General features: G+C 39.9%; 89 protein-coding genes and 2 pseudogenes (1 of these 91 only partly in view). 11 read left to right on the top strand and 80 right to left on the bottom strand.

Annotated elements, in window-relative coordinates:
* Positions 1-40: 40 nt before the first annotated feature.
* Together AB2B47_RS07125 and pbp2a are read right to left on the bottom strand one after the other, a co-directional pair.
* Positions 41-523 (bottom strand): sigma-70 RNA polymerase sigma factor region 4 domain-containing protein, encoded by a 483-nt coding sequence (locus AB2B47_RS07125; RefSeq protein WP_033686043.1) that lies wholly within the window; start codon positions 521-523, stop codon positions 41-43.
* A 182-nt stretch (positions 524-705) separates the two neighbouring features.
* Positions 706-2,931, bottom strand: coding sequence for a penicillin-binding protein PBP2A (gene pbp2a / locus AB2B47_RS07120; protein ID WP_320693948.1), 2,226 nt, complete (start codon positions 2,929-2,931; stop codon positions 706-708).
* 88 nt (positions 2,932-3,019) lie between these two features.
* Between pbp2a and AB2B47_RS07115 the strand changes: the two genes are divergently transcribed.
* Complete coding sequence (locus tag AB2B47_RS07115; RefSeq protein WP_320693947.1) at positions 3,020-3,895, top strand: RluA family pseudouridine synthase; 876 nt, start codon at positions 3,020-3,022, stop codon at positions 3,893-3,895.
* A 66-nt stretch (positions 3,896-3,961) separates the two neighbouring features.
* Here the strand turns inward: AB2B47_RS07115 and gap are convergent, their stop codons facing one another.
* The 59 genes and pseudogenes from gap to mnmA all read right to left on the bottom strand — a co-directional run bounded on the left by gap (position 3,962) and on the right by mnmA (position 48,739).
* The gene (gene gap / locus AB2B47_RS07110) at positions 3,962-4,972 is read right to left on the bottom strand and encodes a type I glyceraldehyde-3-phosphate dehydrogenase (RefSeq protein WP_320693946.1); all 1,011 of its coding nucleotides are present in this window, start codon (positions 4,970-4,972) and stop codon (positions 3,962-3,964) included.
* A gap of 309 nt (positions 4,973-5,281) precedes the next feature.
* On the bottom strand, positions 5,282-7,933 hold the full coding sequence (adhE, locus tag AB2B47_RS07105; protein WP_320693945.1) for a bifunctional acetaldehyde-CoA/alcohol dehydrogenase: 2,652 nt from the start codon (positions 7,931-7,933) through the stop codon (positions 5,282-5,284).
* A 299-nt stretch (positions 7,934-8,232) separates the two neighbouring features.
* Complete coding sequence (locus AB2B47_RS07100) at positions 8,233-8,646, bottom strand: MORN repeat-containing protein (protein ID WP_320693944.1); 414 nt, start codon at positions 8,644-8,646, stop codon at positions 8,233-8,235.
* A complete protein-coding gene (locus tag AB2B47_RS07095; RefSeq protein ID WP_320693943.1) occupies positions 8,639-9,076 on the bottom strand; it encodes a low molecular weight protein-tyrosine-phosphatase in 438 nt (145 codons plus the stop codon). The genes AB2B47_RS07100 and AB2B47_RS07095 overlap by 8 nt, the downstream gene beginning before the upstream one ends.
* Before the next feature lie 48 nt (positions 9,077-9,124).
* Positions 9,125-9,445, bottom strand: a complete 321-nt coding sequence (yajC, locus tag AB2B47_RS07090; RefSeq protein WP_320693942.1) for a preprotein translocase subunit YajC — start codon at positions 9,443-9,445, stop codon at positions 9,125-9,127.
* A 142-nt stretch (positions 9,446-9,587) separates the two neighbouring features.
* Positions 9,588-11,564 carry a transketolase gene (tkt, locus tag AB2B47_RS07085; RefSeq protein ID WP_320693941.1) on the bottom strand — a complete coding sequence of 659 codons (1,977 nt, stop codon included), beginning with the start codon at positions 11,562-11,564 and terminating at the stop codon, positions 9,588-9,590.
* Between the two features lie 114 nt (positions 11,565-11,678).
* On the bottom strand, positions 11,679-12,770 hold the full coding sequence (gene ulaG / locus AB2B47_RS07080; protein ID WP_006153413.1) for an L-ascorbate 6-phosphate lactonase: 1,092 nt from the start codon (positions 12,768-12,770) through the stop codon (positions 11,679-11,681).
* 116 nt (positions 12,771-12,886) lie between these two features.
* Positions 12,887-14,560, bottom strand: a complete 1,674-nt coding sequence (locus AB2B47_RS07075) for a BglG family transcription antiterminator (protein ID WP_320693940.1) — start codon at positions 14,558-14,560, stop codon at positions 12,887-12,889.
* Between the two features lie 166 nt (positions 14,561-14,726).
* Positions 14,727-15,434 carry an L-ribulose-5-phosphate 4-epimerase gene (locus AB2B47_RS07070; RefSeq protein ID WP_006153388.1) on the bottom strand — a complete coding sequence of 236 codons (708 nt, stop codon included), beginning with the start codon at positions 15,432-15,434 and terminating at the stop codon, positions 14,727-14,729.
* A 1-nt stretch (position 15,435) separates the two neighbouring features.
* A complete protein-coding gene (locus tag AB2B47_RS07065) occupies positions 15,436-16,299 on the bottom strand; it encodes an L-ribulose-5-phosphate 3-epimerase (protein ID WP_320693939.1) in 864 nt (287 codons plus the stop codon).
* 3 nt (positions 16,300-16,302) lie between these two features.
* Positions 16,303-16,968 (bottom strand): 3-keto-L-gulonate-6-phosphate decarboxylase UlaD, encoded by a 666-nt coding sequence (locus tag AB2B47_RS07060; RefSeq protein ID WP_006153402.1) that lies wholly within the window; start codon positions 16,966-16,968, stop codon positions 16,303-16,305.
* A 16-nt stretch (positions 16,969-16,984) separates the two neighbouring features.
* On the bottom strand, positions 16,985-17,470 hold the full coding sequence (locus AB2B47_RS07055) for a PTS sugar transporter subunit IIA (protein ID WP_006153415.1): 486 nt from the start codon (positions 17,468-17,470) through the stop codon (positions 16,985-16,987).
* Between the two features lie 76 nt (positions 17,471-17,546).
* A complete protein-coding gene (locus tag AB2B47_RS07050) occupies positions 17,547-17,828 on the bottom strand; it encodes a PTS sugar transporter subunit IIB (RefSeq protein WP_000241466.1) in 282 nt (93 codons plus the stop codon).
* Positions 17,829-17,850: 22 nt separating this feature from the next.
* Complete coding sequence (locus AB2B47_RS07045; RefSeq protein WP_006153412.1) at positions 17,851-19,308, bottom strand: PTS ascorbate transporter subunit IIC; 1,458 nt, start codon at positions 19,306-19,308, stop codon at positions 17,851-17,853.
* Between the two features lie 118 nt (positions 19,309-19,426).
* Positions 19,427-19,801: pseudogene (locus AB2B47_RS07040) on the bottom strand (HI_0552 family protein); the annotation flags it as partial.
* Between the two features lie 203 nt (positions 19,802-20,004).
* Positions 20,005-20,961: an RNA-binding cell elongation regulator Jag/EloR gene (jag, locus tag AB2B47_RS07035; protein ID WP_006153345.1), complete on the bottom strand. Its 957-nt coding sequence runs from the start codon at positions 20,959-20,961 to the stop codon at positions 20,005-20,007.
* A gap of 14 nt (positions 20,962-20,975) precedes the next feature.
* On the bottom strand, positions 20,976-21,791 hold the full coding sequence (locus tag AB2B47_RS07030; protein WP_006153404.1) for a YidC/Oxa1 family membrane protein insertase: 816 nt from the start codon (positions 21,789-21,791) through the stop codon (positions 20,976-20,978).
* Positions 21,766-22,137, bottom strand: a complete 372-nt coding sequence (rnpA, locus tag AB2B47_RS07025) for a ribonuclease P protein component (protein WP_006153417.1) — start codon at positions 22,135-22,137, stop codon at positions 21,766-21,768. The genes AB2B47_RS07030 and rnpA overlap by 26 nt, the downstream gene beginning before the upstream one ends.
* Before the next feature lie 311 nt (positions 22,138-22,448).
* Positions 22,449-23,786 (bottom strand): PFL family protein, encoded by a 1,338-nt coding sequence (locus AB2B47_RS07020; RefSeq protein ID WP_006153409.1) that lies wholly within the window; start codon positions 23,784-23,786, stop codon positions 22,449-22,451.
* 9 nt (positions 23,787-23,795) lie between these two features.
* Positions 23,796-24,062, bottom strand: a complete 267-nt coding sequence (locus tag AB2B47_RS07015) for an ACT domain-containing protein (protein WP_006153408.1) — start codon at positions 24,060-24,062, stop codon at positions 23,796-23,798.
* A 262-nt stretch (positions 24,063-24,324) separates the two neighbouring features.
* Positions 24,325-24,711 carry a 50S ribosomal protein L17 gene (gene rplQ, locus AB2B47_RS07010; RefSeq protein WP_004251124.1) on the bottom strand — a complete coding sequence of 129 codons (387 nt, stop codon included), beginning with the start codon at positions 24,709-24,711 and terminating at the stop codon, positions 24,325-24,327.
* Positions 24,712-24,722: 11 nt separating this feature from the next.
* Positions 24,723-25,658 (bottom strand): DNA-directed RNA polymerase subunit alpha, encoded by a 936-nt coding sequence (locus AB2B47_RS07005; protein ID WP_006153389.1) that lies wholly within the window; start codon positions 25,656-25,658, stop codon positions 24,723-24,725.
* Positions 25,659-25,701: 43 nt separating this feature from the next.
* Entirely contained in the window at positions 25,702-26,085 is a 384-nt protein-coding gene (gene rpsK / locus AB2B47_RS07000; protein WP_001118385.1) for a 30S ribosomal protein S11, read from the bottom strand.
* Between the two features lie 17 nt (positions 26,086-26,102).
* Positions 26,103-26,468, bottom strand: a complete 366-nt coding sequence (gene rpsM, locus AB2B47_RS06995; RefSeq protein WP_004251117.1) for a 30S ribosomal protein S13 — start codon at positions 26,466-26,468, stop codon at positions 26,103-26,105.
* 17 nt (positions 26,469-26,485) lie between these two features.
* Positions 26,486-26,602, bottom strand: coding sequence for a 50S ribosomal protein L36 (rpmJ, locus tag AB2B47_RS06990; protein ID WP_001808836.1), 117 nt, complete (start codon positions 26,600-26,602; stop codon positions 26,486-26,488).
* A gap of 24 nt (positions 26,603-26,626) precedes the next feature.
* Positions 26,627-26,845, bottom strand: a complete 219-nt coding sequence (infA, locus tag AB2B47_RS06985; protein ID WP_001029883.1) for a translation initiation factor IF-1 — start codon at positions 26,843-26,845, stop codon at positions 26,627-26,629.
* A 117-nt stretch (positions 26,846-26,962) separates the two neighbouring features.
* Positions 26,963-27,601 carry an adenylate kinase gene (locus AB2B47_RS06980; RefSeq protein WP_004251114.1) on the bottom strand — a complete coding sequence of 213 codons (639 nt, stop codon included), beginning with the start codon at positions 27,599-27,601 and terminating at the stop codon, positions 26,963-26,965.
* Positions 27,602-27,756: 155 nt separating this feature from the next.
* Positions 27,757-29,067 carry a preprotein translocase subunit SecY gene (secY, locus tag AB2B47_RS06975; RefSeq protein WP_320693938.1) on the bottom strand — a complete coding sequence of 437 codons (1,311 nt, stop codon included), beginning with the start codon at positions 29,065-29,067 and terminating at the stop codon, positions 27,757-27,759.
* Positions 29,068-29,079: 12 nt separating this feature from the next.
* On the bottom strand, positions 29,080-29,520 hold the full coding sequence (gene rplO / locus AB2B47_RS06970) for a 50S ribosomal protein L15 (protein WP_004251104.1): 441 nt from the start codon (positions 29,518-29,520) through the stop codon (positions 29,080-29,082).
* 145 nt (positions 29,521-29,665) lie between these two features.
* The gene (gene rpmD, locus AB2B47_RS06965) at positions 29,666-29,848 is read right to left on the bottom strand and encodes a 50S ribosomal protein L30 (protein WP_000057241.1); all 183 of its coding nucleotides are present in this window, start codon (positions 29,846-29,848) and stop codon (positions 29,666-29,668) included.
* A gap of 13 nt (positions 29,849-29,861) precedes the next feature.
* A complete protein-coding gene (rpsE, locus tag AB2B47_RS06960; protein WP_004251100.1) occupies positions 29,862-30,356 on the bottom strand; it encodes a 30S ribosomal protein S5 in 495 nt (164 codons plus the stop codon).
* A gap of 17 nt (positions 30,357-30,373) precedes the next feature.
* On the bottom strand, positions 30,374-30,730 hold the full coding sequence (gene rplR, locus AB2B47_RS06955) for a 50S ribosomal protein L18 (protein WP_004251098.1): 357 nt from the start codon (positions 30,728-30,730) through the stop codon (positions 30,374-30,376).
* A gap of 83 nt (positions 30,731-30,813) precedes the next feature.
* Positions 30,814-31,350: a 50S ribosomal protein L6 gene (gene rplF, locus AB2B47_RS06950; protein WP_006153378.1), complete on the bottom strand. Its 537-nt coding sequence runs from the start codon at positions 31,348-31,350 to the stop codon at positions 30,814-30,816.
* Positions 31,351-31,538: 188 nt separating this feature from the next.
* Entirely contained in the window at positions 31,539-31,937 is a 399-nt protein-coding gene (gene rpsH / locus AB2B47_RS06945; protein ID WP_004251095.1) for a 30S ribosomal protein S8, read from the bottom strand.
* Between the two features lie 212 nt (positions 31,938-32,149).
* Positions 32,150-32,335 carry a type Z 30S ribosomal protein S14 gene (locus AB2B47_RS06940; protein WP_001085699.1) on the bottom strand — a complete coding sequence of 62 codons (186 nt, stop codon included), beginning with the start codon at positions 32,333-32,335 and terminating at the stop codon, positions 32,150-32,152.
* 17 nt (positions 32,336-32,352) lie between these two features.
* Positions 32,353-32,895, bottom strand: coding sequence for a 50S ribosomal protein L5 (rplE, locus tag AB2B47_RS06935; protein ID WP_000013542.1), 543 nt, complete (start codon positions 32,893-32,895; stop codon positions 32,353-32,355).
* 23 nt (positions 32,896-32,918) lie between these two features.
* The gene (gene rplX, locus AB2B47_RS06930) at positions 32,919-33,224 is read right to left on the bottom strand and encodes a 50S ribosomal protein L24 (RefSeq protein ID WP_000497691.1); all 306 of its coding nucleotides are present in this window, start codon (positions 33,222-33,224) and stop codon (positions 32,919-32,921) included.
* Between the two features lie 177 nt (positions 33,225-33,401).
* Complete coding sequence (rplN, locus tag AB2B47_RS06925; RefSeq protein WP_002928796.1) at positions 33,402-33,770, bottom strand: 50S ribosomal protein L14; 369 nt, start codon at positions 33,768-33,770, stop codon at positions 33,402-33,404.
* A gap of 25 nt (positions 33,771-33,795) precedes the next feature.
* Positions 33,796-34,056, bottom strand: a complete 261-nt coding sequence (gene rpsQ / locus AB2B47_RS06920) for a 30S ribosomal protein S17 (RefSeq protein ID WP_000440801.1) — start codon at positions 34,054-34,056, stop codon at positions 33,796-33,798.
* Between the two features lie 24 nt (positions 34,057-34,080).
* Positions 34,081-34,287: a 50S ribosomal protein L29 gene (gene rpmC, locus AB2B47_RS06915; RefSeq protein WP_000772918.1), complete on the bottom strand. Its 207-nt coding sequence runs from the start codon at positions 34,285-34,287 to the stop codon at positions 34,081-34,083.
* Between the two features lie 9 nt (positions 34,288-34,296).
* Positions 34,297-34,710 carry a 50S ribosomal protein L16 gene (rplP, locus tag AB2B47_RS06910; RefSeq protein ID WP_000960948.1) on the bottom strand — a complete coding sequence of 138 codons (414 nt, stop codon included), beginning with the start codon at positions 34,708-34,710 and terminating at the stop codon, positions 34,297-34,299.
* A 3-nt stretch (positions 34,711-34,713) separates the two neighbouring features.
* Complete coding sequence (gene rpsC / locus AB2B47_RS06905) at positions 34,714-35,367, bottom strand: 30S ribosomal protein S3 (protein ID WP_000529936.1); 654 nt, start codon at positions 35,365-35,367, stop codon at positions 34,714-34,716.
* Positions 35,368-35,379: 12 nt separating this feature from the next.
* Positions 35,380-35,724 (bottom strand): 50S ribosomal protein L22, encoded by a 345-nt coding sequence (gene rplV, locus AB2B47_RS06900; protein ID WP_000818137.1) that lies wholly within the window; start codon positions 35,722-35,724, stop codon positions 35,380-35,382.
* Positions 35,725-35,735: 11 nt separating this feature from the next.
* Positions 35,736-36,017 (bottom strand): 30S ribosomal protein S19, encoded by a 282-nt coding sequence (gene rpsS / locus AB2B47_RS06895; protein WP_000533766.1) that lies wholly within the window; start codon positions 36,015-36,017, stop codon positions 35,736-35,738.
* Between the two features lie 102 nt (positions 36,018-36,119).
* Entirely contained in the window at positions 36,120-36,953 is an 834-nt protein-coding gene (gene rplB, locus AB2B47_RS06890) for a 50S ribosomal protein L2 (RefSeq protein WP_000512910.1), read from the bottom strand.
* 17 nt (positions 36,954-36,970) lie between these two features.
* Positions 36,971-37,267: a 50S ribosomal protein L23 gene (locus tag AB2B47_RS06885; RefSeq protein ID WP_001055347.1), complete on the bottom strand. Its 297-nt coding sequence runs from the start codon at positions 37,265-37,267 to the stop codon at positions 36,971-36,973.
* Entirely contained in the window at positions 37,267-37,890 is a 624-nt protein-coding gene (rplD, locus tag AB2B47_RS06880; RefSeq protein WP_000024549.1) for a 50S ribosomal protein L4, read from the bottom strand. The genes AB2B47_RS06885 and rplD overlap by 1 nt, the downstream gene beginning before the upstream one ends.
* Positions 37,891-37,914: 24 nt before the next feature.
* Positions 37,915-38,541, bottom strand: coding sequence for a 50S ribosomal protein L3 (gene rplC / locus AB2B47_RS06875; RefSeq protein ID WP_004251088.1), 627 nt, complete (start codon positions 38,539-38,541; stop codon positions 37,915-37,917).
* An 82-nt stretch (positions 38,542-38,623) separates the two neighbouring features.
* Positions 38,624-38,932: a 30S ribosomal protein S10 gene (gene rpsJ / locus AB2B47_RS06870; RefSeq protein WP_001284511.1), complete on the bottom strand. Its 309-nt coding sequence runs from the start codon at positions 38,930-38,932 to the stop codon at positions 38,624-38,626.
* A gap of 302 nt (positions 38,933-39,234) precedes the next feature.
* Positions 39,235-39,828, bottom strand: coding sequence for an anaerobic ribonucleoside-triphosphate reductase activating protein (gene nrdG, locus AB2B47_RS06865; protein WP_006153407.1), 594 nt, complete (start codon positions 39,826-39,828; stop codon positions 39,235-39,237).
* A gap of 5 nt (positions 39,829-39,833) precedes the next feature.
* Positions 39,834-40,334: a GNAT family N-acetyltransferase gene (locus tag AB2B47_RS06860; RefSeq protein ID WP_006153410.1), complete on the bottom strand. Its 501-nt coding sequence runs from the start codon at positions 40,332-40,334 to the stop codon at positions 39,834-39,836.
* Positions 40,335-40,372: 38 nt separating this feature from the next.
* Complete coding sequence (locus AB2B47_RS06855; RefSeq protein WP_006149022.1) at positions 40,373-40,513, bottom strand: hypothetical protein; 141 nt, start codon at positions 40,511-40,513, stop codon at positions 40,373-40,375.
* Positions 40,514-40,524: 11 nt separating this feature from the next.
* The gene (gene nrdD, locus AB2B47_RS06850; RefSeq protein WP_025170413.1) at positions 40,525-42,732 is read right to left on the bottom strand and encodes an anaerobic ribonucleoside-triphosphate reductase; all 2,208 of its coding nucleotides are present in this window, start codon (positions 42,730-42,732) and stop codon (positions 40,525-40,527) included.
* A gap of 125 nt (positions 42,733-42,857) precedes the next feature.
* Positions 42,858-44,411: a hypothetical protein gene (locus AB2B47_RS06845; protein ID WP_006153361.1), complete on the bottom strand. Its 1,554-nt coding sequence runs from the start codon at positions 44,409-44,411 to the stop codon at positions 42,858-42,860.
* Between the two features lie 44 nt (positions 44,412-44,455).
* Positions 44,456-44,590, bottom strand: coding sequence for a hypothetical protein (locus AB2B47_RS06840; protein ID WP_024054483.1), 135 nt, complete (start codon positions 44,588-44,590; stop codon positions 44,456-44,458).
* An 86-nt stretch (positions 44,591-44,676) separates the two neighbouring features.
* A complete protein-coding gene (gene mnmG / locus AB2B47_RS06835; RefSeq protein ID WP_263394150.1) occupies positions 44,677-46,593 on the bottom strand; it encodes a tRNA uridine-5-carboxymethylaminomethyl(34) synthesis enzyme MnmG in 1,917 nt (638 codons plus the stop codon).
* Positions 46,583-47,014, bottom strand: a complete 432-nt coding sequence (locus tag AB2B47_RS06830) for an NUDIX hydrolase (RefSeq protein ID WP_006153386.1) — start codon at positions 47,012-47,014, stop codon at positions 46,583-46,585. The genes mnmG and AB2B47_RS06830 overlap by 11 nt, the downstream gene beginning before the upstream one ends.
* 8 nt (positions 47,015-47,022) lie before the next feature.
* On the bottom strand, positions 47,023-47,478 hold the full coding sequence (locus AB2B47_RS06825) for an NUDIX hydrolase (RefSeq protein WP_006153380.1): 456 nt from the start codon (positions 47,476-47,478) through the stop codon (positions 47,023-47,025).
* A 139-nt stretch (positions 47,479-47,617) separates the two neighbouring features.
* Positions 47,618-48,739, bottom strand: a complete 1,122-nt coding sequence (gene mnmA / locus AB2B47_RS06820) for a tRNA 2-thiouridine(34) synthase MnmA (RefSeq protein WP_320693952.1) — start codon at positions 48,737-48,739, stop codon at positions 47,618-47,620.
* 462 nt (positions 48,740-49,201) lie between these two features.
* Between mnmA and AB2B47_RS06815 the strand changes: the two genes are divergently transcribed.
* A complete protein-coding gene (locus AB2B47_RS06815) occupies positions 49,202-50,005 on the top strand; it encodes a hypothetical protein (RefSeq protein ID WP_320693951.1) in 804 nt (267 codons plus the stop codon).
* Positions 50,006-50,183: 178 nt separating this feature from the next.
* Here the strand turns inward: AB2B47_RS06815 and AB2B47_RS06810 are convergent, their stop codons facing one another.
* Together AB2B47_RS06810 and apf are read right to left on the bottom strand one after the other, a co-directional pair.
* On the bottom strand, positions 50,184-50,381 hold the full coding sequence (locus AB2B47_RS06810) for a hypothetical protein (RefSeq protein WP_414170747.1): 198 nt from the start codon (positions 50,379-50,381) through the stop codon (positions 50,184-50,186).
* 276 nt (positions 50,382-50,657) lie between these two features.
* Positions 50,658-51,284, bottom strand: coding sequence for an aggregation-promoting factor (apf, locus tag AB2B47_RS06805; protein WP_320693937.1), 627 nt, complete (start codon positions 51,282-51,284; stop codon positions 50,658-50,660).
* Positions 51,285-51,524: 240 nt separating this feature from the next.
* On the opposite strand from apf, the gene sdaAB reads away from it, so the two are divergent.
* From sdaAB to AB2B47_RS06790, 3 genes are read left to right on the top strand one after another with little or no spacing between them, the layout of a single operon-like run.
* Entirely contained in the window at positions 51,525-52,196 is a 672-nt protein-coding gene (gene sdaAB, locus AB2B47_RS06800) for an L-serine ammonia-lyase, iron-sulfur-dependent subunit beta (protein ID WP_320693936.1), read from the top strand.
* An 8-nt stretch (positions 52,197-52,204) separates the two neighbouring features.
* Positions 52,205-53,077, top strand: a complete 873-nt coding sequence (gene sdaAA / locus AB2B47_RS06795) for an L-serine ammonia-lyase, iron-sulfur-dependent, subunit alpha (protein ID WP_320693935.1) — start codon at positions 52,205-52,207, stop codon at positions 53,075-53,077.
* A gap of 23 nt (positions 53,078-53,100) precedes the next feature.
* Positions 53,101-53,742 (top strand): HAD hydrolase-like protein, encoded by a 642-nt coding sequence (locus tag AB2B47_RS06790; protein ID WP_320693934.1) that lies wholly within the window; start codon positions 53,101-53,103, stop codon positions 53,740-53,742.
* Between the two features lie 87 nt (positions 53,743-53,829).
* Here the strand turns inward: AB2B47_RS06790 and AB2B47_RS06785 are convergent, their stop codons facing one another.
* The 4 genes from AB2B47_RS06785 to AB2B47_RS06770 all read right to left on the bottom strand — a co-directional run bounded on the left by AB2B47_RS06785 (position 53,830) and on the right by AB2B47_RS06770 (position 57,721).
* Positions 53,830-54,273: a DUF805 domain-containing protein gene (locus AB2B47_RS06785; RefSeq protein ID WP_320693933.1), complete on the bottom strand. Its 444-nt coding sequence runs from the start codon at positions 54,271-54,273 to the stop codon at positions 53,830-53,832.
* Between the two features lie 178 nt (positions 54,274-54,451).
* A complete protein-coding gene (locus AB2B47_RS06780; RefSeq protein ID WP_320693932.1) occupies positions 54,452-54,805 on the bottom strand; it encodes a DUF805 domain-containing protein in 354 nt (117 codons plus the stop codon).
* Positions 54,806-54,961: 156 nt separating this feature from the next.
* Positions 54,962-56,812 carry a polysaccharide biosynthesis protein gene (locus AB2B47_RS06775; RefSeq protein ID WP_320693931.1) on the bottom strand — a complete coding sequence of 617 codons (1,851 nt, stop codon included), beginning with the start codon at positions 56,810-56,812 and terminating at the stop codon, positions 54,962-54,964.
* A 78-nt stretch (positions 56,813-56,890) separates the two neighbouring features.
* The gene (locus AB2B47_RS06770; protein ID WP_320693930.1) at positions 56,891-57,721 is read right to left on the bottom strand and encodes a glycosyltransferase; all 831 of its coding nucleotides are present in this window, start codon (positions 57,719-57,721) and stop codon (positions 56,891-56,893) included.
* A gap of 218 nt (positions 57,722-57,939) precedes the next feature.
* Between AB2B47_RS06770 and AB2B47_RS06765 the strand changes: the two genes are divergently transcribed.
* The 6 genes from AB2B47_RS06765 (at position 57,940) to AB2B47_RS06740 (ending at position 64,648) form a co-directional block, all read left to right on the top strand.
* A complete protein-coding gene (locus AB2B47_RS06765) occupies positions 57,940-59,106 on the top strand; it encodes a CynX/NimT family MFS transporter (protein ID WP_320693929.1) in 1,167 nt (388 codons plus the stop codon).
* A gap of 376 nt (positions 59,107-59,482) precedes the next feature.
* A complete protein-coding gene (locus AB2B47_RS06760; RefSeq protein ID WP_314945775.1) occupies positions 59,483-61,540 on the top strand; it encodes a retron Ec67 family RNA-directed DNA polymerase/endonuclease in 2,058 nt (685 codons plus the stop codon).
* Positions 61,541-61,748: 208 nt separating this feature from the next.
* Positions 61,749-62,075, top strand: coding sequence for a PadR family transcriptional regulator (locus AB2B47_RS06755; RefSeq protein ID WP_006153330.1), 327 nt, complete (start codon positions 61,749-61,751; stop codon positions 62,073-62,075).
* Positions 62,062-62,655, top strand: a complete 594-nt coding sequence (locus AB2B47_RS06750; RefSeq protein ID WP_320693928.1) for a DUF1700 domain-containing protein — start codon at positions 62,062-62,064, stop codon at positions 62,653-62,655. Before AB2B47_RS06755 ends, AB2B47_RS06750 begins: the two co-directional genes overlap by 14 nt.
* Positions 62,648-63,595, top strand: a complete 948-nt coding sequence (locus AB2B47_RS06745) for a DUF4097 family beta strand repeat-containing protein (protein WP_320693927.1) — start codon at positions 62,648-62,650, stop codon at positions 63,593-63,595. Before AB2B47_RS06750 ends, AB2B47_RS06745 begins: the two co-directional genes overlap by 8 nt.
* A gap of 48 nt (positions 63,596-63,643) precedes the next feature.
* Positions 63,644-64,648, top strand: coding sequence for a DUF6574 domain-containing protein (locus AB2B47_RS06740; RefSeq protein ID WP_320693926.1), 1,005 nt, complete (start codon positions 63,644-63,646; stop codon positions 64,646-64,648).
* Between the two features lie 84 nt (positions 64,649-64,732).
* Here the strand turns inward: AB2B47_RS06740 and AB2B47_RS06735 are convergent, their stop codons facing one another.
* From AB2B47_RS06735 to AB2B47_RS06675, 13 genes and pseudogenes are all read right to left on the bottom strand, one after another.
* Positions 64,733-65,920 (bottom strand): Mbeg1-like protein, encoded by a 1,188-nt coding sequence (locus tag AB2B47_RS06735; protein WP_320693925.1) that lies wholly within the window; start codon positions 65,918-65,920, stop codon positions 64,733-64,735.
* Positions 65,917-67,104 carry an alpha/beta hydrolase family protein gene (locus AB2B47_RS06730; RefSeq protein ID WP_320693924.1) on the bottom strand — a complete coding sequence of 396 codons (1,188 nt, stop codon included), beginning with the start codon at positions 67,102-67,104 and terminating at the stop codon, positions 65,917-65,919. Before AB2B47_RS06730 ends, AB2B47_RS06735 begins: the two co-directional genes overlap by 4 nt.
* Before the next feature lie 92 nt (positions 67,105-67,196).
* Entirely contained in the window at positions 67,197-67,580 is a 384-nt protein-coding gene (locus tag AB2B47_RS06725; RefSeq protein WP_320693923.1) for a TM2 domain-containing protein, read from the bottom strand.
* A gap of 132 nt (positions 67,581-67,712) precedes the next feature.
* The gene (locus tag AB2B47_RS06720; RefSeq protein ID WP_320693922.1) at positions 67,713-68,573 is read right to left on the bottom strand and encodes a DUF4299 family protein; all 861 of its coding nucleotides are present in this window, start codon (positions 68,571-68,573) and stop codon (positions 67,713-67,715) included.
* 123 nt (positions 68,574-68,696) lie between these two features.
* Positions 68,697-69,683: an oxygen-dependent tRNA uridine(34) hydroxylase TrhO gene (trhO, locus tag AB2B47_RS06715; RefSeq protein WP_320693921.1), complete on the bottom strand. Its 987-nt coding sequence runs from the start codon at positions 69,681-69,683 to the stop codon at positions 68,697-68,699.
* 130 nt (positions 69,684-69,813) lie between these two features.
* A pseudogene (locus AB2B47_RS06710) lies at positions 69,814-70,507 on the bottom strand (lysostaphin resistance A-like protein).
* 158 nt (positions 70,508-70,665) lie between these two features.
* The gene (locus AB2B47_RS06705) at positions 70,666-72,150 is read right to left on the bottom strand and encodes an ABC transporter substrate-binding protein (RefSeq protein ID WP_320693920.1); all 1,485 of its coding nucleotides are present in this window, start codon (positions 72,148-72,150) and stop codon (positions 70,666-70,668) included.
* A gap of 106 nt (positions 72,151-72,256) precedes the next feature.
* Complete coding sequence (locus AB2B47_RS06700) at positions 72,257-73,177, bottom strand: carbohydrate ABC transporter permease (protein WP_320693919.1); 921 nt, start codon at positions 73,175-73,177, stop codon at positions 72,257-72,259.
* Positions 73,178-73,190: 13 nt separating this feature from the next.
* The gene (locus AB2B47_RS06695) at positions 73,191-74,120 is read right to left on the bottom strand and encodes an ABC transporter permease (RefSeq protein WP_006153360.1); all 930 of its coding nucleotides are present in this window, start codon (positions 74,118-74,120) and stop codon (positions 73,191-73,193) included.
* A 203-nt stretch (positions 74,121-74,323) separates the two neighbouring features.
* A complete protein-coding gene (locus AB2B47_RS06690; RefSeq protein ID WP_320693918.1) occupies positions 74,324-76,204 on the bottom strand; it encodes a beta-N-acetylhexosaminidase in 1,881 nt (626 codons plus the stop codon).
* Entirely contained in the window at positions 76,198-77,067 is an 870-nt protein-coding gene (locus tag AB2B47_RS06685) for an ROK family protein (RefSeq protein WP_006153340.1), read from the bottom strand. The genes AB2B47_RS06690 and AB2B47_RS06685 overlap by 7 nt, the downstream gene beginning before the upstream one ends.
* Before the next feature lie 84 nt (positions 77,068-77,151).
* Complete coding sequence (locus tag AB2B47_RS06680; protein ID WP_320693917.1) at positions 77,152-79,797, bottom strand: alpha-mannosidase; 2,646 nt, start codon at positions 79,795-79,797, stop codon at positions 77,152-77,154.
* 76 nt (positions 79,798-79,873) lie between these two features.
* On the bottom strand, positions 79,874-81,053 hold the 3' portion of the coding sequence (locus tag AB2B47_RS06675; RefSeq protein ID WP_320693916.1) for a glycoside hydrolase family 125 protein. 101 nt of this gene lie beyond the right edge of the window; 1,180 of the gene's 1,281 nt are visible here — the last part of the coding sequence; its start codon lies off the right edge, out of view; its stop codon occupies positions 79,874-79,876.

The following is an 81,053-nucleotide window of genomic DNA, read 5'->3' as shown; positions in this document are numbered from 1 at the left end:
CCTACTTTTAGAATCTTGTCAAGATATTGGATTTATTTTTTTATCTTTTTGGAGAAAAATCTCTTAGCACCTGCTTTAGTTCTTTCAACATTGCTTTTCTTCCTTTGAATCGCTCATCAGCTAACAATCGTTCAAACAACTCCAATTTTTCTTTCCCTAATCCTGCTCGATACTCTTTAAGCACTTCTTCTAATGCGTAAGACTCATCTATCAACAGCCCCCCTTCGCCTAAGCGATGGCTAATCTCGCTCACTTCTTCATAAGCTTGTCGATCCAATCTTCTTTTGTAACTTTCTTGTTTCCTGACTGCATCCAAAATTCGATTTCGAAACTTTGTTTTGAAGTAGGTATAAAATTCCTTATTTTTATTTTCCTTAAAATCAGGGTGATTTTCTAATAATTCATGTAGGCAAATCATTCCCTCTTGATCCCAATCTTCTTTTTCCCATAGATGTAGGTAGTACTCTTTTCGACACTTATGCACGATAGCTTTTACTTCATGGTAACATTTTTCTAACATCATTACCCTCCTTTTCCTTATCCAGTATATCAGTGTTAAGCTCTCCAGATTTCTTTATTCTTTATTTTGCTTTTATAGTTGCCTGAGTTTGTACTTTAGAATTTATGATATTTCTTTTAGATTATTTTTCAGTCTTTTTAGGATATAAAAAGAGACAAGAGTGATGCTCTTGTCTTTTAAAAAATTTATTGGAATAAATCTACAATTGTATCCCAGACGGTTTTTGCCTTTTCTTTAATTTTTGCATCTGAAATAGCTTTTTCTGCTTCATCAATAAGGTTCTGGGCTCGACTTTGAATGTCACTTATAGAGTCATTTGACTGCCCACCACCGTTGTCAGTTGACTGATTCGGGACATTTTCAGGAGCAATACCATTTATTTTATAGGCATTTTCAACTGTGAATGTACTTCCTGGTGTATAAGGAAGAATTGTTTCTGCCATACTTCTAAAAATATGAGCGGCGCCATTTGATGTCGAACCTGCTAGATAATGATTTTCATCGGTTGTCGGGAAACCAAGCCAGTGACTAATGACTACATCTGGCGTATAGCCGATAACCCACTGGTCGCTCGTATACACCGGGTTGAAGGCCGCTTCTGTTGTACCTGTTTTCCCGGCCATAACATAACCATCTGGTGATGAACTTATCCCTGTACCGTTTGTGAATGTCCCTAGCATCATGCTAGTCATTTTATCCGCTACGGATTTATCTATCACTCGTTTTTGAGAATTCTTATGGGTAGCAATGGCTTGACCACTTGCATTTTCAATACGTGTAATAAAATGGGCTTCAGGCATCAAACCTTCGTTTGCGAACGCTGCATAAGCTTGCGCCATTTGCAGTGGACTAGTTTCCACACCACCACCCAGTGCAACACCCAACACATGATCTACATTGGTTAAGTTAAGCCCGAATCTTTCGCCTGATTCAAAAGCCTTGTCAATACCAAGTTCCTTAACCGTGGCTACTGCAGGAAGGTTTAGGGATTCAGCTAAAGCTTGGTACATTGGAACTTCTGGAGATGTTTTGATTCCTGCGTAGTTATCTACCTTGTAATTACCATACTCCATAGTATGATTGTCCAACTCTTTATTTAGAGCCCAACCAGCTTCGACTGCTGGGGTATAGACAACTAAGGGCTTAATAGTTGAACCTGGGCTTCTTTTTGATTGAGTTGCATAGTTGAAATTTCGGAAACCAGCTTTATCATCTCCTGCTACACGACCAACAACTCCTCGAACTCCTCCTGTTTTTGGTTCTAGAGCAACACTGCCCGACTCAGCATGAGTTCCATCTTCTGCGGTTGGAAAGAGAGCTGTGTTTTCATAAATGACCTGCATATTAGCCTGGTAATTCTGATCTAATTCCGTATATATACGATAGCCGTTGTTGACGATTTCTTCTTCTGTTAAGTTATACTTTTCAATCGCTTCATTGACAACCGCGTCAAAATAAGACGGATATCGGTAGTCTGAAACTTTCCCTTCATAAGCATCTTGTAGCTGAGATGCCATGTCAACACCCGAAGCTTCCGCTTCTTTGTCCTTATCAATATAACCAGCAGCCACCATGTTCTGTAAGACGGTATCCCTACGATTGGTTGAATCTTCAATAGAATTCAAAGGGTTATACAATTCCGGCCCCTTGAGCATTCCTGCTAAGGTTGCGGCTTCATCAAGTGTCAGTTGGGAAGCTGAAACCCCGAAGTATTTTTTACTTGCATCTTCAACACCCCAAACTCCATTTCCGAAGTAGGCATTGTTCAAGTACATGGTCAGAATTTCTTTCTTACTATATTTTTTTGTTAACTCCAAAGCTAAAAAGAATTCTTTTGCCTTTCTCTGAACAGTCTGGTCTTGAGAAAGATAGGCATTCTTCGCCAATTGTTGGGTAATTGTGGAGCCCCCACCTGAGCGCCCGCCCGTTACTATTGCTAGGAAGAAACGAGCATAGTTAATACCGTCGTTCTTATAGAAACTTCTATCTTCTGTAGCAATGACTGCATTTTGTAAATCTTCACTGATGTCCGAAAGTTCGACATAGGTGCCTTTTTGACCTGACAAGGCGCCTGCTTCTTTTTCCTCTCTGTCAAAAATCAGAGTGCGAGTTTTTAAAGCGTTTTGCAGGTCGGTAACATTTGTCGATTTTGCTAGAGCAAACAAATAGACCCCAACAAACAAGCTGGCACTAAGCCCAAGAATCAAAAAGATTTTTGTCAGATGATAGCGACGCCAAAATTTTCGAACAGGGCCAATTGCCCCCGCTTTCTTTCGTCCTGCTCTTGAACGCCGTAAATTGCTCGACACACTTTCTTCTTGTTCAATTCCATTCATTTCTGTTTTTTCAATTACAGATTCTTCTTTTTTAAATAAAGAAAGAAATTTTTCAAATAAGGTATCTAATTTCATGCGTATATTTTATCATCTTCCCCATAGGAAGACAAGAATTTTGCTAGTTCCCCTGTCCAAATAAATTGATTTTTGTTACAATATCAGTATGAAATTTACCTTTACGATCCCCAACTCTCTACCCGAAATGACTGTCAAACATTTTCTAGAAGAACAGCTGTTAATACCTAGAAAAATAAGGCACTTTTTGAGAATCAAGAAACACATCCTCATTAATCAAGAAGAAGTCCATTGGCATCAAACGGTCAAGGCTGGAGATGAATGTCAATTGATTTTCGACGAGGAAGATTATCCTACAAAAGAAATTCTCTGGGGAAACCCCAAACTTGTCGAAGAAGTCTATCAAGATCAACATTTAATTATCGTCAATAAACCCGAGGGTATGAAGACACATGGAAATCAGCCAGATGAGATAGCTCTTCTCAATCATGTCAGCGCCTATGTCGGTCAGACATGCTATGTCGTTCATCGCTTGGATATGGAAACAAGCGGTCTCGTACTGTTTGCGAAGAATCCATTCATTCTTCCTATTCTTAATCGCTTATTAGAAAAGAAAGAGATTTCTCGAGAATACTGGGCTCTGGTTGATGGAAGATTAGAGGCTAAGAACTTGATCTTCCGAGATAAAATCGGTCGCAATCGCCACGATCGTAGACAAAGAATTGTGGATCAAAAAAATGGTCAATACGCCGAAACTCATGTAACTCGGTTAAAACTGTTTCAAAACAAAACCAGTCTCGTTCGGTGTAGATTAAAAACAGGACGTACTCATCAGATTCGAGTCCACCTATCTCACCACGGACATCCAATCCTCGGAGACCCTCTCTACAACCAACACTCAAAAAACAAGAGACTGATGCTTCACGCATTTAAACTATCCTTTATCCACCCTCTGACTTTAAATAAATTAAGCTTTACCGCACTCTCAGATACATTTGAAAGAGAATTAAAACAAAATGGATGATTTTATCATCCATTTTTATAGATACAAAAAGCAAGACCGATTGGTCTTGCTTTTTCGACTCAGAAATTATTTAGCAATTTTTGCGAAGTATTCAAGAGTACGAACAAGTTGTGCAGTGTAAGACATTTCGTTGTCATACCATGAAACAACTTTAACCAATTGTTTACCGTCAACATCAAGAACTTTAGTTTGAGTTGCGTCAAACAATGAACCGTAAGCCATTCCTACGATATCTGAAGATACGATTGGATCTTCTGTGTAACCGTATGATTCGTTAGCTGCTGCTTTCATAGCTGCGTTCACTTCATCAACAGTAACGTTCTTTTCAAGAACTGCAACCAATTCAGTAACTGATCCAGTTGGAGTTGGAACGCGTTGTGCAGATCCGTCAAGTTTACCATTCAATTCTGGAATTACAAGACCGATAGCTTTAGCAGCACCAGTTGAGTTAGGAACGATGTTTGCAGCACCAGCGCGAGCACGACGAAGGTCACCACCACGGTGTGGTCCGTCAAGGATCATTTGGTCACCAGTGTAAGCGTGGATAGTAGTCATCAATCCTTCTACAACACCGAAGTTATCTTGAAGAGCTTTAGCCATTGGAGCCAAGCAGTTTGTAGTACATGAAGCACCTGAGATAACTGTTTCAGTTCCATCAAGAACATCGTGGTTAGTGTTAAATACAACTGTTTTAACATCGTTTCCACCAGGAGCAGTGATAACAACTTTCTTAGCGCCACCTGCATGCAAGTGTTTTTCAGCAGCTTCTTTCTTAGCAAAGAAACCAGTCGCTTCAAGAACGATTTCTACACCGTCGTTAGCCCAGTCGATTTGTTCTGGATCACGTTCAGCAGAAACTTTAACGAATTTACCGTTAACTTCGAATCCACCTTCTTTAACTTCCACAGTTCCGTCGAAACGACCTTGAGTTGTGTCATATTTCAACAAGTGTGCAAGCATAACTGGATCTGTAAGGTCGTTGATGCGAGTAACTTCAACACCTTCTACGTTTTGGATACGACGGAAAGCAAGACGACCGATACGACCGAAACCGTTAATACCAACTTTAACTACCATTAGTGATTTCCTCCTTATGAAAATCATGAAAATTTTATTGTGAAAAGAGTAACTTGAATCACTACAAATCACCTTTCAACAAACCTATTATATAACTATTTTAGTTTTATTGCAAGCGCTGACGTTGATTTTCACTTCAGTTTTCTACTTTCTAGATACACAATTTTATATAGATTCCCTTTGTCAAAAGTCTATCAACATGCATCTTTATAGTTATTTACTAAACTTTTTTGTTAAACTTTTAACCTCTTCTATTTTGAAAAACTATAAAAAGAGACAGGATTACTCCTGCCTCTGACTGATAATCAATTATTTAAGACGTCCTGGTCTTTCTTTGTAACCATAGTAAGCATCTTCGATGATTTCTTGCATATGATCAACCATTGGAAGACGTGGGTTTGCAGGTGAACATTGGTCTTCATAAGCAAGGAAGGCTAATTCACGTGAATGCTCTTTCCATTCTTTCTCGTCAACACCTTGTGCTTTGAAGTTCATTTCGATACCTACGCGCTCACCGAGTTCGTAAACAGCTTTAGCATAAGATGCAACTCCTTCTTCTGGAGTAGAAGCTGGGAGTCCAAGCATACGAGCGATATCTTGATATTTCTCATCTGCACGGTAGTAGTTGTACTTAGGCCATGTTGCTGTCTTAGCTGGACGTGTACCGTTGTAGCGGATGACGTATGGAAGCAAGATAGCATTTGTACGACCGTGGATTGTGTGGAATTGCGCACCAATCTTATGAGCCATTGAGTGAGAAATACCTAGGAAGGCATTGGCAAAGGCCATACCTGCGATTGTTGAAGCGTTATGCATTTTCTCACGTGAGTGGAAGTCTGCATTCTTAACTGAGCTTTCAAGGTTTTCAAATACGAGTTTGATCGCTTGAAGAGCAAGACCATCAGTATAGTCGCTAGCCATTTGTGATACATAAGCTTCAGTTGCGTGAGTCAATACGTCCATACCAGTATCAGCAGCAACAAATCCAGGAACTGTCAATACCAAAGCAGGGTCTACGATTGCCACAGTTGGTGTCAATGAGTAGTCAGCGATTGGGTATTTACGGTTATTTGCTTTATCAGAAATAACGGCAAATGGTGTTACTTCAGATCCTGTACCAGATGTTGTTGGGATTGCGATGAATTTAGTCTTCTTACCAAGCAATGGGAATTTGAAGGCACGTTTACGGATATCCATGAATTTTTGGACAAGGTCACGGAAGTCTACTTCTGGTTGTTCGTAGAAGAGCCACATTACTTTAGCAGCATCCATTGGAGATCCACCACCAAGAGCGATGATTGTATCTGGTTTGAAGGAACGCATAATCTCAGTACCACGTTCAACTGTAGTGATATCTGGATCTGGTTCTACATCTGCAAAGATTTGGTAAACAACCTTATTGCGACGAAGGTCAAGTTGTTCGATGATACGATCAAGGAAGCCAAGCTCTACCATAGCGTGGTCAGTAACGATCATGACACGCTCAACGTCACGACATTTTTGAAGGTATTGAATTGAATCACGTTCAAAGTATGTTTTTGAAGGAAGTTTCATCCATTGCATGTTATTTCTCCGTCTTCCGACTTTTTTGATATTCAAGAGGTTAATGGCGCTAACGTTATCCCCAACTGAGTTACGTCCGTAAGAACCACATCCGAGTGTCAATGATGGCAAGAAGGCATTATAAACGTCCCCGATACCACCGAAAGTAGAAGGTGAGTTACAGATAACACGAATAGCTTTAACAGCTTTACCAAATTCTTTAGTCAATTCTTCATCAGCAGTATGGATGGCAGCTGAGTGTCCAAGACCGTTAAATTCAACCATTTGACGAGCTTTAGCAATACCATCTTCGCGGCTTTCAGATTTCAAAACTGCGATAACTGGTGACAATTTTTCACGAGTCAATGGCTCGTTTTCACCAACTTCTTTACATTCTGCAGCAAGAATGTTTGTTCCTTCTGGAACTGTAAATCCTGCTTGTTCTGCAATCCAAGTTGCTGGTTTACCAACGATGTCAGCGTTCAATTTTGCACCTGCACAGTTTTTGCTGTTTGCTTTCACGCCGAAGCAGAATTCTTCAAGAAGAGCTTTTTCTTTTTTGTTTACAAAGTAAGTGTGATAAGATTTGAACTCTGCTACAAATTCATCATAAATTTCTTTATCAATAATAACCGCTTGTTCAGATGCACAGACCATACCATTATCAAATGATTTAGACATGACGATATCGTGAGCAGCTTGGCGAATATTAGCTGATTTTTCAACATAAGCTGGAACGTTTCCGGCACCTACCCCAAGAGCTGGTTTACCACATGAGTATGCAGCTTTAACCATGGCATTCCCACCTGTTGCAAGGATTGTTGCAACACCTTCATGGTTCATCAATGCGCTAGTTGCTTCCATAGATGGTTCAGTAATCCACTGTACACAGTTTTCAGGAGCTCCTGCTTTAATCGCTGCATCACGCACGATTTGAGCAGCGTGAGCTGATGATTCTTGAGCTGATGGGTGGAATGCAAAGACAATAGGATTACGAGTCTTCAATGAAATCAAAGCTTTAAAGATTGCTGTTGAAGTTGGGTTAGTTGTTGGAGTGATACCACAAACAACACCAACTGGTTCAGCGATAAGAGTCAATCCTGTCACATCGTCTTCTTCAATAACACCAACTGTTTTAGTGTGGCGCATGTTGTTTACTACGTGCTCACAGGCAAACAAGTTCTTAGTCGCTTTATCTTCAAATACTCCACGTCCTGTTTCTTCAAAGGCATGTAGAGCCAATTCTCCGTGGGCATCAAGAGCTGCAACTGAAGCTTTTGCTACAATATAATCGACTTGATCTTGGTCAAGTTTACGCATTTCTTCAAGGGCAACCAAAGCTTTTTGCACCAATCCATCGACATGCTTTTCAGCAGCGAGTTTCTTTTCCTCTGGTGTTACAGTTTTTTTATCAGCCATATTTTCCTCCATAGCTTTCAAGGATTGTAAGTCCTTTGTTAAATTTTTCACAATCTTATTATAACTCTTTTTTTAAGATTTGTAAACAGTTTCATAGAAATTTCACAAACTTTTTTTATTCGCTTGTGAAAATAATTTTGCACAGCCCTACCCATACGCTTTTTAGCCCATACTTTGTGAATAATCCCATAAAACTTTTATTTTTCACAAACTTCATTGTAAAAAGGCATTGAAAGGCGTCTCAATTTCCATGTAAGCGCTTTCTACGAGTGCGGTATATAACCCCCTCTAAGAGGAGGTTATTGTACTTGTTGAAAGAGACCTTGTTTAAAATCACCCTCATAGACAACATCTTGCTCAGTAGTCAGTTTCCCTTTGCCTTCAGCTTGCCCATTAACAAAGTCACCTTCATAGACCCAGCCTTCCTTAGCTTGGTAGGTTCCTTTGCCGTTAAACGCGCCATTTTTAAATTCTCCAGTATAGGTATCGCCGTTTGAGAAAGTCATCGTTCCTTTGCCATTCATCTTTCCACGAACAATACTTCCATCATACACTAGTGAATCGCCATCCAATTTTAATACTCCTTGCTTAGGCATATTCCCTACAAATACAAATATCGCGCAAAGAGCTATGACCACTACTGTCGCAATTTCTAAACGAGGACGTGTTATATAGACACTGTATCTATCATAGAGTTTCTTTAAATTATCCATTTTTTGCCTCATTTTCTAAACGTGTTAGCCAAGCTTTACAACCTGTTAAAACCCGATCATAAGTTTCATCAAAATCACCTGTATACCAAGGATCCGGTACACTTTCAGAAGCGAACGCCTCTATCTTGTGTTTTTGGCTTTTAGGACACATCCGAATCAGATCGAGAAGATTGGACTCGTCCATTCCAATGATATAATCAAAATATTCAAAATCATTCTTAGAGATTTGTTGCGATGTTTTTGATGAATCATAAGGAATCTCGTGAGATTTAAAGATTTCTTGAGTCCTTTCGTGAATTGGGTTCCCGTGTTCCCAAGAAGAAGTTGCTCTACTTTCAATCACATAATCATCAGTTAAGGATTTCATCACAAATTCTGCCATAGGACTTCGGCAAATATTACCAAGGCAAACAAAAACAATCTTTTTCATCATTATTCCTTATCATCATAGAAAAACGGGAATGAGATCCACCCCGTTTTATTCTTCAATCGCGCTTTCGCCTTCGACAACTGTACCTTCAGCTGTTACAGCTTCTTTCAGTGGCAAGACAGATTTGATCGCTCCAAGTTCAAAAGTCAAGTAAACTCCGTCTACATCAAGTACGATTGTTTTGTTTTGGGTATCAACTTCATCAACTGTACCGTATAAACCACCGATAGTTATTACTTCGTAGCCTTTTTGAAGTTTGTTGAGACTCTCCATGCGTTTTTCAGCTTGTTTCTTTTGAGAACGTTGCATAAAGAACATCAAGGCAAACATCCCTACAAGCATAATCACAAATGTTAAATTTGCATTCATTGTATTTTCTCCTTTGTAATTCAGATAAAACTACTATAACAAATTTTAAGTGTTTTTACAAGATTAGACCATGCTTTTATATCAAGAAAGAGGCTGGGACAAAAATTCCCAACCTCGACTTTTTTAGCAATATGCCTCTAGATTATTTCAAGTTATTCACAAGTTCTACAAGGTTTTCAACTGTAAATCCGTACTCTGCTAAAACTTTTGGTGCTGGGGCAGAAGCTCCAAAGGTATCAATACCAAGAACTGCTCCATCAAGACCAACGTATTTATACCAGTTTTGAGTTGCTCCCATTTCGACTGCTACACGACGACGGACAGCATTTGGTAGGATTTCTTCTTTGTATGCTGCATCTTGCGCATCAAAGACATCTGTAGATGGCATGCTGATCACGCGCACCTTGCTACCTTGACTTGCCAATTCTTTGGCGGCTGCGACAGCCAGATTAACCTCTGAACCAGTGGCAATCAAGATAGTGTCGAAGTCTGCTGCATTTTCATAAACGACATAAGCACCTTTCGCAACCTTGTCAAAGTCTGTTCCTTCCTCAACAGTCAAGTTTTGACGAGTCAAGACAAGAACAGTCGGTGTTTTCTCGCTTTTGACTGCTTGATACCAAGCTGCTTGTGTTTCACGTGCATCAGCAGGACGGAAGACATTAAGGTTTGGCATAGCACGAAGACCTGCCAAGTGTTCAATCGGTTCATGAGTTGGACCATCTTCACCAACTGCGATTGAATCGTGAGTGAAGACATAAGTAACTGGAAGACCTTGTAAGGCTGACAATCGAACAGCTGCTTTAAGGTAATCTGAGAATACGAAGAAAGTTCCTCCGTAAACACGAAGTCCACCGTGAAGAGCCATTCCGTTCAAGACAGTACCCATTGCAAATTCACGAACACCAAACTGGATGTTGCGATTTAAGCGATTTGTATCATCTTGAAGCCCATCAGTTTTGATGTAAGTCATATTTGAATGAGCGAGGTCAGCTGATCCACCAAGGAAGGTTGGCAATTTAGCAGCCACAACATTCAAGGCATCCTGGCTTGAGTTACGAGTCGCTTGAGAGAAGCCATTTTCTAAAGCTGGGAAGTCTTCTGGCGTCAATTCAACTGGATCGCGTCCTTCGATGATTGCTTCCACTTCTGTAGCAAGTTCTGGATGAGCTTCTTTATAATCTGCAACTAGTTTTGCCCAGGCTTCATAGGCTGAAACACCACGGTCTGCAACATTTTCTTTAAAGTCTGCGTATACTTCTGCTGGAATTTCAAACGGTTCGTAGTTCCAACCAAGTGCTTGGCGAGTTGCTGCAGTTTCATCAGCTCCAAGAGGAGCACCGTGCACAGCGTTAGTCCCTTGTTTGTTTGGAGAACCATAACCAATAACTGTTTTCACTTCAATCAAAGATGGTTTTCCTGAAGTCTTAGCTTCTTCAATAGCTGCATGAATAGCCTCAAGGTCTGTTCCATCTTCTACCAAGGCTGTATGCCAACCATAAGCATTGTAACGATCGCGGACACTTTCTGTGAAAGAATCTTTTGTCTCACCATCCAAGTTGATATCATTTGAATCATAAAGAACAACCAACTTGTCAAGCTTTTGCAAGCCTGCATAAGAAGCAGCTTCACTTGAGACACCTTCCATCAAGTCACCATCTCCACAGATAACGTAAGTGTAGTGGTCAAAGATGTTATAACCTTCGCGGTTATACTTGGCTGCAAGGAAACGTTCTGCTTGTGCAAAACCTGTCGCAGTCGCAATCCCTTGTCCTAGAGGACCTGTTGTTGCATCAACCCCTGCAGTATGACCAAATTCTGGGTGACCTGGTGTTTTAGAACCCCATTGACGGAAGTTCTTCACTTCATCCATACTCACATCTTCAAAACCAGAAAGGTGAAGGAGGGCATAGAGGAGCATTGAACCATGACCCGCTGAGAGAATAAAGCGGTCGCGGTTAATCCAGTTTGGTTGGGCTGGATTGATACGGAGATTTTTTGTAAAAAGACTGTAGGCCATCGGTGCAGCTCCCATAACCACCCCTGGGTGACCTGAGTTGGCTTTATTGATAGCGTCAATACCTAGAAAACGAATCGCATTAACAGATAGATTTGACATAGAATTTCCTTTCTCTTTGAGGTGATAGGTCTATCACATATTCTATTTGTACTATTATATGAAAATTATCCGTATCGTGCAACATACGGATAACCTCCAGAAAAAATTTTTATATTAAAGCAAGGCTTTGAATTGGATATTTGAGTCTTGTTCGAAGCAGTCATCAAAACCACGTGGGTGATGATATTCTATTAAGTGTTGGTCTTGAGGATAAGTGTATTTTCCACCAACTTCCCAGATAAATGGATGGAAATCGTATTGTAAGCGATCTTTTCTCATTTTCCAAAGTTCTAGGATTTCATTCGTAGAAGCCATGAAGTTAGACCAGATATCATAGTGAACTGGGATAATAACTTTAGCACGTAGATTTTCTGCCATGCGAAGTAGGTCGATAGAGGTCATTTTATCTTGGATACCAACTGGGTTTTCACCATAGTTATTCAAAGCAACATCAATTTTGAAGTCTTTACCATGTTTCGCAAAGTAGTTTGAGAAGTGAGAATCCGCACCATGATAAATGGTTCCACCTGGTGTTTCAAAGACATAGTTAACAGCCTTTTGAGCCATTTCTTCATCTGTAACAGCTAAACCAGCAAGTTCGCCACCTGTCTCATCAGCACCGTTCACTGGTAGTGTTACCAAGCAAGTACGGTCAAATGATTCTACCGCATGAATCTTCATGTCTTTTAGTTCAATAGTATCACCTGGTTTGACAACGATGATGCGTTCTTTTGGAACACCCCATCCTTCCCAGATTCGTCCACAATGGTAAGGACCGATAAACTTAACATGTTCTAACTTAGGATTATTGAGAATTGCTGCAGCTGTGTATGGGTCGATATGGTCACTATGGAAGTGTGAAACCAAGTAGTAGTCGAGTTCATTGATAGCAAATGGATCGATAACCATTGGCTGAACACGTAAGTTTGGTTGCAATTTACGAACACCTGCCATATTTGCCATTTGGTGTCCGCGAACCATATCTTTCACTTTTTTGGTTGATTTTCCACGGTTTGACCAAAGATCCATGACAACGTTAGCACCACCTGGTGTTTTAATCCAAGTACCACAGTTGCCTAGCCACCACATGGCAAAGTTTCCTTCAGGAACGACTTCTTCTTCGATTTCTTCGTTCAACCATGTTCCCCACTCTGGGAAAGTAGCTAAAATCCATGATTCTCTTGTAATTTCTTTTACGTTTGGCATTTGAAATCCTCCATATTTTGTTCAAGTATTCATTTCATACTTAGTATAACACCGACCGAAATATTAAAAAAGACCAAGAAAAACACAGGTTTGTGTTCATCATTGGACTGTGATATTTATGATTCATCTAAAAAAGCTTGGATGACTAATTCTTGGTTGATTAAGAGTTGAATTTCTTCCTGTAATTTTGCTGCAGCGTGTTTATCAGATATATAGGTAGCAATAATTGTTGAGAGATTATCCTTGAAGGTTCGACCATCTTTTCGAAGAACCTTATTTTTCATAAAGTCTGTTATGCGTAAAATATCTTCTGCCTCAAGTATAGGATTTACCTTTAGCACTGGGAAGCGACTCTCAAGCTCATCATTTGTTGTAATAAGCAAGTCAACCTGAGTAATATCCTCCACGCTTTTAAACTGCTCAGTGGTAAAGACTGCACCTATTTGTTCATTTGGAAGATAGAAGCGACATTGTTTAAGTAAGAGTTTAGAAACGCCCACTCCTTCATCACACACAATATAAATCTTCTTAGTATTGTTTTGAATCGATGGAGTATACTTTAAAAATCCTCCAACATGAATGGTCAAATAGGCAATCTCATCATCCGTCAATCGAATCTGCCAGGCTTCTTCCAGCACTTCAGCACATTTTTTTGTAATCACGAAAAGCTCACTATACTTGGAACGAATCTGCCGAGTTAAAGGATTTTTTGAGAAGATCCCATAATTTTTTCTAAATAGTAGAGCCTTACAATGAATCACGAGATTCCTCAACAAGTCTTCTTTCTGTTCAATCTCCATTCTGGTTTGGGATTCAAAATACCAAATAAACTCTTCTAAAGCCATTCTCAAATGCTGAAAATCTTTACTTTCTGCATGGATGTCTCGATCTTTTCGATAGGATAACAAAAGAATGGCTAATAGAGATCTATCTAATTCTGAAAATGAGATTCCAAATGTTTCAAACAAGCGCTCTCCTAGTTTTTTGGATACCTGATATTCAATTCTCTTTCGAATCAATGAAAATTCTTGTTCAATTTCTTTATGCTTATCCTGATTATTAGTAACGGTATCACATCCAAGTAGAAGATAAGGGAGGACCTGTAACATAAAAGTGACTTCGTGATGGTTTATTTTTTTCCCCAAATCCTGCTCAACTAGTGGAACTTGTTTTTTTAGAAATTGATTGACCTCATCAGAAAGAAGCATCTCATCTTCTAATCGCTCCTTGATTTTCTCCTCTAAAATAGCTACAAAAGCTGGATTTTCTTCCATAAAGACATGATAGAGAAGGGATTGAAGATACTGGATTTTATTAAGAGGGTGTGCATTCAAGTAGTAACCGCGAGATTTACTAACTTGAAGCGTTACTTGATACTGCTCCAAGGTTAGCTGGTAACGAATGCTATTTAAGTCATTAAGGACTGTATTTCGAGAGACTTCTGTTAATTCCATGAGTTTTTCAAGCGTGATTCTCTCTTTGGAAATACCAATCAGAAGGAGCATCAGCTGCATCCGCTCATTGGCACTCATGATGTAATCATAAGAATCAACTTCGTCTAATAATTGACGACAAGCTTCTCTTTGTTCCTCGGTTAAATGGATACCAATCCGAGGCAGACTGATGATGTGCAAATTCTCATCATCCAGAGCATCATTGATTTTATCAATGTGATAGTAGATTTTTCTTCGAGATTGAGCTAGATCTTTTGAAATCGTCATAATCGTTTTGGACGTTTCTTGATCCATCAAATATTGAAGCAAGTCACAGCTCGCCTTATCTAAAACCATAATTCATACTCCTCTATTTGTCAATCGCTTCCAAAACAACTTTATAATGGTATCACATTTGTACAGACTTTGCAATTATATGCTGTAAACTCTTACCATTGGATATTTACAACTACAAAAGCGAGGCTTGGATCGCAAGGTCCTAGCCTCTTTTCAATTCATTTTCTTATTTCTTTTGACCATAATAAGCATTTGGTCCATGCTTACGTTGGTAGTGTTTTTCTAGGATGTACTGGGGAGCAGGTTCAACCCTTGGATTGATTTGCTCTGTGAAGCGATTCATCTTAGATACTTCCTCTAGTACAACAGAGTGATAGACAGCATTCTCTGGATTCTTGCCCCAAGTGAACGGTCCATGATTACGTACAACAATTCCTGGAACTTCAACTGGGTTAAGACCACGACGTTCAAACTCTTCCACGATGACCAGACCAGTATCTTTTTCATAGGCTACTTCTACTTCATCCTTGGTCAAACTACGGGCGCAAGGGATTGAACCGTAGAAATAATCCGCATGAGTTGTTCCGTAGAAAGGAATATCACGACCTGCCTGAGCCCAACCAACAGCTTCTGTCGAATGGGTATGGACCACACTAGCAATCTCTGGCCAAGCCTTATATAACTGCACATGAGTTGGAAGGTCCGAAGATGGTCTTAAATCTCCTTCTAGAACCTTTCCATCTAGGTCAGTCACCACCATGTTTTCAGGGGTCAATTCGTCATAATCTACGCCTGATGGTTTGATAACAATGACACCGAGTTCGCGATTGACTTCAGATACATTACCCCAGGTAAATTTGACAAGTCCATGTTTTGGCAATGATTGATTGGCATCACAGACTCGTTTACGCATAGCATTGATTACTTGATTCATCTTACATCAAACCTGCTTTCTTAATTAGTGGGTAGAGAAAGGCTTGGGCCTCTTGAATGGCTGCGCGTGTTTCTTCTACAGTTTCACAATTTTCAGACCACATTTCGATTAGGAAAGGTCCATTATAATTGGTTTGCTTTAAAATATCGAAAGCTTCTTCCCATTTGACACAACCTTGCCCAAAAGGTACATCTCGGAATTGGCCCTTTGAACTTTCTGTCACTGCATAAGTATCCTTGAGATGGAGAGCTGCAATAGCATGATGGCCGAGATAAAACTCACTGTAGACATCATTATGCCATGCAGACACATTCCCAATATCTGGATAGACAAAGAGGTAGGGAGAGTCAATCTCTTTCTCTACAGCCAAGTATTTTTCGATGCTATTGATGAAAGGATCATCCATAATTTCAATAGCAAGTACCACCTGAGCTTCTTCAGCCCAGTCACAAGCTTTTCTCAAATTTTTGATAAAACGTTGGCGTGTCTGGGGGGACTTTTCCTCATAGTAAACGTCGTAACCAGCTAGTTGAATAGTACGAACTCCTAAGTCTTGGGCTAGTTCGATACATTTTTTCATGAGTTCCAGAGATTTTTCCTCTAAAATTGGATCATTTGATCCCAATGGGTAGCGACGATGACCTGAAAAACAGATAGAAGGAATACGAACACCAGTTTCATAGATCGCTTTGACAACTTCCAAGCGTTCTTCCTTGCTCCAGTCCAGTCTTGCTAAACGCTCGTCACGTTCATCAATAGACATCTCGACAAAATCAAAGCCTAACTCCTTGGCAAAATTTAAACGTTCTAGCCAAGTAAAGTGTGTCGGGGTTGCCTTTTCATAAATTCCAATTGGACGTGCCATGGTTTACCCCCAAATTCGTTTGATTTCATCCTTGAAGGCACGCGCTGCTCCTGCTGGATCCGCAGCCTCTGTAATTCCACGACCTGCGATAAAGGTAAAGACATCAACGCCTTCAAAGAGTTTGAGAGTATCTACATCTAGACCACCTGTTACAGAAACTCGGAAGCCCATGTCAATGAGTTTTTTAACCTTATTAAGGTCTTTTTCACCCCAAGTTTCACCAGCAAGAAGGGCATCACGAGATTGGTGATAGATAGCTTGTGAGATACCTGCATCTAGCCAAAGCTGAGCTTGTTCAAAAGTCCAATCACCATAAAGCTCGATCTGGATTTCGCCTCGGTCCCCACGTTCAGCCTTGATAGCCTTTAGAGCTGCTTTCATAGTAGGGATGGTTGCACAACAGATACAAGTCATCCAATCTGCCCCACGAACGGCATTATTTTTGGCAACTGTTCCACCAGCATCGGCACATTTTGTGTCTGCCACAATAATCTTATCTGGGAAAAGGCTGCGCAAAACTTCAACCAGTTCACTTCCAACTTGAAGCAAGCAAACAGTTCCAGCTTCGATAATATCTACTTCATGACCAACAGAAACAGCTGCTTTAATCGCGCCTTGCAAGTCTGAATGGTCTAATGCAACTTGTAAATTAGGTATTCTTTTTGTCATCTCTTTATTCCTCTTTCTAACTTTCCAAATCCAATCCTTCGAGATAAGGGCTATCCTTAGATTCTTCAATCATCGCCAAGACATCTTCTTTAGTCTGGCAAGCCTGTAAACGTGCAATAGAATCTTCTAATTCAAATAAGGCAATGATCTGTGGAATGGCTACACTTGTGTGAATTTTTGAACTTGTTGCTGCTAGTGCCAACAAAACTGAGACCTCTTTCCCATCTGAAAATACAACCGGATTTTGTAAGGTAATCAATGAAAAGGCATCTCTTTGCACTCCAGCTTCAGGTCTAGCATGGGGCATAGCCATACCTGGCATCAAGATATAGTAAGGGCCATACTCTTCAGTCGATTCGATAATAGCATCGTAATACTCTGGCAAAATTGCTCCACTATCAATCAAGGGATCTACTGCTACCTTGACTGCTTCTTTCCAGTCTTTAGCTTCTAAACCCAGTCGGATCGAGTCGTTTTCAATTAAAGCTTGTTTTAAATTCATATCTGCCTCCTTTATTTAAAGAGGGAGAAGGACAGAAACGATGACTATCAGTTTCTGTCCAGCCCCCTCCAACCTTTTACTGTAGTGCTTGACTGAGTTTTTCAGTGATTTCTTTATCATCCATCAAGTTGTCAAGGCCAATTAACTTCCCATTAGTCCGACCTTCCAATTCTTGGATCAAATGAAGAGAAGCGATTACGATGTCATAGCCTGCTGCTAAACCTTTAGCTTCACCGACACTGCATGAATTGACTGTAAAATCTGTTTGATTAAGCTTGCGGAGGGCATTTTCAACCTTCATCTTGATAACCATAGATGAACCCATTCCATTTCCGCACGCTGCTAATACTTTAACCATTTTATTTCTCCTTTTCTAGACACTAAGCTTCTTCTTGAACTTCACCCTTGTAGTATTTTTCTTTATCTTTTGCTTTGGCAAATTGAAGTTGAGGAATAACAAGCAAGAAGAGACATACAAGTACATAACCAACAATACCGAGGTATTTGAAGATGTATCCAAATCCAAGCCATGGGAATTCAAAGTCAATGTTTCCATGGTAACCACCATAAGATGCCAAATCAAGAAGGGCTACACAGAGAGCTCCTAGAGCAACTTGGAGGACACCTGAGATGAAGGACAGGATAACAGCTGCTTTCCAGCCACCACGTTTATCAGCGTAGACTGCAATTGCTGCGTTATCAAAGAACACTGGTACAAATCCTGTAATAATAAGGATAGGGCTTTTAAAGACGATGAGCAAGACAATTGTAATCAATTGACCAATCAAACCAAAGGCAAATCCAGACAAAACAGCGTTTGGAGAACCAAATCCATAAGAAGCTGCAACGTCAACCGCTGGGAATGAACCTGGCAACAATTTGTTTGAAATACCTTGGAAGGCGTTTGTCAACTCAGATACGAACATGCGGACACCTTGCATCAAAACGAACAAGTAAACTGAGAAGGTGAAGGCTGTTTGGATAATGTACATAAAGAAATCTTGTTTAGCAGGATTGAATAGAGTTCCTGAAGTGATGACTTCTTTGTTAGACATAATGTCTGGACCCAAGATTAAAAGAATGGCTCCGAAGAATACGAGCATCAAGGTAGCAGATGCAACAACTGTATCGTGGAAAATTGAGAGGAATTTAGGCAATTTAAGATTGTCTAGACTTTCTTCTTTCTTACCAAAGCGTCCTGCCACTTTATCTACAAACCAGATTGCAAATTGTTGTTGGTGACCAATCGCAAATCCGCCACCACCAGTCAAGCGTTGAGTTGCCTCAACAGTCATATTTGAACTAACTGCCCAGTAAAGGCCACAGATGATACCGATAGCTGCTGTACCATAAGCATTGCGCAATTGTGGAACTAAGAATAGAACCATAAGAGATACAGTCGCAGCTTGTTGTACCATGATGTGACCAGTAATAAAGAGGGTTCTTACTTTCGTGATCTTGCGTAGAGCTACAAGCAAGATATTTACTCCAAAACCGATCAATAGAGCTGTAGTTGCAGTTCCAACGAAATCTGGAAACTCTGCTGCAATTTTGTTGTTTGCTGCAGCAAGTCCAAAGTAAGGGTCAATAACCGCTGCACCGATTTGGAATTTGTAGTTAAGGGCTGCCAAGATTGGACGGAAGGTTGTAACCAAACCACCAGCACCCACGTTGAGCAACATATACCCTACTGTTGCTTTAACGAAACCTGAGAAAACGTCATGAGCAGGTTTTTTCAAAAGTGCATATCCTATTAGCACCAATAAACCTACGAAAAATGCGGGATTCTGCAAAATATTGCTAGAAAACCAATTTAGAACACTTGAAATGACTTCCATAATTGTTCTCCTTTTGAATTGTTTTTGTAAGTTTATTATATAATTTGAAAACGGAAACAAAAAGACCAAGAATTACACAGCGGACTGTTCACTCTTGGACTGTATGATTTATAATATTTTACGGATTATCTGATTTTCTTGTAGCTAGATAAAATGGAAGAATTTTGTCATAAGATTTCAGTAGAGCTTTTACGATTTCTTCTTCAGATGAATTTGCAGTCACCGGAACATCTGCCTTCACTAAAACTTTGCGGACTTCCTGATAGGCGATTTTTTCTTTTAAAACTTGGCGATTTTCCTCAGTAGCCTCCATCTTTTGACTTTCTCCATCTGAGTAGACTAGATAGTAAATCCCTTCTACCACTGGAACTTCTAAGACCTTGGCTTGTTTGTCTAATGTTCGCTCATCCTTCTTACGTTCAATAAAACTCACTTCTAGTGAAACTCCAAAATCAGAAGGGCTTCCATACAAACGAAGGGCCAACATAGGCTCAACCTCCCTTATCTAGCAAAAGAGAGTGGGACAGAAATCGGTAATTCGTTAGAATTCGATCTCGTCGTCCCACCTCCGCACAGTTGAGTAGGGCTGTAAAAGCTGATGAAATCAGCTTAGTAGAGCCCCCTCAACCACTGCGTCTTGCTCGACAATCCATAGACAATTGAGAGGCTAGGAATTTTGTCCCAGCCTCTTCTATTTTATTCTGTATCCACGACAACGTAACGATTTGGTTCATCACCTTCTGAATAACTAGTGACACCTTCCATACGTGAGATGATACGATGGATAATTTTACGTTCGCTACTAGACATTGGATCAGTCACCTGACTACGTCCCTCTTCTAAGACACGTGTAGCTAATTTTTGTGCATAACTCTGTAACACTTCTGCACGATGTTCTACATAATCATTCACGTTGATAGTAATGTAGAAAGTTTTTGAATAACGATTGTAGAGGTAGTTTTGTGCCAAAAGTTGAAGGGATTTCAAAACCTTACCATGGTAACCAATGATACGGCCTGGCTCATTTGTATCAATTTGCATATTGATCGAACGACGATTAGAGGTGCTAGAAATAGTTCCCTCAACATCCATATCATCAATAATCGCCTGGACGTAGCTAGTGACCTCTTCGACAACCTTTTCTGTATCATAAGTTGGCTCGACTTTTAAACCAAGATTTTCTAATTCACTGTCTTTTTCAGCATCAACTTCATCTTGAGTTTCTTCAGGTTGCAATTCCTTTAAAACTTCAATATGCCCTGTTTCTTCTAAAATCGTGCTAGCTTCTTTATCATTCTTAAGAATTTCAGCCTTGACTTCTTCAGAAATTTCTTGGCCTTCTTCTTCAATTTTCTTGATAGCTGCAACTACATGTCCCAAATCAACTGTCGCTTCGCTGACTGTTTTAACTGGATCATTTTGATCATTAATTTCTTTTGGAACACCTTTGATGGCTTGCTGATTTGCCTTTACAACGGTTGTCTCACTGATTGCTTCGATATCAACTTGAGCTGGTTTTTTACCAAAAAGCCCAAAAAATCCTTTTTTCTCTCTCGAAACAACTTTGATATGAGCCTTCATTCTTGGAATATTTAATTCATTCAATCCATTTTGGATTGCTTCTTCAACTGTTGAACCTGTAAATAATACCATTATCAGATTTCTCCTTACTTTTTCTTTTTCTGTGCTTTCTTTAGAGCTTTTCTTTTCTTAACTTCTAAATCCTTCTTAGCTTGTACATCTGCTTCACGCTCTGCAATGATTTTGAAGGGATTGTTCAAAAGGTAGGTTTGCAATACTTGATAAGCATTTGAAACCGCCCAGTAAAGAGCGACACCGCTTGGAGCAGATATTGCAAACAAGAAGATGATAACAGGCATTCCATACATCATACCCGTCATGGCACCATTTTTCTCAGGCAAAGCTTTATTTGAAAGCCAGCTACTGAGGAAGGTAAATAGGGCAGCTAAAATAGGTAATACAAAAGTTGTATCAGCTCCACCTAGATTGAACCACAAGAAATGGCCTGTCTTCAAAAAATCTACGTTCGATAAAGCCTGGAACAGAGCCAAAAGAATCGGCATCTGAATCAATAGTGGCCAGAATGATGCAGATTGTTTAATACCTAATTCTTTAAATAGTTTACGTGTTTCCTGATCTAGCTTAGTGCGACTTTCCATATCGCGACCTGGATAACGTTCGCGCAGTTCTTTTATGCGAGGTTGCGCTTCTTGCATTTTTCTAGATGCTACCATTTGTGTTTGAAAGACTGGTAACAGTATTGTTCTAATCAAGACTGTGAACAGAATAATCCCTAAACCAATGCTGACATCAAATGACAAAAATCGAATAATTTCAGCAAAAAAATAAACAAGTTTACTCCAAAAGTCTGCAGAATCTGCAGACACTTCACTAGTTGAACAAGCAGTCATTACCAACAAGGACAAACCTAACAAACTAGTCAATTGTAATTTCTTCTTCACTCTCATTTCCTTCCTGGTAAATCTTTGCTAATCTCAAAACATGAAGTAAGTTTTTTTCAATTTCTGCATATTCTAATAGTTCAACGCCTTTTCGAGCAATTACAACAAAATCGACATTATCAACAAGTTGATTACTATTTTGAATGAGAACATGCCGGATTCTTCTCTTGATTTGGTTTCTTGTCACAGCATTTCCTAATTTTTTACTGACTGATAAACCTACTCGAAAATGTGTTTCATTGTTTTCTAATCGATAAATAACAAATTTTCGATTAGCTACACTTGCTCCCTTTTTAAATATGGCGTCGAAATCTTTCTCTTTTTTTACACGAAAGCTTTTTCTCAAAAATTCTACTCCATCTAATAAAACTAATACTATTATACCATAAATTTTCAAAAAGCCAATCATGGCAAGGTTTTAGGCTGGTTTGACTTCGAAAAAAGTAGCCATTCTTAAAAAATTTGACCAGAATCAATGAAATTTTACTAGTTTTTTTAAAGAATACAAAACAAAAGCCACTCTTACGAGCGACTTTTGTAGGAGATTATTATGAAAAAGTTTAGGATTTCTATTACATAAAGTTAGGAGGTCTTTATTTAATGATTAGAGTATACACACCTATCCTTAAATTGAACTTAAATCATTTTATTTTTTTATTAATTTTTAAAACTATGAATTGGAGCTGGAATCTGTCCTCCACGAGCAATGAAATCAGCCGAAGAAGCTCCATTGACTTTCATAACTGGGGCAGTTCCTAGCAAGCCACCAAACTCAATCATATCGCCTTCTTTACCCTTTGGAATGATACGGACAGCTGTGGTTTTCATATTGATAACACCAATTGCTGCCTCATCCGCGATCATAGCCGCAATGGTTTCGGCAGGTGTATCTTCAGGAATCGCAATCATATCCAAACCTACTGAACAGATAGCTGTCATAGCTTCTAGTTTTTCTAAATTTAGAGAACCATTTTGCACCGCAGCAATCATCCCCTCATCCTCAGAAACTGGAATAAAAGCACCTGATAGTCCACCAACCTGATTGCAGGCCATCACTCCACCCTTTTTCACCTGATCATTTAAAAGAGCTAAAGCAGCAGTCGTTCCATGGGTTCCAACTGTTTCCAGTCCCATTTCCTCGAGGACACGAGCCACAGAATCTCCAACTGCTGGAGTCGGAGCTAAACTTAGATCAACAATACCAAAATCAACACCTAGTCTTTCACTAGCCATCTGTCCAACTAATTGACCAATCCGGGTAATCTTGAAAGCTGTTTTCTTAACAGTCTCTGCCACTACATCAAAGCTTTGCCCACGAACTTTTTCTAAGGCACGTTTAACTACACCAGGACCTGACACACCAACATTAATAATAACATCAGCTTCGCCAACTCCATGAAAAGCTCCTGCCATAAAGGGATTGTCTTCAACTGCATTGGCAAAAACGACTAATTTCGCAGCACCCATATCGGAAAGACTAGCAGTTTCCTTAATGATTCGTCCCATATCGGCAACTGCGGTCATATTGATTCCTGACTTGGTTGAGCCGATATTGACAGACGAGCACACTTTGTCTGTCTCAGCTAAAGCATGCGGAATCGAATTGATGAGGATTTCATCACCTTTTTGGTAGCCTTTCTGTACTAATGCAGAAAAACCACCGATAAAGTCAACACCAATTTTTTTAGCTGCTCTATCCAAAGCTTTGGCTAACGGTACATAGTCTGTTGCATCTGTAGCAGCACCAATTAGGGAGATTGGTGTTACTGATACACGTTTATTGACAATGGGTATACCTAACTCAGCAGAGATTTCATCACCGACAGCAACTAAATTCGCCGCCTTAGTAGTAATTTTTTCATATATTTTATCTGCAGCCTTATCAATATCTGGATCAATACAATCAAGTAGAGAGATTCCCATGGTAATAGTTCTGATATCAAAATTCTGCTCCTCAATCATTGCGATTGTTTCGGTAACTTGTCTAATATCCATAAACACCTCCTAGATATTATACATAGCATCAAAAATTGCAGCACTTTGAATATTAATTTTAACATTCAAGGTCTGACCAAAGGCTTCGAATTCTTTTCTTAAATAGGTAAAATCTTGCTTTTCATCACTGGACACTACAGCCATCATCGTAAAAAACTCGTCTAAAACAGTCTGTGAGATATCATCAATATTTAACCCTAATTCAGCAATCTTAGTTGCAACAGCTGCAACAATACCCGTCTTATCTTTACCAACAACAGTTATAATAGCTTTCATATCAGCCCTCCATAGTTAAAATCATAGAAAAACAGTCTAACTTCATTTTTCTTTTTTCTCAGTATAGCACATTTGCAATAAAAAAACTAAAAAACGCCTGCTTACGAAATTGTTCTTAAAAGAAAAACAATTTCGTAAACAAGCGTCTACCCGATCATCTTATGATGAGTGTTCCCGCTAGGACAAAAGTCCTAGCGGTAGACCAGAGCTAGACTAAGAGCACAAGGCTCCATCATCATAACACTCAACAAAATTGATGATTTTATACTAATTCGATGATCGCCATTGGCGCTGCATCACCACGACGTGGTTCAGTTTTAAGGATACGAGTGTATCCACCGTTACGGTCTGCGTAACGAGGTGCGATTTCTGAGAACAATTTTTGAAGTGCTGTAGTAGAAGTATACTTATCAGTTGCTTCATCATAGTTTTCAGATGCGATTTCATTACGTACGAAAGCAGCAGCTTGACGACGTGCATGCAAATCACCACGTTTACCTAGAGTAATCATTTTTTCAACAGTTTTACGGATTTCTTTAGCACGAGCTTCAGTTGTCACGATTGATTCGTTGATCAAAAGGTCAGTTGTCAAATCGCGAAGCATTGCTTTACGTTGTGAGCTAGTGCGTCCTAGTTTACGGTAAGCCATGTATTCCTCCTTTATTTATCTTTTAATCCAAGACCCAAATCAATGAGTTTGAGTTTCACTTCTTCCAAACTCTTGCGTCCAAGATTTCTTACTTTCATCATCTCAGCTTCAGATTTTTCTGTCAAGTCATGCACAGTATTGATACCAGCGCGTTTCAAACAGTTATATGAGCGTACAGACAAGTCAAGTTCCTCAATCGTACGTTCCAAAATACGGTCGTCCGATTCAGTATCAGCTTCTTTCATCACTTCTGCAGTTTTAGCAATCTCTGTAAGATTTGTAAACAAATCAAGATGTTCTGTCAAAATGCGTGCTGAAAGCCCTAAAGCATCTTCCGGAATAATAGTTCCATTTGTCAAGATTTCAAGGGTTAATTTATCGAAACCATCATTGCTTCCTACACGAGCAGGTTCAACTTGATAGTTAACTTTTGTGACTGGTGTATAAATAGAATCTACAGCAAGTGTTCCAACTGGAGCATTATCTTTCTTGTTTTCATCAGCAGGTACATATCCACGACCACTGTTTACAGTCATAGTCGCTTTAAATGAAGCACCTTCTCCGATCGTGAAAAGATAATGATCTGGATTTACGATTTCGATATCACTGTCAGTCAAAATGTCTCCAGCTGTAACTTCAGCAGGACCTTCAACATCTAGTTCAATAGTCTTTTCGTCTTTTACATATGATTTAACTGCAATACCTTTAATGTTCAGAATGATTTGCATCACATCTTCACGAACACCAGGGATTGTATCAAACTCATGTAATACTCCATCAATATCGATAGATGTAACAGCTGCTCCTGGAAGAGAAGCAAGAAGTACACGACGAAGAGAGTTACCAAGTGTTGTACCGTATCCACGTTCTAGTGGTTCGATGACAAACTTGCCATAATCTTTATTTTCATCAATTTTTGTTATATTTGGTTTTTCAAACTCGATCATTTAGTTACTCCCTCTTAAACGAAAAGCAGTGTAAAGGTAATGATTATACACGGCGACGTTTTGGAGGACGAGCACCATTGTGTGGCACTGGAGTCACATCACGAATTGCTGTTACTTCAAGACCAGCGGCAGCAAGAGCACGAATAGCTGACTCACGACCAGAACCTGGACCTTTTACAGTAACTTCAACTGATTTAAGACCGTGTTCTTGTGCAGATTTAGCAGCAGCTTCTGAAGCCATTTGAGCAGCAAATGGTGTAGATTTACGAGAACCTTTGAAACCAAGAGCACCAGCTGATGACCAAGCGATTGCATTACCATGCACATCAGTAATCATAACAATAGTGTTATTAAATGTAGCGTGAATATGAGCAATACCAGATTCGATATTCTTTTTCACACGACGTTTACGTGTTGGTTTAGCCAAGACTTTTACCTCCTATATTATTTTTTCTTACCAGCAATCGCAACAGCTTTACCTTTACGAGTGCGAGCGTTGTTTTTAGTGTTTTGTCCACGGACAGGAAGTCCACGACGGTGACGGATACCACGGTATGAACCGATTTCCATCAAACGTTTGATGTTCAAGTTCACTTCACGACGAAGGTCACCTTCAACTTTAATTGCATCCACTTCACGACGGATAGCATCTTCTTGATCTGATGTAAGGTCACGAACACGAATATCTTCTGAAACTCCAGCAGCTGCCAAAATCTTTTGAGATGTTGCAAGTCCGATACCATAGACATAAGTCAATGAGATAACTACGCGTTTGTCATTTGGAATATCAACTCCAGCAATACGAGCCATGTTTTCTCCTTTCTATCTTATCCTTGACGTTGTTTGTGTTTTGGATTTGCTGGGCAAATTACCATAACACGACCATTACGACGAATTACTTTACAGTATTCGCAAATTGGTTTGACCGATGGTCTTACTTTCATTTCTTATCCCTCCAAGTTTTTCGATTATTTAAAGCGGTAAGTGATACGTCCACGTGTCAAGTCATATGGACTCATTTCAACAGTAACACGATCTCCCGCTAAAATACGAATATAGTTTTTACGAATTTTACCAGAAACTGTTGCTAAAATCTGATGTCCATTTTCAAGTTCAACCGTAAACATTGCATTCGGCATCGTATCGACTACTTTGCCTTCAACTTCAATCACATCGTCTTTTGCCACGCAAAAGTACCTCCCTAAATTTCGATTTGATGTCTCTAGACACAGAGACAACAATTATAAGTCAGACTAACTCAGTATAACATTTGTCAAGACATTTTGCAAGCCTGAAAAACGCTTTTATTTCAAATTTGTCAATACCTTTTCGATATCTTTAAAGACATCATTGATATCTTGGTTGCCTTCGATATCATGTACTAGACCTTTAGCACGATAGTGAGCAATGATTGGTTCGCCTTGAGCAATATTAACATCCAAACGACGTTTTACTGTCTCAGGTTTATCATCTTCACGTTGGTAGTAATCTTCCTCTTTGTAATCAACTGGTGGGTTGAATACTTTATGGAAAGTTTCGCCAGTTTCACGGTGAATGATACGACCACTCAAACGTTCAAGTAGGCAAGATGGGTCTACTTCGATGTTGATAACACCTTCAAGTTTAATTCCAAGTTCAGCCAATGTTTTATCTAAGGCATGAGCTTGCTCAATTGTACGTGGGTATCCATCCAACAAGAAACCAGTTTCTTTAATATCATCTTGAGAAAGACGTTCTTTAACAATTCCATTTGTAACTTCATCTGGAACCAATTCGCCTTTATCGATATAAGACTTAGCTAATACACCCATTTCAGTTTGGTTAGCCATTGCTGCACGGAACATGTCACCAGTTGAGATGTGGGCAACGTGAAACTGTTCAACAATTTTCGCTGCTTGTGTCCCTTTACCTGCACCAGGTAAACCCATAATCAAAAGATTCATGATTCAAACTCCTTTTTTGTATTTAAATAGAAGCAAAAATTCATTTCAACTCCTATTTAAAAACAAAATAGAAGAGAGGAGATAAAAATCTGACAATGTCTTTGATTTTTACACTCCACTCTCTGAGCAATAGTGAATTTTATTTTCTATTACAATTATTCTGTTGTATCTAAGAAACCAACATACTTACGTTTCAATAGATAACCTTCCAATTGTTTAATTCCTTCGATACCTGTAGAGATAATGATTAGCAAACTTGTTCCCCCAAAAGCGACAACTTCTGAAAGACCAAATAAATCTTTAGCTACAATAGGTAGAATAGAAATCACACCTAGGAAGATTGATCCGACTGTTGCGAGACGACGAAGAAGTTTTGACATATATTCTTCAGTCCCTTTACCAGGACGGACTCCATGGATGTAAGCTCCACTCTTTTGTAAATTTTCTGCTGCTTTCTCTGGATTGATCTGTACAAATGTATAGAAGAATGTAAAGAGAATAATCAACAGAGCATACAAAGCAACACCTGTCGGAGTTGAAGTAGATACCAACTCTTGAGCTGTTTTAACCCACTCCCAATTAAGACCAGACGCACTTACAAATTGTAAGATTGCAGCTGGTGCTGCTGTAATGGAGCTAGCAAAGATAACAGGAATAACCCCAGCAGGGTTAATTTTCAAAGGAAGATAGGAACTTGATGGTGCACCTTGGGCTATCTTTGTATACTGAATTGGAATTTTATATTTAGCTTGTTCAACATAAGTTGTAAAGTAAACAATCAACAAAACAGCGATGATTAAAATAGCGACAAAAATGAGAGACGATGTCAAACGACTACTTGGTACATTGACAAAATAATCTACATAAATGCCTTTAATCATGTCAGGAATTGAAGCGACAATCCCTGCAAAGATAATCATTGAAACACCATTACCATATCCCTTATCTGTGATTTGCTCTCCCAACCAGGTTACAATCATGCTTCCTGCTGTTAAGATTCCTCCAATCACAAGGAAAACTTGTGGTGTAAGTGGTACAGTCAAAAGTTTAGCTCCAGACAGAGCGTTAAAACCAGCAGTAATACCGACTGATTGAACAAATGCAAGCACTAGTGCAATGTATCGAGTTGCTTGGTTTAACTTTCTACGACCAACTTCCCCTTGTTTGCCCCACTCCACAAACTTTGGTAATAAATCCATTTGCAAGAGTTGGACGACGATAGAGGCTGTAATGTAAGGGCTAACTCCAAGAGCAAAAACTGAAAAGTTTTTCATGGCATTCCCTGACACCAAGCTCAACATATTCAAGAAGGATAGTCCACTCAAAACGTTCAAGCTATTTGCATTTACCCACGGTACAGTGATACTAGTACCAATACGAAAAACAAATACGATAAAAATTGTGAATAAAATCTTTGATCGAACCTGCTTAACTTTGAGTGCTTCTCTCAATAATTTAAAAAACATAGGTCACCTCACTTAGATGACTTCAACTGAACCACCTTTAGCAGTGATAGCTTCTTCAGCTGATTTAGAGAATTTAGCAGCTTTAACAGTCAACTTCTTAGTCAACTCACCGTTACCAAGAATCTTGATACCTGATTTTTCAGATTTAACAATTCCTGATTCTACAAGTACCACTGGAGTTACTTCAGCACCATCATCAAAGGCGTTCAATTGGTCAAGGTTAACAATCGCATACTCTTTAGCGTTGATGTTAGTAAATCCACGTTTTGGAAGACGACGGAACAATGGAGTTTGTCCACCTTCAAAACCAAGGCGTACTCCGCCACCGCTACGAGCTTTTTGACCTTTTTGACCACGACCAGATGTTTTACCGTTACCTGATGAAGTACCACGACCAACACGGTTACGAGTTTTACGAGAACCTTCTGCAGGTTTCAATTCATGAAGTTTCATTATATATTTTCTCCTCTTTTGTAAAATGCTAGCGCCGATAAGAGAGAAAAGGTTGTCTCTCCTATCAACTCGCCTATACTGAGTCATCTAAGATGACTATATCTAGTTTTAGGGGATGGTCTTATGCACATCCCCTAAAATTTTATTAGTTTACTTCTTCAACTGTTACCAAGTGAGATACTGCAGTGATCATACCACGGATAGCAGCGTTATCTTCTTTAATAACAGAGCTGTTCAATTTGCCAAGTCCAAGTGCTACAACAGTTTTACGTTGTGATGGAATGCGTCCGATTGGAGACTTAGTCAAAGTAATTTTAATTTGAGCCATTTTATCCCCTTTCTTATGCCAAATCAGAAACTGAAATACCACGAAGGGCAGCAACTTCTTCAGCGCGTTTCAATTGTTTCAAACCTTCAACAGTTGCACGAACAATGTTGATTGGAGTGTTAGAGCCAAGTGATTTAGATGTAATATCAGCAACACCTGCCAATTCCACAACGGCACGAACTGCACCACCTGCGGCAACTCCAGAACCTTCTACAGCTGGTTTCAACAATACTTTAGCTCCACCGAATTCTGAAAGAACTTCATGTGGGATTGTTGTTCCAACCATAGGAACTTCGATCAAGTTTTTCTTAGCATCTTCTACTGCTTTGCGGATTGCTTCTGGAACTTCTTGAGCTTTACCAGTACCAAATCCTACACGACCATTGCGGTCACCAACAACTACAAGAGCTGCGAAACGAAGACGACGTCCACCTTTAACAACTTTTGTAACACGGTTAACAGCAACTACGCGTTCTTCAAGTTCTACTGCATTGTCTTTAAATGCCATTTTCTAGTGTCCTCCTATTAGAATTTCAATCCGTTTTCACGAGCTGCATCAGCCAAAGCTTTCACACGTCCGTGATATAGATATCCACCGCGGTCGAACACCACTTCTGAAATACCTTTAGCACTTGCACGTTCTGCAACGAGTTTACCGACAGCAACGGCTTGTTCAGTTTTAGTTCCTTTTGAAACTTCTTTGTCAAGAGTTGAAGCACTTGCGAGCGTTACACCCGCTACGTCATCAATCACTTGAGCGTAGATGCCTGTATTAGAACGGAATACGTTCAAACGTGGGCGATCAGCAGTTCCAGAGAGTTTTCCGCGAACGCGACGGTGGCGTTTTTGGCGGAGTTTGTTTTTATCTGGTTTAGAAATCACAGTTTTCACCTCTTTAATTTTAAATCGTGTGCTATGCACAAAGTTGGTAATGAGGTTGGTGGTTGACATTCAACCACTCAACATTATTTACCAGTTTTACCTTCTTTAAGACGAACATATTCGCCAACGTAACGGATACCTTTACCTTTATATGGTTCTGGTGAACGAAGGCTACGTACGTAAGCAGCTGTTTGACCAACTACTTCTTTTGAAATTCCGCTGATAACGATAGTCGTTGGGTTTGGAAGTTCAAAAGTAATTCCTTCTGGAGCTTCAACTTCGTCTGGATGTGATTTACCAACAGCCAAGACAAGTTTGTTTCCTTGAAGTTGTGCACGGTAACCAACCCCACGCATTTCAAGTTGTTTCTTGAATCCTTCTGAAACACCAATAACCATGTTGTTCAAAAGGGCACGAGTAGTTCCGTGGATTGTTTTCATTTCTTTTGAATCGTTTGGACGGTGAAGAGTTACTTCAGTACCTTCCACACGGATTTCAATATCTTTTGAGAACTCACGAGTAAGTTCTCCCTTAGGTCCTTTTACAGTTACTACGTTGTCATTGTTAGTGAGTTCAACACCAGCAGGCAACACGATAACTTTATTACCAATACGTGACATGTTTTTATTCTCCTGTTAAATTGTCAGGCCTTTGAAGGCCAGTTTTCACGGGGTTAAATCGATTTCTCGATTTAAAGGAATATTTAGATTTCAATTTCAAAGTGAATCTAGGCATCGTCTCGCAGGCATAACTTTTGGTTAGGCTAGAGACGATAACGAAGAGTCACAAAGAAATTGGGAGCTAAATATTACCAAACGTAAGCGATAACCTCACCACCAACATTCTTTTGGCGAGCTTCTTTATCAGTAAGCAAACCTTCTGAAGTTGAAAGGATAGCAATTCCAAGACCGTTAAGTACTTTTGGAAGATCTTCACGTTTTTTGTAGACACGAAGTCCTGGTTTAGAAACGCGTTTCAAGTTAGTGATAACTCGTTCACCGTTTGCTCCGTATTTAAGGAATACACGGATGATGCCTTGTTTGTCATCTTCAATGATTTCTACGTTCTTAACAAAACCTTCGCGTTTAAGGATTTCAGCAATCCCTTTTTTGATGTTTGATGCAGGTACTTCAAGTACTTCGTGTTTTGCTTGGTTAGCGTTACGAATACGAGTTAGGAAGTCTGCGATTGGGTCAGTCATAACCATTTTATTTTTCTCCTCTTACTAGTAGTTTGCAAGTTGCACTTGCTAGTTAATGATTGAGCTGGGCTCAGATAGTATTGACACATTCAAACAAGATAATCTCATTTGAACACGAGCTACAACCTGGGCAAAAAAGATAGATTTGTCTTGGAGCACCGCTCCTGCACCAAATCTCCTATTTTTGCTAGGGTTGTTGCGCTCTTTGTATCATGATATTACCAAGATGCTTTTGTTACACCAGGGATTTGACCTTTATATGCCAATTCACGGAAGCAAACACGGCAAAGTTTAAACTTGCGGTAAACTGAGTGTGGACGTCCACAACGTTCACAGCGAGTGTATGCTTGAGTAGAGAACTTCGCTGGGCGTTTGTTCTTAGCAATCATAGATTTTTTAGCCATTAGTTATACCTCCTATATTATTTTGCAAAAGGCATTCCAAGGCCTGTAAGCAATGCACGTGACTCTTCGTCAGTGTTAGCAGTAGTAACGATAACGATGTCAAGACCACGAGTTTTGTCAACGTCATCAAAGTTGATTTCTGGGAAAATCAATTGCTCTTTCACACCAAGTGTGTAGTTTCCGCGTCCGTCAAATGATTTTGTTGGAACACCGTGGAAGTCACGTACACGTGGAAGTGATACTGAAACCAATTTATCCAAGAATTCGTACATACGTTCACCACGAAGGGTAACTTTTGCACCGATCGCAACACCTTCACGAAGACGGAAGCCGGCGATAGATTTTTTAGCTTTAGTGATAAGTGGTTTTTGACCTGAGATAAGCGCCAATTCTTCAGCAGCTTTTTCAAGGCTTTTAGCGTTTGATACTGCTTCACCAACACCCATGTTCAAAACGATCTTATCCACTTTAGGAACAGCCATCACTGATGAGTAGTTAAATTGTTCTGTCAAAGCAGGAACTACTTCATTAAGATATTTTTCTTTTAAACGATTTGCCATTATACTTCTCCTTTCCTTCGTGATTAATCAAGCACTTCGCCTGATTTTTTGTTGTAGCGAACTTTTTTACCGTCTACAAATTTGTAACCAACACGACCAGCTACACCATTTTTGTCCAAAACTTGAACGTTTGATACGTGGATAGCTGCTTCCTTCTCGATGATACCACCTTGAGGAAGTTCGTTAGTTGGACGTTGGTGTTTCTTAACAATGTTAACACCTTCAACGATAACTTTGTTTACTTTTGGAAGGGCAGTAAGGACAACAGCTTCTGTTCCCTTATCTTTACCAGCAATTACGCGAACTTTGTCGCCTTTTTTTACAAACATTTTTTTCTCCTTTTATTCTTACGCCCAATGGGCACCCTGGCTAAGCCAGGGGACTGTGTTTGTTTGTTTTTGCTCTGTAAAAATTAAAGCAATCCTTCGTCAGTTTCAACTCACCTAACTTAAGTTATGCTTTCGTCTTACTTCCTAGACTTGTTTTAATTTTATTTGAGCAATCAATTAAAGTACTTCTGGAGCAAGTGACACGATCTTCATGAAGCCACCTTCACGCAATTCACGTGCAACAGGGCCAAAGATACGTGTTCCGCGAGGAGTTTTGTCGTCACGGATGATAACTGCTGCGTTTTCGTCAAATTTGATGTATGAACCATCAGCACGACGAGCACCTGATTTAGTACGAACGATAACTGCTTTAACAACGTCACCTTTTTTAACCGCACCACCAGGAGTAGCTTGTTTTACAGATGCCACAATAACATCACCGATGTTTGCAAATTTACGTCCTGAACCACCAAGAACTTTGATAGTCAAGATTTCGCGAGCACCGCTGTTGTCTGCGACTTTCAAACGAGTTTCTGTTTGAATCATTTCAGTTTTCTCCTTTCAGGTTTGATTAGATGATGACCGCTTCTTCAACAACTTCTACAAGACGGAAGCGTTTTGTAGCTGAAAGCGGGCGAGTTTCCATGATACGTACGATATCGCCTTCTTTGGCAACATTGTTTTCATCATGTGCTTTGTATTTTTTAGAGTAGTTAATACGTTTACCATAGACTGGGTGGTTACGTTTTGTTTCAACTACAACTGTGATTGTCTTGTCCATTTTGTCAGATACAACACGTCCAACAAGAACTTTACGATTATTGCGTTCCATTGAAATTTCTCCTTCCCTAGTCTATTATTTCGCTTCAGATTGAACTGTTTTGATACGAGCGATTTGTTTTTTAACTTCTTTCAAGCGAGCTGTTTGTTCTAATTGACCAGTAGCAGCTTGGAAGCGAAGTTCAAACAATTCTTTTTTCAATTCGTTTTCGCGCTTCGCGAGTTCTTCTTGAGAAAGACCACGAAGTTCTTTAACAAATTCTTTTACTTCATTAAGTTTCATGCCTTCTCCTTATTCCGCTTCACGTTTTACGAATTTACATTTAACTGGCAATTTGTGGCTTGCAAGACGAAGCGCTTCGCGAGCGATCTCTTCAGATACACCAGCAACTTCAAACATTACTTTACCACGTTTAACTGGTGCTACCCAACCTTCAGGTGCCCCTTTACCAGATCCCATACGAACCCCGATAGCTTTAGCTGTGTATGATTTGTGTGGGAAGATTTTAATCCAAACTTTACCACCACGTTTCATGTAACGAGTCATGGCGATACGAGCAGCCTCGATTTGGCGGTTAGTGATCCAGTGGCTAGTTGTAGCTTGAAGACCGTATTCACCGAATGCTACTTCTTTCCCACCTTTAGCTTCACCGCGCATTTTACCACGGAATTCACGACGGTGTTTAACACGTTTAGGTACTAACATTGGTTATTTACCTCCTTTAGTGTTTTTACGAGCTGGAAGAACTTCACCACGGTAGATCCATACTTTAACACCAAGTTTACCGTATGTAGTGTCTGCTTCTTCCCAAGCGTAATCGATATCTGCACGAAGTGTGTGAAGTGGAACAGTTCCTTCAGAGTATCCTTCAGCACGGGCGATATCTGCACCGTTCAAACGACCTGATACTTGAGTTTTAATTCCTTTAGCTCCAGCACGCATAGCACGTTGGATTGCTTGTTTTTGTGCACGACGGAAAGCAACACGTTGCTCCAATTGACGAGCAATACCTTCACCAACAAGGTGAGCATCCAAATCAGGTTGTTTGATTTCGATGATGTTGATGTGTACTTGTTTACCAGTCAATTTGTTAAGTTTTGCACGGAGTGCATCAACGTTAGCACCACCTTTACCGATAACCATACCTGGTTTAGCAGTGTGAAGTGAAACGTTAACTTTGTTTACTGCGCGTTCAATTTCAATAGTTGAAACTGCTGCGTCAGCAAGTTCTTTTTGAACGAATTTACGGATTGCAAGATCTTCATGAAGGTAATCCGCGTATTCTTTTTCAGCATACCATTTGGCATCCCAATCACGGATGATGCCGACACGCATACCAATTGGATGTACTTTTTGACCCACGATTTTACCTCCTTATTTTTCTGCAACAGCTACAGTGATGTGAGCTGTACGTTTGTTGATTGGCGAAGCTGAACCTTTCGCACGTGGACGGAAACGTTTCATAGTTGGTCCTTCGTTTGCGAATGCTTCAGATACTACCAAGTTAGCTTTATCCAAACCAAAGTTGTTTTCAGCGTTAGCTACAGCTGAGTTCAAAACTTTCAAGATGATTTCAGCAGCTTTGTTTGGAGTGAATGTCAAAATTGCGATTGCATCGGCTACGCTTTTACCACGGATGTTGTCAAGAACAAGACGTGATTTACGAGGTGAAACACGTACTGTGCGAGCCATTGCTTTAGCTGAAGTAATTTCTGCCATTTATGTTCTCCTTATTTTCTACGTGTCTTCTTGTCGTCTGCGGCGTGACCTTTGTAAGTACGAGTTGGTGCAAATTCACCAAGCTTGTGACCTACCATGTCTTCTTGGATGTAAACAGGTACGTGTTTACGTCCATCATAAACTGCGATAGTGTAACCAATGAAACTTGGGAAGATCGTTGAACGACGTGACCAAGTTTTGATAACTTTTTTCTTTTCGTCGTTAGCTTGAGCTTCAACTTTTTTCATCAAATGCTCATCGACGAAAGGTCCTTTTTTAAGACTGCGTCCCATTTTTATATTTTCTCCTTTAAATATAGTACCACAGCGGCTTGCGCTCTCAACGAGCGCTACCGAGCTGGCGGATTATCTAGCGCTTAAGCGACTAATTTTAAATTATTTCTCGTTGCGACGACGAACGATAAGTTTGTCAGATTTCGCTTTCTTGTTACGAGTTTTAAGACCAAGAGCAGGTTTGCCCCATGGAGTTGATGGTGCTTTACGACCAACTGGTGCTTTACCTTCACCACCACCGTGTGGGTGATCGTTAGGGTTCATTACAGAACCACGAACTGTTGGGCGGATACCTTTCCAACGGCTACGTCCTGCTTTACCAAGGTTTACAAGCCCATGTTGTTCGTTTCCGACAACACCAACTGTTGCACGACAAGTTCCAAGAATCATACGAACTTCACCTGATTGAAGACGAACAAGAACGTATTTACCTTCTTGACCCAATACTTGAGCAGAAGCTCCAGCAGCACGTACCAATTCTCCACCACGACCTGGTTTCAATTCGATGTTGTGGATCAAAGTACCAACTGGGATGTTAGCAAGTGGAAGAGCGTTTCCGACTTTGATATCTGCTTCTGGACCTGAAACGATACGTTGACCTACTTCAAGACCTTTTGGAGCGATGATGTATGCTTTCACACCGTCAGTGTAGTGTACAAGAGCGATGTTTGCAGAACGGTTTGGATCGTACTCGATAGTTTTAACAACTGCTTCAACGTTGTCTTTGTTACGTTTAAAGTCAACCAAACGGTAGAAACGTTTGTGCCCACCACCTTGGTGACGAACTGTGATACGACCGTTGTTGTTACGACCAGCCTTGCTCTTCAATGCAACAAGCAATGATTTTTCAGGAGTGCTTGTTGTGATTTCAGCGAAATCCAAAGAAGTCATATTACGGCGACCGTTTGTTGTTGGTTTATAAACACGAATTCCCACGATATTTCCTCCTTAGATTATTCAGCTTCAGCTGCAAACAACTCGATTGCTTTTGAATCAGCTGTAAGAGTGATGATAGCTTTTTTAGTTTTGTTAGTAAAACCAGTGTAACGTCCAACACGTTTAGCTTTAGGTTTTACGTTGATTGTGTTAACATTTGCAACTTTAACACCTTCGAAAGCAGCTTCAACAGCTTGCTTGATCAAAAGTTTGTGTGCACGAGTGTCAACTTCAAATACATATTTCCCTGCTTCAAGTTGAGCCATTGAGCTTTCAGTGATAACAGGTTTTTTGATAACATCATACAAATTCATTATGCAAGAACCTCCTCGATTTTAGAGATAGCTGCTTGAGTAACAAGAAGTTTGTCACTATTTGCGATGTCAAGAACACTTGCAGTTGTAGCAGTCGCAACTTTCACGTTTGGAAGGTTACGAGCTGAGAGAGCTGCGAATTCGTTTCCTTCTTCAAGAATAACAAGGACTTTAGAATCGATGCTCAAAGCTGCAAGAACTTTTGCAAATTCAGCAGTTTTTGGAGCTGTAAATTCAAGAGAATCAACGGCTACAAATTTGTTTTCAGCAACTTTTTCTGAGTAAACAGATTTAAGCGCAAGGCGACGAACTTTTTGAGGAAGTTTGTACGCATAGCTACGTGGAGTTGGTCCGAAGACGATTCCACCACCACGCCATTGTGGAGAGCGGATAGAACCTTGACGGGCACGTCCAGTTCCTTTTTGACGCCATGGTTTGCGTCCACCACCTGAAACAGCTGAGCGGTTTTTAACTGCGTGAGTTCCTTGACGAAGGCTAGCACGTTGGCTGATGATCACATCAAACACAACAGATTGGTTTGGTTCGATACCAAAGATTGCATCGTTAAGAACAACTTCGCCCGCTTGTTTACCAGTTTGGTCGAATAATGTTACATTTGCCATTTTGACTGTATTCCCCTTTCCTTATTATTTACCAGCTTTAACTGCTGACTTGATAGTGATAAGAGATTTCTTAGCACCTGGTACGTTACCTTTGATAAGGATAACGTTCTTTTCTGGAACAACTTGTACAACTTCAAGGTTTTGAATTGTTACACGGTCGCCACCCATACGTCCTGCAAGGTTTTTACCTTTGAATACGCGGTTAGGTGCAACAGGTCCCATAGAACCTGGACGACGGTGGTAACGAGAACCGTGAGCCATAGGTCCACGTGATTGTCCGTGGCGTTTGATAACACCTTGGAAACCTTTACCTTTAGAAGTACCAGTTACATCAACAATGTCTCCAGCTGCGAAAGTTTCAACTGTGATTTCAGCACCAACTTCCAAGCCTTCAACGTTTTTGAATTCACGAATGAAGCGCTTAGGAGCCGTGTTAGCTTTTGCTACATGTCCTTTAGCAGGTTTGTTGCTCAATACTTCGCGTTTGTCATCGAAACCAACTTGGATAGCGTTGTAACCATCTGTTTCAACAGTTTTAACTTGAAGAACAACGTTTGGAGTTGCTTCGATAACTGTTACAGGGATCAATTCGCCAGCTTCAGTGAAGATTTGAGTCATTCCCACTTTTTTCCCTAAGATTCCTTTTGTCATGAGAAAATAGTTCCTTTTCTATATTTTTTATTCAAAAAGTTTTTAACGAGCGTTTTTTATGCTCAAGGTTTCAAACTTTAGATTAAAGTTTGATTTCTACGTTTACACCACTTGGAAGATCCAATTTCATCAAAGCGTCAACTGTTTTTTGAGTTGGGTTGATGATGTCGATCAAACGTTTGTGTGTACGCATTTCGAATTGTTCGCGAGAGTCTTTATATTTGTGAGTCGCACGAATAATTGTGTAGAGGCTACGTTCAGTTGGAAGTGGGATTGGACCTGCAACTTCTGCACCTGTGCGAGTAGCTGATTCTACGATTTTAGCAGCCGCTGTGTCAAGCGTACGGTGTTCGTAAGCTTTCAAACGGATACGGATTTTTTTGTTTGCCATCTTTTTCTCCTTTTCGTCTATTTAAGATAATAGGCTAGCTCCACAAGAAAACCGACGCGCGTTGCGTGGCAATGCAACCGAGCGTGTCGCAACCTCTCGCATCAAAGCTAAGGCTGTAATTTACAGCACCATAATAGAATAACACAAAGCCCCTGCGATTGCAAGGGATTTGACAGGATTTTTTTAATTTTTCGAATGAAACTGTTTTCTTATCGCTCCTTAGCTCAAAAAAGCATAAATGAAGAGCAAATTTTTATTTTTTCTTCTATATAATAGATACAGTTTCTGCAATTGTTTTTTTATTATCTCTTCACCTGTTCATAGCTTTCTTTTCCGTCATTAAGCTTGTCCCAAATCATCACTTGCCCACTTTTGAAGGATTTTTGCACATCGATAATTCGTTGATTGGAAGAGCCACGGAATTGAAGCATGAGATTACGCTTGCTTTTATCGTACCTTCCATCAACCAAGATATCAATCAGTGACAAGAGCTCCAGTTTATCAGGTGTCTCCAACATCATCTCTTCCCATGTGTATCCTGTCCAAGACCAAATATCTTTTTCTGGCAATTCTTTACGTATACGTTTCACGAGAGGCAAGAGGATTCCTGTATTTAGGAAGGGTTCTCCTCCTAATAAAGTCAAGCCTTGAACATAGGGTTGGGCTAGGTCTGCCATGATTTGCTCTTCCAACTCTGAGGTATAAGGTATGCCTGCGTTAAAGGACCAGGTCGCTACGTTGTAACAGCCCTCACAGTGAAACATGCAGCCGGCCACATAAAGGGAGTTGCGCACTCCCTCTCCATCGACAAAGTTAAAAGCCTTATAGTCAATGATGCGCCCCTGACTGAGTTCTTCACTCTTCCAATCGCCTGGTTTTGGTGTATTCCATGTCATGCTTTTTACTCCAAGTCTATCCAATAGCGCTCCGTTCCGTTTCGAACATCCTCCAACTCCCCACCATTAGCTAAGATAACAGCTCGACTTGCTGGGTTTTCTGTGCTACAAGTCACCAAAGCTCGTTTAATATTCTTTCCCTTAGCAACTTGTAGACCTTGTCGGAGGGATTCTTTGGCGTAGCCCTTGCCTCTTTCAGATGGACGAATGGAGTAGCCAATATGACCAGCATAATTCAGCAACCCCTCATTCAGTCTCAATCGCAGATTCAAAAATCCTAGAGCACTACCTACATCATCAAATGATACAAATTGAATAGATGGAACACGATTTTCAGGCAAATTTATTCCCATTTCTTTTTGCATATTTGTCTCCAACCACTCTTCATAAACAAAATTCTCAGCATTCCAAAATCCGCCATCGTGGGCTGATTGGCTCTTTTCAAACTCTGCCATCATCTCTAAAACTGTTTCTTTATCTGCCAATCTTGGTCTGCGTAATTCCATATTCTCCTCCCCGCTATAAGAAAAGCGAGAGGTAACTCTCACTTTTTCTTATTTTTGTTTAAAAACTGTTCTCTAAGGCTAGCCACTCGGTCTTTTTTGCTACTTCCACCCTTTGAATGTTTTTCGTGGAACCGTTGAACCAAGGCTTTGCCTTTATCATCTAATTGATATTTTCCCATGCTATTTCTTTCTAATTTCTTACTTCATGTCCTGCCGTTTTAATAGTAGAACCGTTCATATGTTTGACACGCGCAGCAATTTCCTTATGACGCCCATTAACCATCGGACGAGCTTGTGGATTCCCAAGATAACCACAGGTTCGTTTAACCACGTCTACTGTTTTAGGATCGTTATTTCCACAGTTAGGACAAGCAAATCCTCTCTCTGTCGGTTCAAAATCTCCTTCAAAATCACACTTGTAGCAACGGTCAATCGGAGTATTGGTTCCGAGATAACCTACGCGGTCATAAGCATAATCCCAAACAGCTTCCAAAGCCTTTGGATTTTGTTGGAGAACTGGGTACTCGCAGTAGTGGATAAAGCCACCAGATGCACCCGCTTCTGGGTAGACTTTCTCAAAGTCCAATTTTTCAAAAGGTGTTGGATTTTTGCGGACATCATAATGGAAGGAATTTGTGTAGTATTCTTTATCAGTAATGTCTGGAATAGAGCCGAATTTCTCCGTATCCAAGCGACAGAAACGGTCTGTCAAACTTTCAGACGGCGTTGAATAGATAGAGAAATGGTAACCATATTGGTCAGACCATTCTTCTACTCGACGTTTCATATCGCGAATAATATCAAGGGTGAACTCTTTGGCTTCTGGATTATTTTCCCAATGATTACCAAAGAAGACTGTCGCTACCTCGTACAAGCCAATATAGCCCAGAGAAATAGTTGCACGACGATTCTTAAAGAGTTGATCAACACTTTCTTCTTTTCCAAGACGACGTCCGAAGGCTCCATATTGATAAAGAATTGGAGCATTAGCTGGAGTGGCTTCCTTGGTTCTTTCCACACGGTAAACCAAGGCATCTTCCGCGATGTTCATGCGCTCGTTGAAGATTTCCCAGAACTTGTTCATGTCTCCTTCAGACTCAAGAGCGATACGAGGAAGATTGACTGTCACAACTCCTAGGTTCATACGGCCCGAATTGACTTCTACTCCATTTTCATCCTTCCATCCTTGAAGGAATGAACGGCATCCCATCGGAACTTTGAAAGAACCAGTCAACTCGACGATCTTATCATAAGACAAGACATCCGGGTACATGCGCTTAGTTGCACACTCAAGAGCCAACTGCTTGATGTCGTAGTTAGGTGAGCCTTCCTCTAAGTTAAGACCTCTTTTAAGAGTAAAGATGAGTTTAGGGAAGATGGCTGTACGGCGTTCTGAACCAAGCCCCTTGATACGAATGTTCAGGATTGCCTTTTGAATTTCACGTTCAAAACGACTGGTTCCTAGACCGAAACCAAGAGAGGTAAATGGCGTTTGCCCATTTGATGTAAAGAGGGTATTAATCTCGTACTCTAGAGATTGCATGGCATCGTAGATGTCTTTTTGGGTTTTCTTCCAGGCATATTCTTGGCGCTTGTCAGGCAAAACCCATTCCTCTGCATCCTTGAGATGCTTTTGATAATTCTTCTCTGCATATGGAGCCAAGACCTCATCGATACGGTCTGCTGAACAGCCTCCATACTGACTTGATGCAACGTTGGCGATGATTTGTGAAATCTGTGCTGTCGCAGTTTGGATAGACTTGGGACTCTCTACCTCAGCATTTCCAATCTTAAAACCATTTTCCAGCATGCCCTTGAAATCAATCAAACAGCAGTTGGTCATAGGGGTATAGGGACTGTAGTCCAAATCATGATAGTGGATATCCCCTTTTTGATGGGCATTAGCCACATGTTTAGGAAGCATTTGAAGTCCGATGGATTTCCCAACAATCCCTGCCGTCAAATCACGCTGGGTATTAAAAACATCACTATCCTTATTGGCATTCTCATTGACAACCGCCTGATCTTTATTGAGAAGTTTATGAATACTAAAGTTGATGTCTGTCGCTTTTGAGCGCTCAAAATCCCTTTGAGTCCGATAGGTGATATATTCCTCGGCCAAGGCGTATTCTTTAGCTTCCAACAATTCGTGTTCTACGATATTTTGGATTTCATAGATTTTTACACCTTGTGGGAAACGGCTATGAATTTCTTCAACGATACGTTCAACTAGGGTACTAAGTCGCTTTTCGACTAAAGGGGTTACATCCATAACTTTTTCAGCAGCCTTATGAAGCGCTTTGTCAATCTTGTCTACATCAAAAATTACACGTCTGCCGTCACGCTTTTCGACGAATAAAGTCGGATCAGGGACAGCCTTCTCTTCCAGTACAATCATATCCATACCCTTTTCTTAAATATAATATTGATTCTAAAAAGTATTATATCACTAAAAAAATAAAAATCAATATCTTGTGTCAAAAAATAAAAATTTTTTAAAATTACACAAGATATTGATAATTTTTATTTTAATTTGTAGAGTTTAAAGTCTTTGAATTCACTTTGAACCGCTTGATAATTTTCAGCTAAAAGCTGCTCAACTTCTGCCCATAGGGTTGTTTTTGTATTTACTACAATCATCTTTGGTTGATTATCTCGTAGATCATTTACAAGCTTGGTACGATTTTCAGCAAGTCCTGTATGCAATCTCGGTGATAACAACTGACTAGCAGCCAAGCGTTCACTTGCCTTATAACTACTTGTCTGATCATCCCAAACATAGATACGATCTGTAGCCTGCGTTTCCCCTTTAACCTTAGCTTCAATACTAGTTCGTTCTTGATATTGTGCAGTATGGAGCAAATATCGTGATACTAGAGGAGCTAAAAATAGGTAAGCAAGAGCTAAAATTGGTAGATAGGCATTTCCTTTTACAAAAGCTCCCCATACCGAAGTTTCTTCTCTAGATCGTCTACGGCGATTCGCTCCTTCTGGCTTCTCTGTAGGAATTCGTGTCAGCAAAAGAAGCGATAAGAAAGGAAGGAACTCAATCATACGACTACCATGGATAAGATCTGTAGAAAAAATCTCTAAAACCAATACCAAAATGACAGCTATTGAAGCAGAGATTGATAAGACTGACTGTTTCAATGGTTTAGATTGGAAGAGACCTGTAAATGCTAGCGTCAATACTCCAAGAGCAATTGCTAACAATCCATAAAAGAGGATATTGTCGAGTAATCCCGAGTTAGACGTAAAGTTTAAACTATCTAATGGATAAAGGATTTGACTAATGGCATTTCCGAAACTGCCTTTATAAGCTGTGTAGTATCCAATTGGATAAAAGAAGATTGAAAAACCAAGGCCCGCTGCAAAAAATTGATAGAGACCATGATTCAACTTATTGCGACCAACATTAAAAGCTGTTAGAGCAAAAAACAAGACAAATCCATACAAAGCTGTGACCAAGGGCGCAAAGAAAAATGCTAGAGCCAAACTAACTCCAATACGGATAAATCCTTTGTCATGACTTGGTTCTGCCAAATAAGATGTTACTAAACTTAAGGCATAGAACAAGAATGGGAGGGCTAGAATAGTTGCATAGCCTCCACCAAAACTAAGAGCACTAGCTAGGACATAAAAGACCGTCAACACTTGTTGCGATTGCTTGTTTTGTTCCGTCAGATTGTAAGCCGAGCGGAAAAGAAAGAATCCCGCGCCTACTAAGGCCAACCAATTAAAAACAGCAAACAAAATACTGCCCTTGGTTAAATACTGTAAAAAGTAATAGAGGAGACCACTAGTTCCAAAATAATCTGTGTAGATATCTCCGCTCTGATGCATAGCCCATCCAATATAAAAATCCTGAGACTGCTCCGGACTTATTAACCCTAAGAAGAAGGGTAAAATTACGGACACAAGGACCACTAGAGTACTCAAAATGAGGATATTCAAAAATGGTAAGCGGGCAGGCTGACGAGTTTCAACCTCGAGTTGCTCCTCATTTTCTACTGGAGCATCCTGACTTCCCATCCAAGTTGGAGTTGGTTCGTCTTCTAATCTGCCATATACGTTCATTCGCTCTCTCCTATATTTTAATTTGTTCTAGTATATCAAAAAGTCTAGTTCTTGTCAGCCTTTGGCGGACGTTCACTCAACTTTTCAGACAAGGTAACAAAGCGTTCAATCTCATAAAAACGATGATATGAAACTCTTTTATAGCGGTCTAAAAAATTTTTTTCTTCTACTGTCAGCATAGTCATTTCTCCTTTTCTCTTAATTCGAAAAATGAAGAAAAAACTAAAAAAACTGAATTCTCAATAGAGAATTCAGCTTTTTATTTTTAGTCAGCTTTCTTTTCTAAGTTTTTAGAAATGCTTCGATTTTTACCTTCTAAATACACCATCAGAATGGAAATATCTGCTGGATTTACACCTGAAATACGGCTAGCTTGGCCGATGGTTTCTGGATTGATGAGCTTAAACTTCTGGCGAGCTTCTGTCGCGATAGAGTCAATATCATCCCAGTCGATGTTGGCTGGAATCCGTTTTTCTTCCATGCGTTTCATCTTGGCAACCTGATCCATAGCTTTTGAGATATAGCCTTCGTACTTGATTTCTGTTTCAATCAATTCGATAATCTTGTCATCTAACTCTTCAGCAGCAGGTCCAATGAAGGCCACCACATCTTGGTAAGAGACTTCTGGGCGACGAAGGAATTCCTTGGCTGTCACCGCATCTGTCAATGGCTTGAAGCCCATCTCCTCAACCTTAGCATTTGTTTCCTTGACTGGCTTGAGTTTGATACTGTCTAAACGCTTCATTTCATTTTCAAATTGATTTTTCTTGATTTCAAAACGAGCCCAACGTTCATCGTCAACAAGCCCAATCTCGCGCCCCATCTCAGTCAAACGCATATCGGCATTGTCATGACGGAGGATGAGTCGGTATTCAGCACGACTGGTCAAGAGACGGTAAGGTTCAATGGTTCCCTTGGTCACCAAGTCATCAATCATAACCCCGATATAGCCGTCACTGCGCTTCAAAATTAACTCAGGCTTGCCTTGGATTTTCAGCGCTGCGTTGATACCCGCGATAATCCCTTGACCAGCAGCTTCTTCATATCCAGACGTTCCATTTGTCTGGCCAGCAGTGAAAAGTCCTGAGATTTTCTTGGTTTCCAGAGTTGCACGCAACTGATGAGGCAAAACCATGTCATACTCAATAGCATAACCAGTTCGCATCATCTCTGCATTTTCCAAACCTTTGATGGAATGAACCAGATCACGCTGGACATCCTCAGGAAGGCTAGTTGAAAGTCCCTGGACATAAACTTCTTCTGTGTTTCGTCCTTCTGGCTCAAGGAAGAGTTGGTGTCGTTCCTTGTCCGCAAAGCGCACAATCTTGTCCTCAATTGACGGACAGTAACGAGGCCCTACTCCCTTAACTACACCTGTAAACATAGGCGCACGGTGGAGGTTATTTTGGATAATCTCATGGCTGGTACCATTGGTATAGGTCAACCAGCACGGCACTTGATCTTTGACATAATCTTCATCACGTGAAGTGTAAGAGAAGTGATTTGGTGTTTCATCTCCTGGCTGAATCTCTGTCACATCATAGTTGATAGAGGAAGCCTTGACACGTGGAGGCGTTCCTGTTTTGAAACGACCGATTTCAAGTCCAAGTTCCTTGAGATTATCAGCTAGGTTAATAGAAGCCAGACTGTGGTTTGGACCTGATGAATACTTGAGATCTCCGATAATGATTTCCCCACGGAGGGCTGTCCCTGTGGTCACGATAACAGCCTTGGCAGCATACTCTTGATGGGTCGCTGTACGAACACCGACAACCTTGCCATCTTCCACTAAAATCTCATCAATCATGGTTTGACGAAGGGTTAGATTTTCTTGATTTTCAACCGTCTTGCGCATTTCCTTAGAGTAAAGCTCCTTATCAGCCTGCGCACGAAGGGCACGGACAGCTGGTCCCTTCCCAGTGTTGAGCATCTTCATCTGGATGTAACTCTTGTCAATGGTCTTAGCCATTTCGCCACCAAGGGCATCCACTTCACGCACGACAATCCCCTTGGCAGAACCACCAATAGACGGATTACATGGCATGAAAGCCAACATTTCAATGTTGATGGTCGCAAGCAAGACCTTACAACCCATACGGCTGGCTGCTAGTGAAGCTTCGACCCCCGCATGTCCCGCACCGATTACAATAATATCGTATTCTTCCGTAAAATTATAAGTCATTTCTTAACCTTTCAAAAATTTCTCGTAAATAAGGAACTAACTTCTCCTCCTCTAGAGCTTGAGCCATAGTAACCCATTTAAAGTGTGTATGCTCTTCAGGATCTAATCTGATAATTGGCTTCTCCCCAACCCACTCTGCTTTATAAACTAAGCGAGTAAAGACGGTATCCTTAGAGGTATCCAGTTGACTATCTTCGTGAAGAAGCTTGAGCGAACCTCTATCTAGCCTAACTCCCGCTTCTTCAACACATTCTCTAAGAGCTCCATCTCGCGGAAGTTCACCCTTTTCAACCCCGCCACCAGGAATATCCCAGTAAGTTGGATAAACGTTGGGTTGTCCTCTTTTAATTTCCGAACGCTGAATGAGCAAAAAAGCACCACCACTATGAACAAGCACATGGGCAATAAGCTTAACCATCATTTTCTCTCCTATTCTTCAAGATGAATGTGTCTTAGTCGCCCGTCCCAAACTGGCAAAGCTGTTTTTAAAAAGGCTGGAACTAGTTGGAAATTTTGGAGTTTATCCAAATCAATCCACTCACAAGGCTGCGTTTTTTCATCTTCCTGCATGGTCAACGGTGCATCCTCAAGTAGATCAACCAGATAATGAAACTCGATGTTGTGATAGGAAACACCGTCCTGTTCAAAACGATTTTCAACCACAAAAGCTAGCTGCCCAGCTTGAGCTCTGACACCCAGTTCTTCCCTCACTTCACGGACTACCGCATCTTCCGTGCTTTCATTGACTTGAATCGCACCGCCAATAGTGTAATACTTGCCCTTATCTTTGGTGACTAGGAGCTTGCCATTTTGAAGAATCAAAGCTGTCGCTCTTACACCAAAAACCGTATTTCCCACTTTTGTCCGAAAGTCTTGTTGAGTCATTTTGTCCTTTCCTTTAAACGACACAAAAACAGTCAAAACTCGTAAGAAGTGCAGGACAAAAAAGCCTGCAACATCCATGAGCTTTGACCATCATTTCTATTGCTTTTATTATTGTAGCAAATTGAGAACATTTGTCAATCTATATGTACTGACAAACCTGTCCATCACGGTAGGCATTATCAATCAAACCACCACCGAGACACTCTTCACCGTCGTAAAAGACAACTGCCTGTCCAGGTGTAATGGCGCGTTGTGGCTCCGCAAAGATGACCTCTGCCTTGTCTCCTTTGACATGGACGGTCACCTTAGAGTCAGGCTGACGGTAGCGGAATTTAGCCGTACATTCGAGCGTAAATTCCTCTGGCATGTCACGAGTAAAGTGGACATGACTGGCTTCTAAGCTAGTTGACATGAGCGAATCATGGTAGAAGCCTTGGCCTACATAGAGAATGTTCTGGCTCAAATCTTTACCGACAACAAACCAAGGAGCATTGTCACCGCCGTGTTGTCCACCGATCCCGAGTCCGCCACGCTGACCGATCGTATAGTACATCAGACCAGCATGCTCACCCATATCGCGACCATCCACAGTCATCATTCGGCCAGGCTGAGCTGGTAAGTAGTTGCTGAGAAATTCTTTAAAGTTCTTTTCTCCGATAAAGCAAATCCCTGTTGAATCTTTCTTCTTAGCAGTCGCAAGGCCTGCTTCTTCTGCTAGTCTGCGAACTTCAGGCTTTTCCAAATGTCCCAATGGGAACATAGTCTTTTGTAATTGTTCTTGCGAAAGTTGACTGAGGAAATAGGTCTGGTCTTTGCCATTGTCCACGCCACGAAGCATGTGAACGATGCCGTCCTCATCACGCGCCACTCGGGCATAGTGCCCAGTCGCTACATAGTCTGCACCCAAGGTCATAGCATAGTCCAAAAAGGCCTTGAACTTGATTTCCTTGTTACACATAACATCTGGATTTGGCGTGCGTCCTGCACTGTATTCCGCTAGGAAGTACTCAAAAACGCGGTCCCAGTACTCTTTTTCAAAATTTACAGAGTAGTAAGGAATGCCAAGTTGGTCTGCTACCGCAGCCACATCCTTGTAATCTTCGGTCGCCGTACAGACGCCGTTTTCATCTGTGTCGTCCCAGTTCTTCATGAAGATACCGATCACATCGTAGCCCTGCTCCTTGAGCAAGAGAGCCGTCACCGACGAATCAACACCACCACTCATCCCCACGACAACACGTGTTTTAGAGTTATCACTCATGGTAGTTCTCCCATCTATTCGTTTATTCATACCCTTCAAAATTCTATTTATTATGACTTTCAATAGAATTTCTTTGAGTATAGTCTTTTCGTTTGCTTTTAGGACTAGGCAACGAGTCGCAGGCATAACTTGAGTTAGGCAAGACGAGTTAACGACGTAATAAAAGATAAACGAAATGACTAGTTCACGATTGAAGGTCGTGTTTGCTACTACGATTGAAGGTCGTTTGAGCAGTTTTCATTATAACATGCTTGGTTAGAGAAGACAAGGAAGATGCTGACAAACTATCAACCTCTTCTGTCAATACATGAAGATAGGATACAAAAGAAATCAATTCATTCCTAAATCTCTATTCTCTTTAAAAACTTATTTTTAAAATCAACTAAAAATGATATACTTTAATAAGGAGAAATGCGCACATGATTCCATATATACACCATCATCCATGTGCGTAGAACTAATGTGAACAACTACAAAGATATTCTAAAATCAAAAAATACTATTTTTATTATTACACTTATTGCAGGTATTGGACTTTTGACAGGCTTAGTCCTCCATCAAGAAAAAATCCAAGCAGAGAGAGGGAATGTTGCTCTCATCAAACAACAAAAAAATCAACAAGATGTCGAACAAGTAAAAAACGCCATTAAAGACTTCAATATTGATTCTGAAACCATTATAGAAGATTGGAAAAAAATTCAAGAATTAAAACCAACTACTGATGAAGGCAAAAAGACATTAGCAGACTTTCTCGCTTCTACTGCCGATAAAGTCACAAATCATTATAGTGAAAAAGCTTTGAAATTAGATATAAAGGATTCTGATAGCCAGTTTCAAGATAAACAAACACTTGAGACAGCCATCACTTCCTTGCAAAAAATAATAGACATCATTAAAAACATTAATTCTGCCAGCGACCAAGTTGCTCTTGAAGAAAAGATAAAACCAATTCAAGAACTAATCTCTAAATTCCAAAAACAAGTTGAAGTCTTGACCAAAAAAGAAGAAGAAAAAACTACCCAAACAGAAACGACTACTAGAGATGCCGGAATAGAAGCCAGCCGTTCAGAAGATAGTAGCTATATTCAAAGCTATCCAGAAACAAATGGAAGCATATCTAATTCCCAAGCACCTGCAGCTGAGCAGTCTTCATCTGGTAGTACTAGTAGTGGAGGAGATAATAACGCTAATACAGGAGGTCAAACTGCTGATTCTTCCGGTTCTCAATCAGAGTCTAATAGCGTTACAACCAGTTCGTCTAACTAATAATCTAGATGGCGAAATCCCATAAACTTGTAAGCCCTCAACACCAATGTTTATAATGATCTCTCATCAAATGCAAACACACAAAAAGAGCCTTAAACGGCTCTTTTTTAGGGCTCTATGATATTGGTAGCAGGTTAATTCCCTATAGATATTATGGAGCCAATTATTGATAAAAACTTTAGTCATCTTCGTCTCTATAAAAATATTTTCTATACACCCTTGAAAATATCAAAATTAATGCCCATATCGTACCAAGAGCTATAATAATAGAATTTATTGGATCTATTTCAGTATGTCCAATCACTAGTCCAATTATTGGACTAGTAGACATGTTTAGATATAATAAAAATGACAAAATATGATGTTGTTGCTGAATCTCTCAACTCTTTATCTTTACAATGGTGATAAGTTGCTTTGCAAACAGCTTTGCTACACTCTCTTGGAGAAAGCAAAAATAAGCAGACAGTATGACACACTTACGTTTTCCTATATTCGTATAGGCATTTGTACTAATGATACTCAGTTGATACAAAATGGACTCTCCTTAGCTAAGCTAGTAAAAGATGAACACTTACTAACAGAACTAGAGCGAGAAGTTGATATCTTTGTAAACAAAAAAGAAAGTCATTGAGACTTTCTTTTCTATATCTTCTTAGTACCAACCGTTGTTAAGCCAGAAGTTCTTAGCAGCTGTCCATGAACCATAACGTCCTGCAACATAAGCGTCTGCTACACGTTCTTGATTTTCAGCTGAGTAGTCGCCATTCAAGTAAGAATCTGTCAATTGGTAACGTCCGATGTAACGTCCGTTTGTCGCTGTGTAGCTACCGCCTGATTCTTTTTGAGCGATCCATTCTTTCGCTTCTGCTTCAGATCCGCTTACAGTTGCAGCTGGAGCTGAGTAGCTTTCTGCTGCTGCAGGTGCTGAAGCTGGAGCTTCGTAAGTTTCTTCATATGTAGTTTCTTCTACAACAGTTTCAGCAACTGCTGGAGTTTCTTCAACTTCTGCTACAGGAGCTTCTGTTGTCGTAGTTTGGGCAACTGGAGCTTCCCCATCAATAACCAATACTTGGTCAATAAAGATAAGGTCAACATTTTTAATGTTGTTCAATTTAGCTAATTTTTCAACTGTTGTGTTGTAAGTCTCAGCAATTTCTGAAAGAGTATCTCCAGGTTTAACTGTATAAGTTTTTGTTTCTTGTGCAAAAGTAAGTGATGGTGCAAGGAAAGCAAGTACAACTGCAAATCCTGCAAGTTTAGATTTAATGTTTAATTTCATTTAAAAAAGTTCTCCTTTTTTCTTATACTACCATGATACCTTTCTAATGTTACTATTTGTTAACGAATTTGTGTAGAAATGTTACAGGACTGTGATTTATTTACCTGAAAAAAGCGTTTTTTGTTACAAAACCCTTGTTATAAAAGCATTTTAATCTTTTTGTATATTTCAGAGAGTTATTAAGCACTTACATCTAATCTTTGCTATAATAGAAGTAAGAATCTTTTTAAGGGGAAACAGATGCAATCACTTCGTTTTCAATCTGTCTTTGATATTATCGGACCAGTTATGATTGGACCATCTAGTAGTCACACGGCAGGAGCTGTTCGAATCGGGAAAATTGTTTCATCAATTTTTGATGATACACCAACTGAGGTCGAGTTCCAGCTTTTTAATTCTTTTGCAAAAACCTATCGTGGACACGGGACAGACCTTGCCCTTGTAGCTGGTATTTTGGGAATGGATACGGATGACCCTGAAATTCCAAATAGTTTAGAAATCGCCCACAAGCGTGGCATTAAAATCGTATGGACCATCCAAAAAGACAGTAATGCTCCCCACCCAAATACCACAAAAATCACTGTGAAGAACGATCGTAAGACTATCAGCGTAACAGGAATTTCAATCGGCGGTGGAAATATTCAGGTAACAGAATTAAATGGCTTTGCCGTATCTCTCAACATGAACACCCCTACCATCATCATCGTTCATCAAGATGTTCCTGGTATGATTGCTCATGTGACAGAAGCCCTTTCTCGCTTTGGTATCAACATCGCCCAAATGAATGTAACTCGAGAAAAAGCTGGCGAGAAAGCAATTATGATCATTGAAGTTGATAGTCGCAACTGTGAAGAAGCTATCGAAGAAATTCGAAAAATTCCTCATTTGCACAATATCAATTTCTTTCAATAGGAGAAAATATGTTTTACTCTATCAAAGAATTAGTCGAACAAGCCGAACTTGATTTCCAAGGAAACGTTGCTGAACTTATGATTAGGACTGAATATGAGCTAACTGGTCGCGAGCGAGAAGAAGTTCTCCTCCTCATGGAACGCAATCTTGAAGTCATGAAAGCTTCCGTCGAGCTTGGTCTCAGCGAAAAGAAATCTCGTAGCGGTTTGACTGGTGGTGATGCAGCTAAGCTCGACCACTACATCAAAAGAGGAAAGACCTTATCAGACTTCACTGTCTTGTCTGCCGCCCGTAACGCCATTGCCGTTAATGAACACAATGCCAAGATGGGCCTCGTCTGTGCGACGCCAACCGCAGGTAGCGCAGGTTGTCTTCCCGCAGTTCTCACATCTGCTATTCAAAAGTTAGATTTAACGCATGAACAACAACTAGACTTCTTATTTGCTGCGGGTGCTTTTGGTCTCGTCATTGCGAACAATGCTTCTATCTCAGGTGCCGAAGGTGGCTGTCAAGCCGAAGTTGGATCTGCCTCTGCTATGAGTGCCGCCGCCCTAACCTTGGCTGCAGGCGGAACTCCTTATCAAGCGAGTCAGGCTATCGCCTTCGTTATCAAAAACATGCTCGGTCTTATCTGCGATCCAGTTGCAGGTTTGGTTGAGGTTCCATGTGTTAAGCGTAATGCCATGGGAGCAAGCTTCGCCTTCATCGCAGCTGATATGGCTTTAGCTGGTATTGAATCAAAAATCCCAGTTGACGAAGTCATTGATGCCATGTACCAAGTGGGCTCTAGTCTCCCAACTGCCTTTCGTGAAACTGCCGAAGGTGGTCTCGCAGCCACACCGACAGGCCGTCGCCTTCAAAAAGAAATCTTCGGCGAATAATTTCAAGATTACTAGGAGAATCAATGTCATCCCTATCAGCCATCTTTTTCGACTTAGATGGAACCCTTGTGGATAGCTCTATCGGTATTCACAATGGCTTCACCTATACTTTTGAACAACTGGGAGTCCCTAGTCCAGATGAAAAAACCATCCGTGGTTTTATGGGACCTCCTTTGGAAACTAGTTTCGCTAGTTGCCTCCCAGAAGATCAGATTGAGTCAGCTATCCAGCTTTATCGTTCCTACTATAAGGAAAAAGGAGTCTACGAAGCCCAACTCTTTCCACATATCAAGGACCTACTCGCTGAACTAGCTCAACAATATCCCCTCTATATAACAACTACTAAAAATACCCCGATTGCTGTGGATATGATAAAGAATTTTGAAATTGACCATTTCTTTAACGGAATCTATGGTTCAAGTCCTCAGGCTTTACACAAGGCGGATGTCATTTGCCAAGCTCTGCAAACTCATAACCTAGCCCCAGATAGAGTTGTCATTATTGGAGATACCAAATATGATATGATCGGAGCCCAGGAAACAGGGATTAAAACATTGGCCGTGACCTGGGGATTTGGTGAAGAGGAAGAACTAATGAACTACCGACCTGACTGGGTAGCCCATCAGCCAACAGACATTTTACAGCATCTACAATTAAAACGCTAAAACAAAAGACTCCCAGCCTAAAAGTTAGGTTTGGGAGCTTTTTGTCTGATCTTAATGTGGAGAATGACATTCCCTGTACTCATCCAATTATTCAAAGGGGGTAGCTTCTTCGCTTTCAACTTCTTTAGGTCTATTGATTGTTACTATTTCTACTTCCTTACTTGGCATCGCTAGCAGAACTAATAGAGCAAAACGTCCGACTATTGGAACAAAGTGAAGGAAGATAAAGGCCCAGTGGAATCCAGCATCACGCAAACGGCGAACTGACAAAGCTATTGTTGGCACCAAGATTGCTAGGTAGAAAACTGCATAAATAATGGCAACTAAACCAAAAAACATGAAAGTAGCTTCGCTGGCTGAATCGCTCACTGAATCCATCACGGTACTAAGAAATACAGTGTAGAAATAGATAATCCAGAAAGGAATCGAAAGGATAAAGTTTCCTAGCCAAACCCACCAGTAATCTGGACGCGTTGAGCGTCCAGTGAACTCTGCATAATTCTTAAAAAAATTCTTATATGCGTTAATCATATGATTCTCCCAATTTTTATTTTACTAACAGATACTCAAGCCTACAATTATAGAACACTCCCAAATTCAACTAGAGACTTGGGAGTATTGGTAAATTGTCCAACAAGACTCAAGAAACCCGAGTCAAGATTGAAACTTCTTCGTTCTTGTAGCATTCTTCAGAAAGTTGAACTTATCGTTAGTCCTTTGATGGCATAGCTAGAAGCACCAAAAGAGCGATACTTCCAACAAATGGAACAAATGCAACGAAAATGAGTGCCCAATGGAAACCAGCATCACGCAGACGACGAACTGTCAATGCAAGTTGAGGCAAGAAAAGTGCCAGACCAAAAATGAAATAAATAAATATGAAAAGACCCAAAGTCATAATAGCAGCTTCGCTATCTGGATTTGCTATTGCACTACCGTAGACTATGTAGAAAGGAATAGCAAGGATAATGTTTACCAACCCAATCCACCAGTAATCAGGACGTGTTGAACGTCCAGAGAAATCTACATAACCCTTAAAGAAATTTTTAATTGCGTCAATCATAAAATACTCCTATTTACTTTGATGACTATATTTTATCATAAGTGTTGATAGCTGACAAGCCAACGCATAAGTCAAAAGAGCTTGTTCTAGACGTATAAAAAAGATACTACCCGCTCTTTCTCATAAACAGAAGTCGCGGATAATATCTTATCTGTTTCAGTCAACATGTGTTGTTTCATTAGCAAAAGCTATGATTGCTCTCTTCAATTCAGAACCCTGCAAGGTACGGAACTCTTCAATCTTCTGATTGATCATCTCAAGAGGCATTACATTTACTTTACCAACAAAGATTTTGTCCATTACTTGATTATCAACTAGTTCAGTTGATACAAGCAACTCTTCGTATAGTTTTTCACCTGGGCGAATACCTACTTCTACGATTGGAATTTCATTTTCAGTATGACCACTGAGTAGAACCATTTTCTTAGCCAAATCGTAAATGCGTACTGGTTTGCCCATATCAAGGATAAAGACTTCTCCATCCTTTGCATAAGCACCCGCATGAATTACCAAGCGACTAGCTTCTGGAATGGTCATAAAGTAACGAGTCATTCGGAAGTCTGTCACCGTTACAGGCCCACCTTCAGCAATCTGACGTTCAAAGACAGGAATTACACTACCACGGCTACCGAGTACGTTACCGAAACGAACCGCACAGTAGGTAGATTGGCTACGTTGATTAAATCCAGTGACAATCAACTCAGCCACACGTTTAGTTGCTCCCATTACGTTTGGTGGATTAACGGCCTTATCTGTCGAAATCATGACCATTTTTGGAACTCGAGCTGCGTCAACTGCCTTAGCAACATTATAAGTTCCAAGGATGTTATTCTTGAAGGCTTCTTTTGGATTACGCTCCATCATCGGAACATGTTTATGGGCTGCAGCATGGTAAACAATGGCTGGTTCGTACTGTTCAAAAACTTGAAGCAAACGATCGTAATCTTGAATATCAGCAATGACAGGAACAAAATCAATTCCCTGGAATTTACGAATCAATTCATGGTAAATCAGATAAATAGAGTTTTCTCCATGACCGAGCAAAACGACACGTTCCGGATTGAAGCGACTGACTTGACGGCAAATTTCTGAACCAATTGAACCTCCGGCTCCAGTTACCAAGATTGTTTTGCCAGTGATTTCAGAACCCAGACGTGATTCATCAAGCTGAATCTCTTTACGTCCCAACAGGTCCGTGATATCAATTTTCTGGAAACCACCTACTTGAGGCTGGATACCTTGCACAACTGACTCAATCATCGGCATTTTGAAGCATTTTACACCGATACCGTTACACATTTGCAGGATTCGTTCATATTCAGATGGATCTAGAGACGGAATCGCAACGATAACTTTTTCAACTCTGTAGCGTTTAGCCAATTCTGGTAGATCATCATAAGACCCCAAAACTGGGATTTTCCCAAGTTTTTGTCCTTTTTTCTTTTCATCATTATCCAAAATCCCAACTAGTTCAAGGTCACTAGTAGGATGTTGGTAGCTGTTCATAAAGAGCGCGCCACCATCACCAGCACCAATCAAGAAGGTGCGACGGTGTTCTCCAGCTCCATTTCCCTTTTTACGTCTTGAGTAAATCAACTGCCAAGTGATACGAGGAAGTAGAATCAAGAAAGTTGTTAATAGGATAAAGAGTACGATAAAGCGGATAGAAAAGAGCGGCAAGAAAGCATAGCAGATCACATAAGATAAGATACTACTGATAGTCACTCCGAAGAAAATCTTCATGAAATCTGTTATTTTGCTATATCGACTAATACTAGCATTAAGCCCCCAGAATCCAATCATCAGTTGGTAGAAAAGGAAGGTTAGACCTGTGTAAATGACATAGTCTACCGGGGCTGGATTAATCAAGCCATAAAATAGAATATAGGAAACAATAATTGATAAGACCATACTGGCAATATCAAAAAATCCCCAAAATATTTGTTTCTGTTGTTTATTTAATACTTCAACCAGATCAATTACGTAATCTGTAATTTTTTTATTCATGTGAATGGTATCCTCCTACACAGAATCACATTTACTAGCAGTGATAAGATATAGTTTTAAAATCCTATCAGCTAGACATTACTTGCTTTTTCTTAGAAGTTTCAAAAATATAAACTGTCGCACAAATCCTGGACATAGGGCAACGACAACTTGGATTAAAACACTTTTCAGATATTCGCCATAAGAAATCTGTCCACGAGCGTGCATTCTTTGACGTGCTTGGCGATAGAGTTTGAGATAGCGAAGGCCACCACGGCGTTCAAACATCCCCGCTCCCACGCGCACCTTACATAGAATTTGATCCACATTTCCAGTTCGAGCTCCTGCACTAATCATATTGAGCCAGAGAAGATCATCTTCCATATAAAGGCCATCCTCGTAGTTACCAGCCTTGAGCACCATTTCTTTTTTGAACATAACAGTCATATGATTAAAGGCACTTCTCATACGTTGGTAGGCAATGATATCCTCATGCTTAGTCGGTACACGACGGTATGACACAATCTCGTCAGGTTGGTCGATAAACTCTGCGATATGACCACCTAGTAGGTCCAAGTTTTCTTTTTCCATCAATTCGAACTGTTGTTCGAAACGGTCTTCAACAGCAATATCATCTGTATCCATACGAGCAATGACATCATATTGGCACTGTAAGACACCGTACTGAAGCGCTAAACCTAAGCCCCGATTTTGCTCAAGTGGGCAACGTTTGATTGGAATACTTGACTGTGCTTCCAATTTCTCCAAAACTTGATACAGTTCAGGTGTCAGCGGACCATCTTCGACGATTACCACTTCGCTAGGATTGAGCGTTTGATGTATGATACTCTCTACCGCCTCTTCTAGAAAGACTGGATTTTCTTTAACATAGACTGACATCAGGACGCTAAATTTACGATTTTCAGACACAGTAGTTCTCCAATGTATAGATTTTCTTTCACTATTTTATCACAATTTTTCAGACTTTCCTATTTTTATTTGAATCCCAGAAAAAAACTAGTAAATATATTGTCCTTCTTTACTGTGATTTCTATCGACTACGTAGCGAATCACGTCAGGTCAACTTGACATCTTTAGGAAAAAAAATTAAAATAAGCTGTTATCAAAATCAGCTTATTGAGGTTCACATGAAAAAACGATCACTCTTTTTTATTCTAGGAATTATCTTAATTGGAGCGGTCTTAAGAGCTCCTTTCACGGCTTTGCCAACTGTTTTGGGAGATATTGCCCAAGGTTTAGGCGTGGAAGTTAGTTCACTTGGTGTTTTGACCAGTCTCCCTCTCTTGATGTTTGCCCTCTTCTCCTCTTTTGCAACTCGTTTGGCTCAAAAAATTGGACTCGAGCACCTTTTCACCTATAGTCTTATCGTATTGACCCTCGGTTCAGTGATTCGTATCTTTAATCTTCCTTTACTCTATCTAGGGACTTTACTCATCGGAGCAAGTATTGCGATCTTTAACGTGCTCCTTCCTAGCGCCATTCAGGCCAATCACCCACAAAAGATTGGCTTTCTGACAACCATCTATGTGACCTCTATGGGGATTACAACGGCTCTTGCTTCCTATCTCTCTGTACCCATTACTCAATCAAGCTCTTGGAAAGGCTTGATTCTCTGTTTATCCTTGGCCTGTCTACTAACTTTAGTTGTCTGGTTCCCCAATCATCGTCACAATCATTTTCTAAAAGGAAGTGAGAAAAAACAAAAGAAAGAGAATATCTTAAAAAATAAGGAAGTTTGGGCTATTATTGTATTCGGTGGACTTCAGTCCTTACTCTTCTATACCAGTATGACCTGGTTACCTACCATGGCAATCAGTGCTGGCTTATCTCACACAGATGCCGGTCTTTTAGCTTCGATCTTTTCTCTGACTAGTATCCCCTTCTCGATGACTATTCCAAGTTTAACGACTCGTTTGTCCAATCGTCACCGTCAAATCATGCTGACAGTCATCTCTATCGCCGGATTGCTTGGAATTGCCATGCTCTTATACCCGAGCAACAGCTTCCTCTACTGGTTAGTAGCGCATCTCTTGATTGGTACTGCCTGTAGCGCTCTTTTCCCTTATCTCATGGTTTGCTTCTCCATCAAAACTAGCTCGCCTGAAAAGACAGCCCAATTGTCTGGACTTGCCCAGACCGGAGGCTACATTTTGGCAGCTGTCGGTCCAACTCTCTTTGGTTACAGCTTTGACATCTTCCATTCTTGGATCCCAGCCGTACTGACTCTTTTAATGATTGATATCATCATGACAATCGCTCTCTTTATGGTGGATAGTTCGGATAAGATTCTTTAGTTTTTCAAAAATCCATCACCGCTATAAACAATACAAAGCCAGACATCTGTCTGGCTTTTTGTAAAATAATCTTTCCGAAATCAGATAAACAGTATTTGCAAAATGTCTATATTTATCTATAAAAAAATCTGTAGTAGATTAATAGATTATTTTATGTTAAAATAAAGTTGCGCATGATCAGATTTTTGACTTGTGTGTTCGCAAGTATTAACAAAAATGTTACCAGAGTGTTCAGCTCACTCCAGTAATCCCAAAACTAAGGCAAATAGGCTTCTTCTGGAAAAAGTTGCAGTATGTTTTATCTCTGCTAAAGGAAGATTTCTATACTGTCGTTCGCATAAGAGTTTTCATGCGCTTTTTTATTAAGGATAAGATAATGACTAAATTAAATCGATTAGAAACCAAGGATGACTTTGCAAGGCTTCTTGGTTTTAAAAACGCCAGATACATTAACTATTTATTATACATTATAAAGACAGATAATTTGTATGACTCTTTCACAATACCTAAAAAAAATGGTGGAGAGAGAGTTATACATGCACCTAAAAAGGAGCTAAAATTTCTTCAGAAAAAATTAGCTGATGTTTTATGGGAGTGTCACCTTGAAAGCATAGAATCTAAAAAAACTCTTCAGAAAAGATTGGCTGCTATCTTATGGGAATGCTACCTTAAATGTTTAAATTTTAATTATATAGAGAATAATTTAGCCAATGTTTTATGGGAGTGTTTTCTGAAAGTTTTGGAATTCAGACCTAAAGAAAAAAATCCTGTACTGTCTCATGCATTTGAAAAGGGTAAAAGCATTATAACCAACTCTCAAATGCATCGAAACAAGAAATATATCCTTAACATTGATCTGAAGGACTTTTTTGATTCTTTTAATTTTGGGAGAGTAAGAGGCTTCTTTATAAAAGATAGAGATTTCGCTGTTTCACCAGAAATTGCTACTGTAATCGCACAAATTGCGTGTTATCAAGGTAAGCTTCCACAAGGATCCCCGTCATCTCCAATCATCACAAATTTAATTACTAGAATTTTAGATTATCGGATTGTCAAAATTGCTAAAAAATATCGTTTTACATATTCTAGATATGCCGATGATATGACTTTTTCGACAAATCGTGAACTAAACTCTAATAAACTGAGAGCAAGCAAAGAATTAGATAACTTTTTAACTGAATTAGAGGAGGTAATCATCTCATCTGGTTTTGAAATTAATCCTAACAAAACACGATTGAGTAATAACATGCAACGTCAAGAAGTTACTGGACTGGTTGTCAACAAAAAGATAAATGTAAAAAGAGAGTACATAAAAAATACTCGCGCAATGGCCTTTCAATTATACAAAGATGAAGCTTTTGAAATAGATAAGAAACCAGGAACGATCAATCAACTAACAGGACGCTTTGCTTTTATTTTCCAAATAGATCAATACAACAACTACTTACTTTATAAAAAGTCCCTGATACAAAATAATCTGGATTCACAAAAATATTTATTAGGCAGAAACTCATCAAAAAAATCTGAATCGAAATATTATTGGAAGTATATCTTTTATAACAAAGATTTACGAAAAGAATTATTCTATAATAAAAAACATAATACTTATAATTTACCTAAAGAATTTTACAGTATAGGTAAGGAAGAAAAGAAAATGTACATGTCTCTATTTAACTCTAGAGAAAAAGAGTACAAGAAATTTCTATTTTATAAATATTTTTTCGAAAATGACAAACCTATAATTGTAACGGAGGGGAAGACCGATCCACGATATATTAAAGCAGCTTTAAAAAAACTTTATAAAAAATATCCAGAACTTATTCAAAAAGTAGGAAATAATTTTGTATTTAAAATTGAATTTCTAAATCATACTAATACGATAGAGTATCTTTTTAATGTTCCTGAAGGGGGAGAAGGATTTAAATATTGGTATAATTATTTTTCTGACAAAGAGGGGGTACAAATGAGTGATAATGAAAAGGTACTATATTTGAATTATATCGATTATTTTGAAAAGCTAACAAAAAAAAGTCCTAAGAATCCAACGATTTTTTTATTTGACAATGAGCCATCAGGTAATCCTCTTTTTAAATTTTTTAATTATGCTACAGATTTAAACGTTAGTAGCAATAATCTTGGTCAAGTTAGAGGTACATCATTTAATAGGATTACTAAGAAAAATAATTTGTATATAATGGCAACGCCATTATTATCTACTAGAAATAATGGAAATTCCTCTGATATTGAAGATCTACTATTATCTCGTAATCCATCACCTATTTTAAAAGGGAAGACATTCTCCAAAGGTGGTGGTGCTAATCATTATGGAAAAGATATTTTTTCAAAGTATGTTCTAAAGAATTATAAGAAATTCGATTTTACTGAGTTTATTCCATTACTAGACGGCATAAGAGATAATATCCTAAATTATTAATCATGATTCTTGCTTATTTTTAAAATATTGACTTCTATCAAAAATCAAATTTATACAAGGCATCCTCCAATCTTCTAGTTTTCACTAGAAGATTTTTTATATGTAAAAATTTTATACATATTACTTGACAGGGCTTACATTTAGTTGTATGATGTATGTGTAGAATAATTATATATAAAATTTTTATATACTAAAAAGGAGGTGCCCCATGTATTTTCCGACATCAGCGGCTTTGATTGAATTTCTCATCTTGGCCATTCTAGAACAAGGGGATTCCTATGGTTATGAAATTAGTCAAACCATTAAACTCATTGCCAAAATCAAGGAATCTACCCTCTACCCCATCTTGAAAAAACTGGATACCAACCGCTATCTGACTACATACTCTCGCGAATACCAAGGTCGGATGCGGAAATACTACTCCTTAACAGAGATTGGGGAGGAGCAACTATTTGTACTCAGAGAAGAGTGGACACTCTACACTGACACTATCAACGGCATCATAGAAGGGAGCGTTCGCCATGACAAGAACTGAATATTTGAATCAGCTTGAAGCCTATCTGATGAAGCTTCCTCAATCTGATCGTATCGAAGCCATGGACTACTTCAAAGAACTCTTTGATGATGCCGGTCCAGAAGGTGAGGAAGAACTCATAGCTAGCCTCGGTAGTCCAAAAGAGGCTGCGCATGACATCCTGACTACACTTCTTGATAAGAAAATCAACGAAGAAAATTCCAATAAGAACAACCGTCAGGTTTTACAAATCGCAATCCTCGCACTTCTGGCTGCACCTATTGGGATTCCAGTCGGGATTGGTCTTCTCATGGCTATCATCGGGATTTTTATCGCTGCGGTTAGTGTACTTTTAGCCTTCTTTGCCATATCAGCAGCTGGACTAATCCTAGGAGGCGTTCTCCTATTTGAAAGCTTCTACGTTCTGGCTGAATCGACATCTGCTTTTATGCTAATTTTTGGTGGAGGTTTGCTAGCTATTGGAGCTTCATCTTTAGTTCTGCTGGCAACGTCCTATGTAACCCGTTTCTTTGGATTACTAGTTCTTCGACTCATCCAATGGATTCTTAATAGAGGAAAGAGAGGTGAAAGACATGCGTAAATGGACAAAAGGATTTCTTATCTTTGGTGTTGTTACCAGTATCGTCGGTTTTTCAATGATGATCATCGGCATCCAAACAGATGGTGTCAGAAGCCTCCTTGCAATGTCACAAAAACCAGTCTTTGAAAGTCGAATGGAAGAGCTCGTTTTTGACCAAGATATTGAAAATCTAAACATTTCACTAACAGAACATTCGCTCGTCATTACGGAGTCAAACGATGACAAGATTCACATCCAGTATCATCCAACCTTCTCTGAAAAAGAAAATCTTCAACATTCTATCAAAGAAAAAAATCTTGAAATAACTGACACTAAACAAACTACGCGTCGCTCTATAGGTTCTAGTATCGAAGGTATCCTCTTTATCGCAAGCGAAATTTCTAGCCGCAATGATGAAGTTGTTCTCTCATTACCAAGAGGAAAAGACTTAAAAAATCTAACTGCCCAGGTAAACCATGGTGTCCTTTCAATTGCCAATGCAAAACTCAGCAATGCCAAGATTCTGTCAAATGGCTATCTTCTTCGTATCACTGATAGCGAGATTAAAAATAGCCAACTGACCACAACTGGAATTGTCAATGTATTTGGAACAAGTCTAACAGATAGTCGTATCCAAGCAGACCATGCACATATCACTGCAGACGATATCCAAGTGCATGGTCGAGTGGAATTCGAGGCAAAAACAACTATCTCACTCGAGTTATCTCAAAAGGAACTTGATCGAATCAATGTAGAACTTTCTTCTGACCATGGTTCCATCTATCATCGTAGTCGGGAGGGATATAATCCAAACGAGGAAAACAAGGAAGATGAAGAGTTCTCTAATCCTTACAAATCAGAGAAAAAAGATACACAAGATTTACTTGTCGCAAAAGCTGGTCAAGACATCAACATTCCAGACGAACCAGATCGCTCACCCAATTCGAGAGATCATGAATAATCGTTAATCATTACTACTCAAACAAGAAATAAAAAAGGAGGTCCCATCATGACTCAAGAATGGTTCGAAAGTGCTGATTTCGAGAAAACAGCCAACAATGAGAAAAAAGATAAGCCATCTGACCCAGTCATTCCCCAAGAAGAGTTAAAAGAAAAAGAAGAGTTGCCAGTGGTTGAAGAAAGCCTTCAAGCCAATCCTGAAGAACAAGAAGCTGACCTAGAGAAAGTAGAGAGTGACGAACACGAAGAAATCGTTGCAAAGACAGACAAGTCAGAAGAACCTGTAGAGACTGAAGAACAAGAAGAACTGGCAACAAAGACAGTTCAAGCAGAAAAACCAGTTAAGGAAGCACCTCAGACAAGCAAATCTTTGGAAAGTCCATTTGTCCCAGATTCTGTCCCTACAAAAACTGCAATCTTCAAAGAAGAATTGGCTGATTTTTGGGTCTGGTTACAAGGTGCTCTCAAAGAGCCAACAGCAAGCATTGATTCAGATAAAAAACATAGTTATAACGCCTTTGCGCTACTAGCTATCTTTTCTGCTACAAGTTTTCTCTTTATAGTTTATCACGCCAAACAAGGCTACTATGGTCGTATGGCAAGCATCGATGCTCACTTCATGGAACAATTCCCATCTCTCAATCTCTTCTCGGTCTTCTCCATCCTAGTAGCGACAAGTCTCTTCTACTTTTCAATCCTCATGGGTGGATTTGTAGTCAAACGTTTTGTCGATCAAGACAGTGATTGGACATTAGAAAGAGCCTTTCAAGCACATAGCAGACTCTTGGCTATCCCAGTTCTCTTTACAGGTATTGCTAGTTTCTTCGCTTTTTTTAATGGTCTACGATTTGCAGTATTGCTTTGCTTGATTAGCATTGGTCTGACTCTCTTGGCCAATCTCTACATCATCTCAAGACCTAGCAAGGATAGTCAAACTGATCCCTTCTATCGCCTTCTCTTAGCTTTCCTAGTCAACGGTGGTGTTCTATTTCTCTTTTTCCTAGCAGAAATGGCTCTTGTTTTTGACTATCTTCGAATCCTTGCTTTCCTATAAAAAAATCCCAGCTATTCTTAAATAGCTGGGATTCCTTTATGTTGTACTAATTCAAAAACATTCCTCCTAGACTTCACCTAAAAACTATTTGCCTTTTCGTTTGGATTTTTTGAAAACTCCTGTGATATTTGAAAATGCAGTTTTGGCAAAATGTTCCATTTTACCTTCGACCTTCTGAATCGGTTTTGGAAGATAACTCTTGAAAACATCAAATTGAGCATTGAATAGTTTGAATAAAACCTGTATGGTCATCTTCTTTTGCTCGGATGTTAAACGAGTCATGTTATTAACAATGTTGATAATCTTCTTCGGAGTATCAACAGTTATGTCTGCAAACTTGTTGATACCTGACTCCAAAAAGACATCAAAGATGACATCTGAAAACTCTTGTTTTTCATCGTTAGTCATATTGTCTAACCAACTCGAAATGACCTTATCGGCATGAATACTAAGCTGAGACTGATTTTCAACCTGGACAAAGTCTATCTGCCCTACCTCCCAAGAGAAAGTATCGTGTTGAAGTAACAAAATAGCATTACTCTTGACTACTTTGGCATTCACTGGTGGCTCCAATAAAACACTCACCATCGAATCTTGGGGAATGTAGGATGCGATTCTATCTTTTATTCGGAGAAATCCTTCAGACTCCAACAGAGACTCATGAAGACCTGGAGCATCAAAGGCATAAATTCCTGTAACAGAATTTTGTTTTTCCTCATCTAATTTTGAACAGGCGTAAATTGCAAGATTTCCACCTTTAGAGTGGCCAGATACGATATACTCTCCTGGATACTCTGTCATCCGTTTTTCTAAGTATTGATAGGCTGACTGTTGAGCTGGAACCTCATGCATAAAGGTCATGTGGAAGTCTTCTTTCCAACCGATCAGATTTTCATCTGTCCCTCGAAAAACGACCAAATATTTTTCGTCTTTAAGACGATAGGTGATAGCTGAAAATTGACGCTCAATATTTGAATCGATTTTATTAATAAAATCAAAAGCTTCAATAGTGCCATACCGAGAACTACGTCCTAAAATTCTAAGCAAATCAATTCTAGGCGTAGTGATAACCGATAAAATTTCCCCTTTTTCACCATTAAGTGTCGTATAATACTGCGCTAATTTTTCTAGTGTTATTTCGCTATCAGTAATTATCTGCTCAAAAGGTAAATAAGCCACCTCTGTCAGCGCCAGAACATCTATATCTTTAAAAAATACTTTGTCAAATGAGTAGGATTTTAGTCCCTGAGCATAATCAAGTATGTTACTCATACTACTCTCCCTATCCTTTTATTTATGTTTTCTTCCTTATTAGAATTGGATTCAAAAATAATACTTAAAGCTAATAATAACACCCAAAACGGAGCAAACCATAACATTGCCAAATTCATCAGAAACATCAGATACTTCCAATTCGTTTTTACCACTAAAGTTGGAATAAAAAAGCAGTAAAATAAAAACCCACTAGCAAGTGAAAAGAAAATTCCAAAGGATGCTTCCAGCGTATAAATTGGAGAAAGGACGTCATAAGAAGATAAAATTGGAACAACTAGAGACAAGACAAGAGTTAATAAGACACTCATCACAAAGACAATGATGTTTACTAATGTTGAGTGATTGGCTCTACTGTTTAACCAGTTGTTCCATCTCTGTATTCTTGAATGATCTTCCTTCTGCCTTACTTTTCCTGTATCTGTGTAGGTGTAATAATTGGGGATATGGGCCCAGTAAATTCTCTCAATCAAGGTCGCAAAAAAGTTTGAACGAGATTGGAAAGGTTGTAATAACACATTCTTTTGTTGACCCAGATGTCTTTTAAACAAAGGTAAAAAGCGAAAGGGGTCATGTGTCGAATAGAAATTTATTAAGTTAGCATCATTCTTTAAAAAATGAGACTCTTTCAATATTTCTTGACTTCGTCGATTAAAGGTCCACCATGGTGAAGTTGCAGAAAATGTGATACATCTCTCTATCCCATCTTCAAAAATATATAAGCGCTGAGCCAATAAGCCTCCTAAAGAAACACCAGAAACAACAAAGCGTTTTTGAGGGAATTTCTTTCTCAAGGTCTGGTAGAATGCTCGAAGACTATCGTATTGATACAAATGAACCAATCCTAAACTACCTAGAGTCGAACTATAAATCCAGTCTTGAAAAATCGTTTTGAAGCTATCTTCATCATTCACCTTTGGGATAAAACGGGCATCGGCTCCTGTCTTACGAAAGAGTTTTTTCCCAATCCCTACATCAGCACCTCTGACAACGATGTAGATGGTATCCTCGCCCTCCATTTCATAAGCAACAGCTTGTAGGCCGTTTACCCACGAAGCATTCTCATCAATCGAGGACAACTTTTTTACAACCTTATCATCAAAAACTACACTACCGTATTGCATAATTTCTGCATTAAATACAATACTTGTTAAGTATACTAATAATCTCGTTTCTTTAATCATTTACCTTATTTATTGTCAAAAAAAAAGATAAGTAGTGATTAGGATTTTCTCCTGTGTTTGATAACACTACTTATCTTTAAAGATGAATCTACTTATCCTTCGCTTGCTTCTGAACTAGCTGTAGGTACTGTCATTGTAGCAAGGGCGTTATTAATAGCTACCAAGTTTGCTTTCTTAGTAGCATTGATGATAAGGAACCAATCAACAATTGTCCAGATACCAAAAGTCAACCATGCCAATAAAAGTTTTGCAACTCCCAATCCAACGTGACCAATGTAAAAACGGTCAACACCAAGAGTTCCTAAAAAGATAGAAAGAATCAAAGCTGTTGTAGGATTTTTAACGTCTGCAGCAGCAATAACTTGGTTGGCTTGTGAATCGTCTAGTTGTGCCAAGCGTTCACGAAGTGATGGAAGTTGCTCAGATGGGAAGTTGGCAGTATTTGCTGACAAGAATGAATCTGTAAAGTTTGACATAATAATCTCCTCTTTATGTTTTCCTATATTTTAGACGTTTTTTTATGCTTTGTCAAATTTCCTCTGTATTTCCAACCTCTAAGCCAATTTGCCCAAAATAAAACTGGTTAATACATCCCCTTGTGGATTCCTTTACTTGATATTTACCAATGTGTCAAACGCCTCACCTGAAACAGGTCCTACCACTACTTGGTTGGCATCCAAGTCCTGACAAAGTTCCTTAGGAAGAGCTTCTAAAAAGGCTTGGTAATCCAGTCTAGCTACTGCTTCATAGTCTTCTGGTTTTGAGCCATCTCCAGAGATTCTTACCAAATCAATCTCCCAAACAAGTTCCTTGCCTACCAATTGCTCAACGTAAGGAGCAGGAATCACCGGTTCTTTTGGCAAAATGGTTTTTACTCCCTGAGCTAGGTGGTAGACCCCATGAACCTTACCTTCACCATCTGGATAGAATTTAGCGGTGGAAGGAAAAGCTTCTGACCCTTGAACCCTCTTAACTAGATCTTCAAAACGTGCCAAGCCATCTTCTTCTAGGAAACTTTCCAAATCTGTCTTGTCAAAGTAAACAGGTGAAAGAATTCCTTGGCAGAAATATAGGCGAGCAGCTTTATCAGCTAGATAGTTCTCAACAGTTTCTTGGAAATAGTTTTCTAAATCAAAGTCTGCCAAGCCTTCAACTGCTTCACCAACCTTGCTAGACAAAGCTCGCAAGAGTCCTTCTACAATCTCCCAGTCAGTTCTTATAATCAAGTCAGGAATGATTACTTGATAGCCGTTTTGAGAGTCAAGGTAGCGAACTTTAAAGAGAAACTGAGATTTTCCCACAACAGCACATTCGATATACTCAAGACGATTGAGAGGTTGACGGAGGTAAACAGCATCATAACTATGGGACTCTAGGCCTTCTACTAAGCCTAAAATTGATTTAGCTGTAAGAATCTCCTGTTGTCCTAAAATACTTTGTTTATTTGGAATAAAAAATGTCTTCACCATAATGGTCTCCTTTGAAATCGTTTACATATAGTATACACCATTTTCCTGAAAGATGCAGAAACAAATTTAAGATTTTTTAGTCAAAAGCATAGAAAAACAGCCCTTTAGGACTGTTAATGTTTATTATACAACTTCAGAATGGTCTAAACTCTCACCAATTGCTGCTAGACGCTCGATGACTTGATCTTGTGTCAATTCATGTTCTAAAACATAGCGATTACGTGGGTGAACACGACACTCGTGTGAGCAACCACGAAGATATTTGTCTTCGTTATCTTCTGATGCCAAGATACGGCGGTTACAGAATGGATTTCCACAGTTGACATAGCGTTCACATGGTGTTCCATCAAACCAATCTTTCCCTACAATGGTTGGATTGACATGGTTGACATCAACTGCAATACGCTCGTCAAAAACGTACATTTTCCCATCCCAAAGTTCCCCTTGAACTTCTGGATCTTTACCATAAGTCGCAATTCCTCCATGCAATTGACCGACATCTTTGTAGCCTTCACGAACCATCCAGCCAGAGAATTTCTCGCAGCGGACTCCACCAGTACAGTATACCACGACACGTTTGTCCATGAATTTTTCCTTGTTATCACGGACCCATTGTGGCAATTCACGGAAGTTACGGATATCCGGACGGATAGCTCCGCGGAAGTGTCCCAGGTCGTACTCGTAGTCATTACGCGTATCAAGAACAACTGTATCTTCATCTAGGAGAGCTTCTTTGAATTCTTTTGGAGACAAGTAAGCACCTGTTGTTTCAAGTGGGTCGATGTCGTTGTCAAAGTTATCATCCTCTAAACCAAGGTGGACGATTTCCTTTTTATAGCGAACAAACATCTTCTTGAAAGCTTGCTCACTTTCTTCGTCAATCTTGAACCAGAGGTCTTCCATACCTGGAAGGCTGTGAACGTAGTCCATGTATTTTTGCGTTGTTTCGTAGTCACCAGAAACAGTTCCATTGATTCCTTCGTCAGCCACTAGGATACGGCCCTTGAGGCCAATAGACTTACAGAAAGCCAAGTGGTCTGCAGCAAATTGTTCCGCGTTTTCGATTGGAACATATTTATAGTAAAGTAAAACTCGAATATCTTTTGACATAAGATTGATTCTCTTTTCTAAGATTAAATTATCAGAATTTTTCATTCAACTATACCAGTATACTCCCTCAAGAAAGCGAATGCAATTTATTTGACCGAAAAATGAAAACAAGATCTGAAACAGGTCTTGTTTAGCTGAATATTCGATGAAGAAAAGTTACCAAAAATGGTAAGGTTGCAACAATATTATTGATAACATGAACGATATAACCAGGATAGATACTCTTGGTATAGCGAGTTAGACCCGCATAAAAGATTCCAAATGTCGCAAAAACAAGAATATCTAGTACACTGGGAAAACTTGTAAAGTGAGGAAGAGCAAATAAAACCGAAGGAAGAATCAGGTCAAGCCCAAATTTCGAATCTTTAAAAAAGGCATGTTGGAGCAATCCTCTATAAATCAACTCTTCCATCAGAGGCCCTAGAAAAAATAAGGATAGGTAGAGTCCCAACTCGGCAAAATTTGTCTCACTATAACCGATCAACACAGCCCAACCTTCATAGGTAGACTGAACATGTCTAGCCGTTTGGAAATTAAACGTTATATGAAGCACAGCTACGAGAATCGTCAAAACTGTATACCAAAGCCATTTTTTCTTTGGAATAACAAAAAGATATCCATGACCTGTCTTGACTAATATCCATACCATCAGTCCGATGAAGACTAGACTGATAAGATTTCAAATCCAGAAAAAATTGCCAATTTGAGAAGAAAATTGCCAGTAGTTTTGGATTATAAGTGTTAGCTGAGAAAGTCCATATACAAAAAATAAGTAAGTGGGATAAGATTGCACTAATTTTGAAAATAAGATAGTATTTTTTCATATACCTATTACCAACGCTACTTGTAAGGCAAATGCCTGGTTTTGAAATGCAGATAATTATATGCAAATATTCAAAAAAGAATCACCACCCCGTCTGGAAAACTCCAGACAAGGCAGTGATCGCATCTTTTAGGAATGAATACACGAAATCAATCTATCTTAAGATTTTTTGTTTTTCAAGAATTCGTCGTATTGTTTTTGCATTTCATCCAATACTTTTTGGTATGCACCTTCAGATTTAAGTTTTTCCATTAATTCTGGAATAGCTTTTTCTGGATCTACAGTACCAGTGTTGATAGCTGTATCGAACTGTTGCATAGTGTTAGTGATAGCTGAGATTTCAGATTTCACATTGTCAGTGTTAAAGATAAATCCAAGCGCTGGAGATTCTTTTGCAGTTTCCAAGTCTTTCTTAGATTGTGCAATTTGCTCATCTGTAACGTTTTCGTTGATGTAAAGGATCCAGTTGTTACCAGTGTTCCATCCTGACATGTGAGTGTTTCCTTTGTATCCATCAAGAACGCGAACGCGGTTTTCTTTACCTTCAACTTTTTCCCAGTTCTTGCCTTCTGGACCGTAAACAAGACCGTTCAAGAGTTCTGGGTTAGTGTTCAAGAGGTTCAACACTTCCATTGCTTTTTCTTTGTTCTTAGAGTTGTTTGAGATTACAAAGTTAGCAACTTGAGTTGTTTGGTTTTTCTTGATGAAGTTAGTAAATGGTTTGATTTGAATGTCTCTGTTAGCAACACGAGAAAGCAAGCTGCTACCGTAGTCAGCTGGTCCTACTGTTTCTTCGCGAACAAGCCAAGTATCTTGACTAAGGTCATATGAAGTTTCGCTTGTTGCTACGTCTTTTGGAATGTATCCTGCTTCATAGTATTTGTGAAGAGTCTTCAAGTGTTCTACGAAACGAGGAACTTCGTAACGGTTAACGATCTTAGTAGTATCGCCTTCAAGGTCGATGACGAATGGAAGACCATTTGCAACTGGGTAGTCAAAGTTTTCTGATGGAATAAAGTTTTTACCAACAGCGAATGGCATTACATCTGGAGCTTTTTCTTTAATTTGTTTCAAGACTGGTTCAAGTGTTTCGTATGAAGTTACACCTGAGATATCGATGCCGTATTTTTCAAGAAGTGGGCCGTTGAATGCAAAGTTTTGTGAAGATGCAACGTTGGCTGCAACTGGAACTGCATAGATCTTACCGTTTACAGTGTTACCTTTGATGTAAGCTGGGTCAAGCGCTTTGTAAAGTTCAGCTCCTTCTTTCTTGTACAATTCTGTCAAGTCAGCATAAGCACCTTTTTGAGCGTTTACGACATAGTTATCTGCAAATGCGATATCGTAGTTTTCACCTGAAGAAGTGATAACTGACATTTTCTTACCGTAGTCACCCCATCCAAGGTATTGGATGTCTAATTTAGCACCAACTTTTTCGCCGATGATTTTGTTTGCATTTTCTAGCAATTCATCCAAGTTATCTGGTTTGTCACCGATTTGGTACATTTTGATAACAGTTTTGTCACCTGAAGCAGAGTCAGCAGCTTTTTGGTTGTTTCCTTTAAGGTTTCCACAAGCTGCAAGGCTAGCTGCTAAAGCGACAAGGCTAGCAGATGCAAAAGCATATTTTTTCCAGTTTTTCATGATAAAAACTCCTTTTTTTTATTTTTAATTTATAAACAATTTTAATGAGTAACTTTCCTGATGATGAAAAGTTAGATAGAGAAGAGAAAACTTGTTTCTCAATGTTTTATTCTTTAACACCACCGATAGTCAAACCTTTTACAAAGTAGCGTTGGAAGAACGGATAGAGAATCGCAATCGGAACAGTTGCAACTACAACCATAGCCATACGTCCTGTTTCTTTTGGTAGGGCAACTGCAAGTTGTCCAGACATTCCAACTGACTTGGCAATGTAATCCATGTTGTTTTGAATTTGCATGAGCAAATATTGCAATGGATACAAGTTATCACTCTTGATGTAAAGAAGGGCGTTAAACCAGTCATTCCAGAATCCAAGCGCTGTCAATAGTGTAATCGTTGCGATACCTGGTAGTGAAAGCGGCAAACAGATTTGGAAGAAGATACGAGCTTCGCTAGCTCCATCAATACGAGCTGATTCGAGGATTGCTTCTGGGATGGTCTTCTTGAAGAAGGAACGCATCAACATGATGTTGAATGGTGATAGAAGCATCGGAACAATCAAGGCCCAAATGGTATCACCAAGGTGAAGCAACTGAGTTACCACGATGTAGCCTGGTACCAAACCAGCATTGAACAACATACTAAGCAATGCGAAGATTGTAAAGAATTTACGATACTTAAATGTTGAACGTGAGATGGCATAGGCGTAAGTTGTAGTGATAAAGACGTTTGTCAATGTACCGACAACTGTCACAAACACTGAGATAAAGAGCGCTTGTAAAATCTTATCTTTGAACTGAGCCAAAAACTCAAAACCATCTAATCCAAATTTTGATGGGAAGAAGCTATATCCATATTGAACAATACTCTTCTCATCTGTAACAGAGATAATGATGACAAAGATGAAAGGCAAGATACAAGAGAAAGCTAGCAAACCAGATATGATACTAAAGAAGATATCTGCTTTCTTGCTAAAGGAGTGTATGCCAACATTATCAATTTTTTCTTTTTGAATTTTTTTTGCCATATGCTCCTCCTTTCTAGAATAGTGCTGAGTTAGGATCAACACGTCTTGCAAGTAAGTTTGATAGGATAACTAGAATCAAACCGACAACTGACTGATAGAGACCGGCTGCTGAAGCCATACCAATATCTGCTGTCTGAGTCAAACCATTAAAGACATAGACGTCCAATACGTTTGTTACACTATAGAGCTGACCAGCGTTGTGAGGGATTTGATAGAAGAGACCGAAGTCTGCACGGAAGATGTTTCCGACTGCAAGAATGGTCAATACTGTCACAAGTGGTGTCAACTGAGGAATCGTTACGTTGCGGATACGTTGCCATTTGCTAGCACCGTCCACTGTCGCTGCTTCATAGTAAGTTGGATCAATACCCATGATAGTAGCGTAGTACATAACACTACTGTATCCAAACCCTTTCCAAATACCTAGGAAGAGGAGAAGATAAGGCCAGATACTGACGTCAGCGTAGAAGTTAATCCCCTTCATACCAAGAGCTTCCAAGGTGTGGTTAATAAGCCCTTTATCGATATTTAGGAAAGCATCTGTAAAGAAACTGATGATAACCCAAGATAGGAAGTAAGGAAACAACATAGAGGTTTGGTAGATTTTAACCATTCTCTTAGAGCGAAGTTCACTAAGGATAATGGCGATACCAACTGACACAATCAAACCGATAAAGATAAATCCAAGGTTATAAAGGACAGTATTTCGAGTGATGACAAAGGCATCTTTTGAACTAAACAAGAATTTAAAGTTATCTAGTCCGACCCATTTACTATTTATAATACTGTGGACGAATCCTTCACCAGTCATATGGTAGTCTTTGAAGGCAACTACATTCCCAAAAACTGGAATGTAGAAGAATAAAATCAACCAAATTGTTCCTGGTAAAACCATTAAGAGAAAAATCCAATTATCTCTTAAAGTTTTTGAAAACTTATTCATAATTTCCTCCCTTTTTATTTTTCTAAAACTTCATAATCTCACATTTTTAGTCTTGATAACGTTTACAAAAATAGTATACTCTTATTTTTAGGACAGTTTAAACTACAAATTATAGAAAAAACTCCACAAATTATTTTATGTGGAGAACTTTTTTATATGAGAAGTGTGTTTCACGGGAAACACTCTGCCTGCATAGAGTTTTTCTAGGTCGTATAAATAGTGGATGCTGTCGCAATAGTATGCCACTGGTTGGCTGTCGTTGCTGCGAAATCCTTATCTGCGTAGAAGTCAGTAAATGGAAGAATCTCTACTTCTAGTTCGTCGATACGTGAGATAGAACCAGCTAGGTAGTCTTCGATACGACTTTCTGCTCGCTTGATGCGTTGCAAGAGCCCACCCATACGGATATCTACTGTATCCAAACCAAAGACCTTGTTTTCTTTCAACCATTGGTGGCTAAAGAGCTTGTGGAAGGTTTCAATCTGGCTTCTTAATTTTGGTAATTCTTCCCGAGCAATTTGTTGCAAGCTTTCTTTATCATCTGCTTGATAGGCTTGACGAATGCGTCGGCCTACATCAACCTTGCCACTTAAAATAGCATTCAACTGAGCCTGGGTCTCAAAGAGATAAGTATAGATGCCTGCTCTTTCTTTAATGTCAGACAAAATCTCAGCTGCTTGGGCAAAGTGTGGTTTGTCCTGTTCAGGTGTCATGTGCTTGTCAAGAATTGGGCAGAGAACATCCTGATAAAAGGTATAGCGGTTAGGGTTGATACCATGTATATTACCTGGCAGGTCTGGTAAGAGGTTGGCAAGGTCAAGCTGCATAAAGTCCTCAACGGATAGACCTGTATTGGTTTTGAAATGTGCAGACAAACGGTCTAGGTCATTGCGGTAGCAGAGTTCTGCCCAAATTTGCAAGCTCGGTAAGATAGAGAATTGGGCTGTTTCACCACCATTATCTGCCCATCCCGTCACGATGACTTCCTTGATCTGATTGGCACGGCAGGCTTTATTGGCTTCAATAGCTACTAAGCGGCTAAATTGGTTGTGGGGCGTAAAACCAATCCATTTCCAAGCACCACCTGCAAAGGCAATATCCTGGCTAATCTTGTGGTGGTTACCGAAGTTTCGGTTGTATTTTTCTTCGCTATCCTGATAATAATCCCAGTAAACCAAGGTCACACGGTCTTTTAGACGGTCAAGATAAACACGAGTTTCTTCTGGAATTTCGACATCACGGTCGTACTGGCCATCTGCTGACATGAGTTTGAAGAACATATCGCTCCACATCTGGCAGTGGAAACCATACTTGTCTGCAATATCCAACACGCGCTCCAAGTGTTGGCACATAAGGAGACTACGATCCACAACACCGTTTAAGATGAGATAGCGTCCCAAACCAACCAAGTGAGCTTCGTCCATCCCGATATTGACCTTGCGTGTTTGTAGTTTAGACAAAGTCGCAAACATGCCGTCGATTAGGTCGTAAACTTTTTCTTCGCCGATGAGGAGAATGTCCTCTACATCACGAAGTTTCTGGACTTCTTTAACACCCCATTTGACAAAGGCTGATAAGTGGGCCAAGGTCTGAATACATGGTACAAAGGTCATATCAAACTGCTGGGCATAGGCTTCGATTTCCTGTAACTCTTCAGCTGAATAAGCCCCGCGGAAATAACCAAAATAAGGTTGCCCTTCAATCTGATAGGTGTCTTCCATGTAGAGCTCAAAGGTTGAATAACCCATGAGAGCCAAGACTTCAATCATCTGCTTAGCAGATGCAACATTTAGAACCGCATTTCGCGAACAGTCAGCCATGTAGGCTAAATCTTCATAAGCCGCTTGCTCCTCAATCTCCACCTTATCACCTTCTGCTAATGCTGTTGCGAGAACAGACAAGGCGCGATAGAGTTGGTGAGGTTTGCGATAAGTCAATTGATATTCTCCGCCCTCCCCCTTGATAGAGATAGAAGCTTGGTCAGACTGGGTGACTGCCACTTCTACATCTGGTAGAGAAATGTGCTTTTGAAGTAAGTCTATAGCTTGCTGTTGTTTACTGCTAATTCCGGTAAAATTTACCATTGGTTTTCCTCCTGTAACCAGTTGACAAGGGCACCGTAGAGATTGGCATCTGCCTGATAGGTGCAGGCTTGGATCACTGGCGCAATTGTATACTCTTCATATCTTTCCACAAAGACGTCTACCGCTTTTTGCACTCCTTTGATAAACTCAGGATTTTGGCTAATAGAGCCACCTAGGCTAATAACATCTGGGTCGATTAAATACTGGATATTGAGTAGTCCTTGAGCTAGATTACGATTCATCCGCTCAATGGCTTCTTGGCAAAGGGCATTGCCTGCTGCAGCCTCTTGATAAACCTTTCGGCCATCCCAGTCTGACTGACCTGATTTTTCAATCACATGACGAACCATGTTTCCTGTAGAAGCTAATAGTGACCAGTTATTGAGTTTTTCTGCTGGTTCGATAGTTGTCATGTAACCAAACTCTCCACCCAAGCCATGGCGACCACGGTGAATTTTGCCATTGATAATCATGGCCCCGCCAATCCCTGTGCCAATGACAACACAGGCTGCATTTTCAATCTCAGGATGAGCTAGCAGTTCACTAAGTCCAACACAGTTGGCATCATTTTCTAGATGGACAGGTAGCTGGTGATGAGCTAGCGCCTCATACCAAGAAAAACCATGGATGTAAGGAATGGCACTAATTCCCTCAATCACTCCTGTTTCTTGATTGACTGCACCTGGCACACTCATGGCAATCCCACGATAGTCCTGTTCTGACAAGCGTTGGTCCAACCAAGCCAATAAATCTTCTAGAGTTTCTGGAGTTGGGGTGCTGGTCTTATCTAAAATCTTTCCATCAGGAGTTAGACTAGCAAACTTAATGCCAGTCCCTCCGATATCAATTGTTGCAATGGTCATTGCTTTCACCTGCAAAAAGGAGCGAATCAGCAGTTGGTTCTTACTTTTTCGCTCCTCCTTTCTGTTTATGTTTACTTTTTGAAATTAAATTTCTTCTTTTTGAATGAGTTCTGTACGAATTTCCTGTGGTGCCAATAGTCCTGAATGAACTGGATATGGGCGTTCCAACAAATCAAGAATGGTTTGTTGTTTTTCAGACACGCGAACATTTTCTTGACTCATATTGTAGTAACGAAGGACGTATCCTTCTTCATTTTCAGCAACTTTAAAGGCTGTTGGGCAGACTTGTGGCAAGTTCAGTGCCGGATGGTTAAAGAGGCTACCCGTTGCTGCAACGCTTCCCTCTTGTTTTGCAACTTGAAGAGCTGTAAATGGCACCTGGAAGGCTTTGGCACGACGGAAAGCTGAGAAGCGTTCCCCTGCTTGGTGACATTCTACTGCAAATTCAACTTCGATATCACGCAAGCACTGAGCTTCCGGTGTTGGGAAATAGCCCCAGTCACCGAGTTCGCCTGAAGCACGAAGAAGGGTTACAGCCATGGTGTCATCTCCAAGAATTTCGTATTCGTGCAATCCTTTATTGGATACTGTCACTCCTTTAACATCATCATACAAGCTGACAAAGGCTTGTTGGTGTTGTGGATTTTCAGGATTTTCCCAAGAAGCTGCCGGTTTATTTGGTCTTGTCACAACTTCATAGATGCTTTCAGAATCATTGCTTGGACGAGTGTTATGAGTTTTCACCAAGAGACGGATGCGATGATCCTTGGCTGTGTTGGTAAAGCGAGTTTTAAAGCGAATCTGTGGATTGTCCACAAAGACAGTCATTTCTGTTTCAAGAGGAATGGTTGTCAACTCTTCTGAACGACCTGCATCTCGTTTCATGAACTCGATGATACCTCTTTGTTCTGCATCCAATTTTTCATCTGCGCTAACTGGAATAGTCAAGTCATGTTTGAGCAAGATTTTGGCATAGCGAGCATTATTTTCTAAGACTTCATAACCTTTCAGTTGAGCATAGATTGGATCAGTTCCTTTTGGTTGGAAGTAAATGTACTCGTTACCAATATCTCCACGGTCCTCGAATTGGATGAAATCTTCGTAGGCTTCGTTAGTAGTCTTGTCGTAGAGTGTAATTCCTTCATCTACACTCACTGTTACGAATGGTGTATCAATGACTCCATTTTGGTAAATACCATCTCTGTATTCTACTTGACCTTCGACCAATTGGAAGCTTGCCCAAGAAAGCGGAGCAAGGTGGACTGGGATTGTCACGCGCACTTGGCGTGCAATATATGGTTGGCGGAATTTATCCTTAGGCAAAGTATAGCCAAAACTTGCTCCCAAGTCTTCAATCTTGGCTTCAAGGACATGGCCATCCAAATCTTCAACATGGTAATCTGGCAAGGTCACGGCTGCCATCTTCTTGTAACCTTCAGTCGGATGCAATTCTTTAAAATCACAAGTCACAACATCCACTACAACACTAACTGTATCAACCTTGTCATGTAAGGTTGTGTTGACAACGGTAAAGAGGTGGTCGCTTTGCGCATTTTGAGTAGCTAATTTACCCTTCCATTCGTTAAGAAGGTTAGTCTTAACAAAATTCCCAACTTGATTAACCTTGGCAAAACGAGTTTCCATTTCACGGTGAACTTCGTCAATACTACAACCACAGATACTATCGTGCGGTGCATTTTGCAGAAGTACTTTCCAAGCGTAGGTCAATTGATCCTTGTGGTTGTGTCCACCAGTGATAATGGTTAATGGTTCCACTACTTGCTCCAGCAAGTTGCTATTTTCTTGGAAGGCTTGTTTGAGATAAACACGTGAAGAAGAGGTATTGGCAAGGGTGTACCAGCCATCCGTTTCCTGGCTAGTCAACTCACCTGTGACCGTTGATAATTGTTCAGGAAGGGCACTTTCCACTGCTTGGACATATTCGTCAAATGAGCTATGAATAAAGGTCACGTCAGGGAAGAGTTCGTTGGCCACGCGAATGGCTTCACTCAGATTTCTCTGAACAGGCTGGTGGTCACAGCCGTTCATCATCAACCATTGGTTGGTCGATGCATAGTCACGAACGTCTGCTAATTTTTGCTTCCAGAAAGCCAAGGCTTCGTCTTTATCCACTGGAATTTCATTCCCGTTACTGTACCAGTTAGCAAAGAGAATACCGAGGACACGGCTACCATCAGCCCCTTGCCAGTACATCTCAGAAAATTGAGAGGTAAACTGTTCATCTTCAAGGACTTGGTTATCAAATCCGATTGGCTTGACACCGCGACCAAAGGCTGCTACGTGAATCCCTGATTTTTGAAGGATTTGAGGAGCCTGCCCCATATTTCCAAAAGTATCTGGGAAATAACCAATTTGAGTAGATTTGCCCCATTTGGCACATTCCGCTTGTCCAATCAAAGTATTGCGGACGTTAGCTTCACTGGAAATCAAGTAATCATCCTGCAAGATATAGAAAGGCCCAATCTTCAATTTGCCTTCGTCGATATAACGTTGCACCTTGTCACGGTTTTCAGGGCGAATTTCTAAATAGTCATCGAGGACAATGGTTTGGCCATCTAGGTGGAAGCTCTTGAACTCAGGATCATTTTCAAACAGATCAAACAGATTGTCAAAAAGTTCCACCAATTGCATACGGTGACTTTCAAATGGTAGATACCACTCACGATCCCAGTGACTGTGAGAGATGATATGTACAACAACATTTTCCATGAGTAAAACCTCATTCTAACTTAAATTTAAAAATAGATTTGTGATTCTTTGCAAGAACCTATTGAGCTAAGGCTCATTAGCGAATATCCAGGTAATCCAAGACCAATTCGCAGAACATCATATTAGCCCATGAGAACCATTCACGAGAGTAGAGAGTCGGATCATCTACGTGGAAGCTTTCATGCATAACACCTGTTCCACCATCACAAGCGACGAGCTGATCTAGCAAGAATTTCTTCTCTGCCTTATCTGTAGCTGTTAAGCCTTGAATTGATAGGGCAATTGGCCAGATATAACGATAGAAGGTATGAGAGCTTCCGAGACCGCTAGCGTATTCTCCTTGGTAGAAGTATGGATTTTCAGGGCTGAGAATGGTGCGACGAGTGGCTTGATAGACTTCGTCATTGACATCACAGTAACCAAGATATGGAGCAGCTAACAAACTTGGTACGTTAGGATCGTCCATGATGCTAGCATTTCCTAAACCATCCACTTCAAAGGCATAGATCTTCTCGCCCTTACCGTTAGTCGTGTAGGCGTAATTTTCGATCCCTTCTTGGATTTCAGCTTGCAGACGTTTAGCATCAGCAATAATGCTTTCGCTATCAGCTAGATTCAATTCTGCAAAGATTTCTTGGACATAGCCTAAGACAACGACCGCAAACATATTTGACGGAATCAAGTAGCTATACTGACAGCAGTCATCACTCGGACGAAAGGCTGACCAGGTCATTCCTGTCACGGCAAAGTCTGGACCAAAACCATCGTTAACCAAAGTATCTTCCTTACGATCGGTATCCCGAACAAAGCGATAAGGGGAGTTCTTGTGGTCTTGTTCCACCGTCCATAAATGGAGAATCTCCTTGGTCGCTGTAACAAAAGTCTCATCAAACTGGCCAGTCTCACCAGTTTCTTTCCAAAGAAGGTAAGCCAATTGCAAGGGATAGCAAAGCGAATCCACTTCATACTTGCGTTCCCAAATCCAGCCATTGAGGTCGGTGTGGTCTGTTTCATGATGACCTTTCCAGTTCTCTTCAATATTAAAAGAGTTAGCGTAGGGATCTTTGAGGATCAAAGTCATCTGACGTTTGACCAAACCGGCAATGGTCTGGCGTAAACGAGGGTCTCTTTTTGCCACATGAAGGTATGGTCTCAGCTGAGCAGTCGAGTCCCGAAGCCACATAGCTGGGATATCTCCTGTCAGTACAAAAGTCGAGCCATCTTCTAAGATTTCAACTGTATTGTCTAAAGTATCT

Source organism: Streptococcus wuxiensis (assembly GCF_040888245.1).
Taxonomy (GTDB): Bacteria; Bacillota; Bacilli; order Lactobacillales; family Streptococcaceae; genus Streptococcus; species Streptococcus wuxiensis.
This window is presented reverse-complemented; position numbering and strand designations above follow the sequence as displayed.

Excerpts from the sequence above, each read along its gene's own strand:
- AB2B47_RS06980 (WP_004251114.1), bottom strand. The coding sequence starts at position 27,601 with ATGAATCTTTTGATTATGGGTTTACCTGGTGCAGGTAAAGGGACACAA.
- AB2B47_RS06685 (WP_006153340.1), bottom strand. The coding sequence starts at position 77,067 with ATGACCATTGCAACAATTGATATCGGAGGGACTGGCATTAAGTTTGCT.
- AB2B47_RS06735 (WP_320693925.1), bottom strand. The coding sequence starts at position 65,920 with ATGAGTAACATACTTGATTATGCTCAGGGACTAAAATCCTACTCATTT.
- rplP (WP_000960948.1), bottom strand. The coding sequence starts at position 34,710 with ATGTTAGTACCTAAACGTGTTAAACACCGTCGTGAATTCCGTGGTAAA.
- AB2B47_RS07005 (WP_006153389.1), bottom strand. The coding sequence starts at position 25,658 with ATGATCGAGTTTGAAAAACCAAATATAACAAAAATTGATGAAAATAAA.
- AB2B47_RS07055 (WP_006153415.1), bottom strand. The coding sequence starts at position 17,470 with ATGAATTTAAAACAAGCTTTAATTGAAAACGACTCGATCCGACTGGGT.
- mnmA (WP_320693952.1), bottom strand. The coding sequence starts at position 48,739 with ATGAGTGATAACTCTAAAACACGTGTTGTCGTGGGGATGAGTGGTGGT.
- rplC (WP_004251088.1), bottom strand. The coding sequence starts at position 38,541 with ATGACAAAAGGAATCTTAGGGAAAAAAGTGGGAATGACTCAAATCTTC.
- AB2B47_RS06855 (WP_006149022.1), bottom strand. The coding sequence starts at position 40,513 with ATGGGAAAATATCAATTAGATGATAAAGGCAAAGCCTTGGTTCAACGG.
- jag (WP_006153345.1), bottom strand. The coding sequence starts at position 20,961 with ATGGTATTATTTACAGGTTCAACAGTTGAAGAAGCAATCCAAAATGGA.
- AB2B47_RS06760 (WP_314945775.1), top strand. The coding sequence starts at position 59,483 with ATGACTAAATTAAATCGATTAGAAACCAAGGATGACTTTGCAAGGCTT.
- gap (WP_320693946.1), bottom strand. The coding sequence starts at position 4,972 with ATGGTAGTTAAAGTTGGTATTAACGGTTTCGGTCGTATCGGTCGTCTT.
- rpmJ (WP_001808836.1), bottom strand. The coding sequence starts at position 26,602 with ATGAAAGTAAGACCATCGGTCAAACCAATTTGCGAATACTGTAAAGTA.
- rplQ (WP_004251124.1), bottom strand. The coding sequence starts at position 24,711 with ATGGCTTACCGTAAACTAGGACGCACTAGCTCACAACGTAAAGCAATG.
- AB2B47_RS07020 (WP_006153409.1), bottom strand. The coding sequence starts at position 23,786 with ATGGATATTAGACAAGTTACCGAAACAATCGCAATGATTGAGGAGCAG.
- rpsS (WP_000533766.1), bottom strand. The coding sequence starts at position 36,017 with ATGGGACGCAGTCTTAAAAAAGGACCTTTCGTCGATGAGCATTTGATG.
- sdaAB (WP_320693936.1), top strand. The coding sequence starts at position 51,525 with ATGCAATCACTTCGTTTTCAATCTGTCTTTGATATTATCGGACCAGTT.
- rpsM (WP_004251117.1), bottom strand. The coding sequence starts at position 26,468 with ATGGCTCGTATTGCTGGAGTTGATATTCCAAATGACAAACGCGTAGTT.
- AB2B47_RS06860 (WP_006153410.1), bottom strand. The coding sequence starts at position 40,334 with ATGGAATTACGCAGACCAAGATTGGCAGATAAAGAAACAGTTTTAGAG.
- yajC (WP_320693942.1), bottom strand. The coding sequence starts at position 9,445 with ATGAATGCAAATTTAACATTTGTGATTATGCTTGTAGGGATGTTTGCC.
- AB2B47_RS07100 (WP_320693944.1), bottom strand. The coding sequence starts at position 8,646 with ATGGATAATTTAAAGAAACTCTATGATAGATACAGTGTCTATATAACA.
- rplF (WP_006153378.1), bottom strand. The coding sequence starts at position 31,350 with ATGTCACGTATTGGTAATAAAGTTATCGTGTTGCCTGCTGGTGTTGAA.
- AB2B47_RS07045 (WP_006153412.1), bottom strand. The coding sequence starts at position 19,308 with ATGGAAGTCATTTCAAGTGTTCTAAATTGGTTTTCTAGCAATATTTTG.
- AB2B47_RS06750 (WP_320693928.1), top strand. The coding sequence starts at position 62,062 with ATGACAAGAACTGAATATTTGAATCAGCTTGAAGCCTATCTGATGAAG.
- AB2B47_RS06720 (WP_320693922.1), bottom strand. The coding sequence starts at position 68,573 with ATGGTGAAGACATTTTTTATTCCAAATAAACAAAGTATTTTAGGACAA.
- apf (WP_320693937.1), bottom strand. The coding sequence starts at position 51,284 with ATGAAATTAAACATTAAATCTAAACTTGCAGGATTTGCAGTTGTACTT.
- AB2B47_RS06790 (WP_320693934.1), top strand. The coding sequence starts at position 53,101 with ATGTCATCCCTATCAGCCATCTTTTTCGACTTAGATGGAACCCTTGTG.
- rplX (WP_000497691.1), bottom strand. The coding sequence starts at position 33,224 with ATGTTTGTAAAAAAAGGCGACAAAGTTCGCGTAATTGCTGGTAAAGAT.
- AB2B47_RS07115 (WP_320693947.1), top strand. The coding sequence starts at position 3,020 with ATGAAATTTACCTTTACGATCCCCAACTCTCTACCCGAAATGACTGTC.
- ulaG (WP_006153413.1), bottom strand. The coding sequence starts at position 12,770 with ATGCCAAACGTAAAAGAAATTACAAGAGAATCATGGATTTTAGCTACT.
- sdaAA (WP_320693935.1), top strand. The coding sequence starts at position 52,205 with ATGTTTTACTCTATCAAAGAATTAGTCGAACAAGCCGAACTTGATTTC.
- AB2B47_RS06885 (WP_001055347.1), bottom strand. The coding sequence starts at position 37,267 with ATGAATTTGTATGATGTTATCAAAAAACCTGTTATCACTGAAAGCTCA.
- trhO (WP_320693921.1), bottom strand. The coding sequence starts at position 69,683 with ATGTCAAAAGATATTCGAGTTTTACTTTACTATAAATATGTTCCAATC.
- rplV (WP_000818137.1), bottom strand. The coding sequence starts at position 35,724 with ATGGCAGAAATTACTTCAGCTAAAGCAATGGCTCGCACAGTACGTGTT.
- AB2B47_RS06745 (WP_320693927.1), top strand. The coding sequence starts at position 62,648 with ATGCGTAAATGGACAAAAGGATTTCTTATCTTTGGTGTTGTTACCAGT.
- AB2B47_RS06825 (WP_006153380.1), bottom strand. The coding sequence starts at position 47,478 with ATGACTCAACAAGACTTTCGGACAAAAGTGGGAAATACGGTTTTTGGT.
- AB2B47_RS06730 (WP_320693924.1), bottom strand. The coding sequence starts at position 67,104 with ATGATTAAAGAAACGAGATTATTAGTATACTTAACAAGTATTGTATTT.
- AB2B47_RS06690 (WP_320693918.1), bottom strand. The coding sequence starts at position 76,204 with ATGGTAAATTTTACCGGAATTAGCAGTAAACAACAGCAAGCTATAGAC.
- AB2B47_RS06725 (WP_320693923.1), bottom strand. The coding sequence starts at position 67,580 with ATGTCAAACTTTACAGATTCATTCTTGTCAGCAAATACTGCCAACTTC.
- AB2B47_RS07060 (WP_006153402.1), bottom strand. The coding sequence starts at position 16,968 with ATGACAAAAAGAATACCTAATTTACAAGTTGCATTAGACCATTCAGAC.
- rpsE (WP_004251100.1), bottom strand. The coding sequence starts at position 30,356 with ATGGCATTTAAAGACAATGCAGTAGAACTTGAAGAACGCGTAGTTGCT.
- AB2B47_RS07050 (WP_000241466.1), bottom strand. The coding sequence starts at position 17,828 with ATGGTTAAAGTATTAGCAGCGTGCGGAAATGGAATGGGTTCATCTATG.
- nrdG (WP_006153407.1), bottom strand. The coding sequence starts at position 39,828 with ATGACATGGAATACACCAAAACCAGGCGATTGGAAGAGTGAAGAACTC.
- AB2B47_RS07095 (WP_320693943.1), bottom strand. The coding sequence starts at position 9,076 with ATGAAAAAGATTGTTTTTGTTTGCCTTGGTAATATTTGCCGAAGTCCT.
- rplN (WP_002928796.1), bottom strand. The coding sequence starts at position 33,770 with ATGATTCAAACAGAAACTCGTTTGAAAGTCGCAGACAACAGCGGTGCT.
- AB2B47_RS06755 (WP_006153330.1), top strand. The coding sequence starts at position 61,749 with ATGTATTTTCCGACATCAGCGGCTTTGATTGAATTTCTCATCTTGGCC.
- AB2B47_RS06775 (WP_320693931.1), bottom strand. The coding sequence starts at position 56,812 with ATGAATAAAAAAATTACAGATTACGTAATTGATCTGGTTGAAGTATTA.
- AB2B47_RS06700 (WP_320693919.1), bottom strand. The coding sequence starts at position 73,177 with ATGGCAAAAAAAATTCAAAAAGAAAAAATTGATAATGTTGGCATACAC.
- rpmC (WP_000772918.1), bottom strand. The coding sequence starts at position 34,287 with ATGAAACTTAATGAAGTAAAAGAATTTGTTAAAGAACTTCGTGGTCTT.
- AB2B47_RS07070 (WP_006153388.1), bottom strand. The coding sequence starts at position 15,434 with ATGAATCAAGTAATCAATGCTATGCGTAAACGAGTCTGTGATGCCAAT.
- rplE (WP_000013542.1), bottom strand. The coding sequence starts at position 32,895 with ATGGCAAATCGTTTAAAAGAAAAATATCTTAATGAAGTAGTTCCTGCT.
- AB2B47_RS06740 (WP_320693926.1), top strand. The coding sequence starts at position 63,644 with ATGACTCAAGAATGGTTCGAAAGTGCTGATTTCGAGAAAACAGCCAAC.
- AB2B47_RS06785 (WP_320693933.1), bottom strand. The coding sequence starts at position 54,273 with ATGATTAACGCATATAAGAATTTTTTTAAGAATTATGCAGAGTTCACT.
- pbp2a (WP_320693948.1), bottom strand. The coding sequence starts at position 2,931 with ATGAAATTAGATACCTTATTTGAAAAATTTCTTTCTTTATTTAAAAAA.
- adhE (WP_320693945.1), bottom strand. The coding sequence starts at position 7,933 with ATGGCTGATAAAAAAACTGTAACACCAGAGGAAAAGAAACTCGCTGCT.
- secY (WP_320693938.1), bottom strand. The coding sequence starts at position 29,067 with ATGTTTTTTAAATTATTGAGAGAAGCACTCAAAGTTAAGCAGGTTCGA.
- rplO (WP_004251104.1), bottom strand. The coding sequence starts at position 29,520 with ATGAAACTTCATGAATTGAAACCTGCAGAAGGTTCTCGTAAAACTCGT.
- rplD (WP_000024549.1), bottom strand. The coding sequence starts at position 37,890 with ATGGCAAATGTAACATTATTCGACCAAACTGGTAAACAAGCGGGCGAA.
- rpsH (WP_004251095.1), bottom strand. The coding sequence starts at position 31,937 with ATGGTTATGACTGACCCAATCGCAGACTTCCTAACTCGTATTCGTAAC.
- AB2B47_RS06705 (WP_320693920.1), bottom strand. The coding sequence starts at position 72,150 with ATGAAAAACTGGAAAAAATATGCTTTTGCATCTGCTAGCCTTGTCGCT.
- AB2B47_RS06780 (WP_320693932.1), bottom strand. The coding sequence starts at position 54,805 with ATGATTGACGCAATTAAAAATTTCTTTAAGGGTTATGTAGATTTCTCT.
- rpmD (WP_000057241.1), bottom strand. The coding sequence starts at position 29,848 with ATGGCTCAAATTAAAATTACTTTGACTAAGTCTCCAATCGGACGCATT.
- rpsJ (WP_001284511.1), bottom strand. The coding sequence starts at position 38,932 with ATGGCAAACAAAAAAATCCGTATCCGTTTGAAAGCTTACGAACACCGT.
- AB2B47_RS06830 (WP_006153386.1), bottom strand. The coding sequence starts at position 47,014 with ATGATGGTTAAGCTTATTGCCCATGTGCTTGTTCATAGTGGTGGTGCT.
- rpsQ (WP_000440801.1), bottom strand. The coding sequence starts at position 34,056 with ATGGAACGCAATAATCGTAAAGTTCTTGTTGGACGTGTTGTATCTGAC.
- AB2B47_RS06765 (WP_320693929.1), top strand. The coding sequence starts at position 57,940 with ATGAAAAAACGATCACTCTTTTTTATTCTAGGAATTATCTTAATTGGA.
- AB2B47_RS06845 (WP_006153361.1), bottom strand. The coding sequence starts at position 44,411 with ATGAACGTATATGGCAGATTAGAAGACGAACCAACTCCAACTTGGATG.
- AB2B47_RS06840 (WP_024054483.1), bottom strand. The coding sequence starts at position 44,590 with ATGCTGACAGTAGAAGAAAAAAATTTTTTAGACCGCTATAAAAGAGTT.
- AB2B47_RS07065 (WP_320693939.1), bottom strand. The coding sequence starts at position 16,299 with ATGGCACGTCCAATTGGAATTTATGAAAAGGCAACCCCGACACACTTT.
- tkt (WP_320693941.1), bottom strand. The coding sequence starts at position 11,564 with ATGTCAAATCTATCTGTTAATGCGATTCGTTTTCTAGGTATTGACGCT.
- AB2B47_RS06940 (WP_001085699.1), bottom strand. The coding sequence starts at position 32,335 with ATGGCTAAAAAATCTATGATTGCTAAGAACAAACGCCCAGCGAAGTTC.
- AB2B47_RS07075 (WP_320693940.1), bottom strand. The coding sequence starts at position 14,560 with ATGGTTTTAGATAAGGCGAGCTGTGACTTGCTTCAATATTTGATGGAT.
- AB2B47_RS06680 (WP_320693917.1), bottom strand. The coding sequence starts at position 79,797 with ATGGAAAATGTTGTTGTACATATCATCTCTCACAGTCACTGGGATCGT.
- AB2B47_RS07015 (WP_006153408.1), bottom strand. The coding sequence starts at position 24,062 with ATGAAAGCTATTATAACTGTTGTTGGTAAAGATAAGACGGGTATTGTT.
- AB2B47_RS07125 (WP_033686043.1), bottom strand. The coding sequence starts at position 523 with ATGATGTTAGAAAAATGTTACCATGAAGTAAAAGCTATCGTGCATAAG.
- mnmG (WP_263394150.1), bottom strand. The coding sequence starts at position 46,593 with ATGACTTATAATTTTACGGAAGAATACGATATTATTGTAATCGGTGCG.
- nrdD (WP_025170413.1), bottom strand. The coding sequence starts at position 42,732 with ATGATTGTACTGGAAGAGAAGGCTGTCCCTGATCCGACTTTATTCGTC.
- AB2B47_RS06695 (WP_006153360.1), bottom strand. The coding sequence starts at position 74,120 with ATGAATAAGTTTTCAAAAACTTTAAGAGATAATTGGATTTTTCTCTTA.